Genomic DNA, 112,830 nt, shown 5'->3' with positions numbered 1-112,830 from the left:
GATCCGATTCTGCAGTGGGTGACCTTCCGCCTGGATAACGAGACCTACGGCATCAACGTGATGCAGGTGCAGGAAGTGCTGCGCTACACCGAGATCGCTCCGGTTCCAGGTGCCCCGACCTACGTACTGGGCATCATCAACCTGCGCGGCAACGTGGTCACCGTGATCGACACCCGCCAGCGCTTCGGCCTGTCGCCGGCGCCGGTCACCGACAACACCCGTATCGTCATCATCGAGGCGGACAAGCAGGTGGTCGGCATCCTGGTCGACAGCGTCGCCGAGGTCGTCTACCTGCGCCAATCGGAAGTCGAGACCGCGCCGAACGTGGGCAACGAGGAGTCGGCCAAGTTCATCCAGGGCGTGTGCAACAAGAACGGCGAGCTGCTCATCCTGGTCGAACTGGACAAGATGATGAGCGAGGAAGAGTGGTCCGAGCTGGAGAGCATCTGACCCATGCTGGAGATCGCGGTGGCCGTGCTCGGCGTGTTCAGCGTGCTGCTTGCCGTCTTCTGCTATCAGCTGTCGCTGAAGCTGCGCCAGCAGGCGGAGCTGCAGAAGGAGCGCGACGCTGTCCGCGATCAACGCGTGAAAGAACTGTCCCGCCGCCTGGATGCCTACCTCACCGGCAGCATCCGCATGGGCGAGGAGCTGCATGAGCTGCGCCGCGTGGTGGCGCCGCTGCCGGACAAGCTGAACCAGATGGAGCAACGCGATCCTTCCAGCCTGTCCTTCACCCAGGCCGCCCGCCTGGTGGGGATGGGCGCCAGCGTCGATGACCTGACCCATTCCTGCGGCCTGACCCAGGCCGAGGCCGAGCTGGTCAGTCGCTTGCACAAGGCGCCAAAGCAGCGTTCTTGAGCCTCTCCCTTACATCCTTCGGTTCTGACTTTCCCATCTCGCGGCGCTAACCGTTCCAAGCGCGCGACATCCCTCTGCCTAAGCTGAATACATGGAGCTGACTTCCCGAGGAGGCCGCCATGCGTTCTGCATTGTTGTTGCTGTTGTGCCTGGTCGTGCCGAGTGTGGGTGCCAGCGAGGCGCCGCTGGAGGTTCGCGGCGCCACCACGGTGAATGCCGTGCAGGCACGCCAGCTCTACGAGTTCGGCGTGCTGTTCATCGATGTGCGTCCGGCCCGCGAATGGGGCTGGGGGCATGTGCACGGGGCGCTGCATCTGCAGCTGGACCAGCGCTTCGCCGAGCTGTCCGGGCCGGACTGGCCGCGCAGCATGCCCATCGTCCTGTACTGCGACAGCGAGGTCTGCCCGGAGAGTGCCGAGGCCGCGCGCCTGGCCGTGGGCTGGGGCTTCCAGCAGGTCTATTACTTCCGTTCCGGCTACTTTGCCTGGCAGCTGCTGGATTTCCCCCAGGGCCGGGGGCAGGAGGGTGAGCTGTTCGCCTTTATCGCTGGGGAGCCGCCAACAGCGGCCGGTCAGACTGCGGAGTGACATCGCGCTCCGCCGGATCCTCGACGAAGCCGGCCGGACGCTTGCCCTTGAGGTACCAGGCGAAGGCGATGATCTCGGCGATGGTGCGGTACAGCGGCTCGGGAATCGCGTCGCCCAGCTCCAGGCGCGCCAGCAGGCGCACCAGTTCGGCATTCTCGTAGATCGGTACTTCGTACTCGCGGGCGATGGCCAGGATCGCCTCGGCCAGCTCGTCGTCGCCCTTGGCGGTGAGGCTGGGCGCGTTGCTGCCGTCGTAGGAGAGGGCGATGGCCTGGCGCGGGGCTTTATCCTGCTTCATGCGGTTTCATCCACCCAGCGCTGTTCCAGATTGGTCTTCGGGCCTTGTGGTGGCATGCCCTGGCGACAGCTCAGCTCGCCGACTTCCAGGCCGGCGCCGAGCAGGCGCTGGCGCAGATTGTCCAGCTCCTGATCGATCAGCTGGGCGGTATCCGCGCGCTCGGCCCACAGCTGGCTAGACAGGCTGCCGCGCAGCAGCTGCGCCTGCACCTGCAGCGGGCCCAACGGGTCGAGATCGAAGGCCAGGTCGATGCGCCACAGCGTTTCCTTCTGCTCCTTCTTGTTGCCGGTGTTGCCCGGCTCCTCGCGCTGCAGCTTGACCTGCAGCGGCACCACGTCGTGCTGGTTGCGCATTGGTAGCTCCAGCTGCCAGGTGGTCAGCAGGTTGCCTTCGGGCGTTACCTGGGACTGCGCCAGGCTCGACAGCTGGTGAGTCTGCAGGCGCGACACGGCGGCAGCGGCCAGCTTGAGCAGGGCCTCGAGATCGGCTTCCTCGTCCATCGACTGCAACAGGCGCGAGGGCAGGGGGAAGCTCATGGCCTGCTGGCGCAGGCCGACCTGGCCGAGCGCGCCGAGGGCGTTACGCACGAAGGCGGGCATGGCTTGAGCCATTGCACCGCCGGCGCTGGCGGCAGGCAGTGACGCGCCGCCCGGTAGCGTCGGCAGCAACTGGGCGACCAGGCGCAGCAGGCTGGCCTTGAGGTCCTGCGGCAGGTTCTGGGTCTGCCCGCTGAGCAACTTGGCCTCGAGAAACACGCCGCTCTGCTCCATGGCCTTAGCCAGGCCTTCGGCGCTGCCCAGCTGCTTGCCGTCCGGCAGCATGCCGAGCAGCTTGTCGATGCTGGTGCGCAGCTCGGTCGGCAGGCCGTCCTGCTGGGCCATGCCCTGCAGGCCCTTGAACAGGCCTTCGAGCGAACCCTGGCGGCTCTGCTGAGCGGCCAGTTGCTGGCCCAGCACCAACTGGTCCAGGCGCCCGCTCAGCGGCAGGAAGTTGAGCGCCTGGCTGCCCTGCACCTGGGCGGTGAGCAGGCTGCCGATGGGCAGCGGCAGTGGGGTTTCCACGCTCAGCTTGCTGCCGGACAGCGAGGTGTTGAGCAGATTGACCACCACCCGGTAGAGCGCCTGCTGGGTCTTGAGCTGGGCGATCTGCTCACGGGACTCGACCTTGCCCTGCAGCAAGGTGCCGACCGGCAACTGTTCCAGGTCCAGGCTGGTCAGCAGGCGCGTGTCGCCGCCCTGCAGGGCCACGGCCAGACGAGTCTCGGATAGCGCGGTGACGGCCAGCGTGGTGCCCTGGGCCAATGGACGTGGGCTGCTGGCCTCGAGCGTGGTCTGCTTGCCGCCGTTCAGGGTCAGCTTGAGCAGCAGCTGGAAGCTCTGCGCCACCTCTTTGGCTGCCAGCACCTCGGCCTTGGCGGTTTCGCCGGCGGCCAGCATACCTTCCAGGGGTTGCAACAGCTTCACCGCCAGATCGGCGGCGCTGGGCGTGGCGGGGCGGACGACCGGCGACGTCGCGGGAAGCGGGCGAGGACTGCTGATTTCTGCCATGGCCGGGTCACACCCTGTCAAAAAGCCGGCTTCGGAGGGTAAAGCCCGGCATGTATAATGCCGGCCGTTTCGGGCTGGCTGTACGGTCAACTTGCCACAGTATAGCGGCCAGCCCCCCTCTGACTTGAACCCCTCCGGGATGCCATGCAGTGATCAGTCCACGACTCCAAGCCGTTGCCCTCGCCTGCGAGCGGGACTGGCGTCTGCTGTTCGAGCACCTGGAGTTGGACCTCGCCGGCGGCACCTTGTTGCAGGTGTCTGGTCCCAACGGCAGTGGCAAGACCAGCCTGCTGCGCCTGCTGGCCGGGCTGATGCAGCCGATCTCCGGTGAAGTGCTGCTGAACGGCAAGCCGCTGGCCAGCCAGCATGGCGAACTGGGGCGCAGCCTGCTGTGGATCGGCCACGCGGCCGGCATCAAGGGCCTGCTCACCGCCGAAGAGAACCTCGCCTGGCTCTGCGCCTTGCACCAACCAGCTGCGCGCGATGCCATCTGGCAGGCGCTGGAAACGGTCGGTCTGCGCGGCTTCGAAGACGTTCCCTGCCACACCCTGTCCGCCGGCCAGCAGCGCCGCGTGGCCCTGGCCCGGTTGTACCTGGACGCGCCGCCGCTGTGGATTCTCGACGAGCCCTTCACCGCCCTGGATAAACAGGGCGTGGCGCAGCTAGAGGCGCACCTGGCCCGACACTGCGAGCAGGGCGGCCTGGTGGTGCTGACCACCCACCACAGCCTGAGCGAGAAGCCATCCGGCTATCGCGAACTGGATCTGGGGCGGCGCAGCGCATGAACAACGTCTTCTTCCTGCTGCTGTCGCGTGAAGCCCGCCTGCTGTTCCGCCGCCCGGCCGAGCTGGCCAACCCGCTGGTGTTCTTCGCCATCGTCATTGCCCTGTTCCCGCTGGCCGTGGGTCCCGAGACCAATCTGTTACAGACCTTGTCGCCCGGGCTGATCTGGGTAGCGGCGCTATTGGCCGTTCTGCTCTCGCTGGACGGGCTCTTCCGCAGTGATTTCGAGGACGGCTCGCTGGAGCAGTGGGTCCTTTCGTCGCACCCGCTGCCCCTTCTGGTCCTGGCCAAGGTGCTGGCACACTGGCTGTTCTCGGGGTTGGCCCTGGTGCTGCTGGCGCCGCTGCTGGCCCTGATGCTCGGTTTGCCCGGGCGCTGCCTGCCGGTGCTGCTGGCATCGCTGCTGCTCGGTACCCCGGTGCTGAGCCTGCTCGGCGCGGTGGGGGCGGCGCTGACCGTCGGCCTCAAGCGCGGCGGGCTGCTGCTGGCGCTGTTGATTCTGCCGCTGTACATCCCGGTGCTGATTCTCGGCACCGGGGCGCTGCAGGCGGCCCTGCAAGGATTGCCGGCGGCCGGCCACCTGTTGTGGCTGGCCAGCCTGACCGCCCTGGCGGTCACCCTGACACCCTTTGCAATCGGCGCCGGACTGCGAATCAGCGTCGGCGAATAACTAAAGAGTCACCGTGAAGATGAAGTGGACTTGGTTCCATCAATGGGGTTCGCCCAAGTGGTTCTATGAGCGCAGCGGCCGCTGGCTGCCGTGGCTGGCCGCGGCTGCCGTCGTGCTGCTGGCCGTCGGCATCGTCTGGGGCCTGGCCTTCGCGCCGCCGGAGAAGTACCAGGGTAACAGCTACCGGATCATCTACATCCACGTGCCGGCGGCGTTCCTCGCCCAGTCCTGCTACCTGATGATGGCGGTGGCCGGCCTGGTCGGCCTGGTGTGGAAGATGAAGCTGGCCGACGTGGCCCTGCAGCAGGCCGCGCCGATCGGCGCCTGGTTGTGCTTCGTCGCGCTGGTCACCGGCGCCATCTGGGGCAAGCCGACCTGGGGTACCTACTGGATCTGGGACGCGCGCCTGACTTCGATGCTGATCCTGCTGTTCCTCTACTTCGGCGTCATCGCCCTGGGCAACGCCATCTCCAACCGCGACAGCGCGGCCAAGGCCTGCGCGGTGCTGGCGCTGGTCGGCGCGGTGAACATCCCGATCATCCAGAAGTCCGTGGAGTGGTGGAACACCCTGCACCAGCCGGCCACCTTCAAGGTCACCGGCAAGGCCAGCATGAGCATGGAGATGTGGCTGCCGTTGCTGCTCTGCGTGCTCGGCTTCTACTGCTTCCTCGGCGCCGTGCTGCTCTATCGCATGCGCACCGAAGTGCTCAAGCGCGAGGCCCGCAGTAGCTGGGTGAAGGCCGAGATCGGCCGTCTGGTGGAGGGCAGGGCATGAGCTTCGCCTCCTTCAGCGAATTCCTTGCCATGGGCCACCATGGCGCCTACGTGTGGTCGGCCTACGGCATCAGCCTGGCGGTGCTGGCCCTCAACGTCGCGCTGCCGATCCTGGCCCGCCGGCGTTACCTGCAAGACGAGGCGCGCCGTTTGCGCCGGGAGAAACAACAGTGAACGCGGTCCGCAAGAAACGCCTGTACATCGTCCTGGCCATCCTCGTCGGCGTTTCCGCCGCGGTAGGCCTGGCCCTTAGCGCGCTGCAGGAGAACATCAACCTGTTCTACACCCCGACCCAGATCGCCAACGGCGAAGCGCCGCAGGACACCCGCATCCGCGCCGGTGGCATGGTCGCCAAGGGTTCGGTCAAGCGTTCCGCCGATTCGCTGGACGTCGAATTCGTGGTCACCGACTTCGCCAAGAGCGTGACCATCCGCTACCGCGGCATCCTGCCGGACTTGTTCCGCGAGGAGCAGGGCATAGTCGCCCTCGGTAAGCTGGGCGCCGACGGCGTGCTGGTGGCCGATGAGGTGCTGGCCAAGCACGACGAGAACTACATGCCGCCGGAAGTCACCAAGGCCCTGAAGGACAGCGGCAAGCTGCCGGCCGACGGCGAGGCCAAGCAATGAACGCCGCGCTGATGATTCCCGAGCTGGGCCATGTGGCCCTGATCCTCGCCCTGTGCCTGGCCCTGGTGCAGGCTATCCTGCCGCTGATCGGCGCCTGGCTCGGCGACCGCCAGTGGATGGGCCTGGCGCAGCCGGCGGCCTGGGGCCAGTTCACCATGCTGGCGTTCGCTTTCGCCTGCCTGACCTGGGCCTTCATGGCCGACGACTTCTCCGTGGCCTACGTGGCCAACAACTCCAACAGCGCCTTGCCCTGGTACTACAAGTTCAGCGCTGTGTGGGGCGCCCACGAGGGCTCGCTGCTGCTGTGGGCGCTGATCCTCGGCGGCTGGACCTTCGCCGTGGCGATCTTCTCGCGCCAGCTGCCGGACGTGATGCTGGCTCGCGTGCTGGCCGTGATGGGCATGATCAGCGTCGGTTTCCTGCTGTTCCTGATCATCACCTCCAACCCCTTCGAGCGCCTGCTGCCGGATGCGCCGCTCAACGGCCGCGACCTCAACCCGCTGCTGCAGGACTTCGGCCTGATCGTCCATCCGCCGATGCTGTACATGGGCTACGTCGGCTTCTCGGTGGCCTTCGCCTTCGCCATCGCCGCGCTGCTCGGCGGCAAGCTGGACGCCGCCTGGGCGCGCTGGTCGCGGCCCTGGACTATCGTTGCCTGGGCCTTCCTCGGCATCGGCATCGCCCTGGGCTCCTGGTGGGCCTACTACGAATTGGGTTGGGGCGGCTGGTGGTTCTGGGACCCGGTGGAGAACGCCTCGTTCATGCCCTGGCTGGTCGGCACCGCGCTGATCCACTCGCTGGCGGTGACCGAGAAGCGTGGCGTATTCAAGAGCTGGACCGTGCTGCTGGCCATCGCCGCCTTCTCCCTGAGCCTGCTCGGCACCTTCCTGGTCCGTTCCGGCGTGCTGACCTCGGTGCATGCCTTCGCCAACGACCCGGCGCGCGGTGTGTTCATCCTGATCTTCCTGCTGGTGGTGGTCGGCGGTTCGCTGGCGCTGTTCGCCGTGCGCGCGCCGGTGGTCAAGAGCCAGGTCGGCTTCGCCCTGTGGTCGCGCGAGACCCTGCTGCTGGCCAACAACCTGGTGCTGGTGGTGGCGGCCTCGATGATTCTGCTCGGCACCCTCTACCCGCTGGTGCTGGATGCGCTGTCCGGCGCCAAGCTGTCGGTCGGGCCGCCGTACTTCAACGCCCTGTTCGTGCCGCTGATGGCGCTGCTGATGCTGGTGATGGCCGTCGGCGTGCTGGTGCGCTGGAAGGACACCCCGGCGCAATGGCTGATCGGCATGCTCACCCCGGTACTGGTCGGCAGCGTGGTGCTCGGCTTCCTCGCCAGCTGGCTGTTCGGTGACTTCCACTGGAGCGTGCTGGCGGTATTCCTGCTGGCCTTCTGGGTGTTGCTGGCCGGTGTGCGCGACCTGCTCGACAAGTGCCGCCACAAGGGCCTGCTGAAGGGCATCCGTAGCCTCTCCAGCAGCTACTGGGGCATGCAGCTGGCACACCTGGGCATCGCCGTGTGCGCCATCGGCGTGGTGCTGGTCAGCCACGGCAGCGCCGAGCGTGACCTGCGCCTGGCGCCGGGCGAGTCCCTGGAGCTGGGTGGCTATGTGTTTGTATTCGAGGGTGCCAAGCACTTCGAGGGCCCCAACTTCACCTCGGACAAGGGCACCGTGCGCGTGCTGCAGGATGGCGAGGAAGTCGCCGTGCTGCATCCGGAGAAGCGCCTGTACACCGTGCAGCAGATGCCTATGACCGAGGCCGGCATCGACGCCGGGCTGACTCGCGACCTCTACGTCGCCCTCGGCGAGCCGCTGGAAAATGGCGCCTGGGCCGTGCGTGTGCACATCAAGCCCTACGTGCGCTGGATCTGGCTGGGCGGCCTAATGATGGGCCTCGGCGGCCTGCTGGCGGCCTTCGATCCGCGCTATCGGGTCAAGGTGCGGAGTCGCGTGCGCGATGTGCTGGGCATGCCGGAGGCGACTGCATGAAACGTCTGATCCTGCTGTTGCCGCTGGCGCTGTTCCTGGCCATGGCGGTGTTCCTCTACCGCGGCCTGTTCCTCAACCCGCAGGAACTGCCCTCGGCGCTGATCGACAAGCCGCTGCCGGCCTTCAGCCTGCCGGACCTGAAGAACGAGCAGCGCCTGATCACCGAGAAGGACCTCAAGGGTCCGGCGCTGGTCAACGTCTGGGCCACCTGGTGCCCGACCTGCAAGGCCGAGCACCAGATGCTCAATCGCCTTGCCGAGGCCGGCGTGGTGATCCACGGGGTCAACTACAAGGACGACAGCGCGGCCGCGCGCAAGTGGCTGAAGGACTACCTCGACCCGTACCAAGTCAATGTCGCCGACCCGCAGGGCTCGCTGGGCATCAACCTGGGCGTGTACGGCGCGCCGGAGACCTTCCTGATCGACGCCCAGGGTATCATCCGCCACAAGTACGTCGGCGCCATCGACGAGAACGTCTGGCGCAAGGAGCTGGCGCCGCGATACCAAGCCCTGCAGGAGGAAAAGCCGTGAAGCGCCTGCTGATCGCCTGCCTGCTGGGGCTGAGCCTGGTCGGCGCCGCCCGCGCCGCCATCGACACCTACCAGTTCAAGGACGAGGTCGAGCGCGAGCGCTTCCGCGGTCTCACCGAAGAGCTGCGGTGCCCGAAGTGCCAGAACCAGAACATCGCCGACTCCAATGCGCCGATCGCCACCGACCTGCGCCGCGAGATCTTCCGCATGCTGGAGGAGGGCAGGAGCGACAAGGAGATCGTCGATTTCCTGGTCATGCGCTATGGCGATTTCGTGATGTACAAGCCGCCGCTGGACAGCCGCACCTGGCTGCTCTGGTATGGCCCCTTCGGCCTGCTGGGCCTGGGCGCCATCGCGCTCTGCGTGCTGGTGTTGCGCCGCCGCAAGGTGAAGCAGGCGCCGGCACAGGTGGCCCTGAGCGCCGCCGAACGCGAGCGCCTGGACGCTCTGCTGAAAGAAACCCGGGATACCCAAGACTGATGATCGAATTCTGGCTCGCCGTCGGCCTGCTGCTGCTGGTCGGCACGGCTTTCCTGCTGATTCCCGTGCTGCGTGGCCGTCGCGCCCAGGCCGAGGAAGACCGCACCGCCCTCAACGTCGCCCTGTACCAGGAGCGCCTGGCCGAACTCACCGCTCAGCGCGAGGCCGGCACGCTGACGGTCGAGCAGTTCGACGCCGGCCAGGCCGAGGCCGCGCGTGAGCTGCTGGCCGACACCGAAGGCGCCGGCACTGGCCGCGGCCGTCTGCTGGGCAAGGCCCTGCCGCTGTTGATCGCCCTGGCACTGCCGGGCCTGACCTTCGCCCTGTACTGGCACTGGGGCGCCAGCCAGGATCTGGCCGCCATGCAGGATCGGCCGAGCATCGACCAGATGATCGCGCGCCTGGAACAGGCGGTCAAAGACAACCCGGATTCCGCCGAGGCCTGGTACTACCTGGGCCGCATCTACATGGGCAACGGCGACGCCGGCAAATCCGCCATGGCCTACGAGCACGCGGTGCGCGCCGCCGGCCGCGCGCCCGAGCTGCTCGGTCTGTGGGCCCAGGCCCTGTACTTCGCTGCGGACAAGCAGTGGAGCGCGCAGATGCAGGCCCTCACCGACGAGGCGCTCAAGGCCGACCCCAATGAGGCCACCAGCCTCGGCCTGCTGGGCATCGCCGCCTTCGAGGAAGAGCGCTTCGCCGAGGCCATCGACTACTGGCAGCGCCTGTCGGCGCAGATGCCGGCGGAAGACCCGGCCCGCGCCTCGATCCAGGTCGGCATCGAGCGTGCCCGCGAGCAGCTGCAGGCCGCCGGCCAGCCGGCGCCGGGCGAGGTGTTGAACAAATCCATGGCGCTGATCCGGGTCAGCGTCGATCTGGCTCCTACACTCAAGTCCAAGGTGCAGCCGGGCGATGCGGTGTTCGTCTTCGCCCGCGCCGCGTCTGGCCCGCCCATGCCGCTGGCGGTCAAGCGCCTGACCGTGGCCGACCTGCCGGCCAAGGTCGAACTGAGCGACAAGGATGCGATGATGGAGCAGCTCAAGCTTTCCAGTTTCCCGCAGATCCAGCTGGTGGCGCGCATCTCGCGCAGTGGCCTGGCGACCCAGGGTGAGTGGGTCGGCCGTGGTCAACCGATCGCCAGCAGCACCAGCGAGCCTCAGCAACTGCTGATCGACAGCCCGGAGCAAGCGCAATGAACAAGTCGCTGGTTTCCCTGAGCCTGCTGCTCGCCCTGAGCGGCTGCGCCCTGCAGCCTGGTGTCACGCCCAAAGGCGGCGAGCCCGCGCAGAAGCAGCAGAGCCACCCGCGCTACGCGCCGCCACCCGGTGGCAATGCCTACTGGGACCCGGCGCTGGGCGTGTACGTGATCCAGGGCAGCACCAAGCTGTACTACCGCGAGCGCGTCTACTACCGCTGGGATCGCGGCTGGAACTGGGCCAGCAGCCCGAACGGCCCCTGGCAGCCCACCGACAATAGCGGTGTGCCGGCCGGTCTGGGCCGCACCATCGCCGACTAACTCTCCAGCTTCGCCAGCGCAGCCTGCAGGTTGCGCCGGGCCGGCGCCTCCCACAGCGCCGCCAGCGGCGCGTGGTGATAGAGCGCAGGCATATCCAGCAACTGGCGCAATAGCCTGGCGCGGCCGGCGCGGAACAGCGGCTCCGGCACCCAGGCGTACTCGGCGCGCACGGCCGCCTCGTAGCCCGCATACACCGACGCATCGCTGGCCAGGATCGACAGGTCGATATCCACCACCAGCGCCGCATCGGCGTCGTCCGGCGCCTGCTGATGGCGGGTGGCGAGAATCATCTCGCGCAGCGCGTTGGCCTTTGCGCCCAGGCCCACTTCCTCCAGCCACTGGCAGGCACGCTCGGCGCTGACGGCCTCGTTGTCCTGGCGGCGGGTGTCGTAGATCAGGTCGTGGGTCCATAGCGCCAGCTCCACCAGTGCCGGATCCCTGGCCAGTTGCTGCCAGCGTTGCAGGTGAGCCAGGCAGGCCTGGATATGGCTGACGCCATGATAGTGGCGATCCGGCGCGGCATAGGCCGCCAAAAGCTCGGCGAAGCTGCCGGCTGGGGCCGAGCCGCCAAGTTCCTGCCAGAGCGCTTGCCAGCGTTTTTCCGAGAGCATCCTTCACCTCGCCATGATCGGGCCGCCAGCATAGCGCGGGCGCGGCTCTTGGCCGCGAAAAACCCTGTGATACACTCGCGCGACTTCCCGTTTCGCCCCTTATCACAAGGATTTCCATGCACTTCATGGCAGCGGACCGCCTCGTCCTGCGCATCTCCCGCCGTGTCCCCGCGGAGGCCCTGGCATGCGCCTGAAGTGCATCAAGCTGGCGGGCTTCAAGTCCTTCGTCGACCCCACCACGGTCAACTTCCCCAGCAACATGGCAGCGGTGGTCGGGCCCAACGGCTGCGGCAAGTCCAACATCATCGACGCCGTGCGCTGGGTGATGGGCGAGAGTTCGGCGAAGAACCTGCGCGGCGAGTCGATGACCGACGTCATCTTCAACGGCTCCAACACCCGCAAGCCGGTGACCCAGGCCTCCATCGAACTGATCTTCGACAACTCAGACGGCAGCCTGGTCGGCGAGTACGCGGCCTTCGCCGAGATTTCCATCCGTCGCCGGGTGACCCGCGACGCGCAGAACACCTATTTCCTCAACGGCACCAAGTGCCGCCGCCGCGACATCACCGACATCTTCCTCGGCACCGGCCTGGGCCCGCGCAGCTACTCGATCATCGAGCAGGGCATGATCTCCAAGCTGATCGAGGCGAAGCCCGAGGATCTGCGGAATTTCATCGAGGAAGCCGCCGGCATCTCCAAGTACAAAGAGCGTCGCCGCGAGACCGAGAGCCGCATCCGTCGCACCCAGGAAAACCTGGCGCGCCTGACCGACCTGCGCGAAGAGCTGGAGCGCCAGCTCGAACGCCTGCATCGCCAGGCCCAGGCCGCCGAGAAGTATCAGGAATACAAGGCCGAGGAGCGTCAGCTCAAGGCCCAGCTGTCGGCCCTGCGCTGGCAGGCGCTGAACCTGCAGGTGGGCAGCCGCGAGCAGGTGATCGGTGACCAGGAAGTGGCCTACGAGGCGCTGGTGGCCGAGCAGCGCAGCGCCGACGCCAGCATCGAGCGCCTGCGCGACGGCCACCACGAGCTGTCCGAACGCTTCAATCAGGTGCAGGCGCGCTTCTATTCGGTGGGCGGCGATATCGCCCGGGTCGAGCAGAGCATCCAGCACGGCCAGCAGCGCCTGCGCCAGCTGCAGGACGATCTCAACGAGGCGGAGCGCGCGCGCCTGGAAACCGAATCGCACCTGGGCCACGATCGCACCCTGCTGGCCACCCTGGGTGAAGAGCTGGCCATGCTCGAACCCGAGCAGGAGCTGACCAGCGCCGCCGCCGAGGAGTCCGCCGCCGCCCTGGAAGAAGCCGAAGGCGCCATGCACGGCTGGCAGGAGCAGTGGGAACACTTCAACCAGCGCAGCGCCGAGCCGCGCCGCCAGGCCGAAGTACAGCAATCGCGCATCGCCCAGCTAGAGCAGAGTCTGGAGCGTCTGGTGGAGCGTCAGCGCCGCCTGAGCGACGAACTGGCCCAGCTGGCCGCCGATCCCGAAGACGCCGCCATCCTCGAGCTGGCCGAGCAACTGGCCGTCAGCGACATGCACCTGGAAGAGCTGCACGCCGCCGAAGCAGGTCAGGCCGAGCACCTCGAACAGCTGCGCGGCGAACTGCAGCAGGCCAGCCAGGCCCAGCAACAGGCCCAGGGCGAACTGCAGCGGCTGAACGGCCGTCTCGCCTCCCTGGAGGCGTTGCAGCAGGCCGCGCTGAACCCAGGCAAAGGCGCCGCCGAGTGGCTGCGCGAGCAGCAGCTGAGCAATCGCCCGCGCCTGGCCGAAGGCCTGCGCGTAGAGAGCGGCTGGGAACTGGCGGTGGAGACGGTGCTGGGTGCCGATCTGCAGGCCGTGCTGCTGAATGATTTCGATGGCCTGAACCTGAACGACTTCGATCAGGGCGAGCTGCGCCTGATCAATCCGCAAGCCGGCGGCGCGCGCATGGCCGGCAGCCTACTGGACAAGGTCGAGGCGAATATCGACCTGGCGCCCTGGCTGGGCAAGGTGCGCCCGGTGGAGAGCCTGGACCAGGCCCTGGCCCAGCGCCTGCAGCTGGGCGATGGCGAGTCGCTGATCAGCCGAGATGGCTACTGGGTCGGCCGGCAGTTCCTGCGGGTGCGGCGCGCCAGCGAGGCGGAGAGCGGCGTGCTGGCGCGCGGCCAGGAGCTGGAGCGACTGCAGGCCGAGCGTGATGAACGCGAGGCGAACCTGGCCGATCTCGAGGAGAACCTGCAGCGCCTGCAGGCCGCACAGCGCCAGCAGGAAGAGGCGCGCGAACAGCAGCGTCGTCTGGTGCAGGACGAAGCACGGCGCCAGGGCGAGCTGAAGGCCAAACTCTCTGCCGGCCAGGCCAAGGTCGAGCAGCTGGCGCTGCGGCGGCGTCGCCTGGAGGAAGAGCAGGGCGAGGCCGCCGAGCAGCGCGAGCTGGAGCAGGAGCAGCTGGGCGAGTCACGCCTGGTGCTGCAGGACGCGCTGGACGCCATGGCCATCGACACCGAGCAGCGTGAGCAGCTGCTGGCCAGCCGCGACCAGCTGCGCGAGCGCCTCGACCGGGTGCGCCAGGAGGCGCGCCAGCACAAGGACCACGCCCATCAGCTGGCCGTGCGCCTGGGCAGCATCCGCGCGCAGCACGAGTCCACGCGCCAGGCCCTGGAGCGCCTGGAGCTGCAGTTCGAACGCGCCATCGAGCGTCGCGAGCAGCTCAACCTCAACCTGGAGGAGGGCGCCGCGCCGCTAGAAGAGCTGCGCATGAAGCTCGAGGAGCTGCTGGAGAGGCGCATGGGCGTGGAGGACGAGCTCAAGCTCGCCCGCCTGGCCCTGGAAGATGCCGACCGCGAGCTGCGCGACGCCGAAAAGCGCCGCAGCCAGGCCGAGCAGCAGGCGCAACTGCTGCGTGGCCAGCTGGAACAGCAGCGCATGGACTGGCAGGGCCTGAACATAAGGCGCAAGGCGCTGCAGGATCAGCTGCTGGAAGACGGCTACGACCTGCATGGAGTACTCGCCACGCTGCCTGCCGAGGCCAGCGAGGCGGCCTGGGACCAGCAGCTGGAGCAGCTGGCGGGGCGCATCGCCCGCCTGGGCGCGATCAACCTGGCGGCCATCGACGAGTACCAGCAGCAGTCCGAGCGCAAGCGCTACCTGGATGCGCAGAATGCCGACCTGGTGGAGGCGCTGGAGACCCTGGAAAACGTCATCCGCAAGATCGACAAGGAAACCCGCAACCGCTTCAAGGAGACCTTCGATCAGATCAACTCCGGGCTGCAGGCACTGTTCCCCAAGGTCTTCGGCGGCGGCCACGCCTACCTGGAGCTGACCGGCGAAGATTTGCTGGATACGGGCGTGGCGATCATGGCGAGGCCTCCGGGCAAGAAGAACAGCACCATCCACCTGCTCTCCGGTGGCGAGAAGGCGCTGACCGCCCTTGCGCTGGTGTTCGCCATCTTCAAGTTGAACCCGGCGCCGTTCTGCATGCTCGATGAAGTGGATGCACCGCTCGACGACGCCAACGTCGGCCGCTATGCGCGGCTGGTCAAGGAGATGTCGGAGACGGTGCAGTTCATCTACATCACCCACAACAAGATCGCCATGGAGATGGCCGATCAGCTGATGGGGGTGACCATGCACGAGCCGGGTTGCTCGCGCCTGGTGGCGGTGGATGTCGAGGAGGCGATGACCCTGGTAGAGGCCTGAGCAAGGCATTAAGCGCGGCAAAATGCCTTGCAACGGTGCACATTTACCGTTCGTCGTGCTAGCTTAGGACCCACTTTTGTTACGCGCGAAAAATACCTGTAGAAACATACAGTTGTTCGCGTTCCAAAGGGGCAGGAAGCCCTTATTTTCATTACATATTCATCTTTCAGGGGCTTGGGAGTTTCATGGAGCTGCGCTATTGGCTGATCGTCGTTGGTGTCATCGTCATCGTCGGCATTCTGTTTGATGGCTGGCGTCGCATGCGTGGCGGCAGTGGCAAGCTGAAGTTCAAGCTGGACCACAGTTTCAGCAACCTTCCCGACGACGATGCCGATCCCGACCTGCTTGGCCCCGCGCGCGTCATCGATCGCAAGCGCGAACCCGAATTCAACGAAGCGGACATGCCCACCGTCAGCGCCAGCGAGCTCAATCGCAAGCGCAACCTCGAACCCAAACAGGGCGATCTGGGACTGGACGCCGACGAGCCGGTGCCGACCCTGCTGATCCCGGTCGAGGACGACGAGGAGCTGCCCACCCAGGCCCGCGAGGCGCTGCCGGTGGAAGAAGTGCTGGTGATCAACGTGATCGCCCGCGATGCCGATGGCTTCAAGGGCCCGGCGCTGCTGCAGAACATCCTGGAGAGTGGCCTGCGCTTCGGCGAGATGGACATCTTCCACCGCCACGAGAGCATGGCCGGCAATGGCGAGGTGCTGTTCTCCATGGCCAATGGCGTCAAGCCGGGCACCTTCGATCTGGACGACTTCGAGCTGTTCTACACCCCGGCGGTGAGCTTCTTCCTCGGCCTGCCGGGCCCGCGCCATCCGAAGCAGGCGTTCGACGTGATGATCGCTGCCGCCCGCAAGCTGGCCCACGAGCTGAACGGCGAGCTGAAGGACGACCAGCGCAGCGTGATGACCGCGCAGACCATCGAACACTACCGTCAACGCATCGTCGAGTTCGAGCGCAAGAAGCAGCTCGCCGGCAAGCGCTGACCGCTTCAGCGCATTGCAATCCCAAGAGCAGCCTAGGCTGCTCTTGTCGTTTTCAAGGACACACGCACCATGACCGACGCCGCCCAACGCATTGCCGACCTCCGTGCCGAGCTGGATGAGCACAACTACCGCTACTACGTGCTGGACCAGCCGAGCGTACCGGACGCCGAGTACGACCGCCTGTTCCGCGAGCTGCAGGCCCTGGAGGCGGAGCATCCCGAGCTGGTGACGCCGGAATCGCCGACACAGCGTGTGGGTGGCGAGGCGCTGAGCGCCTTCGGCGAGGTACGTCACGAGGTGCCGATGCTCAGCCTGGGCAACGGTTTCGAGGAAGAAGACCTGCGCTCCTTCGACCGCAGCGTGCAGAGCGGCCTCGGCATTTCCGGTGGCGATCTGTTCGGCGGTGGCGCCGAGGTGGAGTACAGCTGCGAGCCCAAGCTCGATGGCCTGGCCGTCAGCCTGCTGTATCGCGATGGCCAACTGGTGCGTGGCGCCACCCGTGGCGACGGCAGCACGGGCGAAGACATCAGCGCCAACGTGCGTACCATCCGCAACGTACCGCTGAAGCTCAAGGGCGAGGGCTGGCCGGCGCTGTTGGAAGTGCGTGGCGAGGTGTACATGCCCAAGGCCGGCTTCGACGAGCTCAACGCGCGCCAGGCCGAGAGCGGCGGCAAGACCTTCGCCAACCCGCGCAACGCCGCCGCCGGCAGCCTGCGCCAACTCGACCCGCGCATCACCGCCAGCCGCCCGCTGGAGTTCTGCTGCTACGGCGTCGGCCAGGTCAGCGGCGAGCTGCCGGCCACCCAGGTCGGCATGCTGCAGCAGCTCAAGGCCTGGGGCGTGCCGATCAGCCGCGAGCTGAAACTGGCCAAGGGTGTGGAGGCCTGCCTGGACTACTACCGCGACATCGGCGAGCGGCGCATGGGCCTGGCCTATGACATCGACGGCGTGGTGTTCAAGGTCAACAACATCGAGGACCAGCAGCAGCTGGGCTTCCGCGCCCGCACCCCTCACTGGGCGCTGGCCCAGAAGTTCCCGGCTCAGGAGGAACTCACCGAGCTGCTCGATGTGGAGTTCCAGGTCGGCCGCACCGGCGCTGTCACCCCGGTGGCGCGGCTCAAACCGGTCAAGGTGGCCGGCGTCACCGTAGCCAACGCCACCCTGCACAACATGGACGAAGTGGCGCGCCTGGGCCTGATGATCGGCGATACAGTAATCATCCGCCGCGCCGGCGATGTAATCCCCCAGGTGATGCAGGTGGTGGCCGAGCGCCGTCCCGCCGATGCGCGGCCGGTACATGTGCCGGAGCAGTGCCCGGTGTGCGGCTCCGCGGTTGAGCGCACCCAGCTGGTCAAGCGCGCCAAGGGCAAGGAAACCACCAGCGAAGGCTCGGTCTATCGCTGCGTCGGCCGCCTGGCCTGCGGCGCCCAGCTGAAGCAGGCGATCATCCACTTCGCCTCGCGCCGTGCGCTGGATATCGAAGGTCTGGGCGACAAGATCGTCGAGCAGCTGGTCGACACCGGCCTCGTGGCTTCGCCGGCCGATCTTTTCACCCTGACCTACGAGCAGGTGGTGGCGCTGGACGGCTTTGCCGATCTGTCCACCCGCAACCTGCTGGCGGCGATCAAGGCCAGTGCCAAGCCGACCCTGGCGCGCTTCATCTATGCCCTGGGCATCCCGGACGTGGGCGAGGAAACCGCCAAGCTGCTGGCTCGCGCCCTCGGTTCGCTGGCGCGCATCCGCGTGGCCCTGCCGGAGGTGCTGACCTACCTGCCGGATGTCGGCCTGGAAGTCGCCTTCGAGATCCACAACTTCTTCGGCGACTCGCACAATCTCAAGGTCATCGACGACCTGCTGGCCCGTGGCGTCGAACTGCAGGAGGAGGGCGAGCTCAGCGCCGAGTTTGCCGCCTGCGCGACCCTACCGGGCTTTATCGACAAGCTCAACATCCCCTTCATCGCCGCTACCGGTGCCGAGAAACTGGCGGCCAAATTCGGCAGCCTGGAGGGTGTGATCAAGGCCGACTGGCTGGACCTGCGCCAGGTCGAGCGGCTCAACGAGAAGGCCGCCAAGTCCCTGCGCGACTTCTTCGATGTGCCGGCCAACGCCGAGCGCGCCGTGCGTATCGAGGCGCAGTTGCGTGACTTCGGCATGCACTGGACGAGCGAGAAGAAGGTGGTCGAGGGCTTGCCGCTGGCGGGGCAGACCTGGGTGCTGACGGGCACGCTGGAGACCATGAGCCGCGATGTCGGCAAGGACAAGCTGGAAGGCCTGGGCGCCAAGGTGGCGGGATCGGTATCGGCCAAGACCCACTGCGTGGTAGCTGGACCGGGCGCCGGCTCCAAGCTGGCGAAAGCCAGTGAGCTGGGCGTGAAGGTGATGGACGAGGCGGAGTTTCTGCAGCTGCTGGCCGGCTACGGACTCTGAGCTAAGAGGCCCCGGCGAGCGCCGGGGCCCTGACCATTACTGGCCGGTGACGTTGACGCAGGTCTTGCCGTAGAAGGGGTAGAAGCCCTTGGTGTGGTAGTCGGCGGTGGCAACGGTGGAGATGCTGCCGTTGGCCTTGGCGGCTTCGATGGAAGCGTCGCCCTTGTTGATCAGGCCGATGATGGTGGTGGCGCAGGAGGTGCCCTGCTTGCCGCCCTGGGCGGTGGTGGCGGTGATCGGGCCTTTGACGTCGGTGATCAGGCCTACACCTACCGGCGACAGACCGTTGGCGCAGCCGCTCAGCAGGGTGGCGAAGGCAGTGGCAGTCAGAATACGTTTGATCATGATGTAGCATCCTTGGCTTTTTAATACGACCCGGCCCAATACCGGGCTCGCGGCGACCTTAACCAAGGACGGGCTGCGGAGCAAACGCGCTTGCCCGCAGCGTTGACTGGTTCAAATTCTGCGCATCTGCTCAGGTATTTGCTAGCAATCCCAGGTTGCCTTCCTGCAGCGAGGTACCGACGAGTCCGGGCAGCGGTGGGCGGCTGGCGTCTCGGTATTCGCTGGGCGTGCAGCCCAGGCACTGCTTGAAGGCGCGGGCGAAGTAGGAGGGATCCTTGAAGCCGGCCTCGTAGCCGATGCTGGTGACCGGCATCTGGCTGTTGTTGAGCAACTCCTTGGCCAGGTCCATGCGCTTGCGCAGCACATATTCCATGAAGCCCAGGCCGTGTACCTCCTTGAACAGCCGCGAGAAGCGAAAGGGCGTCATGCCGCAGCGCTGGGCCAGATCCTTCTGATCGATGCCTTCGCGATAGTGCTGGTCAATGTAGGAGATGGCCTTCTGCAGGGCGTGGTGCTTCTGGTGTTCCTTGGTCAGGCGAATGCTGTCCGGCAGGTTGCCGCAGCGCTCGACCTGCGGCTTCTTGGCATGGATGTCTTCCTGCCAGCGCAACTGGCAGAGGTGCTGCAGCGATTGCAGGTAGCGGTTCTTCTCCTGGTTGCCCAGTGGCAGCACCAGATACTCCCAGACGCCGGAACGCATGGCCCAGACGGCCAGTTCCTCGGAATGCTGCACGGTGAACATGGTGATGGGGATGGAAGGTGCGGTGCGCTTGACCTCCAGAACCAGGTTCAACCCCAGGACATCGGGGCGATCGAAGTGCATGCAGATCATGTCCGGCTGCTGGCCGGCCTCGCGCGCCGGCAGTCCGGATTCCTTGGCCAGCCGACAATCGCAGGCCAGGCGGAACTGTTCCATGAGCTCCTCGGTGGAGCGGTCATGGGTCAGGTCCAGCCACAGCAGCACTGGCTTGCGCTGGTTGTTGTTGGTGGCCGAGTTAGACTTCATTCACTTAGCTCTGCACATTTTTCTGGCTCCCCAATGTGAGGAGTATTGTCAATGTGCCATCAGTACAAATACGTAATCGAAATATCGCCGATGCGCTTAGTTCTGTTGCGTTTTATGGAATATAAGCATATGATTTTTCAGCTTTTATCTTTTAAAAGCTGACCATTTCTCAGGGCGCTTCAGCGCTCCGCTTGTCGCCTGCGAATCGTTTACAGAACCGTCTAAGAGAGGTTCCGTTTATTCGCCTGAGTCGACTTTCCACAGAGCGTAGCCGGGATGCAAAAAAGTCCTAGCGATGCGCAAAAAACTCCTAACCGCAAAATTCCGCCTCCACTAGCGTGAACCTCAAGCCGACAAGTTGCTCGGCTGCCGGGTGATGTAACTATTGAGTGAGGTGGCCAAAATGAAACTGGAAAGCATCAAGTCAGCGATAGGCAAATTCCTGCAGGATGAAGAGGGCCTGACCATCGTCGAGTATGCGGTGGCCGGTGGTCTGGTGACCCTGGGCGTGGTCACCGTATTCATCGCCCTTGGCAACAATGTCTGCGGTGTCATTACCAGCCTGAAGGATGCAGTGCTTGGTACCAACACTCCTGTTGCCGCTTGCGCCTGATTTGCACGGGCGTTTGTTGCCATGGCCAGGGCGCAGGTCTTCACTGCGGCGTTGCTGCTAGGTCTGTTGGCGATTGCGGTGGTGAGCGATGTACGTCGCCACCGCATTCCCAACCAGCTGATCCTGGCTGGTCTGGCGGTGGCACTGACGCTGCAGCTGTATGCCGGGGGTATCGCCGGGCTCGGCAACCTGGTGCTTGGCATGCTGATCGGCTTCGGCCTGTTCATCCCGTTGTACGCACTGGGTGGCATGGCTGCCGGCGACGTGAAGCTGATGGCCATGGCCGGTGCCTTCATGACGCCCACCCATGCGGTGTGGATGGCCTTCTTCAGCTTGATCGCCGGCTCCCTGTGCGGTGTGCTGATCATTCTGGCACGCGGTCAGCTGACGCTGACCCTGTCACGCTACTGGCTGATTCTGTTGTCGCGCACTCCTGTGGCGCCTGCCGTCGATGAAGTCGCCGGCAAGCCTTTTCCCTACTCGGTCGCCATCTTCCTCGGCGTGCTGCTGGCTCTGGTCTGGCGGCCCTTCGACCCCTGGCTGATCCTGGGATACGCCTTTGGCTGAGGAGGGCACGTCATGTATGCGATCAGCGACAGCGGCTCCTACCCCAGCGAACGCGAGGCCGTGCAGCGTTTGGCGCCGCAGCCGAAGAGCATCGGCGAGACCGGACTCAACGAGAATTTTCTTGGCGACCTGCTGTGCAAGCATCTGCACGATGCCGGTGTGCTCGACTTGCCGCGCCTGGTCGGGCGCCTCGCCCTGACCGGGGCGGTGGTCGAAGAGATCTTGCAGTTCCTGCGCAAGCAGGGACGGGTCGAGGTGCTTGGCCAGACCGGTGGCCTGGCCCTGCGCTATGGCCTGACCGAGCGTGGCCGCGTGGCCGCCCGCGATGCCTTCGAGCGCAGCGGCTACCTGGGCGCCGCGCCGTTCCCGGTGAGCGCCTATCGCTCCCTGCTCAAGGTGCAGACTATCCACCACGGCCGCATCACCGCGCGCGACATGCGCAACGCCTTCAGCGGCGTGGTGCTCACCGAGGGCATGCTCGACCAGCTCGGCGTGGCCATGAATTCCGGCCGCGCCATCATGATCTACGGCCCGGCGGGCACCGGTAAGACCTATATCAGCACGCGCCTGATCCGCCTGTTTGCCGAGGCCATCTGGGTGCCCTATGCCATCGCCATCAACGAATCGGTGGTTGAGGTCTATGACCCCCAGGTGCACCAGAGCCTGGAGGAGACCCAGCAGAACCCGCTGATGCTCGACGAGGGCATCGATCGCCGCCTGCTGTGCTGCAAGCGGCCGATCGTGATCACCGGCGGCGAGCTGAGCATGGAGCAGCTGGATATCCGCTACGACCCCTACAGTCGCCAGTACCAGGCGCCGCTGCAGCTGAAGGCCAGCAACGGCCTGTTCATCATCGACGACATGGGTCGCCAGCGCATGGCCCCGGCCGAGCTGCTCAACCGCTGGATAGTGCCGATGGAGGAGAAGCGCGACTTCCTCAATCTCGGCGGCGGGCGCCACTGCGAGCTGCCGTTCGACCTGGTGCTGGTGTTCTCCACCAACCTCAATCCGCTGGAACTGGCCGACGAGGCCTTCCTGCGGCGGATTGGCTACAAGCTGCATTTCAACTACCTCAATCCCGAGGATTACGAGCGCATCTGGCACCAGGAGTGCGATCGCCTGGGCGTGGTGTTCGACCCCTTGCTGCTGCGTTACGTGCTGCAGGGGCTCTACGAGGCGGAGGGCATGCCGCTGGTGCCCTGCCATCCGCGCGACCTGCTGAGCATGGCGCTGGATCGCCAGCGTTACCTGGACGGCTCCGGCCCGCTGTCGCCGCGGGAGCTGGAATGGGCCTGGCACAACTATTTCGTGCAGCTGGATTTTCTCGGCTGAGGAGATGCAGAGATGAGTGCTCGTACTCTCACGCTAGTGGTCTTGTCCCTGGTCATGGGGCTGGGCGCCGCCTGGATGGCCAACAACTGGCTGAGCAACCGGCTCAGCGGTGGCCCCGATGACGACATGCAGAGCGTCATGGTGGCAGCCGTGGAGATTCCCTTCGGCACCATGCTCGAGGCCCAGCACGTGTCCCAGGTGCGCATGCCCAAGGGCACTGCTCCGGACGATTCCTTCGACAGCCCGGAGAAGGCCATCGGCAAGATCGCCACCTTCTCCATGCTGCGTGGCGACATCCTGCGCAGTGCACGCCTGGCCGAACACCTCGGCGGCAGCACCCTGGCCTCGCTGATCGAATCCGACAAGCGCGCGATCTCGGTGCGGGTGGACGATGTGGTCGGCGTGGCCGGCTTCCTCCTGCCAGGCAATCGGGTCGATGTGCTCGCCACCAAGAAGTCCAGCAACGCCAACGCCCAGTCCGAGACCATCCTCGAGGACCTGCGAGTGCTGGCCGTCGACCAGACCTCCAGCACCGACAAGACCCAGCCGGTAGTGGTGCGCGCGGTCACCCTGGAAATGACTCCCGAAGAGGCCGAGGTGCTGGTCAAGGCCATGGCCGAAGGGCGCCTGCAGCTGGCCCTGCGCAACCCGCTGGACAACCAGAAGCGGCCACCGGAGCCAGCGCCGGTGGCGGATAAGCCGGCACCGGCTCCCGCTCCGGCACCGGTCAAACCGGTGGTCAAGCGCAGCAGCGGCGGGGCCGGGGTGACCATCATCCGCGGCACGGCGGTGAACGTAGCAAAGGTGCACTAGCCCGGATTGCGGGCGACCTCTAGACAAGGAGAGGCACATGCAAAGCATTCGATTGATGAGTTCGCTGCTGATCTGCCTGGTGGCAGGCCTGCTGGCGCTGCCCGTAGCGGCCGCCGAGCCGCAGGCGGAGGTCAGCGTCATGCCGGCCGCCAACACCGGCAGTATTCAGGTGCCGATCTACAAGTCGCGGGTGCTGAGTACCCGGGCCGCGGTGAAGCGCATCTCCGTGGGCAATCCGGAGATCGCCGACATCCTCATCACCAGCCCGCGCCAGCTGTATCTGCTGGGCCGCTCGCTGGGCAGCACCAACGTGCTGTTATGGGACGGCAACAACAAGCTGATCGACAGCCTCGACCTGGACGTGGTGCATGACCTGGGCGGCCTCAAGAGCAAGCTGTACCAACTGCTGCCCAATGAGAACATCGAGGTATTCAGCGCCCAGGGCGCCCTGGTTCTGCGCGGCCAGGTGAGCAGCGCGGCGGCGATGGACTCGGCGATGAAGATCGCCAAGAGCTACGCCGCCCAGAGCACCAGCATCGCTCAGGGTGAAGGCGAGAAGGCCGAGGCCGGCCCCAGCGACTCGCTGGAAGTGGTCAACCTGATGACCGTCGGTGGCGGCCAGCAGGTGATGCTCGAGGTCAAGGTGGCCGAGATGCAGCGCAACCTGGTCAAGCGCCTGGGTGTGAACTTCCTGGCTCTCGGCTCGGCCGGCAACTGGGACCTCGGCTCCTTCAACGGCGGCTCTTCCATCGCCGACAACGGTCTGCTACGTGACAGCAAAGGATTCCTGGCGCAGTTCGCTTCCGGCAGCTTCCTCTTTGACGTGGTGCTCGAAGCGGCCAAGGACGACGGCTCGGCCAAGGTGCTGGCCGAACCCACCCTGGTAACCCTCACCGGGCAGCAGGCCGAGTTCATTTCCGGCGGCGAATTCCCGGTGCCGATCACCGAGGACGACGGCATCACCATCGAGTACAAGGAGTTCGGCGTCGGCGTGCGCTTCCTGCCGGTGGTGCTGGATGCCGGGCGCATCAACCTCAACCTCAACGTCGAGGTCAGCGAGATCTCCAACGCCAATGCCCTGGTGCTGGACACCGGCCTGGAGACCCCGCTGGGCGATGGCGTGGGCCAGGTCATCCCGTCGCTGACCAAGCGCAGCGCGCAGTCGACCGTAGAGCTGGGCGACGGCCAGACCATCGCCATCGCCGGCCTGATCAACGAGAGCACCCGCGACCTGGTCAGCCGCTTTCCCGGCCTGGGCGACATCGCGGTGATCGGTCACCTGTTCCGCAGCCAGGAGTTCATCAAGGGCGAGACCGAGCTGGTGATCCTGGTTACCCCGCACATCGCCAAACCGGTGGACGCCAAGCTGGTGCGCCTGCCCACCGAGCGCTTCGTCGAGCCGGGCGACATGGACTTCTACCTGCTGGGCAAGACCAAGGGCGACCAGCCCGGTCGCGCGGTGCCGGTCAGCCTGGGTGTGACCGGCAGCAGCTTCGGCCATGACCTCAAGTGATGGAGGCGAGACGATGAAGACGCTGATGATGCTGATACCGCTGGTGCTGCTGCCGGCTGGCTGCATGACCTATGACGAGGGTCGGGTCGGCGAGCTGGGGGACACGGTGTACGCCACCCACTACGAACAGATCGCCGACAAGCAGCGGGCCGCCAACCCCGGCACAGAGCCTGCCGCCGACGGTACCGACGGACCGCTGACCGAGAAGGTACTGGAGGGCTATCGCGGCAAGACCAGCGATGCCCGTCAGGTCGGTCAGCCGATCCAGATCAACATCGAGTAGAGGTGCCCGGTCATGATCCCCCGCACGCCGCGCCGCCATCACGGGTTGCCGCAACGCCAGCGGGGCGCGGTACTGGTACTGATCGTCATCGCCCTGGTGTCGATCCTGATGATGGCTGCCCTGGCCCTGGACGGCAGTCATATGCTGGTCAACAAGACTCGCCTGCAGAACGCCGTCGATGCGGCCGCGCTGAGCGGTGCGCGGACCCTCAGCGAAATGTCCGGTGGCAACATGAACGTGGCGGCCGATGCGGCGCGCACCGAGGCCCTGCGGGTGCTGGACCTGAATGCCGCGGCGCCGGGCAATGGCGAGCTGGCCGGCGTCAGCGGGCTGGCCCTGGTGCAGTTCGCCGACAGCGTCTACGGTCCTTTCGACTCGCTGGCCTCGGCCAATGCCCGCTACGTGCGGGTCACGGTGGCGGACATGCCGCTGGCAGGCTTCTTCTGGGGTGTGCTGCAGGCCTTCGGCAACGACATCGAGAAGGCCGTGGCGGCCATCGCCACCGCCGGCCCAAGCCCGACCAACCCGTGCGACCTGGCGCCAGTGATGGTCTGTGGCCAGTCGGTGCCTGGCACCTTCTTCGGCTTCACCTTCGGTCAGCTGCAGGTACTCAAATCAGCTTCCCACCAGAATGCCGACATCGGTCCGGGCAACTTCCAGCTGCTGGACTTCGGCTCCGGTGGCAAGACGGTGCGCGAGCTGATGGCCGGCGGCGGCGCCATCTGTCCGGAAGTGGGCGACAACGTGCAGACCAAGCCCGGCAGCACGGTCGGTCCGGCTTTGCAGGGGCTGGACATGCGTTTCGGCGAACAGTCCGGCGGCAACCTGGATGCCAGTCAGTATCCGCCGGACCTGGTGACGACCTACAGCCAGGTCTCCAACAAGGGCGCGCTCAGCCTCGACTCCGGCGGCGGCATTGTCTACGGCGCTACCGGCAGTGGTAGTGGTGGTGGCGGAAACGGCAATGGCGGCGGAGGCAAGGGCAATGGCAACGGTGGAGGAAGCACCGGCAGCGGCGGTGAGGCCGTGTCCGCCGACTCCGATGGCTACATCACCACAGCCAGCGGCATCGATGTATTCGATTACAACGACTGGCGGCAGGACACCGCCGATTGCCTGGCCGGCGGTGGCGGCTGCCAGAGCAACGGCGTTGCCGAGAGACGCGTCCTGCGGGTAGTGATCGGGCAGTGCTCGGGCACCGACAGTGGCACCAGCCAGATTCCGGTGTTGGGTTTTGGCTGCTACTTCGTGCTGCAGCCGACCGGCAACGGCAATAACGCCAACATCTTCGGCCAGTTCGTTCGCGAGTGCGCCAGCGACGGCGTACCCGGCCCGGACCCAGCCGGCTCATACGGCCCGCAGATCATCCAGCTGTACAAGACCTATCTCGACAGCGGCGATCCGAGTACCGATTCCTGAGGGGCATGGCCATGATCCAGGCGAGGGTAAACAGCGGCAGGCAGGGCGGGGTGGCGATGGTCGAGTTCGCCGTGACCCTGCCGTTGCTGCTTCTGCTGCTGCTCGGCATTGGTGAGTTCGGACGCATGCTGTTCCAATACAACAGCCTGCTGCAGGCCAGTCGCGACGCCGGCCGCTATGCCGCAAGCCAGGCCTGGGACGCCACCCTGGGCAAGGTGGAGCTGGGCAGCACGCTGCAGACCGAGATCAAGAACGTCGCCGTGTATGGCGTGCCTTCGTCCACGGCCGGCTTCGGCGTGCTGGTGCCGTGCCTCACGGTTGACGACGTGGCGGTCAGCGCGCCGGACAGCGAGCACGTGCAGGTCAGCATCAATTTCGCCTTCCGCTCGATCCTCGGCAATCTCGGGGGGGATGGCTGCACGGCCGCCGCGGCGAGCCTGCCGAACCTGTTCGGCGATCCGATTCCGCTGGCACTGACGTTGACCAGTTCCGTCGTGATGAGGGCCCTGTGATGAAGCGGCAGATGCACGGGGTCTACGTGGTCGAGTTCGCCATCATCGGCGTGCTGCTGTTCGTGATGCTGTTCGGTGTGCTGGAGATGGGGCGCCTGTATTTCACCGTCAACACCCTCAACGAGACGGTGCGCCGTGGCGCGCGGCTGGCCGCGGTGTGCGACCCGACCCAGCCCACCGAGGTGGAGAAGATCCTGCGTCGGGCGATTTTCAACGACATTACCGACAGCGGTGCCAGCAACCTGGTTGCGGGTCTGGAAACCGCCGACCTGACCCTGACCTATCTGGATGCCGATGGTGCGCAGGTGCTCACGCCCAGCGATACCACCGGCAGCGACGGTTTTCGCGCCATCCGCTATGTGCAGCTGCGGGTGGACAATTTTCCCTTCGACCTGTTGATCCCCGTGTTCGGCCAGTCGCTGACCCTGCCCAGCTTCCGCGCGATCCTGCCGCGCGAGAGCCTGGGTCGCCACGCCGAGGACGGGGTTTCGCCGGAGATCACGCCATGTTGAAGCACAGTGATAGCCGCGCTACGCCCGGCACCGGTCATGGTCCTCGGCTGCTGATCAGCAGTCGCGACCCCCGGGCGCTGGCCCGCATGCAGGAGATCAGCCAGCGCCTGCCTGGCTTGCAGGTGGTCACCCGGCTGGTCAGCAACGGCCATACCGACCCGCTCTACGGGCTGGAGGAGATGCCGGACTTCCTCCTGCTCTGGGTCAGCCACCTGTGGCGAGAGGAGCTGGACGCGCTGCTGCAGCGGCCGGTGCATGAGCGGCCGCCGCTGCTGATCTGCGGTGCGCTTGAGGAGCGCGAGGGCATGCGCATGGCGATGCAGGCCGGCGCGCGCGACTATCTGCCCGACGCGGTGGTCGAGGCCGAGCTGCTCGGCGCCCTGCAGCGCATGTTGCGCGAGAGCCATGTCAGCCCGGGGGGCGGTGGCAAGCTGGTGGCGGTGATGAATGCCAAGGGTGGTTCGGGCGCCACCATGCTGGCCTGCAATCTGGCTCATCAACTGAGCGCCAGTGGTGCCAGTACGCTGCTGCTCGATCTCGACCTGCAGTTCGGTAGCGTGGCGCACAGTCTGGATATCGCCCCGACCCACAGTCATGTGGAAGTGATGCAGCAGGTCGACGGCCTCGACAGCGTGGCCTTGCGCGGCTTCTGCAGCCACTTCAGCCCGACCCTGCACGTGCTTGGCGGGCGCTCCAGCGACCTGTGCCTGGCTCAGGACGTTCACCTGGAACACCTGGAGGCGCTGCTGCAGCTGGCGCGCAGCAGCTACGACTGGGTGGTGGTGGATCTGCCGCGGCAGATCGACCACCTCACCGGCGTCACCTTGGAGCAGGCCGACCACTGCTACATCCTGCTGCAGCAGAGCCTCAGTCATCTCAAGGATGCCAGCCGGCTGATGCAGATTCTGCGCAACGACTTGGGCGTGCAGGGCAACCGCCTGCACGTGGTGGTCAATCGCTACAGCAAGACCGCGCCCATCACCCTGCAGGACATCGGCGAAGCATTGCGCTGCCCGGACCTGCAGAAACTGCCGAACGACTTCGCCGCCGTCAGCGAGAGCCAGAACAGCGGCATCCCGCTCGAGCTGCATGCCCCGCGCGCGCCGATCACCCTGGCCCTGCGCAGCCTCAGGCAGGAGCTGGCGGGTAATGACGTCGACGAGGAGGGCCTGTTCAAACGCACCTTCAGCCGCCTGTTCCGGGGGTAGCCATGCTCAGCGAATTCCGCAATCGCCTGCGCCAGCAGGCCAAGCCCAAGGATGCCGGGAACGCGGAGGGCGAGGGCGCTCCGGTGGTCATGGGCTGGGAGGTGGCGGCGCCGGCCGAGCTGTACGAGACCCGCACCCAGCTCAACCCGGTGGAGACCGAGTGGCGCGAGAAGATCTACCAGCAGCTGCTCAAGGTCATGGACCTGTCGCTGCTCGACTCGCTGGAGCCGGCCGAGGCGGCCCGGCAGATCCGCGAGATCTGCCAGCGCCTGCTCGACGAGCACTCGGCGCCGGTCTCCACCACCAGCCGCCAGCTGATCATCAAGCAGATCGGCGACGAGGTCCTCGGCCTGGGGCCGCTGGAGCCGCTGCTGGCCGACCACAGCGTGTCGGACATCCTGGTCAACGGCCATGCCTCGGTCTACGTCGAGCGCTTCGGCAAGCTGCAGCGCACCGACGTGCGCTTTCGTGACGATCACCACCTGCTCAACATCATCGACCGCATCGTCTCCAGCCTGGGCCGGCGCATCGACGAGTCCTCGCCGCTGGTGGACGCACGTCTGAAGGACGGCTCGCGGGTCAACGCTATTATTCCGCCGCTGGCCATCGACGGCCCCAGCCTGTCGATCCGCCGCTTCGCCGTGGACTTGTTGAATGCCGAGAGCCTGGTGCAGATGGGCACCATCACTCCGGCCATCGCCCTGATGCTCAAGGCCATCGTCCGCGGCCGTCTGAACGTGCTGGTGTCCGGCGGTACCGGCACCGGCAAGACCACCATGCTCAACGTGCTGTCCAGCTTCATCCCGGACAACGAGCGCATCGTCACCATCGAGGACTCCGCCGAGCTGCAGCTGCAGCAACCACACGTGGTGCGCCTGGAGACCCGGCCGCCGAACATCGAGGGCCGCGGCGAGGTGAACCAGCGCGAGCTGGTGCGCAACAGCCTGCGCATGCGCCCGGACCGCATCGTCATCGGCGAGGTGCGCGGCGCCGAGGCGATGGACATGCTGACCGCGATGAACACCGGCCACGATGGCTCGCTGACCACCATCCACGCCAACACCCCGCGCGATGCCCTGGGGCGCATCGAGAACATGGTCTCCATGACCGGCGCGACCTTCCCGATGAAGGCGCTGCGCCAGCAGATCGCCTCGGCCATCGACGTGGTCGTGCAGCTGGAACGCCAGGAGGACGGCAAGCGCCGCCTGGTCAGCGTGCAGGAGATCAACGGCATGGAGGGCGAGGTGGTGACCATGACCGAGATCTTCTCCTTCGAGCGCCGCGGCATGGGCGAGCACGGCGAGGTGCTCGGCGAGTTCCGTCCCAGCGGCATGGTGCCGGCCTTCCGCGATGCGCTGGCCAAGCGCGGCATCGAGCTGCCGCTGGGCCTGTTCCGGCCCGACTGGATGGAGACGCTGCAGTCATGAACCAGATCCCCACCGAGTACGTCTTCGCCTTCCTCGGCATGGTGTTCACCGCCGCTTTCCTGCTCAGCCAGGGCGTGGTGGTGCCGGTGTTCGGCGAAGCCGGGCGCATGCGCAAACGCATCCGCTCGCGCCTGCACCTGCTGGAGAGTGCCAACCATCTGCCGAACATGCAGACCGTGCTGCGGCAGAAGTACCTCAAGCGCCTCTCGCCGCTCGAGGCCGGGCTGGAGCAGCTGCCCTGGTTCGAGAAACTGGCGCAGATGATCGAGCAGGCCGGGCATGACTACCGCGCCTACCGCGTCGTGCTGCTGGCACTGCTGCTCGGGCTGCTGGTCGCCGGCGGCACCTGGCTGGCGCTGAAGCTGTGGTGGGCCGCGCTGATCCTGGGTTGCATGGCCGCCTGCGTGCCGTTCCTGAAGATCGCCAGCGACCGCGCCCAGCGCTTCTCCGCCTTCGAGGAGGGCCTGCCGGATGCCCTGGACGCCATGTGCCGCGCGCTGCGCGCGGGCCATCCGTTCAACGAGACCCTGCGTCTGGTGGCCGAGGAGCACAAGGGGCCGGTGGCGCAGGAGTTCGGCCTGACCTTCGCCGACATCAACTACGGCAACGACGTACGCCGTGCCATGCTCGGCCTGCTCGAACGCATGCCGAGCATGACGGTGATGATGCTGGTCACCACCATCCTCATCCACCGCGAGAGCGGCGGCAATCTGACCGAGGTGCTGGAGCGCATCAGTGCGCTGATCCGCGGGCGCTTCCGCTTCCAGCGCAAGGTCAAGACCCTGTCGGCCGAGGGGCGCATGTCGGCCTGGGTGCTGGTGGCCATTCCCTTCGTGCTGGCCGGCGCCATTGCCGCCACCACGCCGCAGTACATGCCGCTGCTGGTCAAGGACGAGTTCGGCCAGAAACTGGTGATCGCGGCATTCATCGCCATGCTGCTGGGCGTCCTGTGGATTCGCAGGATCATCCGTATCGACGTGTAGGAGACCGCCATGGACTACCTGCTGGGGTTGCTCAATCAGCTGGTCGGTGACCAGGCCCTGGCCCGCCTGCTGTTCATCGGCGGCATCGGGCTCAGCGCGGTGCTGCTGGCGATCACCCTGGCGCTGCTACTGCTGGGTCTGCAGGACCCGGTGCAGCGGCGCCTCGGCATGATCAAGCGTGGCCATGGTGGGCGCACGGCCGAGATGGCCGCGCCGGGCAACCTGCAGCTGTTGCTGGAGAGCGTCGGCCAGCGCTTCGTGGCCGACGACCGCCACCGCGATTCGCCGACCCGCCAGCTGCTGACCCATGCCGGTTACCGCTCGAGTTCCGCCGTGCAGGTCTACTGGGCCATCCGCCTGCTGCTGCCGGCGATGATGCTGATCGCCGTGCTGCTGGCGTTGCCGATGCTCTCCAAGCTGTCGCTCAGCGTCGGCTTCATGCTCGCCGGCGGGGCCGTGGCCATCGGCTGGCTGGCGCCGGCCATCTATGTGGACAAGCGCAAGAACGGGCGCATGCATCGCCTGCGCGTGGCCTTTCCGGATGCCCTGGACCTGATGGTGGTGTGCGTGGAGTCGGGCTTGGCCTTGCCCCAGGCCATGGAGCGGGTGGCCGAGGAGATGCTGGTCAGCCAGCCGGAGCTGGCCGAGGAGCTGGCCCTGGTGAATGCGGAGATCCGCGCCGGCGTGCCCAACACCCAGGCGCTCAAGCACCTGGCCGAGCGCACCGGGCTGGAGGATGTACAGGGACTGGTCAGCCTGCTGGCACAGAGCATCCGCTTCGGCACCAGCGTGGCGGACACCCTGCGTGTCTATGCGGAGGAGTTCCGCGATCGCCGTACCCAGGCGGCGGAGGAGCAGGCGGCAAAGATCGGCACCAAGCTGGTCTTCCCGTTGATTCTCTGCCTCTGGCCGAGCTTTTTCCTGGTTGCAATAGGCCCCGTGATCATCGGGATTCTGAGAACGTTCGGGAAGCTATGAGATGAACAGGAACATTCTGCTGTTGGCCATCATGGCCGCGCTGACCGGTTGCCAGAGCACGGGGCCGATCCTGAGCAAGGACAACTCCATCTACAGCGGCCGCAACTCGGTGCTCTACCAAGTGCAGGAGCAGGCCAGCTCGCCGGAGCAGGCCATGCAGATGGGTGCCATGGCCTACCGCGCCGGCGCCTTCGACCAGGCGCTTTACCAGTACCTGCGCGCCATCGAGCTGGATCCGAACAGTTACGACGCGTTGGTCTGGGTCGGCCGCATCCACCGCGAGCGCGGCAACGAGCACCTGGCCGAGCTGGCCTTCTCCGATGTGCTGCGCAGTGATCCCGACAACGCCATGGCTCTGGCCGAGATGGGGCTGCTGCAGCTGGCCATGCGTCGCCCTGGTGATGCCCGCGAGATGCTCGGCAAGGCGCTGGCGGCCGATCAGAAGCGCCTGGGTGGCTCCGCTGCGCAGGCGCCGAACGGGCTCAAGGTAGACGCTTCGTCGCCGCTGCGGGTGTACAACGGCCTGGGTGTGTTGGCCGACCTGGACAACGACTTCGCCCGTGCGGCGCAGTACTACGGTCTGGCCCGGCAGATCGAACCGCGCTCGCCGCTGGTAGCCAATAGCCAGGCCTATTCCGCCTATCTCGCAGGGAACTGGGCCGAGGCGGAAACCTTGTATCGGCAGGGCATCAGTTTCGACGGACGCTACGAGCCGCTGTGGCGCAACTACGGCCTGCTGCTGGCGCGCATGGGTCGCTACGAGCAGGCGCTATCGACCTTCGAGCAGGTCGAGGGACGCGCCGAGGCGAGCAATGACGTGGGTTACATCTGCCTGATCGAAGGCAAGCTGGATGTCGCCGAGCAGTTCTTCCGTAGCGCCATCGACCAGTCGCCGGCGCACTTCGAGATGGCCTGGGAGAACCTGCGGCGCGTCGAGCAGATCCGCCGTCTGCGCCAGGACGGGGTAGGGCAGGAGGGTGCTGCGGTGGAGGCCTTCGCCGTGGTCCCTCGCGAGAAACTGCAGGCCACTCCATGAGTGGCCCGCGCTGGCCAGTCAGGCCTGATTGAGGGTGTCGGTCAGCGCCTTGGCCGGCACCAGCTTGATCGCTTTCTTCGCGGCGATCTGGATCGCCTTGCCGGTGGACGGGTTGCGGCCGGTGCGGGCCGGACGCTCATTGACCTTGAGCTTGCCGATGCCCGGCAGGCTGATCTCGCCATCGTTCTCCAGGGCATCCGCGACTATGTCGCTGAGCTGGGCGAGCAGGGCGCGCACGTCGCTCTTCTGCAGGTCGGTGGCTTCGGCGAGATCGGAAATCAGCTGGTCTTTGGTGATGGCCATGGGGCGCTCCGGTGGTGAGGTTTGGCCGGCAAGCTAGCACAAAGTGGCTTCGTCTTCTCGATCACTGCTCGCGCAACTGCGGGTCAGGTTTTTCCCCGAGGCAGGGCAGGCTAATCCATGGCCCGGGCGCGCTGGAATTCCCCTACGGCCAGTCGTGCGTCCAGTGTCTATGCTTGGTGGAATAACAATATTGCTGACGACCCCGCTGGAGCTTGCCATGTTGCGTCTATTTGCCGATCTCGGCTTCCGTTGGAAGATCGCCCTGCCCATTCTGCTGTTGGCCGTGTTGCTGGTGCTGATGGGTACGCTCGGCGTGTTGGGCATCGGCCAGGTGGCCGATTCCAGCACCCGTCTGACCAACCGCTACCTGCCCGCCATCAGCCTGCTGCTGAATGCCGATCGCGACCTTTACCAGGCCTTCGTCGCCGAGCGCAGTCTGCTCGACGAGGCGGCCAGCGAGCACGTCGATGCATTGAAGGCGGCCCATGCGGAAAACATCCAGCAGGCCTATGACCGGGTGCATAAGTTCGCCGACATGCAGCCGGGCGCCGAGGCGATGGCGCTGGTGAGCAAGTTCGACAGCGGCTTCGCCCAGTGGAAGGCGACCTCGGCCAAGGTCCTGGAGCTGGCCAGCAGCGATCCGGCTGCCGCCTCGCTGCTCAGCTATGGCGACAGCGAGGCGCAGTTCGAGGCCATGCGCGATGCCATCGACAAGCTCGGCGAGCTGGAGGATGGCGAGGCCAACAGCGAGGGTCTCAAGGCCATCGCCCTGGGTGAGGAGCGCAGCTGGCAGCAGGGCGGCATTACCGTGTTCGGTCTGCTGATCTGTGCCGTGCTGGTGCTGGGCTTCCCGGTGCTGGTGACCCGCCCGCTGCACAACCTGCTGCACCGCATCGAGCAGATCGCCGATGGTGACGGCGACCTGCGGGTGCGCCTGGATGTGCTGTCGCGCGACGAGCTGGGCAAGCTCAGCCATGCCTTCAACCGTTTCCTCGACAAGCTGCAGCCGCTGATCCGCGAGGTCGGCCGGGTCACTGGCGAGGTCGCCGACTCGGCGCAGACTCTGGCTGGGATGGCGGCGGCCAATGATCGCCTGATCAGCAGCGAGCACGCGGCGGTGGACCAGGTCAGCACCGCCGCCACCGAGATGAGCGCGGCAGTCCACGAAGTGGCGCGCAACGCGCAGAACGCCGCGGATGCTGCGCGTACTGCCGAGGTGCAGTCGCGCGAGGGCGCCGAGGTGGTCGGTGCGACCATCCATGCGATTCGCCAGTTGGCCCATGAGGTGGAGAGCGCCTCGGAAACCATCCAGACCCTGGAGCAGGAAACCGCCAACATCGGCGCCGTGCTGGCGGTGATCAAGGGCATTGCCGAACAGACCAATCTGCTGGCGCTGAATGCCGCCATCGAGGCGGCGCGGGCGGGCGAGCAGGGTCGCGGTTTCGCCGTGGTCGCCGACGAGGTGCGCGCCCTGGCTGCACGTACCCAGGACTCGACGAAGGATATCCAGCAGATGATCGAGCGCCTGCAGTCGGGCGTGCAGAACGCGGTCAAGGCCATGCATTCGGGTAGCGCCCAGGCCCGCGACAGCGTCGAGCGTGCCGCAGGGGTGGACGGCGCGTTGTCGGCCACCGGCGACTCGGTGGCGCGGATCAACGACATGGCCGCGCAGATCGCCAATGCCTGCGACGAGCAGAGCAGCGTGACCGAGGAGATCGCCCGCAATATCAGCGATATCCGCGACCTGTCCAACGAGGCGGCGCAGACGTCGGAGCAGAGCACCCAGGCCAGCGCCCGGCTGTCCGAGCTGTCGCACGGGCTGGCGCAGCTGGTCGGGCGGTTCCGTGTCTGAGCCGGTAGGGCGCGTCTAAGTGGTTGTAACTTCTCGGTTTGCCAGTACAATGGCGCGGCCCGTCGCCTGACGGGCTGCGTTATGGTGGTCCCATCGGTCCCCCCGCAACGATTACCCGTCAACCTGGTCAGGTCCGGAAGGAAGCAGCCACAGCGGGAACATCGTGTGCCGGGGTGTGGCTGGTGGGGCCGCCTCCATAATCCGCTTGGATTGTGTGCACTCTTCTTACTTCCCTTTTTTGCATCTGCGTTTGCCTGAATTGCGGCGATGACGCGCGCGTGGCCTACCCATTTGGCCGAGTAAGTCTAGAAATCGGATTATGTTGTTTTAATAACAAGATAAATCTGTTTTTACTGGCTTTGTCTTTGTTGTAGTCTGCTTCGGTTTGTATAAAAACAAGATATTCAGCCGGAGTCGATTCCATGCATCCGCGTGTTCTTGAAGTCACCGAGCGCCTGATCGAGCGCAGTCGCGCCACCCGCGCACGCTACCTGGCGATGATCCATGCGGCCGCCAGCGAAGGGCCCGTGCGCGGCAAGCTGCAGTGCGCCAACTTCGCCCACGGGGTTGCCGGTTGCGGCAGCGGCGACAAGCAGCGCCTGCGCCTGATGGACTCGGCCAACGTCGCCATCGTCACCGCCTACAACGACATGCTCTCGGCCCATCAGCCCTATGAGGTCTACCCCGAGCAGATCCGCCAGGCGCTGCGCGACATCGGCTCGGTCGGCCAGGTCGCCGGTGGCGTGCCGGCCATGTGCGATGGCGTGACCCAGGGCGAGCCGGGCATGGAGATCGGCATCGCCAGCCGCGAAGTGATCGCCATGTCCACCGCGGTGGCGCTGTCGCACAACATGTTCGATGCCGCCGTGTTTCTCGGCGTCTGCGACAAGATCGTCCCCGGTCTGCTGATGGGCGCGCTGCGTTTCGGCCACCTGCCGTCGCTGTTCATTCCTGCCGGGCCGATGCCTTCGGGGCTGTCGAACAAGGAAAAGGCCGATGTGCGCGAGCGCTATGCCGAGGGCAAGGCGACCCGCGATGAGCTGCTCGAGTCGGAGATGAAGGCTTATCACGCGCCGGGCACCTGCACCTTCTACGGCACCGCCAACACCAACCAGATGCTGATGGAAATGATGGGCCTGCACCTGCCGGGCTCGTCCTTTGTCAACCCGAACACAGCGCTGCGCGACGCCCTGACCGTTGAGGCGGCGCGCCAGGTCACCCGTCTGACCAGGCAGGGCGGCACCTTCCTGCCGCTGGGCGAGATCATCGACGAGCGCGTACTGGTCAACTCCATCGTTGCCCTGCACGCCACCGGCGGCTCGACCAACCATACCCTGCACATGCCGGCGATTGCCCAGGCGGCCGGTATCCAGCTGACCTGGCAGGACATGGCCGACCTGTCCGAGGTGGTGCCGACCCTGGCCCACGTCTATCCCAACGGTAAGGCCGACATCAATCATTTCCATGCCGCCGGCGGCGTGGCGTTCATGGTTCGCCAACTGCTGGATGCCGGGCTGCTGCACGAAGACGTCAACACCGTGATGGGCCGCGGCCTGCGCCGCTACACCCAGGAGCCGTTCCTCGAGGACGGCCAACTGGTGTGGCGGGAAGGGCGCAGCGAGAGTCTGGACGAGAGCATCCTGCGTCCGCTGGAGCGGCCGTTTTCCGCCGAGGGCGGCCTGCGCGTGATGGTCGGCAACCTCGGCCGCGGCGTGATGAAGGTCTCCGCCCTGGCGCGCGAGCACTGGGTGGTCGAGGCGCCGGCACGGGTGTTCCACGATCAGCAGGAACTGGCCGATGCCTTCAAGGCTGGCGAGCTCGAGCGCGATCTGGTGGCCGTCATGCGCTTCCAGGGCCCGCGCTTCAACGGCATGCCCGAGCTGCACAAGATGACGCCATTCCTGGCCGTGCTGCAGGATCGCGGCTTCAAGGTGGCGCTGGTCACCGACGGGCGCATGTCCGGTGCCTCGGGCAAGGTGCCGGCGGCGATCCATGTCTGCCCCGAGGCCTATGATGGTGGCCCGTTGGCGCGGGTGCGCGACGGTGACATGATTCGCGTCGATGGCGAGTCCGGCACCCTGCAGGTGCTGGTCGATCCCGCCGAGCTGGCCGCGCGCGAGCTGGCTACGCCGCCGGGTGGGCAGGGCGTGGGCTGCGGCCGCGAGCTGTTCGCCTTCATGCGCGCCTCGTTCAGTTCGGCCGAACAGGGCGCCAGTGCATTCACTTCGAATCTGGAGACGCTGCGTTGAAACTGGCCCTTGTAGGCGATATCGGCGGGACCAATGCGCGCTTCGCCCTGTGGCGCGACGAGCAGCTGGCGTCGGTGCGGGTGCTGGCGACTGCCGACTTCGCCACGCCGGAGCAGGCGATCGGCCGCTACCTCGATGACCTCGGCCTGGCGCCGGGCAGCATCGGCTCGGTGTGCCTGGCGGTGGCCGGGCCGGTGGGCGGCGAGCATTTCCGCTTTACCAACAACCACTGGCGACTGAGCCGTGGTGCCTTCTGCGAGGCGCTGCAGGTCGATGAACTGCTGCTGGTCAACGACTTCACCGCCATGGCCCTGGGCATGACCCGCGTGGCCGAGCACGAGCGGATACAGATCTGTCCCGGCGTGGCCGAGCCCGGTAGCCCGGCCGTGGTGATCGGCCCCGGCACCGGCCTGGGCGTCGGCACGCTACTGCCCCAGGGCGAAGGGCGCTGGCAGGCGCTGCCGGGCGAGGGCGGGCATGTCGACTTGCCCATCGGCAGCCCGCGCGAGGCGCAGCTGTGGCAGCAGCTGTTCAATCAGCTGGGTCATGTGCGCGCCGAGGATGTGCTCAGCGGCAACGGCCTGCTGCAGCTCTATCTGGCCATGTGCACGGTGGATGGCCATACGCCGCTGCTGAATTCCCCGGCGCAGATCACCGCCGCGGCGCTGGCGGGCGAGGCGCTGGCGGTGCAGGTGCTGGACCAGTTCTGTGCCTGGCTCGGCCGGGTAGCCGGCAACAACGTGCTGACCCTCGGCGCCCGTGGCGGCGTGTACATTGTCGGCGGTGTGGTGCCACGTTTCGCCGCGTTCTTCCAGGGCAGTGGCTTCCAGCGCGCCCTGTCCAGCAAGGGCTGCATGAGCGGATACTTCGAGGGTGTTCCGGTATGGCTGGTCACAGCCGAGTATCCTGGCCTGGAAGGTGCCGGCGTAGCGTTGCAGCAACACCGGTAAGATCGGCATTGCCTGGGTAACCCCAAAAGAACAAGGACGGCGGACGTGAGCCAAGCCGGAAAATCCATCCTCCTGGTCGATGACGACGAGGAAATCCGTGACCTGCTACAGGTCTATCTCAGTCGCGCCGGCTTCCAGGTGCGCGCCGTGGCCGATGGCGCGGCGTTCCGCCAGGCCCTGGGCGAAGCCATCACCGATCTGGTCATTCTCGACGTGATGCTGCCCGACGAGGACGGCTTCAGTCTGTGCCGCTGGATGCGTCAGCACCAGCGCTTCGCCCAGGTGCCGATCATCATGCTCACCGCCAGCTCCGACGAGGCCGACCGGGTCATCGGCCTGGAACTGGGCGCCGACGACTATCTGGGCAAGCCCTTCAGCCCGCGCGAGCTGCAGGCGCGGATCAAGGCGCTGCTGCGCCGTGCCGGTTTCGGTCAGGAGCGCGGTACGGCCGAGGTGCTGGCCTTCGACGAGTGGCGCCTGGACATGGTCAGCCACCGCCTGTTCCACCTCGATGGCGAGGAAGTGATTCTCTCCGGCGCCGACTTCGCTTTGCTCAAGCTGTTCCTCGATCACCCGCAGCAGATTCTCGACCGCGACACCATCGCCAACGCCACCCGTGGTCGCGAGGTGATGCCGCTGGAGCGCATCGTCGACATGGCGGTCAGCCGTCTGCGCCAGCGGTTGCGCGATACCGGCAAGGCGCCGCGGCTGATCCGCACCGTGCGCGGTTCCGGCTACCTGCTCGCGGCCAGCGTCACCGCGCATGCCGGCGCTGCGCTCTAGGTTGCGCCGGCTGCTGCCGGTACCGCGCTCGCTGCTCGGGCGCATGCTGCTGCTGACCCTGCTGGTGGTGCTGGTGGCGCAGGCGCTGTCGAGCCTGATCTGGGTCTCGCAACTGCGCGCCAGCCAGATGGACGGCCTGCTGACCAGCACGCGCAGCCTGGCTCATTCCATGTCTGCCAGCGTCAGCTACTTCCGCTCGTTGCCACTGGGCTTTCGGCCGATGGTGCTGGACCAGCTGCGCAGCATGGGCGGCACGCGCTTCTTCGTGTCGCTCAACGACAAGCCGCTGGACATGCAAGTGCTGCCTGAGACCCCGCGCAAGCGCGCGGTACTCGCCGAGGTCGACGCGGTGTTGCGGCAGAACCTGGGGCGCAACGTTGACCTGCTGGTGCAGTTCGTCAGCCCCGAGGACCTGCGCATCTTCAATGGCGAGCTGAAGCTCGACGAGGTGCCGCGCTCCTGGGCGCACTACGCGCTGAGCCTGGAACCGCTGAATCCGCCGGTATTGGTGACGCAGATCCGGATCGCGCCGAACGAATGGCTGTACCTGGCCTCGCTGATGCCGGCGCCTTACGTCAGCCTGGAGGATGAAGGCCTGCCGATGCAGCAGGTGTGGTTCATCTTCCTCACCAGCAGTTTCCTGCTGCTGTTCATCGGCATCCTCGTGCACTGGCAGAGCCGGCCGCTCAAGCGCCTGGCCTCGGCCGCGCGGGAGATGTCGCTGGGCGCCAGCGTCGAGCCGGTGGAGGAGGCGGGCGGCAGCGAGGTGGTGGAGGTCAGTCGGGCCTTCAACACCATGCGCGAGCGCATCAGCCGCTACCTGAGCGAGCGTAGCCAGCTGTTCAGCGCGATTTCCCATGACCTGCGCACGCCGATCACGCGCCTGCGCCTGCGCGTGGAGCTGCTCGAGGACGAGGCCCTGCAGGCCAAGTTCAGTCGTGACCTGGATGACCTGGAGCTGCTGGTCAAGGGCGCGCTGCAGTGCGTGAAGGACACCGATATCCACGAGAACATCGAGCAGGTCGATCTCAATCACCTGCTGCACGGCCTGATCGAGCCCTACCTGGGTAACGGCCAGGTCACCCTGCAAGGCGCGGCCCAAGACGGTTACCCGGGCAAACCGCTGGCCTTGCGGCGCTGCATCGGCAACCTGGTGGACAACGCGCTGAAGTACGGCCAGCGCGCGCATCTGCATATCGAGGACGACCGCACGGCCTTCGTCCTGCATGTGGATGACGAGGGGCCGGGCGTGCCCGAGCAGCGCCTGGAGCAGGTGTTCGAGCCGCATTTCCGCCTTGCCGGCCAGCAACAGGGCTACGGCCTGGGCCTGGGCATCGCGCGCAGCCTGGCGCACAGCCATGGCGGCGAGGTGACCCTGCAGAACCTGCGCGAGGGCGGCCTGCGGGTGACGCTGCGGCTGCCGCGCCTGGTGGCCTGATTTGCTTTGTTCTGGTCTGCGGCTGCGGCCGCCGGTTCTCTGTTCGATGCTGCCGCGCGGCCGCTACGCCGCCCGTTCTGTGCCGCGCATGGCCATATCATCTGCGCATGCCACCATCCGGATACAAATGCCGCGCTTATGTAACCGTTCGGTGACGTTCGCGCATCCCTTTGTTACCCGCCGCGAGAGGCGGCGTGGTTAGACTCCAATGCAAGCGCAAGCACCATGACTTGCACTGGCATAACAACAATAAAGGTACTTCCATGAACGCGATCTCCCGCCTGGCCGTTGTCGTTTCCCTCGCCTCGTTGTTCCCTCTTTCCGCCCTTGCCGGTGAAGTCGAAGTCCTGCACTGGTGGACCTCGGGTGGCGAAAAGCGCGCAGCCGATACGTTGCAGAAACTGGTCGAAGACAAGGGGCACACCTGGAAAGACTTCGCCGTTGCCGGTGGTGGTGGTGAAGCCGCCATGACCGTGCTGAAGACCCGCGCCGTGTCCGGCAACCCACCGTCCGCCGCGCAGATCAAGGGGCCGGATATCCAAGAGTGGGGCGAGCTGGGCCTGCTCACCGAGCTGGACGAGGTCGCCAGCGAAGGCAAGTGGGACAGCCTGCTGCCCAAGCAGGTCGCCAGCGTCATGAAGTACGACGATCACTACGTGGCCGTGCCGGTCAACGTGCACCGGGTCAACTGGCTGTGGATCAACCCCGAGGTGTTCAAGAAGGCCGGCGCCACGCCGCCGACCACCCTCGACGAATTCTTCGCCGCCGCCGACAAGCTCAAGGCCGCCGGTTTCATTCCGCTGGCCCACGGCGGCCAGCCCTGGCAGGACGGCACCGTGTTCGAGGACCTGGTGTTTGCCATCCTCGGTCCGCAGGGCTACCACAAGGCCTTCGTCGAGCAGGACAAGGCGACGCTGACCGGCGACAAGATGGTCGAAGTCTTCGCCACCCTGAAGAAGCTGCGCGGCTATATCGACGCCGATGCCGCCGGTCGCGACTGGAACACCGCCGCGGGCCTGGTGATCAACGGCAAGGCCGGCATGCAGATCATGGGCGACTGGGCCAAGAGCGAATGGACCGCCGCCGGCAAGGTCGCCGGTCAGGATTACCAGTGCCTGCCGTTCCCCGGCACCCAGGGCAGCTTCGCCTACAACATCGACTCCCTGGCGATGTTCAAGCTCAGCGACGAAGACAACCGCAAGGCGCAGAACGACCTGGCGCGCACCGTCATGTCGCCGGAGTTCCAGCAGTTCTTCAACCAGAACAAGGGCTCCATCCCGGTTCGCCTGGACCAGGACATGAGCAGCTTCGACAGCTGTGCCCAGCAGTCGATGAAGGACTTCAAGGAGGCCGCCGCCGGTGACGGCCTGCAGCCGAGCCTGGCCCACGGCATGGCCGCCTCCAGCTACGTGCAGGGTGCGGTGTTCGACGTGGTCACCAACTTCTTCAACGACCCGGCCGCCGACCCGAAGAAGGCCGCCCAGCAACTGGCTGCCGCCATCGAAGCGGTGCAGTAAGGCGCCTGCGGCCGTCACCTAGACGGCCGCTGTCGTAGGGCGGGCCCGGCCCGCCGTTTCCCTGGTTTTCGATTCCGGGTGCATGCCTCGCGGCATGCGCTGTGGGAACGGTCGCGCCGATTTTCTGCCGGCGCGCACCGGGTAGGGCGGGTGCAACCCGCGTTTTGAAATACCGATGGAGATGCGGGCTGCACCCGCCCTGCATCCGTGCCACGGAGTCACCCATGAGTTCTATCGCAGTTTTCGCCAAGGCATCGCCGTTCGATGCGCTGCAGCGCTGGCTACCCAAGCTGGTGCTGGCGCCGAGCGTGCTGATCGTACTGGTCGGCTTCTACGGCTACATCCTGTGGACCTTCCTGCTGTCCTTCACCAACTCGCGCTTCATGCCCAGCTACAAGTGGGTGGGCCTGCAGCAGTACGAGCGTCTGCTGGACAACGATCGCTGGTGGGTCGCCAGCCACAACCTGCTGGTGTTCGGCGGCCTGTTCATCGCCATCAGCCTGGTGCTCGGCGTGTTTCTCGCCGTGCTGCTGGACCAGCGCATCCGCCGCGAAGGCTTTATCCGCACCGTCTACCTGTACCCCATGGCGCTGTCGATGATCGTCACCGGCACGGCCTGGAAATGGCTGCTCAACCCTGGCCTGGGCCTGGACAAGCTGATGCGCGACTGGGGCTGGGAAGGCTTCCGCCTGGACTGGCTGGTGGACCCGGACCGGGTCGTCTACTGCCTGGTGATCGCCGCCGTGTGGCAGTCCTCGGGCTTCGTCATGGCGCTGTTCCTCGCCGGCCTGCGCGGTGTCGATCAGTCGATCATCCGCGCCGCCCAGGTCGATGGCGCCAGCCTGCCGACCATCTATCTGCGCATCGTTCTGCCGAGCCTGCGCCCGGTGTTCTTCAGCGCCCTGATGATCCTCGCCCACATCGCCATCAAGAGCTTCGACCTGGTGGCGGCGATGACGGCCGGCGGCCCCGGCTACTCCTCCGACCTGCCGGCGATGTTCATGTACGCCCACACCTTCACCCGCGGCCAGATGGGCCTCGGCGCGGCGAGCGCGATGCTGATGCTCGGTGCCGTGCTGGCGATCATCGTGCCGTACCTGTATTCCGAACTGAGGAACAAGCGCCATGACTAGCCTGGCCGGGAAACCTGCATTCAGCCTCAGCCGGGCAGCGGTCTACGCCACCCTGATCGTTGCCTGCGCGGTCTACCTGATCCCGCTGCTGGTGATGCTGCTGACCAGCTTCAAGACCCCCGACGACATCCGCACCGGCAACCTGCTGTCGCTGCCGGACGTGCTCACCCTGATCGGCTGGGTCAAGGCCTGGGACAGCGTCGGTGGCTACTTCTGGAACTCGGTGAAGATCGCCGTGCCGGCGGTACTGATCTCCACGCTGCTCGGCGCGCTCAACGGCTACGTGCTGTCGATGTGGCGCTTCAGGGGCTCGCAGCTGTTCTTCGGCCTGTTGCTGTTCGGCTGCTTCCTGCCGTTCCAGGTGGTGCTGCTGCCGGCGTCCTTTACCCTCGGCAAGTTCGGTCTGGCCAACACCACCGCCGGCCTGGTGCTGGTGCATGTGGTGTACGGCCTGGCCTTCACCACGCTGTTCTTCCGCAACTTCTACGTGAGCATCCCGGACGCCCTGGTGCGTGCGGCGCGCCTGGATGGCGCGGGGTTCTTCACCATCTTCGGGCGGATCCTGCTGCCCATGTCGGTGCCCACCATCATGGTCTGCCTGATCTGGCAGTTCACCCAGATCTGGAACGACTTCCTGTTCGGCGTGGTGTTCGCCAGCGGCGACAGCCAGCCCATCACCGTGGCCCTCAACAACCTAGTCAACACCAGCACCGGGGCCAAGGAATACAACGTCGACATGGCCGCCGCGATGATCGCCGGCCTGCCCACCCTGCTGGTCTACGTGCTGGCCGGCAAATATTTCCTGCGCGGGCTCACGGCCGGCGCCGTCAAAGGCTGAGGTAACAATCCATGGCAACCCTCGAACTGCGCAACGTCAACAAGTGCTATGGCAGCGGCCTGGCGGACACCCTCAAGGACATCGAACTGTCGATCGACTCGGGCGAGTTCCTGATCCTGGTCGGCCCGTCCGGCTGCGGCAAATCCACCCTGATGAACTGCATCGCCGGCCTGGAGGACATCAGCGGCGGTGCGATCCTGGTCGACGGCGCCGACATCAGCGGGCAGAGCCCCAAGGATCGCGACATCGCCATGGTGTTCCAGTCTTACGCGCTGTACCCGACCATGACCGTGCGCGACAACATCGCCTTCGGCCTGAAGATCCGCAAGATGGCGCCGGCCGACATCGAGGCCGAAGTGGCGCGGGTGGCCAAGCTGCTGCAGATCGAGCACCTGCTGATGCGCAAGCCCGGCCAGCTCTCCGGTGGCCAGCAGCAACGCGTGGCCATGGGCCGGGCGCTGGCGCGGCGGCCGAAGATCTATCTGTTCGACGAGCCGCTGTCGAACCTCGACGCCAAGCTGCGCGTGGAGATGCGCACCGAAATCAAGCTGATGCACCAGCGCCTGAAGACCACCACGGTCTACGTCACCCACGACCAGATCGAGGCCATGACCCTGGGCGACAAGGTGGCGGTGATGAAGGACGGGGTGATCCAGCAGTTCGGTACCCCGCAGCAGATCTACAACGACCCGGCCAACCTGTTCGTCGCCAGCTTCATCGGCTCGCCGCCGATGAACTTCATCCCGCTGCGCCTGCAGCGTCGCGACGGCCAGGTCTGGGGCCTACTCGACAGCGGCCAGGCCCGCTGCGAACTGCCGCTGGGCGCGCTGGAGGAGGGTATGGAGAGCCGCGAGGTGATCCTCGGCGTGCGCCCCGAGCAGATCCAGCTGGCCGGCGGCAGCGAGCTGCCCTCGATCCGCGCCGAGGTGGAAGTCACCGAGCCCACCGGGCCGGACACCCTGGTGTTCGTCAGCCTCAACCAGACCAAGGTCTGCTGCCGCCTGGCGCCCGATGCGGCGCCGCAGGTGGGCGACAGCCTGGTCCTGCAATTCGATCCCGACAAGACCCTGCTGTTCGACGCGCAAAGCGGCGAGCGGCTGGGCCTGCCGGGAAAGACCCGCGCCAGTGAACGCACGACTAACGTCGCGCGCTTCATCGGGCGCTAAAAACGCGGCCCGGGCGCGGGCTGCCGTCTCTCTGCGCGCCGGGTTGGCTATCCAGGCAATACAACAATAAAAACCTGTGGAGTGGATATGAACGCGATCAATAGAGGTTTGTGGCTGGTCCCCTGCGCGCTGCTGGCGCTGCCGGGAGCGTCCTGGGGCGTGGAGCTGGCGCCCGGCACGGAGTTCACCGGCTACGTGCGCAGCGGCGCCGGCGGCTCCGTGGAAGGTGGCTCGCAGGCCTGCTTCCAGCTGCCCGGAGCCCGCTCCAAGTACCGCCTCGGCAACGAGTGCGAGCAGTACGCCGAGCTGGATCTGCGCCAAGACTTGCTGACCCTGGACGACGGCTCGCAGATCAGTGTCGAGGGCATGGCCCAGCTGTACAACGAGTACGGCCACACGCCCAAGTTCACCGGTGACTACGGCTTCGCGCGGATGAACCAGATGTACGCCGAGTGGAGCAACATGTCGGCGCTCAATGGCGGCTCGCTGTGGGCCGGTCGCCGCTTCTACAAGCGTAACGACATCCACATCTCCGACTTCTACTACTGGAACCAGAGCGCCACCGGTTTCGGCCTGGACAGCGTGAAGATCGGCGACCTCAAGTACAGCTACGTGTTCTCGCGCAAGGACGACTACTTCCAGGAGCCCTACATCAATCGCCACGACTTCAACGTCGCCGGGTTCCAGACCAACCCCAATGGCGAGATGGAGGTCGGCGTCAGCTATATCGACAAGCCCGACAGCACCGACGCCCATAGCGGCTGGTCGATCACCGCGCAGCACAAGCAGAAGGAGTTCCTCGGCGGGGTCAACACCTTTGCCCTGCAGTACGGCGAGGGCCCGGGCACCGGCCTTGGCTATACCGGCGATCCGACCCTGGACAGCAGCGCCACCAGCTGGCGTGCGGTGGAGTTCTTCGACTTCCAGCTGACCCCGCGCCTGGGCGGCCAGGTCGAACTGGTGTACCAGAAGGACAAGCGCGATGACGGCGCCGACCAGAACTGGCTGTCCGTGGGCGGGCGCGCCAGCTATGCCATCACCGAGGAGTTCAAGCTGGTCGGCGAGATCGGTCGCGACCAGGTGGAGGCCCCCGGCGGTACCCGCAAGCTGACCAAGTTCACCGTCGCGCCGACCTGGGCGCCGGCCGGTCCGGGCTTCTGGACCCGCCCGGAAGTGCGCCTGTATTACACCTACGCCAACTGGAACGAGGCGGCGCAGCGCTCGGCGAGCATGCTCGCGGCGGGCTCGGCCCTGTCCGACAGCGGCGTGTTCGGCGACGACCTGCACGGCTCCAACTTCGGCGTGCAGGTGGAGTACTGGTGGAAATGACCGAGCGGGAGTGGCGTCGTCGTGGCCGTTGAGCCACACCACGCGCCTGTCGGGCGCAGCGCGCTGGCGGAACATCCGCTGGCGGCGCTGTTCCGTTTTCCGTCGCGCCAGGTGTTCCGCTGGGACAGGCATCAGGGGCGCGACATCCTGCTGATCGACCATCCGCTGTGCCAGGCGGTGTTCAGTCGGCAGGGCGGTCAGTTGCTGCACTTCCAGCCGCGCGGCCAGCGCCCGTGGCTGTGGTGTGCGGCGCACTGGCACAACCTCGGTGCCATTCGCGGCGGGGTTCCGGTGTGCTGGCCGTGGTTCGGTCGGCATCCCAGCGAGAGCGGCTGGCCGCACCACGGCTGGGCGCGGCTGAATGACTGGCGGCTGGTCGGCAACGAGGCCGACCGGGATGGCGTGCGCCTGTTGTGGCGCCTGGAACTGTGCGACTGGCGGGTAGAGCTGAAGGCCCATCTGGGCACGGAGCTGGACCTGCAGCTGGTGACCCGCCACGGCGACAGCGAGGCCTGCCAGCTCAGCCACGCCTTGCATGCCTATTGGGCGGTCAGCGATGTATCGCGGGTCAGCCTGAGTGGCCTGGAGGGCGCGCAAGGGCGCGATCTGCTGCTGCGCGAGCCGTGCCGGCAGGACGGCGAGCTGCGGGTAGGCGAGGCCTGTCATCGGGTGTTTCGCCAGGCTGGAGTCCTGCACCTGCAGGACCTGGCGTGGCAGCGACGCCTGCGCATCGATACCGGTGCGGGGCCCAATTGCGTGGTCTGGCACCCCGGTGGTCGACCGCTGGCCGAGGTGTCCTGGCGCGAGGCGCTGGGTTTTCTCAGCGTGCAGGTGGCCGGTTGTGGCGACGACAGCCTGACCCTGGAGCCCGGCGAGGAGGCGCTGCTCAGCCTGCGCGCCAGGCTGGAGCAGGGCTGAACCCCGGGCGCCCGGCGGCGGTCTCCTGACTATCGATCCTGCGCGGTCCGTCAGGCTGGGCAGAGGGTAGCTCAGTCGGCTTCGCCGTCGCTGGGGAAGCGGCTGGCGTTGAGGCTTTCCTTGATCTTGCGCAGGTGCGGATGGAAGTCCACGCCGCGGCGCAGGGTCATGCCGGTGGCCAATACGTCGAGCACGGTGAGCTGGATGATGCGCGAGGTCATCGGCATGTAGATGTCGGTGTCTTCGGGCAGCGGGATGTTCAGGCTCAGGGTGCTGGCCTTGGCCAGTGGCGAGTCGGCCGCGGTCAGGCCGAGCACCGAGGCGCCGTTCTGCCGCGCCAGGCGCGCCACCTCCACCAGCTCGCGGGTGCGGCCGGTGTAGGAAATGATCACGAACAGGTCGCCCGTGTGCGCCACCGACGCCAGCATGCGCTGCATCAGCACATCGGAATGGGCGGACACGGCGAGGTTGAAGCGGAAGAACTTGTGCTGGGCATCCAGGGCCACCGAGGCGGAGGCGCCGAGGCCGAAGAAGTGGATCTGCCGGGCCTGGATCAGCAAGTCCACGGCATGGCTGATCAGCTGTGGGTCGAGCTGTTTGCAGGCGCTGTCCAGGGAGGTGATGGCGCTGCCAAAGATCTTGCGGGTGTAGGCCTCCGGGCCGTCGTCGGCCTCGACCGCGCGGCTCACGTAGGCCGCGCCGCTGGCCAGGCTCTGCGCCAGCTGCATCTTCAGCTCGGGGTAGCCGCTGACGCCGAACGAGCGGCAGAAGCGGTTGACCGTCGGCTCGCTGACCTGGGCCTCCTGGGCCAGGGTGGCGATGCTGTAGCGCGTGGCTTGCTGCGGGGCGGCGAGGATCACTTCGGCGACCTTGCGCTCGGCCTTGTTGAGTTCGCCAAGGCGGTTCTGGATCTGCTCCAGCAGGTTGTTCACGCGGTCCATGTCGGTTCCTGGGAGGGGACTGCAATCGGACGCTTATCGTACTGAGCGTTCCGGTGTCCGGCCACCGGTATCTGGCTGGCAGTCAGGGATGAATGAGGGTTTTTTGGTAAATGTAGTTTTATTACTACATTTTGTCTTGATGAATCACTTTTGCAGGTGTATTCATATGCCAATGTTTGACGAAAGAATAAATAAAATGACCGTTGACGCGATTGAACCCTGCACCTTCGCCCTGTTCGGCGCCTATGGCGACCTGGCCCTGCGCAAGCTGTTTCCCGCCCTGTACCAGCTCGACCGCGCCGGCCTGCTGCATGCCGATACCCGTGTCCTGGCGCTCGGCCGGGAAGGCGGCGAGAGCTCGCAACAGCTGCTGGTGATCGAGGGGCACCTGCAGCGCTATGTGCCCGCGGAGGAGATCGACGAGGCGTCCCTGCAGCGCTTCCTCTCCCGTCTCGGCCACCTGACCATGGATTTCCTCAGTGCCGAGGCCTATCCGCTGCTGGTCGAACGGGTCGGCCAGGCGGAGCGGCTGATCGCCTATTTCGCCACGCCGGCCAAGGTCTACGGCGCGATCTGCGCCGGGCTGGCGGCGGTCGGCCTTGCCGAGCGCACCCGTGTGGTGCTGGAAAAACCCATCGGCCACGACCTGGAGTCGTCCCGCGCGGTGAACGAGGCGGTGGCCCTGCATTTCCCCGAGGGCCGCATCTATCGCATCGACCATTACCTGGGCAAGGAGACGGTGCAGAACCTGATCGCGCTGCGCTTCGCCAACAGCCTGTTCGAGACCCAGTGGAACCAGCACCACATCAGCCACGTGGAAATCACCGTGGCCGAGCAGGTGGGCATCGAGGGGCGCTGGGGCTATTTCGACCAGGCCGGGCAGCTGCGCGACATGATCCAGAACCACCTGCTGCAGCTGCTCTGCCTGATCGCCATGGACCCGCCCTCGGACCTCTCGGCCGACAGCATCCGCGACGAGAAGGTCAAGGTGCTCAAGGCGCTGGCGCCGATCACCAGCGAGCAGCTGGCGCACCAGGTGGTGCGCGGCCAGTACGTGGCAGGCAGCATCAAGGGCAAGGCGGTGCCGGGCTACCTGGAGGAAGAGAACTCCAACGCGCAGAGCGACACCGAGACCTTCGTCGCCCTGCGTGCCGAAGTGCGCAACTGGCGCTGGTCCGGCGTGCCGTTCTACCTGCGCACCGGCAAGCGCATGCCGCAGAAACTGTCGCAGATCGTCATCCACTTCAAGGAGCCGCCGCACTACATCTTTTCCCCCGAGCAGCGGCCGATGATCAGCAACCGCCTGATCATCCGCCTGCAGCCGGACGAGGGTATTTCCCTGCAGGTGATGACCAAGGAGCAGGGCCTGGACAAGGGCATGCAGCTGCGCAGCGGCCCTCTGCAGCTGAGCTTCTCCGACACCTACCGCAGTGCGCGCATCCCCGATGCCTACGAGCGTCTGCTGCTGGAAGTGATGAAGGGCAACCAGAACCTGTTCGTGCGCAAGGACGAAATCGAATACGCCTGGCAGTGGTGCGACCAGCTGATCGATGGCTGGCAGCGCCAGGGCAGCGCGCCCAAGCCCTATGCGGCAGGAACCTGGGGGCCGACGGCCTCCATTGCATTGATCACCCGTGACGGCAAGGACTGGTATGGCGATCTCTGATTTGCAACTGCCGGCGCAGGTGCTCGGCTTCGGCCTGGGCAACGCCGAGCAGCTGGCTGGCGAACTGGCCATGACCGTGGCCAATGCGTTGCGCCTGGCCATCGACACGCGCGGCGCCGCCAGCCTGGTGGTGTCGGGCGGGCGCAGCCCGATTGCCTTCTTCGAGCGCCTGGCACGCCAGGAACTGGACTGGTCGCGGGTGGCGGTGAGCCTGGCGGATGAGCGCTGGGTGCCGGTCGGCCACGCCGACAGCAATGAAGGCCTGGTGCGCCGCCACCTGCTGCAGGGCGCGGCAGCCAAGGCGCGCTTCATCGGCCTGTATCAGCCGGCCGCCACGCTGGAGGAGGCGGCCATGCTGGCGCACCAGGCGCTGGCCGAGTTGCCGCAGCCGATCAATGTGCTGGTGCTGGGCATGGGCGAGGACGGCCATACCGCGTCGCTGTTCCCCGCCAGCAGCAATCTTGACCTGGCCCTCAGCGCCGATTGCGCCCAGCGCTGCCTGCCGATGCACGCACCCAGCGTGCCGCGTCAGCGCCTGAGCATGCCGCTGGCGCTGCTGGCTGGCGCGCGCCTGACCCTGCTCGCCGTGCAGGGCCGCGGCAAGCTCGACACCCTGCGCCAGGCCCTGGCCGCCGAAGGCGATGCACAGATGCCGATCCGCGCCTTCCTGCGCCGACCTCTCGAAATCTACTGGTGCCCCTGAGCCCGAGGAGCCTGCCATGAGCAGCATTTCCCAACGCAGCGCAAGCCGGCGCGACGCCGTCCCCGACATGGCCGACAAGATCGAGCTGATCGACAACCTGTGCGCGCGGGCGCGCATCCTGCCGGTGATCACCATCGAGCGTGAGGAGGACGTGCTGCCGCTGGCCGATGCCCTGGCCGCCGGCGGGCTGGACACGCTGGAGATCACCCTGCGCTCCGAGCATGGCCTGGGCGCCATCCGCACCCTGCGCGAGCAGCGGCCCAACCTGTGCGTCGGCGCCGGCACGGTGCTCGACGAGCTGATGCTGGCCGAGGCCGAAGCGGCCGGGGCGCAGTTCATCGTCACCCCCGGCTGCACCGCCGAGCTGCTGCGTGCCGGCGTCTACAGCCCGCTGCCGCTGTTGCCGGGTATCAGCAGCGCCTCGGAAATCATGCTCGGCTATGCCCTCGGCTACCGCCGCTTCAAGCTGTTTCCGGCGGAGATCTCCGGCGGCGTGGCGGCGCTCAAGGCCCTCGGCGGGCCGTTCGGCAACGTGCGTTTCTGCCCCACCGGCGGCGTTACCCCGGACAACGTGCGCAACTACATGGCCCAGCCCAATGTGATGTGCGTGGGCGGCACCTGGATGATGGACCGTGACTGGATTCGCCAGGGCGACTGGGCGCGCATCCAGGCCGCCAGCGCCGAAGCCCTGCAGTTGCTGGCCTGAGGCCGGCATCGCATCTACCGCTAGGAACTTGAGGAGTTACCCCATGAGTGAGAGCAAGCGAGACGCCGCCCCACATGACCCGCAGGCCGAGCCGGACCTGCCTCGCGACTTCGATATCCGCGCCCGCTACGCCGAGCAGCAGGAGCTGCTCAACCCGCGCAGCGAGCCGCTGCAGGGCAATGCGCCCGCCAGCCGTTCCGCACACTGATCCCACTTCTTCTTCAGGCCCCCGTCATGACCACAGCCAGCCAGCTCGAGCACCTGTTTCCCACCCTCGCCGAGATTCCCGAGCGTTACCGCCCCGGTGCGCCCATCGAGCAGCGCGAGTACCTGGTCAATGGCGAGCTGCGCCGCTGGGATGGCCCGCTGGCAACCGTGCGCAGCCCGATCTTCCTGGCCGGCGAGCAGGGCGATCAGCAGGTGGTGCTGGGCAGCACGCCGCTGCTGGATGCCGACGCCGCGCTGATCGCCCTGGATGCCGCCGTGCAGGCCTACGACCATGGTCAGGGCCTGTGGCCGAACCTGCGCGTGGCCGAGCGCATCCAGCATGTCGAGGGCTTCCTGGCGCGCATGCGTGAACAGCGCGAGGCGGTGGTGCGCCTGCTGATGTGGGAGATCGGCAAGAACCTCAAGGATTCGGAGAAGGAGTTCGACCGCACCTGCGACTACATCGTCGACACCATCGAGTCGCTCAAGGAGCTGGATCGCCGCTCCAGCCGCTTCGAACTGGAGCAGGGCACCCTCGGCCAGATCCGCCGCGTGCCGCTGGGCGTGGCGCTGTGCATGGGGCCATACAACTACCCGCTGAACGAGACCTTCACCACGCTGATCCCGGCGCTGATCATGGGCAATACCGTGGTGTTCAAGCCGGCCAAGTTCGGTGTGCTGCTGATCCGTCCGCTGCTCGAGGCGTTCCGCGACAGCTTCCCGCCGGGGGTGATCAACGTCATCTACGGCCGTGGCCGCGACACGGTCAGCGCGCTGATGGCCAGCGGCAAGATCGACGTGTTCGCCTTCATTGGCACGCACAAGGGCGCCGCCGACCTGAAGAAGCTGCACCCGCGCCCGCACCGCCTGCGCGCCGCGCTGGGCCTGGATGCGAAGAACCCGGGCATCGTCCTGCCGCAGGTCGACCTGGACAACGCGGTGGACGAGGCGATCACCGGCGCGCTGTCGTTCAACGGCCAGCGCTGCACGGCGCTGAAGATCCTCTTCGTGCATGAGGATGTGCTCGACGCCTTCCTCGAGAAATTCACCGCCAGGCTCGCCGTGCTCAAGCCCGGCATGCCCTGGGAGGACGGCGTGGCGCTGACCCCGCTGCCCGAGCCGGGCAAGGTCGACTACCTCAATGGCCTGCTCGATGACGCTATCGCCAGGGGCGCGCGGGTGATCAACCCCGGCGGCGGTGCGCACCGGCAGAGCTTCTTCTACCCGGCGCTGCTCAGCCCGGTGACGCCGGACATGCGCCTGTACCAGGAGGAGCAGTTCGGCCCGCTGGTGCCGGTGGTGCCGTACCGTGAGGTGAAGGAGGTGATCGACTACGTCCTGCATTCCGACTACGGCCAGCAGCTGAGCATCTTCGGCAATGATTCGGCCGAGGTCGGGCGGCTGGTCGATGCCTTCGTCAACCAGGTCGGCCGCATCAACATCAACGCCCAGTGCCAGCGCGGCCCGGACAGCTTCCCGTTCAACGGCCGCAAGAACTCCGCCGAGGGCACCCTGTCGGTACAGGACGCCCTGCGCGTGTTCTCCATCCGCACCCTGGTGGCGACCCGTTTCAACCCGCAGAACAAGGCGCTGGTCAGCGAGATCATCCGCAACCGCGAGTCGGGCTTCATCACCACCGACTACATCTTCTGACTCGGTGTGCAGCCGCGGCTAGCGGAAGTCGCGGCTGCGCACGTCCAGGCCGTCGAGCAGTGGCGTGAGGTCGTGCAGGCGGCCGGCGATCACATGGCGCACGCCGCTGGCCTGTTCCAGATGACCGTCCACCTGCATCAGCCGCGAGCCCACCAGCACGCGGCGCTGGCGCTCGGCCAGTTCGAGGCGCACCACCACGTTGAGCATGCCGAACTCGTCTTCCAGGGTGACGAAGGTGATGCCACTGGCGGTCTGTGGCCGCTGCCGGCCAATGACCAGACCGGCGACCTTGACCAGGCGACCGTTGCTGAGTCCGTCCAGCTCCCGGGAACTGCGGCAGCGCCGCGCGCGCAGGTCGTCGCGCAGCAGGGTCAGTGGGTGCGGCCCCAGGGTGGTGCCGATGGTGGCGTAATCGGTCTGCACGTCCTCGCCCAGGCTCGGCTGCGGTAGCTCGACTATTACCTCGTCGGCGGCCGGCAGATCGGCGAACAGCGGCGCCTGGCGCTCCACGCCGGCGATCGCCCAGCGCGCCTGGTGGCGATGACCGACCAGGCCCTGCAGGGCGCCGGCATCGGCCAGCAGGGCGCGGCAGCGGTCGTCCAGGTCGACGCGCAGGCAGAGATCGGCGATATCGCTGAAGGGCTGCGTCTGGCGGACCCGCTCCAAACGCTGCACCTGCTCCACGCGCAGGCCGCGGATCAGGCGCAATCCCAGGCGCAGGGCGGGCTGCCCATCCGCACCGGGCTCCAGGCTGCAATCCCAGTTGCTGTGGCGCACGTCCAGCGGGCGGATCTCGACCTGGTGCCGGCGCGCGTCCTGCAGCAGCTGGTCCGGGCTGTAGAAACCCATCGGCCAGCTGTTGATCAGGGCGCAGACGAAGGCCGCCGGCTCGTGGCACTTGAGCCAGCTGCTGGCATAGGTGAGCAGGGCGAAGCTGGCCGAGTGGGACTCGGGGAATCCGTAGTTACCGAAGCCCTTGATCTGCTCGAAGATGCGTGCGGCGAACTCGGGGCTGTAGCCGCGCGCCAGCATGCCCTCGGTCAGGCGCTGCTGGTGCGGCTCCAGGCCGCCGCGGCGCTTCCAGGCGGCCATGCAGCGGCGCAGGTCGTCGGCCTCGCCGTGGGTATAGCCGGCGGCGACCACCGCCAGCTCCATCACCTGCTCCTGGAACAGCGGCACGCCCAGGGTGCGCTCGAAGACCTTCTTCAGCTCCTCGCTGGGGTAAGTCACTGCCTCCTCACCGTTACGGCGGCGCAGATAGGGATGGACCATGTCGCCCTGGATCGGCCCCGGGCGGACGATGGCTACTTCGATCACCAGGTCGTAGAACTCCTTGGGTTTCAGGCGCGGGAGCATGGCCATTTGCGCCCGCGACTCGATCTGGAACACGCCGATGGTGTCGGCGCGGCTGATCATCTCGTAGGTGGGCTTGTCGTCCGGCGGCAGCGTCGCCAGGGTCCAGCGCTGGCCGCGGTAGCGTTCGATCAGGTCGAAGCAGCGGCGCAGGGCGGTGAGCATGCCCAGGGCCAGCACGTCGACCTTGAGCAGGCCGACCTCGTCCAGATCGTCCTTGTCCCACTGGATCACCGTGCGCTCGGCCATGGTGGCGTTTTCCACCGGCACCAGTTCGCTCAGCGGCTGCTCGGAGATGACGAAGCCGCCGGGGTGTTGCGACAGGTGGCGGGGAAAGCCGATCAGCGCCTCGGTCAGCGCCAGCACCCGGCGCAGTGCGGGACTGTCCGGGTCGAAGCCGGCCTCGCGCAGGCGCTCGGGCGGCGGCAGGCGATCGGTCCAGCGGCCACAGCAGTCTGCCAGGGCGCCTTGCTGTTCCGCCGGCAGGCCGAGGGCCTTGGCCACGTCACGGATGGCGCCGGCGCCGTGGTAGGTATTGACCACGGCGGTGAGGGCGGCGCGGTCGCGGCCATAGCGGCGGAACACGTACTGGATGACTTCCTCGCGGCGCTCGTGCTCGAAGTCCACGTCGATGTCCGGCGGCTCGTTGCGCTCGCGCGACAGGAAGCGTTCGAACAGCAGGTTGGTGCGGCCCGGATCGAGTTCGGTGATGCCGAGGACGAAGCACACCGCCGAGTTGGCCGCCGAACCTCGGCCCTGGCAGAGGATGTGCTGGCTACGGGCGTAGGCGACGATGTCGTGCACGGTGAGGAAGTAGCTTTCGTAGCCCAGCTCGGCGATCAGCTGCAGCTCCTTCTCCAGCTGATCCCGCACCTTCTGTGTCGCACCATCTGGCCAGCGTTTGCGCATGCCTTGCTCGACCAGGTGGCGCAGCCAACTGGTCGGCGTCTCGCCCTTTGGCACCACCTCGTGCGGGTACTGGTAGCGCAGTTCGCTCAGGTCGAAATGGCAGCGCTCGGCGATGCGCAGGGTTTCCTCCAGCAGCTGCGGCGGGTACAGCGTGCACAGCTCCGCCGGCGTGCGCAGATGACGCTCGCCGTTGCTGAACAGATGCTGACCAGCCTCGGCCACGCACAGGTGATGGCGGATGGCGGTCATGCAGTCCTGCAGGGCGCGGCGGCCACGGGCGTGCATATGCACATCGCCGCAGGCCACGGCGGGGATGCCGGTTTGCTCGGACAGTGCCAGTAGCTCGGCCAGGCGCGAGGCATCGTCCGGGCCGCGGTGCAGCTCCACGCCCAGCCACAGGCGCTGGGGGAACAGCGTCTGCAGCCAGTGGCCGTCCTGCGCGTTGTCCCGGTCGGGCAGCCACAGCGCCAGCAGGCCCTCCAGCGGCGCCGACAGGTCCTCGCGCAGCAGGCGATAGCTGCCCTTGTCGGCGCGCCGGCGGGCGCGGGTGATCAGCTGGCACAGGCGCTGGTAACCGGCCAGGTTCTCCACCAGCAGGACCAGCTTGGGGCCGTTGTCGATGCGCAGCTCGCAGCCGACGATCAGGGGCACGCCGCTTTCCTTGGCCGCCTGCCAGGCGCGCACGATGCCGGCCAGGCTGCATTCGTCGGTGATCGCCAGGGCGCGGTAGCCCAGGCGCCGGGCGCGCTCGAACAGCTCCAGGGCGCTGGAGGCGCCGCGCTGGAAGCTGAAGTTGGACAGGCAGTGCAGCTCCGCATAAGCGCTCATGCGAACCACCCGTGCAGCTGGAACGGCTCGTCCGCGCCGACGCTGCGGAACACCCAGGCGCGCTGGCCGCTGCGGGTTTCCACCAGGTAGTAGTCGCGGCGCAGGTCGCCGCCGTCCCACCAGCCGGATTCGATGCGCTCCGGGCCGGCGAGGATGCGCGCCAGCGGTTCGCGCAGCGGCTGTGGCTCGTGCAGCAGCCAGCCCGGACGGGGCCGATCGGCGAGAGCCATGGCCTTTCCGGGGAAGGGGCGCCAGGCCTGTTCGGGGCGCGGGTCGGCGTGGGCGTTGAGGCCATGCAGGGCGTCATCGCCGAGACGGGCGCGCAGGCGTTCGCGCAGTTGCTCCCAGCTCTGCTTCTGCTGGGGGCGTGGATCGAACAGCTCGCGGCATTCGGGTACGAAGGCCGGCAGGTCGCGAGCCGTCAGCGCCAGGGCCAGCACCGGCGCGGGCAGTTGCAGCTGTTCCAGGCGCACGCGGGTCAGCTCGAAGAGCAGACCGGCGTCGCGTTCGGCGGCGAGCAGGCCGACCTTCAGCTCGGTGGCCACGCCGCTGCGGTGCTCCAGGGCCAGGCTGAAGCGCTGCACGCCACCGTCGCGGCTGGCCAGGTAGGCAGCCAGGTCACCCATGGCGCGGCGCAGCGGAAACAGCAGGGCCTGGTGCGAGGCAACCTCGAAGTTCAACTCGATGCGCGTGCTGAACTCGTCGGGCGGCAGGTAGAAGTCCAGCCCCAGCGGACGGTGGCCGAGCAACTGGTCCAGGTGCTCCAGCAGCTGGGATGGAAAGCGCCTGGCCAAGCCTTCGCGCGGCAACTCCAGGACCTGGCGCAGCTGGCGCAGGCCCATGCGTGCCAGGGCGCCGGCCATCTCGCCGGGCAGGCCGGCGCGGTTGACCGGCAGTTGGGCGATGGCCCGGGGCAGTTGCCGCTCGTTGACGGCCAGCTCGGCGTGGGCATTGGCCAGGGCGCGGGCGGCGGCCGGGTTGGGGGCGAGGACAATGCGATGGCGATAGCCCAGGGCGTCCAGCTCCGTGCGCAGCCGTTGCTCCAGGCGGGGCCAGGGGCCGAGCAGGGCCAGGCTGGAATGCACCTCCAGCAGCAGGGCGCGCGGGTAGTGCAGGCTGACCTGCGAGCTGAAACGGTAGGCCCAGGCGGCGAGGAACTGCTGGCAACGCTCCACGGCGGCCAGGTCGTAGTCGGCAGTGGCGAAGTCGCGACTGAGCAGCTGGGCGGCGTTCAGCGCCATGCCGGGACGCAGGCCGAGCTCGCGCGCCGCCGGGTTGAGCGCCTGCAGCACGCGGCGATTGGCCGGCCCGCTGAGCAGTGCCAGCGGCGCCTGCGGGTCGTCGCGCTGGCGTAGTGCGTGGTCCAGCGCCAGTTGCGGCAGGAGGATGCAGGCCCAGCGCATTCGAGCCTCAGAGCGCGATGGCGCGCGCCGGCGCCAGGCCGCCGCGGCACTTGAGCACGCGCACTTGCGCCGGCCCCTCCAGCAGCAGGCGCAGGGCGGCGGGCGAGGGGTTATGGGCGGCACTGGCCGGACGATAGGCGAAGCCCAGGGTCTGCCCGGTTTCGGCGGCTACCTGCAGGCGGCGCAGGGCGCGGTCGCTGGCCTGACTGGGCCAGCACAGCACCGCACCGCAACTGCCGGAGCGCAGGCATTGCTCGGCGGCCCACAGGGCGTCTTCCTCGTTGGTGCGCACGATCTCCAGGCAGTGCAGATCGATACCGGCCACCTGCCAGGCCGGCGCGTAGGGCAGGAAGGGTGGAGCGATCAGGACCAGGCGCTCGCCGGCCTGGCTCAGGCGCGCCAGGGTCGGCCACAGCAGGTGCAGCTCGCCCAGGCCCGGCCTGGGCAGGAGGATTTCGCTGAGCGCCGCCTCTGGCCAACCGCCGCTGGGCAGGGCGGCGTCCAGGCGGCTATGGCCACTGGGTTGCGGGCTGCTGGGTTGGCCTTGGGGTTGCCCCTTCCAGACGCGGCGCTCGTCGATCAGACGATCCAGGGCGATGACCGATGCATTCATGAGAAGCACCGGGAAGAAGGAGTGGGGAGGGTGGGCATGGCAGTGTCGCTAAAATACTGTATATAAAAACAGTATTTGATAAGGCGCACCTCTACAAGTCCGCTCCGATGAGGGGTGCTGTCCACGGCGGATGCAATTTACCCGGTGCTCCGCTAGGATTAGCCACTTCCGCTTTCCCAGCCGCGACGGTTTTTCATGAGTTATCAGGTTCTTGCACGTAAATGGCGCCCGCGCAGCTTCCGCGAGATGGTTGGCCAGACCCATGTGCTCAAGGCCCTGATCAACGCCCTGGACAGCCAGCGTCTGCACCACGCCTACCTGTTCACCGGTACCCGCGGCGTGGGCAAGACCACCATCGCGCGGATCATCGCCAAGTGCCTGAACTGCGAAACCGGCATCAGCTCCACGCCTTGTGGCACCTGCTCGGTCTGCCGCGAGATCGACGAAGGCCGCTTCGTCGACCTGATCGAAGTCGACGCCGCGAGCCGCACCAAGGTCGAGGACACCCGCGAGCTGCTGGAGAACGTGCAGTACGCACCGAGCCGCGGGCGCTACAAGGTCTACCTGATCGACGAAGTGCACATGCTCTCCACGCACTCGTTCAACGCGCTGCTCAAGACCCTCGAAGAGCCGCCACCCCACGTCAAGTTCCTGCTCGCCACCACCGATCCGCAGAAGCTGCCGGTCACCATCCTCTCGCGCTGCCTGCAGTTCTCCCTGAAGAACATGCCGCCGGAGCGGGTGGTCGAGCACCTGACCCATGTACTGACCGCCGAGAGCATCCCGTTCGAGGAAGATGCGCTGTGGCTGCTGGGCCGCGCCGCCGATGGATCGATGCGCGATGCCATGAGCCTCACCGACCAGGCCATCGCCTTCGGCGAAGGCAAGGTAGTGGCGAGCGATGTGCGCTCGATGCTCGGCACCCTCGATCACGGCCAGGTCTACGGCGTGCTGCATGCGCTGCTGGAAGGCGATGCCCGTGCGCTGCTCGAAGCGGTGCGCCACCTGGCCGAACAGGGCCCGGACTGGAACGGCGTGCTCTCGGAAATGCTCAACGTGCTGCACCGCGTGGCCATCGCCCAGGCGCTGCCGGAGGCGGTGGACAACGGTCAGGGCGACCGCGACAAGGTGCTCGCTTTGGCCCAGGCGTTGCCGGCCGAGGACGTGCAGTTCTACTACCAGATGGGCCTGATCGGCCGCCGCGACCTGCCGCTGGCGCCGGACCCGCGTGGTGGCTTCGAGATGGTGCTGCTGCGCATGCTGGCGTTCCGTCCGGCGGATGCCGATGGTGCGCCAAGGTCACCGCTAAAGAATCTGGGGATCAGCAAGGCCACAGCTGATTCCGACAAGACCCCGGTGGCCGGCGCAGCCCCCGTTGCCGCGCCGGCCGCTATCGTTGCTCCGGTTGTTGCGCAGCCTGCGCCCGTCGCCCAGCCTGCCGCGGCTCCGGCTCCGGCTCCGGCTCCGGCTCCGGCTCCGGCTCCGGTGGCTGCTGCCCCTGCGCCCGTACCTGCTCCTGCTCCCGTGATCGCAGCGCCGCCGGCCGAGTCGGCGGCAATGGTCGAGGCGCTTGCCGAGCCTGCCGTGGCCGTCGATGTGCCCTGGGAAACTGCCGTGCCAGCTCCGCTCGAGGAGAGCCAGCCGGTCGCTCCGGCGCAAGCTCCGACCGTGCCCCAGGCCGTTATCGTCGAAGCTCCTGCCGAGACGCCGGTGGCGCTGCCGCTGGGCGAGTCGGCGGCGCAGGTGGTCGATACGGCTGCCAGCGCGCCGGCCGCCAGCGTAGAGGCCGACGATGACGACGAGCCGCCACCCGGTGACTACGACTACTACGAGCCCGATGCGGACAGCCTCGACTACGATTTCGATGCGCCGGCCCAGCCGGAGGCTGCCGTGGCAGAGCCGCTGCCGGCCGCGCAACCGGCCACCGGCCTGGCCGCCGAGTGGCTCGACCTGTTCCCGCGCCTGGGGCTGTCCGGCATGACCGGCAGCATCGGCGCCAACTGCACCCTGATCGAAGCCAATGGCAACGACTGGCTGCTGCACCTGGACCCGGCGCACAGCGCGCTGTTCAATGCCACTCAGCAGCGCCGTCTGAACGACGCGATGAACCAGCATCTGGGGCGCACCCTGAACCTGCGTATCGAGCTGGTGCGTCCGGAGCAGGAAACCCCGGCCCAGGCCGCTTCGCGCAAGCGTGCCGAACGCCAGCGCCAGGCCGAGCAGTCGATCCACGACGACCCGCTGGTGCAGCAGATGATCCAACAGTTCGGCGCGTCGATCCGCGCCGACTCCATCGAACCCTTGAACACTTGAGGACAGCATCATGATGAAAGGCGGCATGGCAGGCCTGATGAAACAGGCGCAGCAGATGCAGGAAAAAATGCAGAAGATGCAGGAAGAGCTGGCCAACGCCGAAGTCACCGGCCAGTCCGGCGCCGGCCTGGTGAGCGTGGTGATGACCGGTCGTCACGACGTCAAGCGCATCACCCTGGATGACAGCCTGATGCAGGAAGACAAGGAAGTGCTGGAAGACCTGATCGCCGCCGCGGTGAACGATGCCGTGCGCAAGGTCGAGCAGAACAGCCAGGAGAAGATGTCCGGCATGACCGCAGGCATGCAGCTCCCCCCCGGCTTCAAAATGCCGTTCTGATAAAACGTACCGCCCAGCCACTACGCATAGCTGTGTTGCAAGCCGGCCCGGGCATCCTCATTTACGGCCAGTAAACTCCGGTGCCCGTGCCGTCTTGCGCCTTGCTCTGCACAGCGTCTGAACGGCACTTACACCGCAGTGGCTCCAGAAAAGCCAGCATCCGGTAGCCCCCATGAGCTTCAGCCCCCTGATCCGCCAACTGATCGACTCGCTGCGCCTTCTTCCCGGCGTGGGTCAGAAGACCGCGCAGCGCATGGCGCTGCAGTTGCTGGAGCGCGACCGTAGTGGCGGCATGCGCCTGTCGCAGGCGCTGGCGGCGGCGATGGAGGGAGTGGGGCACTGCAAGCGTTGCCGCACCCTGAGTGAGGACGAGCTGTGCCCGCAGTGCAGCGACCCGCGCCGCGACGATGCGCTGCTGTGCGTGGTCGAGGGGCCGCTGGACGTGTTCGCGGTGGAGCAGACCGGCTATCGCGGGCGCTACTTCGTGCTAAAGGGCCATCTCTCCCCGTTGGACGGCCTGGGCCCGGAGGCCATCGGCATTCCCGAGCTGCTGGCGCATATCGGCGCCAGCCAGTACGGCGAAGTGATCCTCGCCACCAACCCGACGGTGGAAGGCGAGGCCACCGCCCACTACATCGCGCAGATGTTGGGCAACAAGGGCATCGTCCTGTCGCGCATCGCCCACGGCGTGCCGCTGGGTGGCGAGCTGGAACTGGTGGATGGCGGTACCCTGGCCCATGCCCTGGCCGGACGCCGGCCGATCTCCGGCTGATTCAGCCGCGCACCAGCCTCTGCAGCGCGGTGTCATCCATCTCGTAGGCGATCCACTTCCGCACCGGGCGACCGCCCAGGCGCTGGTAGAAGCTTTCCGCACGAGCATTGCCAGCCAGCACGTCCCAGTGCAGGCGTCCGGCGCCTTGTCCGCGGGCCCAGTGCGCCAGCTCGACCAGCAACCGCCGGCCCAGGCCTGACGAGCGCCGGGCGGGGCGCACGTACAGCTCCTTGAGCCGGGCCGTGGGTCGCAGGTCGTAGGTGAACGGAATCAGCAGCGCCAGCGCATAACCGAGCAGCTCGCCCTCGGCCTCGGCGACGAACACCTGGCACTGTGCGCTGGGGCCGAAGGCGCGCTGGCGCAGCTCCTGTTCGTCCACGGCGAACTGCGCCAGGTAGTCCTCGAACGCCGCCAGTTCGCGCATCAGTTCCAGCAGCATGGGCACGTCCGCCAGGCAGGCGGCACGTACCCGCACCGGGCTCAGCATGCGCAGCTGACGCTCTGCGGCGCTGCGCTCGGCTGGGCATCGCCGCCGACCAGGCTCAGGCCCTCGTCGAGCCAGCCGGTGACGCCGCCGATCATCTCCTTCACCGCGTAGCCGAGGTTGGCCAGGCGCACGGCCGCACGGTGCACGCCGTTGCAGTGCGGGCCGGCGCAGTAGACGACGAAAAGGGTGTTGCGCGGGAACTCGGCCATGCGCTCGGCGCTGATCAGGCGGTGCGGCAGGTTGAGCGCGCCCGGTACGTGGCCGGCGGCGTAGGCCGCCTCGCCGCGCACGTCGAGCAGGACGAAGTCGACCTGGCCCTCCTGCTGGCTGTGGTGGACGTCCGAGCAATCGGTCTCGAAGCTCAGGCGCTGGCTGAAGTGCATCAGGGCGACGGCGGAAGAGGCGGCGGGGAACTGGCTGACCAGGCTCATGGTGGAACTCCTCGTGGTGGTGGATGGCGCCACTGTATGAGTCGCCGCGACTCGGCTACAGTGGCGGCTCGGACAGCTATCGGAAATTTTCCGCCAATGCGCAACGACCCCGGCCTGGTGGCCATCCTCGCCTACGACGGCCTGTGTACCTTCGAATTCGGCATCGCCGTGGAGATCTTCGGCCTGGCCCGGCCGGAGTTCGATTTCCCCTGGTATCGCCATCGCATCGTCGGTCTCGACGAGGGGGCGATGCGCGCCATGGGCGGCATCCGGGTGCTGGCCGATGCCGGCCTGGAAGACCTGGCCGAGGCCCGCACCATCATCATTCCCGGCTGGCGCGACCGTGCCGAGCTGCCGCCGCCGGCCTTGCTGGATGCCCTGCGCGAGGCCCACGGGCGCGGCGCACGGTTGCTGTCGATCTGCTCCGGGGTGTTCGTGCTGGCGGCCAGCGGCCTGCTCGACGGTCAGCGCGCCACCACCCACTGGCGCTACACGGATGAACTGGCGCAGCGCTACCCGGCCATCGAGGTGGACCCGCAGGTGCTGTATGTCGACGCCGGCCAGCTGGTCACCTCGGCCGGCAGCGCCGCCGGCATCGATGCCTGCCTGCACCTGGTGGCGCGCGACTTCGGCAACCAGGTGGCCAACCGCGTGGCCCAGCGCCTGGTGATGGCGCCGCAGCGGGCCGGCGGCCAGGCCCAGTTCATTCCCGCACCTGTGGCGCATTCGGCGCGGCATGACCTGTCCGGCCTGTTGGAGTGGGTGCGCCAGCGCCTCGATCAGCCGCTGGAGGTCAGCCAGTTGGCGGCGCGGGTGGCGATGAGCGAGCGCACCTTCCTGCGCCGCTTCGGCGCGGCCACCGGCATGACGCCCAAGGCCTGGCTGCAGCACGAGCGCCTGGCCCGTGCCCGCGAGCTGCTGGAGGGTGGCGCGCAAAGCGTCGAGCGGATCGCCGAGCAGTGTGGCTATCGCACCGTGGAGAGCTTCCGCATCGCCTTCCGCAATCACCTGGGGTTGCCGCCGAGCGCCTATCGCGAGCGTTTCGGCAAGCACGGCAAAAAAGCGCAGACGACGCTGGCGGAAAACACTTGAGAAGCATTACCATTCGCGACATCTCAACGCCCAGTAGCAGACGTTTTCCATGGCGCTCAGCGCGGCCTCTCAGCAGCAAGCCCTTCAACAGCTCTATGTCGACCATCACGGCTGGTTGCACGGCTGGCTGCGCCAACGCATGGGCTGCGCGCAGAACGCCGCGGACCTGGCCCAGGACACCTTCCTGCGCCTGCTGAGCAAGGAGCGCGACCTCACGCCGCTGCGCGATCCGCGCGCCTACCTGTCGACCATCGCCCACTCGCTGCTGGTCAACCACTGGCGACGCCTGGCCATCGAGCGCGCCTAACTGGAATCCCTGGCCCTGCAACCGGAGCAGTACGCGCCGTCGCCGGAGCAGCGCGAGCTGATCATGGCCACCCTGCTGCAGATCGACGCCATGCTGCGGCGCCTGCCGGGCAAGGTGCGCGATGCCTTCCTCATGGCCCAGCTGGATGGCCTGACCTACGCGCAGATTGCCGTGAAGCTCGGCGTCTCCGAGCGCATGGTGAAGAAGTACATGGCCCAGGCCATGCTGCACTGCCTGACCCTGGCGCAGGACTGAGCCATGGCCGGCGGCGCTTCCCCGATCGACTTCGTCGTGCTGCAGCAGGCCGCGGACTGGTTCGCCCTGCTGCGCGACGAGCGCGTCAGCGAGCTGGACCGCCAGGCCTGGCAACGCTGGCTGGATGCCCAGCCGCAACATCGCCAGGCCTGGCAGCGGGTGGAAAGCATCAGCGGCCAGTTCGAGCGTCTGCCGCAGCGCCAGGCGGCACGTTCTGCCCTGCAGGCTCGCGGCGTGGACCGGCGTCAGGCGCTCAAGGTGCTGTCGATCATCGGTGGCGGCGGCCTGCTGGCGCTGACCGGCCGCACGCTGCCCTGGCAGCAGTGGCAGGCCAACCAGCGCACGGCGGTGGGCGAGGTGCTCGGCAGCCAGCTGGCCGATGGCAGCCGTCTGTGGCTGAACACCTATAGCGCGCTAGACGTGGACTTCACCGCCAAACTGCGGCGCCTGGCGCTGTACCGCGGCGAGGTGCTGGTCGAGGCGGCCGACGATGCCCGCCCGCTGTGGCTGGAAACCGCCCATGGGCGCCTGCGTGTGCAGGGCGGGCGTTTCGCCGTGCGCCAGCAGGACGATGGCTTCCTGGTCTCGACCCAGGTCGGCGCGTTGGAGATTCTCGGCGCGCGCCGGCAGAGCCTGGTGGCGGGGCAACAGGCCTATTTCGATGCCCAGTGGGTGGATCGCCCGACGCCGCTGCGCCAGGGCCAGCAGGCCTGGACCCACGGCATTCTGCAGGCCGACGACATGCCGCTGGGCCAGTTCATCGCCGAGCTGTCGCGCTATCAGCACGGCCACCTGGGCTGTGATCCGCAGGTGGCCGATCTGCGGCTGGTCGGCGCCTTCTCCCTGGCCGAGCCGGAGCGCATCTATGCCGCCCTGGAAGCCAGCCTGCCGGTGCGCGTGGTGCGCCGGCTGCCTTGGTGGATCAGCATCGAGCCACGCAACGCCGTTGCGGTTTGAGTGCAGGCGAAAATATTTTTCATTTGCGGTTCCCCTTTTTTCATCTCGCCTGGCTCTAGGGGCAAAAGGGCGATCTCGCCCGGCCATTGTTTACGAGACCCAGGGGATTTCCATGCGTAGCACCATCAACCGTCCGGCTCCTCAGACCCTGCGCCGCGCCATTCGCGCCGCCGTGCTGGCCATGCCGCTGGCCGCCCTGCAGCCAGCCCTGATTGGCCAGGCGCATGCCGCCGAAGCCGAGCAGAGCCTGCGCAGCTACGCCATTGCGGCCGGTCCGCTGTCCAGCGCCCTGAGCCAGTTCGCCGGCGAGGCGGAGATTCTCCTGGCGGTCGATGGCCAGCTCACCGCCGGCAAGCAGAGCCAGGGCCTGCAAGGCCAGTATTCAGTGGACGAGGGCCTGGCCAAGCTGCTGCAAGGAAGCGGCCTGCAGGTGGTACGCGACGCCAGCGGCGGTTATTCGCTGAGCGCGGCGGGTGAGGGCGGTGCCAGCCTGTCGCTGGAAACCACCGAGGTTGAAGGCTTCGCCCTGGGCAACGCGCTGGGCAGCATGGACGGCTACAACGCCACCCACAGCAGCGTAGCGACCAAGACCAGCAAGGAGCTGGTGAAGACTTCGCAGAGCGTGTCCGTGGTGACTGCCGCGCAGATCGAGGAGCAGGGCTCGCGCACCGTCGCCGAGGCCACGCGCTACACCGCCGGTGTGCTCACCAACCCCTACGGCAACACCCACCGCTACGATTACCTGGCCATGCGCGGGATCAACGACGGTTCGGTGGACAACATCATCATCGACGGCCTGAAGTCCATGGGCGACCCGGGCTCGTTCACCAGCCTGCAGATCGACCCGTACTTCATCGAGCGCATCGACGTGCTCAAGGGCCCGTCCTCGGTGCTTTACGGGCGCAGCAACCCGGGCGGCCTGGCGGCGCTGACCACCAAGCGTCCGGAGTTCGAGCAGGCCGCGCGCATCGATGTGTCCTACGGCAGCCACGACTACAAGCAGACCGCCTTCGACGTCACCGGCCCCCTCAATGAAAACGTCGCCTACCGCCTGGTCGGCCTGGCCAAGGACGCCGACGTGCAGGTCGACCATGTCGAGGAAACCCGCTACGCGCTGATGCCCAGCCTGATGCTCAACCTGGGCGAAGACACGCTGCTCAACCTCTACGCCTACCTGCAGCACGACCCGAACGGCGGCTACCACGGCAGCGTCCCGGCCTCCGGCACCCTGCACAAGCGCAATGGCGAGCGCATCTCCGGCAGCTTCTTCGAGGGCGATCCGAGCGTCGAGGAGTTCACCCGAACCCAGCAGATGCTCGGCTACGAGCTGGAGCACCGCTTCAACGACACCTGGAGCGCGCGGCAGAACTTCCGCTACCTGGACGCCAGCAGCGACAACAGCCAGGTCTGGGGCAACGGCTACGTGAGCGCCACCAGCAACGAGCTGGCCCGCGGCTTCAGCGGCGGCGAGGAGAACCTGCACGCCTGGATCGTCGACAACATGCTGCAGGCCGAATTCGCCACCGGCGCGGCGCAGCACACGGTGGTCACCGGCCTGGACTACCAGTACTCGAAGAACAAGGTGCGCTACGACCGCGACTACACCAGCGTCGGCCCGATCGACGTGTTCGACCCGGTCTACGACAACAACGACCTGGCCGATCTGGCCACCGTCAGCGATGCCCTGCGCCGGCAGAAACAGGCCGGCCTCTACGTGCAGGACCTGATCGAACTGGGTGGCTGGAACTTCACTGCCGGCCTGCGCCAGGACTGGTACGACGTGTCCATCGACGACTACCAGCAGGGCACCAAGGACGCCAACACCGGCGACAAGCTCAGCGGCCACCTCGGCGTGCTCTACGCCTTCGAAAACGGCCTGTCGCCGTACCTGAGCTACTCCACCTCGTTCAACCCGACCTCCAACTACTCCGATGGCGCACAGATCCTCAAGCCGACCACCGGCGAGCAGTGGGAAGCCGGCCTGAAGTTCCAGCCGCCGGGCACCGACGACCTGTACACCATCTCCTTCTTCACCATCGAGATGGAGAACCTGTTCGCCAAGGAAAACAGCTTCACCGACAGCTACGAATACAAGGGCGTCGGCGGCATCGACTCGAAGGGCGTGGAGCTGGAGGCCCGCGTGCAGGTCACCGACAACCTGCAGCTGATGGGCAGCTACACCTACAACGACGTGGAATACAGAAAGTCCTACTTCATCTTCGCCGACTCCAGCTACACCACTGTGGTAGATGCCAAGGGCAACACGCCGTACCAGACACCCGAGCAGATGGCCAGCCTGTGGGCCGACTACGGCTTCAAGGACGGCCTGCTGGCCGGCCTGAGCATCGGCGCCGGCGCGCGCTACGTGGGCGAGAGCGAGGGCAGCGACCTCAACGACTTCCAGGTGCCGTCCTACACCCTGTTCGATGCGTCGGTCAGCTATGACCTGGCCAACCTCGGCCTGCAGGGCACCTCGGTGCGGGTCAATGCCAACAACCTCACCGATGAGTACTACGTGGCTTCCTGCTACTCGGCCACCGCCTGCTACCTGGGCGAGGAACGTACCGTGGTGGCCACCGTTACCCAGAAGTTCTGATGCGCTGAAACGGCCGCCGCCTTGTAAGAGACGGCGGCCTTCTGCTGTTTGCCAGACGGGAAAACCTCATGCGCAACATCCTGGTTCTGCTGCACCGCTACCTGGGCCTGGCCGCGATCTTCCTCGCCCTGGCCGGCCTCACCGGCAGCGTGCTGGCCTTCCACCACGAGCTGGACGAGTGGCTCAACCCGCAGTTCTATCAGACCGACCACGCCGCCACGGCGCGCATGGACGGCCCGAGCCTGATCGAGCGGCTGGAGGCCGAGCATCCGCAGCGCCTGGTCTGGTACATGGAGCAGCCGGACGAGCCCGGCCACTCGGCGCTGCTGGCCACCGTGCCGCGCACCGATCCGGCCAGCGGCCAGCCTTATCCGCTGGCGCCGCGGGTGTTCTACCTCGATCCGGCCAACGGACAGGTGCTGGGCGAGCGGGAATGGGGCGCCTGCTGCTTCTCCCGCGAGAACTTCGTGCCCTTTATCCTCGAGTTTCACTACAACCTCAGCCTGCCGGGCAACTGGGGCATCTGGCTGATGGGCATCATCGCCATCCTCTGGACTATCGATTGCCTGGTCTCGCTGTGGCTGACCCTGCCGCGCGGCCGGCCGTTCTGGCGCAAGTGGGGCAAGGCCTGGAAGATCAAACGCCAGCGCCTCAACCATGATGTGCACCGTGCCGGCGGCCTGTGGCTATGGCTGCTACTGACGCCGGTGGCGGTGAGCAGTGTGGCCATGAACCTGCCGGCCGAGGTGTTCAAGCCGGTGGTGTCGCTGTTCTCCGAGGTGCCGCTGAGCACCTACGAGGCGCGCGGGCGGCTGGCCAAGGAGGAACTCGGCGAGCTGAAGCTGGATTACCGCCAGGCCTATGCGCTGGCGCGGGAGGAGGGTGACCGCCTGGGGCTGCATGCGCCGATCACCGAGCTGTACCACAGCTTCGAGTACAACTTCTTCGGCGCCGGCTTCGGCGACCACGCCAGCGACGAGGGCAATGCCTGGGTCTTCGTGCATGGCGAGGATGGCAGCGTGATCGGTCGCGAGATTCCCGGCGTGGGCACGCTCGGCGAGCGCTTCTACCAGCTGCAGCTGCCGATCCACGGCGGGCGCATCCTCGGCTTCCCCGGGCGGGTGCTGATCGCCGTGCTGGGCCTGGCCATCGCCGTGCTCAGCATCACCGGCATCGTCATCTGGTGGCGCAAGCAGCGTGCGCGGCGCTCTGCCGGGCGCCGCGCCGAAGCTGCCTTGCTCACTTGAGGCCGGTAAAGGCCGGGGCGTGCTCGCGGTAGTAGTGCAGGGCGTCGATGAAGCGCTCGGCCTGCGGGCGGTCCGCGAGGTGGAACTCACGCAGGGTGTCGCCATTCGGGCCGTTCAACCGCACGCGATAGCCGAGCCCGCTGCGGCGCAGCTCGATGGTGTCGAGCGAGTTGAAATAGATGCGCTCGCGGATGTCCTGCGGCGTACCGGCGGCCGAGTCGTGCTCGCTGCGAAAGCCCAGGTAGCGGCTGTCCAGGTAGGCGGAGATGGAGTTCTGGGCGGCGGGCTGCTGCTCCGCCACCTCGGTGATCACCGCATAGGCCTCGCGTTCGGAAATGGCCTGCGGCTGGTAGTCCTGGCGGGTCACGCAGCCCGCCAGGAGGCAGACAAAGATGGCGATCCAGATGGCGCGCATTTTTCCTCTCCATGGCAGCGCTGGGGATTTTCCGGCGCCCAAGCCGGTCATAGCGTCGGCGGCCATCCGCTGCCAAGATGGCGGCCCACCGTTCCCCCCGAACTACTCCTGGTAAATCCGTGACTCCTGCGCTTCTACGATCCGCTGCGCTGCTCCTCGTCCTGGGAGCGCCGCTTGGCGCCTCTGCCGCCTGCCCCGTGGGGCAAATGGAAATCTGCTTCAACAGCTGCATCTGCGTGCCGGAGTTCGAGCAGGTCCGCAAGGAAGTGCTCGGTACCGCGGCGGTGACGCTGGAGCGCTGGATCCTGCAGTCCCGCGATACCGCGCTGACGTCCGGCACCCAGCCGATTCCGCCGGGCATCCGCGCTCAGCTGCTGCCCTATTACGACAACGTGCTGCTGGATACGGTTCGCTTTCGCGTCGGCGCGCTCGACGAGCTGGACGTGGCCAGCACCATGCTGCAGAACCCGGATATCCAGGCGGTGACCCTGGTCGACGTGGTGGTATTCCGCAACCAGGAGGATGCCGAGCTCGACGTCGCCCTCTGGGCCCACGAGCTGTGGCACGTGAAGCAGTACCGCGAGTGGGGCTCGACCGGTTTCGCCCAGCGCTACACCCACGACTTCAATGCCGTGGAGGCGCCGGCCTACGACATGCAGATCCAGGTGGCACGGGCGCTGCGGGTGCAATAATCCGCAGTCGCTTGATAACCAAGCAAGCGCTCGGTTAGGGTGGCGAAAACAACAATCGGGAGCCACCCACATGTCCGCCTTCCAGGAATACTTCGACCAATCCCATCAGCTGGTCCGCGATTCGGTGCGCCGCTTCATCGAGCGCGAAGTCCTGCCCCATGTGGCGGACTGGGAGGAGGCCGAGGAATTCCCCCGCGAGCTGTACCGCAAGGCCGGCGCCGCCGGCATCCTCGGTATCGGCTACCCGGAACAGTACGGCGGCAGCCATGAGGGTGACCTATTCGCCAAGGTCGCGGCCAGCGAAGAGCTGATGCGCTCCGGTTCCGGCGGCCTGGTGGCCGGCCTCGGTTCGCTGGATATCGGCCTGCCGCCGGTGGTCAAGTGGGCCAAGCCGGCGCTACGCGAGCGCGTGGTGCCCGAAGTGCTGACCGGCGAGAAGATCATGGCCCTGGCGGTGACCGAGCCCTCCGGCGGCTCCGACGTGGCCAACCTCAAGACCCGCGCCGTGCGCGATGGCGACTTCTATCGCGTCACCGGCAGCAAGACCTTCATCACCAGCGGCGTGCGCGCCGACTACTACACCGTGGCCGTGCGCACCGGCGGCGAAGGCTTCGGCGGCGTCAGCCTGCTGCTGATCGAGAAGGGCACGCCCGGCTTCACCGTCGGCCGCTCGCTGAAGAAGATGGGCTGGTGGGCCTCGGACACCGCCGAGCTGTTCTTCGACGACTGCAAGGTGCCGGTGGAGAACCTGATCGGTGCGGAGAACATGGGCTTCGCCTGCATCATGGCCAACTTCCAGAGCGAGCGCCTGAGCCTGGCGCTGATGGCCAACATGACCTCCCAGATGGCATTGGAGGAGGCCATGGCCTGGGCCCGCGAGCGCGAAGCCTTCGGCAAACCGATCGGCAAGTTCCAGGTGCTCAAGCACCGCCTGGCCGAGATGGCCACCCAGCTGGAAGTCTCCCGCGAGTTCACCTACCGCCAGGCCGCCAAGATGGCCGCCGGCAAGAGCGTGATCAAGGAAATCTCCATGGCCAAGAACTTCGCCACCGACGTGGCCGACCGCATTACCTACGATGCCGTGCAGATCCTCGGCGGCATGGGCTACATGCGCGAAAGCCTGGTGGAGCGCTTGTACCGCGACAACCGCATCCTCTCCATCGGCGGCGGCTCGCGCGAGGTGATGAACGAGATCATCAGCAAGCAGATGGGACTCTGAACGGCGCTTTCTGGACAGTGTGATGGCCAATCAGTAGCCTCGCCCGAAGCGCCTCGGTTGAGGCACAGGGCTTGCCGTAGCCATGTCGTGTTTGCTTTTTCCTTTCTGCCGCTTCTGCTTGGCATGACCTCAGGAAAAACATCGACTTGCGGAGCGACAAGGAATGTTATGCGACACAAGTGGCGGAAAAATTACGCCAGTTGTGTCGCCTACTTATAGTTATGTGAACTCACCTCATGACCCCAGATGAAATAAAATCACTAATTGCGGAGCAGGAAGAATACAACCTGCCTGAGACAATAATTAAAAGAGAGTTGATGCTGGCACTTGTTGAGTCCGGCGACCCAATGTTTCTTTTGAATGTTCCGGAGCCATTCCGCAGCAAAATCATTGACTTCGGACTAGCCGTAACCGACCAATGGTATGAAATTTCCAATAACGGTACGGTCGACTTTTCTGAGCATGTGGGGCAGCTAAAGAAGCTTGTCGAGGAATTCCTAGCAGAGGTGCCAGTTGGCAATCACATTAACTGGGGCTCTGCGAACACATAACAATGCGCTCAAAGCGCTCACTTCGTTCGCTGGGACCGGCGAAGCCGGCCCCTTAGCTTAAACGTTAGAGTCTTTGTATGACCAATGAGGAACTCCGCAAGTCTTGGGCGGTGACGCTACGACACCTTGCAGCTAGTCGTTTCTTCCTACTTGAGCACCTCCCCAGCCAAGAGGCTGAGGATTGCTGGGCTCAAGCGCAGAGCTTCCTTCATCATAACGAGTTGAGGCTTGGACTGGAGGAGCTACAGGAGCTTGGAGAGCTTTGCTCTGCACCAAAGGAGTTTTGGTTAGAACTTCTATTGGCAGCAGAGAATATGGGGTTGAAAGCTCATTCTGAGTCCCTGCGGCAAAGGCTCTAACAATGCGCTCAACTGTCGCTCACTCCGTTCGCTGGACGCCCAAAAGCTACGCTTTTGGCTGCCCGTTAGCTTAATCGTTAGGCCACATATGAACGATCGAGTTGCTCGTATGTTTCGTGAGGCGCAGGATCGATTACATGACGCAAACATTCTTGCGGGCTCGCTTGATAAGCGCTCCGACTCGCAGGCAATCATTCGTATTCTCGGATTTGAGACTCTGTTGAAATGTGCCCTTCTACTCTCAGGTCAGGAACCGAAGAATTCGCATAATTACAAGAATCTATGGCTTGGTCTGCCAGGATACGTGCAGAAGAAGGTATTGGAAGTAGCATCGGAAAGGATGCCTGGGCATGCTGATTTGACGAAGCTCGAAGAGAAGCTGGAGTGGTGGCGGTTCGTATTCGAGCGCGCCCGATACCACTATGAGTTATACGAGAACTACACGTTAAAAGAACAGACCGAACTTGGTGAGCTGTGGGTCGCTCTTGGTGCTCCCGATCATGAAGCTGTTGTACAGTACTTCCCCAATGAGCTTGAATGCCTGATAGCAGGGCTTACCGCCTATGTCGAAAATGCAGCCTAACTAGTGGTTCAAGTCGTTCGCTTCGCTCACTCTGGACGGCCGCAAGCGGCCGCCCCTTAACCAAACGTTAGGCTTAGGAATACCGCAGATGGATTGGCTAAAAACATTCTCGACTCATTACGCAAATGCGGTCACCGCTTTCGCAGCACTTGGCGCATTTATCCTTGCAGCCATTACCCTGTGGTATCTAAAGCGCGAATACTCATCAAAATATCGTCCATATGTATTTCCAATTGTTCATGCAGAGCCAATACCAGAAAGCCCCGGCTGCATTGTGAGCATAATCCCTCGAAATGTTGGCCCACACCCATGCAAGATTAAGCTCTCAAAAATTGAACTCCACATCGGCGATGAGAGCTTTCAAACACCTGATAATAAAGAGTGGATATTACTTGCCCCTCAGGGTGTTGGCATTCAGATGCCGGCAGGTCACATCAATGAGATCGGAGTAAAAAATATAAGAGAGGGGCGCTATCGCAAGAATCGTATAGAGGTAAATTTCGTAATGACATCTACATCTATCGAAAACAAATTTGAAGAAAGCAAATCTTTTTCGTATGAAATTAACGTGCAAGGTGAGACGCCTCAGGCGTTTTTCCGGCCGGAATGGAATGTACAGGTCTAATACCGTGCAGCCTAACAACTGGTTCAAGTCGCTCGCTTCGCTCACTCGGGACCTGCTAAAGCCGGCCCCTTAACCAAACGCTAGACAAGGAAAGTCTCAATGAGCAAATTTGAAAAACCTGACCCAGTAAGCGACGCCCAGCTTGTAGCAAAAGAAGTAAAAGAGTGGGAGCAACATCTGAACGAAATAACAGGCCTGATGGGCTTTACTTTTGGTCTTGCTGCGCTCGGCACCCCCGCACCTCAGTTCTGGGGATTAATTAGCTTAATTTTTGTATTCACATTTCACTTTACGTCATCTAGAAACAAGATGACGAAACTCCGCCAAATTGAGAAGAAAAAAGAAAAGACAGATTACGACATATGGGTTGCGCGTGAAATAAGGAAAACCATTAAGGCATCACGCACACCAGTCTTCCTTATTGGCTTTACGTGCCTTGTAATCATTGCTCTAGCGCCGGATTTATTCATGGAGAATGAGTGGATTCTTAATAAATTGTACGGCGACGCCCCATACAGTAGCGCGAGCTCTGCCTTGAAGGCTATCTTCAACTATCTCTTCACATGACAGAGCGTGCAATGTCTAACAAGTCGTTCGCTGCGCTCACTGCAGGATCGGCTAAAGCCGGCCCCTTAACCAAACGTTAGCTTTACAAAAGGAACCGAGCAGCCATGGAGAAATTAACAGAGCTTGCTGAGTACTTTAGGAAAATACCTGCAGCCTTTTTGGTCGCAATCCTATCGGTTTTAGGGCTTATCTTGTTCTTGCCAGAGGATTATGCAAAGACAGTTGCTGTCGATGGATTTCGCAATGAATTCCGAGTATATCTAGGCCCTGCATTCTTGTTAGTATTTTCATTTTGCGCAGCAAGAGTATTTACCTTCTTTCTGCGAGGGCACAACCAAAGAAAGGCAACCGTAGCACGCCAAGAAATGCTCCATGACTTAACGCCGGAGGAAAAAGGCTATCTAATTCCATACATCCAAGACCAACAAAACACCATACACGTTGGAATGGATGACGGAATTATGGCTGGCTTAAGGTCAAAAAATATTACATACCTCGCTGCAAATGTAGGAGATATCTTAAATGGCTTTGCCTTTAATTTGCAGCCATGGGCTCGTCGGTACCTAGAGGCAAACCCACATCTATTAGATGGATATGTGGGGCAACCACGAACACCCAGGGAAAAAAGAGGTTTGATGTGGTAAAGCTAACAATGAGTTCACCTACCACTCACTTCGTTGGCTGGACAGCCAAAAGCTGCGCTTTTGTCTACCTGTTAGCTTAATCTTTGGGTGCACCAAATGATCATGTTCGATTCAGAGTCAGAACTACTACAAAAAATCGCTGAGCATGACGATTTAGTACGGCTATGTGCCCAGGGAAAAATTTCATTCTCCGAGTTCCGTTTACAATATAAAAATTTCTACTCCAACTATGCGCTTGACGGACACGAATCCGATGAAGAAGAAAAGGCTCTTTTCAGAAAGCATAAAGAGCGAATTGATCCCCACCTTGTGATTGAGTACGAGATATTAGGCAAAATTTGTTCGGACTCAGATGCAGGGCTTGAAGTTTACAAAAATGCCGGCCGCATTGGCTCCGCCGAAGCAGTCGAAAGACTCAAAGAGATTCAGTTAAGCGCCTAATCATGCAGCTCAACTATCGCTCACTTCATTCACGGGCCTAAGAGCTATGCTTTTAGATGCCCAGCTAATCTTAGGTCTACATCATCATGTCTAAAAAACTCGAATCTAAAAGTAAATTTTTAAGCCTTGTTTTGCGCCATAAACCAGAAGAAATTGGACTTAAGCTTGATGCAGAAGGGTGGGCGGATATTGAAGAACTTATCCATCTTTCTGTCGCTAAAGGCATTGCCCTGACTAGTGAGCTTATTCAAGAGATCGTCGCCACCAGTGAGAAGAAGCGATTTTCAATTGATCCATCGGGGAGGAAAATCCGTGCCAATCAAGGGCACTCTATTGCCGTGGATCTAAAACTCATACCGCTTGCCCCACCAGCCACACTGTTCCATGGCACAGCCACGAGATTTATCCCTTCAATTCACGCCGATGGGCTTATATCTGGTTCTAGGCAGCATGTGCACTTATCTTCCGCAGAGACTACAGCAATTGAGGTAGGCGCCCGCCACGGAAAGCCAACCGTTTTGAAGGTTCGGGCTGCTGATATGCATTTGGATGGTCACGAGTTTTATCAGTCTGAGAATGGCGTCTGGCTTACAAAAGCTGTTCCACCCCATTATCTTGAGTTTCCCAATGAGGGCTAACAACTGGTTGAAGCCGTTCGCTTCGCTCAAACGGAGCCTTCAAAAACCGGCCCCTTAACCAACCCTTACGGCTCTATAGGCCGATTTCTCCAAGGATGGGTGGCAACAATGCATCCGATTCAATGCAGGTGTGGCGCGGTTAAAGGTCAGCTCGAAAGCAATAACACTCACAACCGCCTTATCTGCCATTGCACTGATTGCCGTGCCTTTGCGCGTTTTCTTGGCAATCCCTCTGCTGTGTTGGATAAGCAGGGCGGAACCGAGATAGTTCAGATAGCGCAACGACACTTGCGCTTCTCCCAGGGTGAAGAGCTTTTGTTGGCAGTGCGGCTCAGCGATAAGGGCATGCTTCGCTGGTACACGTCGTGCTGTTCGACGCCTATCGGCAACACCATGGCCGATGCCAAGGTGTCCTTTATCGGCCTGGTTCATGCCTGTCTGGATCGGGAGCGTATGGACAGGGATTTTGGTGCCGAGATTGCGGTGCTGAATACGGACACTGCGCTGGGCGATCCACAGCCCAAGCAGCGTGGGCTCTTCGGTGTGATCGCTCGATTTATCTGGATCGTGGTCACAAACCGTATCGGCGGGGGTTACCGGAAGTCGCCCTTGTTCGATGCTTCGGGCCTGCCGCGGGCCGTTCCCCGAGTCTTGAAGCCTGAAGAGCTGGCCAGCTTGAAAGTCGGTGCCTGAGCCTGGTTCCGACCTGGTCAACGGATAGCTGGAGATGTGCCTTCCCACTCGGCCAGCCCAGCGCCAAACCCGCCCAAACGCATTCGCGATGAGGTCAGATTGAGATGACAGGCAAGCGTCCAACCACTATTGCCGAATATATCGAGGCGGCGCCTGCTGAGAGTCGGCCGCATCTGCGCACCCTCTACGGGATTCTCAAGAGCGTCGCTCCGGAGGCGCAGGAGGCGATCAAGTGGGGCGCTCCCTTCTTCGTGGAGCCGCGTTTTCTGTTCTCTTTCTCCGCGCACAAGGCACATTGCAACTTCGCGCCCACCCAGGCGGCGCTGGAGGCGTTTCAGCAGGAGCTGCAGGGGCACAGGACCACCAAGAACTACCTGCAGATTCCCTACTGCGAGCCCGTACCGGAGGCGTTGGTGCGCCAGCTGGCCGAGTACTGTTTGCGTGCTGTTCGAGCGCGCGAGGATGACGCCTTTTGGTAGCTTGAGCTCCGGCCAGCGCGGGCTGCCTGTTTGCACATGGAGTGCAAGCTGCGGCTCACGCGCATCCCTCGCATATGTTCGAGCCCTTGCTGCCATGTGCAGTGCGAGGGCGGGAAGGGCAGGTACGACGCGGTCGCTGGCACCTAATCATTCAAGGTTCGCTTCATGTATCGATTTCCTCCCAAACAGAAATCGCTCGGCGCTGAAAGCATCGAGTACGTGCTGGCCGGCAGCGGGCCGGCGACGGTGGTGCTGGTCAATGGCTCCGGCGGGCCGATCGAGGGCTGGCACAAGGTGTTCGAGCGGCTCTCGGCCGTGGCCAGGGTGTTTGCCTACAACCGCCCCGGCATCGGCGGCAGCGCCAAGCCGCAGGTGGCCCAGTCGGCCGCGCAGATGGTCGATTCGCTGCGGCAGACCCTACAGACGGCCGGGCTGCCACCGCCCTATGTGCTGGTGGGGCATTCCCTCGGCGGGCTGATCGTCAACCTGTTCGCCCGGCTGTACTCGCAGGAGACGGCCGGGGTGGTGCTCATCGAGGCATCGACGCCGGACGACGTGCTTCTGCTGCACCAGCACGACACCCGGTTGCAACGCTTGCTGGCGGCGCTGCTCGCCAAGCTGTCACCGCCCAATCCACTGGCGGAAACCCAGCAGCTGGAGCGCTCCGTGGCCGAGCTACAGGCGGCGCCGGATTTTCCGTCGGTGCCGCTGACCGTTATCAGCGGCGGCAAGCCGGCGATGGCCTGGGCTACCGCCGAACAAGCCCTGGCGTTGCGAGCGGAGCATCAGAAGGCGCTGGCCAATCTCTCGCCGCTGGGCCGGCAGGTGATGGCGCTGCGCAGCGGCCACTTTCCCCAGTTCAGCGAGCCGGAGCTGGTGGTGGCGACCATTGTCGAGATGCTGAATAGCCTCCAGCAGCGGGGCGACTGATCACGCGATGCCGCCGTGCAGCCAGGTCGCTGAGTGCTGGGGTGCAGGCCGCAAACACGGTCGCGAAAACGCCGCGCTCAGTCGCGCAGGAGTCGATTTTCGCTCCAGGCGAGCAGGGCCGTTCCGGGGACGGCGAGGCCTGCATGGCAAATGGCTTACAGCCTGCATCGTTCGCGGCGCACGCTTTGGTCAGCGCAGATTCTGACTGTCCGATCAGGCGGCGGCCAAGCGCAGCGTCATCTGTCTGGAGGGCATCTTCAGGCTCAGTAAAGTGGGTTGTGAGCGAACGCCGCCAATGGCCCGATGCCACTTTTATCCGCTCGTCTTGCGACCCGCTCCGGCAGATGGGCGGCACTGTGCGTTCGGAATAACAGTTCCATAATCCCTGCGTCGTGCGCTGCGCTGTGCGCACGAGTCAACCCCACATGGATCTCTCCAAGGGTGACGTGCCATACCAGTGCAGTAGCTCGCGCAGTGATTCAGGTTGTTCTACGGGCAGGGTGCGCCCCTTGTTGAATAGGAGTGTTCAGCAATGTCCCGCCTGCCTGAAAATTCGCAATTCCCGCCTCTGCCAGATCTGCTGCCGCCCGGCCAGGAAGATGCCCCGGTCGCTGCCAGTGCCGCCACCCTCAGCAATGTCGCCATCAACCCCAATATCGCCGCGCTGCCCGGGCCGGGCGGAATCATCATTCCGCAGTTCCGCAGCGTGCGTGCCGGTTGTTGGCTGCTCAACTACAAGCCCAGCGGCGCCTCGCTGGTGTCGTACGACGGGACTCTGCGGGTCGAGTCGCACAGCGATGGCCGTACGGCCAGCGGCGATCTCTATCAGCGCCCGGTGATCTTCCTGCCGGTCCCCATCCCCGTGCCGTTCCCCACCCTGCAGACCAAGACGGCGGCGACCAACCTGTCGCTCAAGCCGATCCTGCTAGCCGGGCCCAATCCGGCCTCGGGCATCCCGATCCTGGCGCGCAACAACTACCGCTACTACGTGCGCGTAACCTCGCTGCCGGAGTACTTCTACCTGGGCAACAGCTTCAGCCTGGGCTTCCAGCTGTACCGCTTCACCGCGCCGAATACCTGGGCGCTGGAGAGTACGCTGACCGCGCAGATGGTGCGGATCACCGCGCCGGCCGGCTATCCGTCGCCGTCCGACTACGCCGAAGGCGATGTGAAGAACGCCGCCGGGGCGGTGGTCGGGCGCCTGACCATGGGCTGGCTGTCCACCTACTTCCGCCGCTGCACCATCGAGATCGACACGGTCAACGGCTCGGAACGGCCGACCGACAGTGGCCTCGGCCACACCTGGGCGACGGTGATGGACGCGGTGGGCTTCCAGACCAGCGTGAGCCTCAGCGACACCAATGTGCTGGAGCCCAGCGGCAACTCCTGGTCCAACGGCGAGATGCACGCGGCCATGCTGGCGCGGCGCTCGGTGGTGAACCTGGACACCGAGTGGCGTTATCACATCCTGGCGGTGAAGAACATCGACTCTACGCCGCGCGGGATCATGTACGACAACGGCGGCACCGACTCCAACAACGTGCCGCGCGAAGGCGTCGGCATCTCCTCGCACTGGATCATCGATCCCGGCTGGGGCACGGTCAGCGGCCAGCGTTTCGGCACCGCCGCGGCGCCGTATTTCCGCACCGCGGTGCATGAGCTGGGGCACGCCCTGGGCCTGTACCACAACTCGGCGGACTTCGGCTTCATGTGCACCAGTGATGTGATCGCCGCCGGCGCCACGCCGGGCAATCCGTTCCCGGGCAACATCCAGTGGTCGTTCCATCCGGACAACCTCAAGCAGCTGCGCCACTACCCGGACCCGTTCATCCGCCCCGGCTCGGTGGCCTTCGGCAGTGCCTCCACGGCGACCCCGCCGATCACCCCGACCGACCTGGAAGCGGAAGTGCTGGGCCTGCAGGTGGAAGTCAACGCGCTGCTCGGCGAAGTGCCCCTGGGCGCGCCGGTGCGCGTCGGCGTGGCACTGGTCAACCGCGGCGAGCAGCCGATCCAGGTGCCGGCCGACCTGAGCCTGAAGAGCGAGCACGTCAGCGGCAGCGTGACCGATCCGTCCGGCAACCAGCGTACCTTCCGCACCATCATCCACTGCATCGAGGACTCGCCGTTCCGCGTGCTGCAGCCGGGTGAGCGCATCGAGCAATCGATGACCCTGATGCGCGGCGCCGAGGGCGCGCTGTTCGGCGTGTCGGGCATCCACGAGGTGCAGGTGGACGTGCACTGGGATATCGACGGCATGGTCGCGCATGCCTCCGGCCGCGCCACGGTGATGGTCACCGCCGCGGTGGACGAGCGCCACGCCCAGGCCGCGCACAAAGTGCTGGCCACGCCGGATGCGCACCTGGTACTGGTGTTCGGTGGCGATCACCTGAGCGACGGCATCGAGGCCATCCAGGCCGCGCTGGCTTCGCCGGTGCTCAAGCCGCACTTCGCGGCGATCGAGACCAAGCGCCTGGCCAGCCGCTTCATGAAGCGCAAACCGGACGTCAAGGCGGCCACCGCGCTGCTGGACGACAGCACGGTGATGAGCAACGCCGAGCAGAACAAGCTCGACCGCCTGCTCACCGACGCCGGTGGTAGCCTGCCGAAAGTCAGCCGGGCCAAGCCCAAGCCTGCCCGCCTGGCCACTGCCAAGTAGGGCGTAACGGATGCGGGGCCTCGGCCCCGCATCTCGCACAAGGAGAGTCTGATGGCAGAGCTCGATCCCAGATTGCCGGGCACCTGGCGCATGTCTGAACAGGCGCCCTGTGCCGCCGGCTATGCCGCGCACCTGCGCTTCGAGGACGGCGGCCTGTACTTCGGCAGCACCGAACCGGCCGGCGGCTTCACCTGGTGGGACCAAGGTCGCTGGCGGGTAGCGGCGCCGGGGCAGGTGGCCTTGTCCACCGCCAACGACGAAGTGGTGACCTACGCCTACAGCCTCATCGACGGCACACTGACTTTCACGGACCCGTCGGGCTGTAGCTTCAGCTACAGGCGCAGCAGTTAGCGCGAGACGCCCGACCTCCGTCAGGAGGACGAACATGTCCGGCGTCTGTCCCGCCACGGTCTTCTTCGACCTGGGCGACACCCTGACCTACACCGGCCCGGGCGGCGTGCGCCTGCGCTACGCCGATACCCTGGACTGCCTGCAGATACTGAAGAACCGCGGCTACCGCCTTGGCCTGCTGTCCAACCAGGCCGCCGGGACCACGCTGGCCACGGTGCAGGCGATTCTCGATGGCCTGCATCTGTCGCGTTACATCGAGGCGGCGCTGGTGACCATTTCCAGCGAGGTGCCGGGCAATGTCGGCAAGCCCAACCAGCCGATCTTCGACCTGGCCCTGGGCAAGGCCGGGCACGCTGCGGCCAGCGCGCGGGCGATCTTCGTCAGCGAGGAGCTGGCCCATGTGCAGGCGGCGCGCGGTTATGGCTGGCGCAGCATTCTCAAGCGCAATGGCGGCGCCTGCGTGGGCGCGGACGGCGAGTGTGCGGTGGGCCTGAGTGGCCTGCTGACGCAGCTGCCGGCCCTGGCCGATCTGGCCGGCACCACGCTGGACCTGGCACCGCCGCCCAAGCTGGTCGACGGCCTGTGGGCGGTGCCCGTCGACATCCGCAGCATCGACGCCAGCCTGCTGTTCGACGCTGCCAGCCAGCAGGTCAGCGGCGACGCGACCCTGGTATTCCGCCTCGGCCGCCATGCCGGCTGCCCGATCTTCGATCTGCGTCAGAGCGTCACCGGCGTGTGGCTGGATGGCGCCGTGGTGCCGCCGGCCGACGTGGCGCACCACGACTTCGGCGGTGGCAGCCACGCCAACCTGCGGGTGCTGGCGCGCAGCCTGGAAGCAGGCAGCGAGCATAGCCTGCGCCTGACCTATTCGGTGGGCATTCCGCAGGCCTCGACGGCCGGCTCCTACCAGCCGCAGATCGTGTGGAGCGCGGGGCCGCGGCTGGCCTTCAACTTCGGCTTCACCGACCTGGGCCCCGGTCGTTACCTGGAGGCCTTCGTGCCGGCCAACCTGGTCTTCGACCAGTTTGAGCTGAGCCTGCAGCTGCGCCTGACCGGCACGGCCGTGGCGCATACGCCGATCAGCAATGGCAGCGTCAGCGTGCTGGGTAGCAACCACTGGCGCCTCGACTTCCCGGCGCGCTTCACCGCGCTGTCGCCGCTGCTGGAGCTGCGCGCCGCCGACAGCCTGCAGAGCAGCACGCTGAACACCGTGCTACCGGTGTCGGGCAGCAACGTGGCGATCACCGCCTGGAAGCTGACCAGCAACCCCGCCAACCTGGCGACTCAGGCCAGCGCCATCGCCGGCTTTCTCGCCGACAACGAGAACAGCTCGGGGCGCTATATCCACGGCAGCCGTTTCACCGCCTTCATCCACCAGGGCGGCATGGAGTACGAGGGCGGCACCACCACCGGCACCGGAGCGCTGCGTCACGAGACCTTCCACAGCTGGTGGGCACGCGGATTGAAACCGGCCAGCCAGCCCGATGCCTGGTTCGACGAGGCCTGGACCACCTACCACGACAACGGCGCGGCGGGCTCGCTGCCGTTCAACTTCGCCGATGCGCCGCTGGCCCTGTGCTCGCGCAACCCCTGGGTGCGCGTCACCCATGGTTCGTCCTACGGCTCCGGCGAGCGTTTCTGGAAGGGCATGGCCGCGCTGCTCGGGGTGGCGCCGCTGAACGCGCTGATGAAGGACTTCTATCTGGCGCGCTACCCGCGCCCGGTGAAGACCGAGGAGCTGGAGTGCTTCCTCCTGGCCCGTGGTGGCAATCCGAGTTGTGTGGATGCCTTCCAGCGCTTCGTCTATGGCCTGGGCGATCCGTCTCCGCAGCCCGATCTGTGGCTGCGCGACGACACTGGCGATCCCGGTGCGGACGACTGGGCCGGGCGCTTCTGGGATTCACCGGACCTGTGGGTGCGCAACCGCGACGACGACGGCCTGCAGCACCAGAACCTGGAATACGGCCAGGACAACTGGATCCACGCGCGAGTGCGTAACCGCAGTAGCACGGCCACGGCGCGGCACTTCCTGCTCAGCTTCAACATCAAGCAGTACGCCGGCAGCCAGTTCGTCTACCCGGCGGATTTCCTGCCGGCCGTCACGGCGGCGGCGGATTTCGAGCTGGGACCGGGCGAGTCGCGCATCCTCAAGGCGCGCCTGCCGCGCAGCGCGGTACCGGCGCCGGGCAGCCATCCGTGCCTGCTGGCGGCGCTGTTCACCCGCTTCGATCATCCCCAGGCCGGCCGCCACGTGTGGCAGCAGAACAACCTGGCGCAGAAGAACCTCAGCGTGGTCGACCTCAAGCCCAACGCCTGGATAGTGCTGCCGGTGCTGGCGGTGAGCCTGCGCCCGCGCCTGGCACGCACCGTGGAGTTCGAGCTGCGGCGGCCCAAGGGGTTGGATGATCTGCAGGCCAGTCTGCTGCTGGATAAAGGCAGCGTACCGCCCAAGTTGCGCGCCGGCGCTCTGGTGCTGCCCTCGGCGCAACCGCTGGCGCTGGACAAGAGCGCGCATCTGGACTGCGCCGCCTGCCAGCCGCTGGCCAGTGCCGACCGCCTGGAGCTATTGACCAGTGCACAGCCGGCGCGGCTGGCGGAGAGTTTTTCCGCGGCACTGGAATTGCCCTTCGCTCAGGGCACGACGGCGCGCCTGCCGGTGCGCCTGGAGCCGCTGCAGGCGCAGCAGATCGGCCTGCGCGTGACGGTGCCGGCGCAGGCCAAGCGTGGCAGCAGCTTTATCGTCGATCTGCTGCAGCGCGAGAATGGCAAGGTGGTGGGCGGGGTGGCGCTGCGCATCAATGTGCACTGATGTGCCATATACGCGGGTTTCACCCGCCCTACGCAGCCCATCCTCAGCGTAGGGCGGGTGAACCCGCGCGCTCTGGGCTCAGCGCTCGCCGAGCTCGAAGGCGGTCAGGGTGAAGGTGGGGATGCCGATGTCCTGCAGCTTGCGCGAGCCACCCAGCTCCGGCAGGTCGATGATCGCCGCGGCCTCGTGCACCTGGGCGCCGAGGCGTTTGACCAGGCGCGCGGCGGCTAGCAGGGTGCCACCGGTGGCGATCAGGTCATCGAAGATCAGCACCCGGTCGCCTTCGCACAGACTGTCGGCGTGTACTTCCAGCAGAGCCTCGCCGTATTCGGTCTGGTAGCTCTCGGCGAGCACCTCGGCCGGCAGCTTGCCCTGCTTGCGGAACAGGATCAGCGGCTTGTTCAGCTCGTAGGCCATGATCGAGCCGAACAGGAAGCCGCGCGCGTCCATCGCCGCGATATGGCTGAACTCGGTCTCGACGTAGCGCTGGATGAAACTGTCCACCACCATGCGCAGGGCGCGTGGCGACTGGAACAGCGGGGTGATGTCGCGGAACACCACGCCGGGCTTGGGGAAGTCCGGCACCGGGCGGATCAGCGATTTGATGGCGAATTCGTCGAAGATCATTTCGCGCTCCTGAAGAATCTGTTCAAAGCCTCGCGAGCTAGAGCCATGCAAGGCAAAAGCAGGCGAGGAAGCGGAGTTTACGAGTTGTAAATGAGCATTCCGAGCCTGCTTTTAACGCGGCAGGGCCGACGCGCAGCAGGCTTTGAGCAGGTTCTCAGTCAGGCATATTGCCGCCGGCCAAGGCGCACAGCTCGATGGGGTCGAGGATCTGTACTTCCTTGCCTTCGGCGTTGATCAGGCCGTTCTGCTGGAAGCGGGTGAACACCCGCGACACGGTTTCCACGGCCAGGCCCAGGTAGTTGCCCACTTCGTTGCGCGACATGGCCAGGCGGAACTGGTTGGCCGAGAAGCCGCGGGCGCGGAAGCGGGCGGAGAGGTTGACCAGGAAGGTGGCGATGCGTTCGTCGGCGGTCTTCTTGGAGAGCAGCAGCATCATCTGCTGGTCGTCGCGGATCTCGCGGCTCATCACCCGCATCAACTGGCGGCGCAGCTGCGGCAGTTGCACGGACAGCTCGTCCAGGCGCTCGAAGGGAATCTCGCACACCGAGGTGGTTTCCAGGGCCTGGGCCGACACCGGGTAGACCTCGGTATCCACGCCGGACAGGCCGACCAGCTCGCTGGGCAGGTGGAAGCCGGTGATCTGCTCCTCGCCCGAGTCGCTCAGGGTGAAGGTCTTCAGGGCGCCTGCGCGTACGGCGAACACCGAATCGAAGGTATCGCCCTGGCGGAACAGGAACTCACCCTTCTTCAGCGGCCGCCCGCGTTTGACGATGCGGTCCAGGGAGTCCATGTCCTCCAGGTTCAGCGACAGCGGCAGGCACAGCGCGGCCAGACTGCAGTCCTTGCAGTGGGCCTGGTGGGGGCTGTGTACCTTGATGGTTTCTGACATCGGAGTTCCCTGACTGGAGATCACACACAAAGACAAAGGTTAACCCATGGGGCCACGCACGGGCCAGGCCGACCAAGGTCGGTGGGGGAATAGGTACGATGGTGAAACATGGCTGACCGCTTGCTCAAGTTTTTTCGTCGCCTCCCGATAGCCCGGTGAAAGAGTGCGTCGAGGGGAACTCCATGCTCAGGGTAGACATGAATGGCCTGGTCGAGCGCCTGTCGCTCGGCGTGCAGCGCCAGGCGGCGCGGGCCGACGGCGAGGTGGCCAGCGAGGAGGCTAGCGAGGAAGAAATGCGTGACGGCCTGCGGGTAACCCTGTCCGAACTGGGCAAGGTGCGCGCCGCCGCGGCGAAGAGCAACGATATCGACGAGGCCGACCTGCCGGACAACATCAAGGAAATCCTCAAGATGATCCGCGAGCTGCGCCAGCAGATCGCCGAAAAGCAGGCCGAGTTGCAGGCGCTGATGGCCGATTCAGAGATGGACCCGGAAGCCAAGCAGATGCGCCTGGACATGTTGCGTGGCGAACTGGCCTCGCTGCAGGGCGCCCTCAGCACCGCCCAGGCCAGCCTGGTGGACGCGCTCAAGGACAAGCGCCTGAGCGACGACCAGCGGATGCAGGCGGCCAGCCTGGCGATGGCCTGACTGCCCGCGAACATGTAGTCCGGCCGCTCTGGTAAGGCCGCACGGAGGGCGCAGACAGTCCGCCGCGTGGCGCTGGATTGGATTTCAAATCACCCGCGAGAAGCGTTGCTGGTTCTGCTGCTCCAGGTAGTGGTCGAACAGCATGCACAGCGAACGTACCAGCAGGCGGCCGGCCGGGCGCACGTCGATGCCGTGCTCGCTCAACTCGATCAGGCCGTCGCGGGCCAGCTGCTGCAGCTGCGGCCAGATGGCCGAGAAATAGCTGCGAAAATCGATGGCGAAGCGCTCCTCGATATCACGGAAATTCAGCTGGAACTGACAGATCAGCGCCTGGATCACGGCGCGGCGGATGCGATCGTCGTCGTTGCAGTGCAGGCCGCGCTGGGTGGCCAGCTGGCTATTGCCCAGACTCTGCTGGTAGTTGGCCAGGTCGCTGCTGTTCTGGCTGTACAGGTCGCCGACCTGGCTGATGGCGGATACGCCCAGGCCGATCAGGTCGCAGTGACCGTGGGTGGTGTAGCCCTGGAAGTTGCGCTGCAGGGTGCCGTCCTCCTGGGCCATGGCCAGCTCGTCGTCGGGCAGGGCGAAGTGGTCCATGCCGATATAGCGGTAGCCGGCGGCGGTGAGCTGCTCGATGCTGCGCTGCAGCATCTCCAGTTTCTGCGTGGGGCTGGGCAGCTCATCTTCCTGGATTCGCCTTTGCGGCATAAAGCGCTCCGGCAGGTGCGCGTAGTTGAATACCGAAAGCCGGTCCGGCTGCAGGGCGATCACCTCGGCTACCGTGCGGGCAAAGCTCTCCGGAGTCTGCCGCGGCAGGCCGTAGATCAGGTCGATGTTCACCGAGCGAAATTGCAGGGCGTGCGCCGCATCGACGATGGCGCGGGTCTGTTCCAGGGTCTGCAGGCGGTTGATGGCGCGCTGCACGTCCGGGTCGAGGTCCTGCACGCCGAGGCTGACGCGGTTGAAGCCCAGTTCGCGGAGCAGGCCCATGGTCGACCAGTCCGCCTCGCGCGGGTCGATCTCGATGCCGTAGTCGCCGCTGTCGTCGTCCAGCAGGGTGAAGTGCTTGCGGATGTGCTCCATCAGCCGGCGCAGCTCGTCATGGCTGAGGAAGGTCGGGGTGCCGCCGCCGAAGTGCAGCTGCTCGACCACCTGGCGCTGGTCCAGATGCCGCGAGATCAGTTCGATCTCCTGCTCCAGGCGCTCCAGGTATGGCAGGGCGCGGCCGCGATCCTTGGTGATCACCTTGTTGCAGGCGCAGTAGTAGCAGATGTTGGCGCAGAACGGCACGTGCACGTAGAGCGACAGCGGCCGCCGCGCCTTGCGGCTGTCGCGCAGGGCGTGCAGCAGGTCGAAGGAGCCGACCTCGCCGTGGAACTGCACGGCGGTGGGGTAGGAGGTGTAGCGCGGGCCTGGCCGGTCGTGGCGGCGGATCAGGTCGGCGTCCCAGCGGATGGCGTCGAGCATGGAGATATCCCTGGATTGGCGATGGGGCCAGTCTAGGGATTGCGTGGGGGCGCTTCTTGACCTGGGTCAGGCTGCCGCATGTTAGCGCAGCGCTTGCTCAGTGCCCCATCAGCCAGTGCTGGTGCGGGCCCGGCAGGGTCCACAGGCCGAACAGGATCACCAGCAGGCCGCCGGCCATGCGCACGCCACGCCGGCGCAGCAGGGCGGTCAGGCGCTCGGCGGCCATCCCGGTGGCCAGCAGCACCGGCATGGTGCCCAGGCCGAAGGCCAGCATCAGCAGCGCGCTGTCCGTCGGTGAGCCCTGGCTGGAGGCCCACAGCAGCGTGCTGTAGACCAGGCCGCAGGGCAGCCAGCCCCACACGGCGCCGAGCAGCAGGGCACGAGGCAGGCTGCTGACCGGCATCAGGCGGCTGGCGATGGGCTGCAGGTGGCGCCAGAGGTGACGGCCGACGGCCTCGATGCGGGTGAGGCCGCTCCACCAGCCGGCCAGGTACAGGCCCATGGCGATCAGCAGCAGGCCGGCGATCACCCGCAGCACCATGGCCGCCGGGCTGCTGGCCACGGCCCAGCCGGCCAGGCCGATCAGCAGGCCGGCGGTGGCGTAGCTGAGGATGCGGCCGAGGTTGTAGGCCAGCAGCAGATGGAAGCGGCGGGCGCGTTGTTCCGGCGGGATGGCCAGGGTCAGCGCGCCCATCAGGCCGCCGCACATGCCCAGGCAATGGCCGCCGCCGAGCAGGCCGAGGATCAGCGCGGAAACCAGCAGCGGCGCCAGCTCAGGCACGTGGCTCGTCCTTGTCTTCGGCCTTGTCGGCCTCAGCGATGGCGGCCTTGTGCTGCGGGTCTTCGTCGTCGAACAGGATGCTGTGGGCGGGGCTGTCCAGGTCGTCGTACTGGCCGTTGTCCACCGCCCAGACGAACAGCCAGATGGCGAAGCCGACCAGGACCACGGCAATCGGAATCAGGATGTAGATGGCGGACATGGGAGCTCCGGGTTCACGGGCGAGGCGCAGGTCGCGGCGGCCGATATCAGGGTTTCACGCGAGCCAGGCGCAGGGCGTTCAACACCACCAGCAAGGAGCTCGCCGACATACCGAGCGCGGCCCACAGCGGAGTGACCCAGCCGAGGGCGGCAAACGGCAGCACCAGGCCATTGTACAGAGTCGCCCAGGCCAGGTTCTCGATGATGATGCGCCGCGTGCGGCGGGCCAGGGCGAAGGCCTGCACCAGGCTGCCGAGGCGGTTGGACAGCAGCACGGCGTCGGCGCTGGTCTTGGCCAGGTCGGTGGCGCTGCCCATGGCCACGCTGATGTCGGCCCCGGCCAGCACCGGCACGTCGTTGACCCCGTCGCCCAGCATCAGCACGCGGCGGCCCTGGGCGTGCAGCTCTTCGAGTACCGCCAGCTTGGCATCCGGGGTGAGACCGCCACGGGCGTCTTCGATGCCCAGCTGGCGCGCCACTTCGCCGACCATCGGCGAGCTGTCGCCGGACAGCAGGATGATCCGCCAGCCCTGGGCGCTGCAGGCGGCGAGCAGCTCGGGCGCGTCCTCGCGCAGGCGATCGCCGAGGACGAACCAGGCCAGCGGGCCGCGCTCGTCGCCGAGCAGCAGCCACTGGCCGTGTTCGCCGGGAATTGCCGGTGCCGCGCGGCCGGCCAGTGCCGCCACATAGGCCGGCTGGCCGATACGCAGACGGCGGCCGTCGACCACGCCCTGCAGGCCCTGACCGGGTTCGCTGGCCAGTTGCTCGGCGCCGTGGTTGCTATGACCGAAGGCGCGGGCGATGGGGTGTTCGGAGCCGTGTTCGAGGGCGGCGGCCAGGGCCAGGCAGGCGTCGGCGTCCAGCTCGCGCAGGGTCTCGATGCGTTCCAGGGTCAGGCGGCCCTCGCTGAGGGTGCCGGTCTTGTCGAAGATCACCGTGTCGATCTGCTTCAGGCCTTCCAGCACATGGCCGCGTGTCAGCAGCAGGCCGAGCTTGTGCAGGCTGCCGGTGGCGGTGGTCAGGGCGGTGGGGGTGGCCAGCGACAGGGCGCAGGGGCAGGTGGCGACCAGCAGCGACAGCACGATCCAGAAGGCGCGTTCGCTGTCGATCTGCCACCAGATCAGGCCGACCACGGCGGCCAGGCCGAGCACGATGAGCAGGAACCACTGGGCCACGCGGTCGGCCATCTCGGCCATCGGTGGCTTGTCGGCCTGGGCGCGCTCTAGCAGGCGGACGATGGCGGACAGGCGGGTGTCGCTGCCCAGGGCCTCGACCTGCACGGTCAGCGGGCCTTCGACGTTCAGCGTGCCGGCGGTGACGGCATCGCCCTCGCCACGAGCCAGCGGCAGGTATTCGCCGGTAAGCAGGGACTCGTCGACGCTGGACTGGCCGCTGACGATGCGTCCGTCCGCCGGCAGCTGGGCGCCGGGCGGCACCAGTACGCGGTCGCCGATGGCCAGTTCGCGCAACAGGATGCGCTGGCTCTGGCCGCTGTCGTCCAGGCGCAGGCAGGACGGCGGCAGCAGGCTGACCAACTGCGCGGTGGCCGCCGCTGTGCGTTCGCGGGCGCGCCGTTCCAGGTAACGGCCGGCGAGGAGGAACAGGGCGAACATGCCCACTGCGTCGAAATACAGCTCGCCGACACCGGTGACGGTGGACCAGATACCGGCCACGTACGCGCCGCCGATGGCCAGCGACACCGACACGTCCATGGTCAGGTGGCGGGTGCGCAGGTCGCGCAGGGCGCCGCGGAAGAACTGGCCGCAGCAGTAGAAGACGATGGGGGTGGTGAGGAACAGGCTGGTCCAGCGCAGAATCTTGTCCAGCTCCGGCGAGAGGTCGACGTTGAACTCCGGCCAGGTGGCCATGGCCGCCATCATCACCTGCATCCACAGTAGGCCGGCGATGCCGATCTGGCGCATGGCCTTGCGGTTCTCCGCGGCCAGACGCTCGCTGGCCTCGTCCGCCTGCCAGGGGTGGCCGGCGTAGCCGATACGGCGCAGCTCGGCGAGCAACTGGCTGAGCGGCACCTGACTGTCGGCCCAGCGCACCTGCAGGCGCTGGTTGGACAGGTTGAGGTTGGCCTCGGCAACGCCAGGAAGGCCGCGCAGGTGCTTCTCGATCAGCCAGCCGCAAGCGGCGCAGCTGATGCCTTCGATCAGCAGGCTGGTCTCGCTGAGTTCGCCCTGGTGCTGGACGAAGCCTTGCTGCACCTCGTCGCGGTCGTACAGCGCCAGCTCGTCCGGCAGGGCCTTGGGCAGGCTCTGCGGGTTGACCGCGCTGTCGCTGCGGTGGCGATAGTAGTTGTCCAGCCCGCCGGCGACGATGGCCTCGGCCACGGCCTGGCAGCCCGGGCAGCAGAAGGCCCGCGGCTGATCCAGGACGCGGGCCTCGAAGCGGCTGCAAGGGGGAACCGGCAGGCCGCAGTGGTAGCAGGGAAGGGGGCTGCTCATGCGGGCTGGGGCATCACTCGCCGAGCTGGAAGCGCTGGCCGCTGACCAGCTTCTCTTCCTCGAACAGGCGCCAGTCCTTGCCGCCTTCCTGGCCGATCAGCTCGATGAAGCGGCGGCCCTCGACGGCGTCCAGCAGGTTGCCGGCATAGCTGCCGTCGGGCTGGGCCTGCAGCACCACGCGGCGGTCGCGCTCCGGCTGGGTCGGCGAGATCAGGTTGAGCACCAGCTGCGGCGGGTTGCTGTAACCCTCCAGCTGCAGGCTGACGCTGCCGCGCTCGTTGTCCAGGGTGAGGGTGGCCTTGAGCTTCAGGCGCTGGGCCAGCTCCTCGCGCTCCAGCGAGGTGTTGATGCCTTTGCCGACGTCGTAGTAGTTGTCCGACAGCAGGCCCGGCGGGTTCTTGGTGGCGATCACCAGCATGCTGGTGCCCAGCACCACGGCCATGCCGAGGATGCCGAGGATGAACCAGACCCAGGGCTCTTTGTACCAGGGGTTGACCGGAGTTTGTGGCGACGACATGGAATGACCTGTGTTCAGCGCACGCTGGGGCCGATGAATCGGCTGTCGGCGTCGCTCTCGATGGTTGGATCTTCCAAGGCCTGAACCTTGAACAGAATTTCATTGGCGCTGGAAGGCAGCTTCTCCGGCTCGATGGACAGTTCCACCGGAATCGACAGCACCTCGCCGGCGGCGGCCTTGATCTCGCTGCGGCCTTCGTACGTGAGGCCGTCGATGCCTTCGACGGAGATCAGGTAGGTCAGGTCGCGCTGGGCCTTGTTCATCAGCTTCACGGTGTAGACGTTCTCGATGTGGCCCTGTTCGTTCTCGCGGAACAGCACGCGGTCCTTGAGCACGTCCACCTCCACCAGCGAGCGGCTGGCGATGGCCCAGGCGAACAGGCTCATCATGGCCAGCAGCACGACGGCGTAGCCTATCAGGCGCGGGCGCAGCAGTTGGGTCTTCTGCCCGGATAGATTGTGTTCGGTTGTGTAGCTGATCAGGCCCTTGGGGTAGCCCATCTTGTCCATGATGCTGTCGCAGGCGTCGATGCACGCGGCGCAGCCGATGCATTCGACCTGCAGGCCGTCACGGATGTCGATGCCGGTCGGGCAGACCTGGACGCACATGGTGCAGTCGATGCAGTCGCCCAGGCCCTCGGCCTTGTAGTCGGCGTTCTTCTTGCGCGGGCCACGGTGTTCGCCGCGGCGCGGGTCGTAGGAGACGATCAGGGTGTCCTGGTCGAACATCACGCTCTGGAAGCGCGCATAGGGGCACATATAGATGCACACCTGCTCGCGCAGCCAGCCGGCGTTGCCGTAGGTGGCCAGGGTGAAGAAGCCGACCCAGAAGTAGGCCCAGCCATCGGCGGCGCCAGTGAGCAGGTTGGGGATCAGCTCGCGGATCGGCGAGAAGTAGCCTACGAAGGTCAGACCGGTGACCAGGCCGATGAGGATCCACAGGCTGTGCTTGGCCGCCTTGCGCGCGAATTTCTCGGTGCTCATCGGCTGCTTGTCCAGCTTCATGCGCTGGTTACGGTCGCCTTCGGTGATCTTCTCGCACCACATGAAGATCCAGGTCCACACGCTCTGCGGGCAGGTGTAGCCACACCAGACGCGGCCGGCGAACACGGTGATGAAGAACAGACCGAAGGCGGCGATGATCAGCAGCGCCGACAGCAGGATGAAGTCCTGGGGCCAGAAGGTGGCGCCGAAGATGAAGAATTTGCGCTCCGGCAGGTTCCACCAGACGGCCTGACGGTCGTTCCAGTTCAGCCAGACGGTGCCGAAGTAGAGCAGGAAGAGGAAGGCTCCGCCGCTCAGACGCAGGTTGCGGAACAGGCCGGTGAAGGCGCGGGTATAGATCTTTTCGCGGCTGGCGTAGAGGTCGACGGTTTCGCCGCCCTTGGCCGGGGGAGGGGTGATGTTTCGGACGGGAATCTGTTCGCTCATCAGTTGCGTACCACGGCTTGGGTGAGTGCTCCGCCGATACTTGCCGAAGGAGTCAGGATTTCACGGCACTATGGTACGCCTGATCGAGCGATGCCCGGGTGCGACCGGCGGTCGCGTCCCGGGCGGGTGACGCTTACTTCTCGACTGCTACGTCGGCCTTGCCGTGCGACAGGCTGTACACGTAGGCGGCCAGCAGGTGCACCTTGTCTTCGCTACCCACGTACGGCAGCTGCGCAGGCATGTTGCCGCTGCGGCCGTAACGGATGGTCTGCTGCAGCTGGGCGTAGCTGCTGCCGTAGATGAAGGCGCTCGGGTTGGTCAGGTTCGGGGCGCCCATGCTCGGGGTACCGGTGCCTTCCTTGGTGTGGCAGGCGAAGCAGACGCTCTCGAACACCTGCTTGCCGGCGGCGACGTCGGCGGTAACACCTTCCGGCAGCTTGCGTCCGCCAAGTTCGGTCAGCACATAGGCGGCGACGTTACGCACGCCTTCCTCGCCGATGGTCGGCGCCTGGGCCGGCATCTGGCCGTGGCGGCCACCGATGATGGTCTGCTTGATGTCTTCCGGCTTGCCGCCCCAGCGCCACTCGTTGTCGGTCAGGTTGGGGAAGCCGTAGGCGCCCTTGGCATCGGAGCCGTGGCACACGGAGCAGTTGGAGGCGAACAGACGGCCACCCATTTTCAGGGCTTGTTCGTCCTTGGCCACTTCCTCAATCGGCAGGCTGGCGAACTTGGCGTAGATCGGCGCGTACTCCTTGTCGGCGCGGACCATTTCCTTTTCCCACTGGTGCACGCCGGTCCAGCCGGATTCGCCGTTGGCGAAGGGCTTGCCGTCGCCGGCTTCGTTGTAGCCCGGCAGCACGCCTTTCCAGTTGCCCAGGCCCGGGTACAGGACCAGGTAGCCGAGGGCGAAGATGATGGTGCCGATGAACAGCATGAACCACCACTTCGGCAGCGGGTTATCGAATTCCTCGATACCGTCGAAGGCATGGCCGACGGTGTCTTCGGTGGTCTCGGGGCGTTGGCCCTTGCGAATACCGAAGATCAGCGCAGTTAGAGCCACGATGGTGCCGAGGCTCAGTACGCTGACGTAAATACTCCAGAACAAAGTCATTCTTTATTGCTCCCAGAATCTTGCTCGTCACGCTTTTTGGCCGGGACGTCGTCGGCGAACGGCAGGTTGGCCGCCTCGTCGAAGCTGCTCTTGCGTCTGCTGCTGTAGGCCCAGAGCACCACGCCGATGAAGGCGATGAACACCACTGCTGTGCCGATGCCGCGAATCATCCCGATATCCATCACGCGTTACCGTTTGTTCTTGATAGAGGTGCCCAGGCCTTGCAGGAAGGCCACGATGGCGTCCATCTCGGTCTTGCCTTTGACGGCTTCACGAGCACCGGCGATGTCTTCGTCGGTGTAAGGCACGCCGAGGGAGCGCAGGGCTTCCATCTTGGCGCCGGTGTCCTTGCCGTCGAGCTTGTTCTCGACCAGCCACGGATAGGCCGGCATCTTCGATTCCGGTACCACGTTGCGCGGGTTGTACAGGTGCGCACGGTGCCAGTCATCGGAGTAGCGGCCGCCGACGCGGGCCAGGTCCGGACCGGTACGCTTGGAGCCCCACAGGAACGGGTGGTCCCAGACGCTTTCGCCGGCCACGGAGTAGTGGCCGTAGCGCTCGGTCTCGGCGCGGAACGGACGGATCATCTGCGAGTGGCAGCCGACGCAGCCTTCGCGAATATAGATGTCACGACCTTCCAGCTCCAGGGCGGTGCGCGGCTTCATGCCTTCCACCGGGGTGTTGGTGACGTCCTGGAAGAACAGCGGAACGATCTGGGTCAGACCACCGATGCTCACGGCCAGGACCATGCCGATGGCCAGCAGGCCGATGTTCTTCTCGAATATCTCGTGTTTGCTACCGGCCATCAGTGCGCAACCTCAGCAGGAATCAGGGCGGCTTCGTCGTACTTGCTCTTGTCAGCGGCACGCACGGTACGCCAGGTGTTGTAGGCCATCAGCAGCATGCCGGTAACGAAGAAGGCACCGCCGAGAGCGCGAACCATGAAGCCTTCGTGGCTGGCTTCCAGGGCTTCGACGAAGGAGTACATCAGCGTGCCGTCTTCGTGGACAGCGCGCCACATCAGGCCCTGGGTGATGCCGTTGACCCACATGGAGGCGATGTACAGCACGGTACCGATGGTGGCCAGCCAGAAGTGCGCGTTGATCAGGGCGATGCTGTGCATCTGCTCACGACCGAACACTTTTGGGATCAGGTGGTACAGCGAGCCGATGGAGATCATCGCTACCCAGCCGAGGGCGCCGGCGTGTACGTGGCCGATGGTCCAGTCGGTGTAGTGGGACAAGGCGTTGACGGTCTTGATGGCCATCATCGGGCCTTCGAAGGTCGACATGCCGTAGAACGCCAGGGAGACCACCAGGAAGCGCAGGATGGGGTCGCTGCGCAGCTTATGCCAGGCGCCGGACAGGCTCATCATGCCGTTGATCATGCCGCCCCAGCTCGGAGCCAGGAGGATGACGGACATGGCCATGCCGAGGGACTGGGCCCAATCCGGCAGGGCGGTGTAGTGCAGGTGGTGCGGACCGGCCCAGATGTACAGGGTGATCAGCGCCCAGAAGTGCACGATGGACAGGCGATAGGAGTAGATCGGACGCTCGGCCTGCTTGGGCACGAAGTAGTACATCATCCCCAGGAAGCCGGTGGTCAGGAAGAAGCCCACGGCGTTGTGGCCGTACCACCACTGGACCATCGCGTCGGTGGCGCCTGCGTAGACCGAGTAGGACTTGAACAGGGTGACCGGCATTTCCATGCTGTTGACGATGTGCAGCATGGCGGTGACCAGGATGAAGGCACCGAAGAACCAGTTGCCTACATAGATGTGCTTGGTCTTGCGCTTGATGATGGTGCCGAAGAACACCGCGCAGTAGGTGATCCAGACCACACCCAGGAGGATGTCGATCGGCCACTCCAGCTCGGCGTACTCCTTGGAGGAGGTGTAGCCCAGCGGCAGGGTGATCACGGCCAGCACGATCACGGCTTGCCAACCCCAGAAGGTGAAGGCGGCCAGACTGTCGGAGATCAGGCGGGCCTGGCAGGTGCGCTGAACCACGTAGTAGGACGTGGCGAACAGGGCGCAACCGCCAAACGCGAAGATCACCGCGTTGGTGTGCAGCGGGCGCAGACGGCCGAAGCTGGTCCACGGCAGGTTCAGGTTGAGTTCCGGCCACACGAGCTGTGCGGCGATGAACACTCCGAGACCCATCCCGATGACCCCCCAGATTACCGTCATAACGGCGAACTGGCGGACCACCTTGTAGTTATAAGCAGTCTGACTTGTTGCTGTGCTCATGCTAGGGGTACCACGGTTAATGGAGTTTCTTAGGGGTAAAAAATCGGCGGCAAGTATGGAGAAATGAGGTACCCATTGCAACGCCGCACCCCATTGAAATCGGGCTGCCGCTGGGTTTTCGAGGCTGTCGCGAGGGCTTTGTTGAGACTCATTTTCGACGTCCGCGATGTATCGAGCTGGATGCGACGAAAGCAACAAGAGGCGGAAAGTGTCGCCGAATGCGACTGTGGGCAGCTTAGCCCAGCTCAGGCGAAGCGGCAGGTCAGCGGTCGGCCGGGTGCGACATCGGGTCGCATTAGCAGAAGGTCGCGGGCGCCGAGCGGCGCCCGTGGAGGGAGGATCATTCGTTGGCGAGGGTCGCTTCCACCGCTGCCGGCTTCTGCGACAGGCTGTAGACGTAGGCGGCCAGCAGGTGGACCTTGTCTTCGCTGCCCACATACGACAGCTGCGCCGGCATGTGGCCGCTGCGGCCGTAGCGGATGGTCTGCTGCAGCTGGGCGAAGCTGCTGCCATAGATGAAGGCGCTGGGGTTGGTCAGATTCGGTGCACCCATGCTCGGCGTACCCTTGCCGTCCGCGCCGTGGCATGCGAAGCAGGTGCCGGCGAAGATCTTCTGGCCAGCGCCGATGTCCGCAGTCTCGCCTTCCGGCAGCTTGCGTCCGGCCAGCTCGGTGAGCACGTAGGCGGCGACGTTGCGTACGCCGTCCTCGCCGATCATCGCGGCTTGCGCAGGCATCATGCCGCTGCGGCCGCCGGCGATGGTCTGTTTGATCGCCTGCGCGTCGCCGCCCCAGCGCCATTCCTTGTCGGTCAGGTTGGGGAAGCCATAGGCGCCCTTGGCATCGGAGCCGTGGCACACTGAGCAGTTGGAGGCGAACAGGCGGCCGCCCATCTTCAGTGCGCGCTCGTCCCGGGCCACCGCTTCTACCGGCAGCTTGGCGTAGCTGGCGTAGATCGGGCCGTATTCCTTGTCGGCCTTGTCCATCTCGCGCTGCCACTGCTTGACCTGGGTCCAGCCGCCTTCGTAACCCGGCAGCTTGCCGGCGAAGTTGCCCAGACCCGGGTAGAGCAGCAGGTAGGCGCCGGCGAAGATCAGCGTGCCGAGGAACAGCATGAACCACCACTTGGGCAGCGGGTTGTCATATTCCTCGATGCCGTCGAAGGCGTGGCCGAGGGTCTCTTCGGTGGTGCCGGGGCGCTGGCCCTTGCGGGTGGCGAACAGCAGCCACAGCAGGGCGATCAGGCTGCCCAGGGTGAGCAGGGTGATGTACCAGCTCCAGAAAGTGGTCATGTCCGATTACCTCTTGTTCTTCAGGCTGGTGCCGAGCACCTGCAGGTAGGCGACCAGCGCTTCCATCTCGCTCTTGTCCTTCACCGCCGCCTGGGCGCCGGCGATGTCTGCGTCGCTGTAGGGCACGCCGAGGGTACGCAGGGCCTGCATCTTGGCGCCGCTGTCCTTGCCGTCGAGCTTGTTCTCGACCAGCCACGGATAGGCCGGCATCTTCGATTCCGGTACCACGTTGCGCGGGTTGTACAGGTGCGCACGGTGCCAATCGTCCGAGTAGCGGCCGCCGACGCGGGCCAGGTCCGGCCCCGTACGCTTGGAGCCCCATAGGAACGGGTGGTCCCAGACGCTCTCGCCTGCCACGGAATAGTGGCCGTAGCGCTCGGTCTCGGCGCGGAACGGGCGGATCATCTGCGAGTGGCAGCCGACGCAGCCCTCGCGGATATAGATGTCGCGACCTTCGAGTTGCAGTGCGGTATAGGGCTGCATGCCCTTGACCGGCTGGTTGACCACGTCCTGGAAGAACAGCGGGACGATCTGGGTCAGGCCGCCGATGCTTACCGCCAGGACCATGAATAGCGCCAGCAGGCCGACGTTCTTCTCGAGTATTTCGTGCTTGCTGCTCATCAGTGGGCGACCTCCACGGGGATCAGGGCTTCGGCGTCGTATTCGGCCGGCTTGGCGGCGCGCACGGTCAGCCAGGTGTTCCAGGCCATCAGCAGCATGCCGAGCAGGAAGATGGCGCCACCGGCGACACGGATCACGAAGCCCGGGTGGCTGGCCTCGAGCGCCTCGACGAAGGAGTAGGTGAGGGTGCCGTCGTCGTTCACCGCGCGCCACATCAGGCCCTGGGTAATGCCGTTGACCCACATGGAGGCGATGTACAGCACGGTACCGATGGTGGCGAGCCAGAAGTGCGAGTTGATCAGCGGCAGGCTGTGCATCTGTTCGCGACCGAACACTTTCGGGATCAGGTGGTACAGCGAGCCGATGGAGATCATCGCCACCCAGCCCAGGGCCCCGGCGTGTACGTGGCCGATGGTCCAGTCGGTGTAGTGGGACAGGGCGTTGACGGTCTTGATCGCCATCATCGGGCCTTCGAAGGTCGACATGCCGTAGAAGGCCAGGGACACCACCAGGAAGCGCAGGATCGGGTCGGTGCGCAACTTATGCCAGGCGCCCGAGAGGGTCATCATGCCGTTGATCATGCCGCCCCAGGACGGAGCCAGGAGGACTAGGGACATGACCATGCCGAGCGATTGAGCCCAGTCCGGCAGCGCGGTGTAGTGCAGGTGGTGCGGACCGGCCCAGATGTACAGGGTGATCAGCGCCCAGAAGTGCACGATGGACAGGCGATAGGAGTACACCGGGCGCTCGGCCTGCTTGGGCACGAAGTAATACATCATCCCCAGGAAGCCGGCGGTGAGGAAGAAGCCCACGGCGTTGTGGCCGTACCACCACTGGACCATTGCGTCGGTGGCGCCGGCATACAGCGAGTACGACTTGGTCAGGCTGACCGGCAGCTCCAGGTTGTTGACGATGTGCAGGATCGCCACGGTGAGGATGAAGCCGCCGAAGAACCAGTTGCCCACATAGATGTGCTTGGTCCGGCGCTTGAGCAGAGTGCCGAAGAACACCAGGGCGTAGGCGACCCAGACGATGGTGATCAGGATGTCGATCGGCCATTCCAGCTCGGCGTATTCCTTGGAGCTGGTCCAGCCCAGCGGCAGGCTGGTCGCGGCCAGGACGATCACCAGCTGCCAGCCCCAGAAGGTGAAGGCGGCGAGCGTGTCGGAGATCAGGCGGGTCTGGCAGGTGCGCTGTAGCGAGTAGTAGCTGGTGGCGAACAGGGCGCAGCCACCGAAGGCGAAGATCACCGCATTGGTGTGCAGAGGGCGCAGCCGGCCGAAGCTGGTCCACGGCAGGTTGAAGTTCAGTTCGGGCCAGGCCAGCTGGGCGGCGATGAACACGCCGAGCCCCATCCCGACTATGCCCCAAACCACCGTCATAATGGCGAACTGGCGGACCACCTTATAGTTGTAGGCGGTGCTGCTGGTTGTGTTCATGTGTTGGGCTTCCATCCACGGTTAGGAAAAGCAGGGCAAGCATGGGTAATGGCAAGTTGACGGTTATTGACGAGGATCAATGCCGAGCGCGGGGATGGCTTTGGAACGGGGCGGACGGAATGTCGCAGGCCACCCTGATCCTTGCTCACGGCGCCGGTGCGCCGATGGACAGCGACTTCATGCAGCGCATGGCCGAGCTGCTGGCCGCGCGCGGGGTGAGCGTGCTGCGCTTCGAGTTTCCCTTTATGGCCGAGCGGCGTTCGGGCGGTGGCAAGCGCCCGCCCAATCGGCAGGCGCAGCTGCTGGAGTGCTGGCGCCAGGTGTATGCCGAGGTGTGTGCACAGGTGAGCGGGCCGCTGGCCATCGGTGGCAAGTCCATGGGCGGACGCATGGCCAGCCTGCTGGCGGACGAGCTGGGTGCCGACGCGCTGGTCTGCCTGGGCTATCCCTTCTATGCGGCGGGCAAGCCGGAGAAGCCCCGGGTGGTGCATCTGGCTGAGCTGCGAACGCGCGCGCTGGTGGTCCAGGGCGAGCGCGACGCGCTGGGCAATCGCGAGACGGTGAGCGGCTACCGGCTTGCGCCGACCTTGCATGTCGAGTGGCTGGCAGCCGCGGACCACGACCTCAAGCCGCTGAAGGCATCAGGCTTCAGCCATGAGCAGCATTTGCAGAGTGCGGCAGACAGGGTGGCGGCGTTTCTGCGTGGCTGATGAGCGCGCACAAAAAAAGGGCCGGCGATTGCCGGCCTTTTTCATGGGGTAGCGGTCAGCGGTTGAAGCGCTCCACCAGCGAGTACTGGTCCTTGGCGGTGGAGGTCAGCTCCTCGCTGAGCTGCGCTGTGCTGTGCGCCTCGCTGGAGGTCTGGTCGGCCAGCTGGGCGATGGTGGTGATGTTCTGGTTGATCTCGTCGGCCACCGCGCTCTGCTCCTCGGCAGCGGCGGCGATCTGATTGGCCATGTCGGTGATGTTGGCCACCGCGTCGCTGATGCCCTGCAGCGCCTGGTCGGCCTGCTGTACGCGCTCCACACCCTCGTCGGCCTGCTTGCGACCGATCTCCATGGTCATCACCGCTTCTTCCGCGGTGCGCTGCAGCTTGGCGATCAGCGCGTGGATCTGCCCGGTGGACTCGGCCGTGCGCTGGGCCAGCGAGCGCACCTCGTCGGCCACCACGGCGAAGCCACGACCCATCTCGCCGGCGCGCGCCGCCTCGATGGCCGCGTTGAGCGCGAGCAGGTTGGTCTGGTCGGCGATGCCTTTGATGACGTCGACCACGCCGCCGATTTCGTTGCTGTCCTGGGCCAAGCGCGACACGGTCTCACCGGTCTCGCCGACGGAGGTCGACAGGCGCTGGATGGCGTCGCGCGTTTCCGCGGCGACGTTGCGCCCCTCGCCGGTGAGGCGGTTGGCCTCCTGGGTGGCGATGGCGGCGCGGGCCACGTTGCTGGCCACTTCCAGGGTGGTGGCGGCCATCTCGTTGATGGCGGTGGCCACCTGCTCGGTTTCCACGCGCTGGCGTTCCAGCCCGGCGGAGCTGTTGTGCGCCAGCTGGTCGGCCTGCTGGGCCTGGCTGGTGAGGCGCTCGGCGGTGTCCTGCAGGCGGGTCAGGCAGGTGCGCAGACGCGCTTCCTGGCTGAGCATGGCCATTTCCAGGCGGGCCTCGGCGCCGCGGCTGTCGGTATACATCTGCGCGATCAGCGGGTCCGAGGTGGTCTGCTCGGCCAGGCGCAGCAAGCGCTTGACCCCGCGGGTCTGCCAGCTGATGCCGGCCAGGCCCAGTGGCACCGAGAGCAGGGCAGCCAGCAGGAAGCCCCAGGTCGAGCCCATCCAGTGGCCGATGAGGAAGCCGATCTGGCTGATCAGAATGAATGGCAGCCAGGCCTGCAGCACCGGCAGCCAACGATCGGTGGCGGGGATGGCCGGCTTGCCGGCGTTGATCCGTGCGTACAGCGCCTCGGCGCGGCGGATCTGTTCGGCGCTGGGCTTGACCCGTACCGACTCATAACCCACCACCTGACCCTTCTCCAGAATCGGTGTGACATAGGCGTTGACCCAATAGTGGTCGCCGTTCTTGCTGCGATTCTTCACCACGCCCATCCATGGGCGGCCCTTCTTCAGGGTCTGCCACATATGTTCGAACACGGCGGGCGGCACATCCGGGTGGCGCACCAGATTGTGCGGCGCACGCAGCAGCTCTTCCCGTTCGAAGCCGCTTATTTCTATGAAGGCCTGATTGCAGTAGGTGATCTGCCCCTTGAGGTCGGTGGTCGAGATCAGGCGCTGCTGGGCGGGGAAGGTGCGTTCGCGCTGAGTAACGGGCTGGTTGTTTCGCATGCGTAATCGCTTCTTGAACGGAGGGCTGTCTTCGGCACATCGGCCGCGCTGCGGGAAAGTTTAGCGGCGGCAGGCGGGTGAGGGGGAGCTTAATCTGTCCGCATGGATAGGATTGTTATATGCGAAGTAACTTCCAGAATAAGTAATGGTCCGGAAAAATATATGAAACTTCTTTGAGACAGTTCTGTCGCGCAGAACTTTCTTTGCCGTCTCGTTGATGGCTAATTGATGTCGCTTATTGCTGGATAATTGGCGCCCTTATAGTGGCTTGCCCATGCGCGGGTGACTACTTAATTGGCGTCAAAAAAACGACTTTAGATTCATTGGGAATAATATTCTTCTATTTTTACTTCGTGAAGTAACGCAAAAAACTAGGTGTTACTTTCTAATTTTTCCCTTGTATGCTGCGCCCTAGAGCCACATCCTTGGGTGTGTGCCAAAAAAACGACGCGCGCAAAGCGCTCGATCGGTTACCTCTGGTAACTAGGTCACTGTTTTCAAAGAAATAACTTTAAAACCTGCCGTTGCGGAACTTTGTTGTTTCGCAAGGCATCTGTTTTGCTCGGGGCTATTTCAATTTCTGTATCAATTTAGTTGGAACGGAAAATGGCCCCAGTGGTAACAGAGACCCGAGGAAGTTGTAGTCCTGTAGTCCGGTCTCGCGAGGTAGGCGACAGCCATGGGGCTGTCGTGTCGATCAACGCAAGGAGGAGATCGTCCAATGCGAATTAGCATCTTTGGGCTGGGCTATGTAGGGGCTGTGTGTGCTGGTTGCCTGTCGGCCAGGGGGCACCAGATCATTGGGGTAGACATTTCTCCGCTGAAGATCGAGCTGATCAACAGCGGCAAGTCGCCGATTGTAGAGCCTGGGCTGGAAGACCTGCTGCAGAAGGGCGTGAGCAGCGGCAAGCTGCGCGGCACACTGGACGTGCGCGAGGCGATTCTGGAAACCGATATCTCCTTCCTGGCGCCACCGACGCCGAGCAAACGCAACGGCGACCTGGACGTGTCCTACATCGAGGAAGTCTGCCAGCAGATCGCCAAGGTCCTCCCCGAGAAGACCACCCGCCACACCGTGGTGGTCCGCAGCACCGTGCTGCCGGGTACTCTGCGCAACGTGGTGATTCCGACCCTGGAGAAATACTCCGGGCTCAAGGCCGGCAAGGATTTCGGCGTGGCAGTGAACCCCGAGTTCCTGCGCGAGAGCACCGCGATCAAGGATTACGATTTCCCCGCCATGACCGTGATCGGCGAGCTGGATCAGACCTCCGGTGACCTGCTCACCGAGATCTACAGCGAGCTGGACGCTCCGATCATCCGCAAGACCGTCGAGGTCGCCGAGATGATCAAGTACACCTGCAACGTCTGGCACGCGACCAAGATCACCTTCGCCAACGAGATCGGCAACATCGCCAAGGCGGTGGGGGTCGACGGCCGTGAGGTGATGGATGTGATCTGCCAGGATCACAAGCTCAACCTGTCCAAGTACTACATGAAGCCCGGCTTCGCCTTCGGCGGCTCCTGCCTGCCCAAGGACGTGCGTGCCCTGAACTACCGCGCCACCCAGCTCGACGTCGAGTCGCCGCTGATCAGCGCGCTGATGCCGAGCAACGAGGCTCAGGTCCGCAATGCCTACAACCTCATTGCCAGCCAGGACAAGCGCAAGGTCGCGCTGCTCGGTCTGAGCTTCAAGGCGGGTACCGATGACCTGCGCGAGAGCCCGCTGGTGGAGCTGGCCGAGATGCTGATCGGCAAGGGCTTCGACCTGAAGATCTTCGATCGCAACGTCGAATACGCCCGTGTGCATGGCGCCAACCGCGACTACATCGAATCGAAGATCCCCCACGTCTCTTCTCTGCTGCGCTCCGACCTCAATCAGGTGGTAGCGGATGCCGACGTGATCGTCCTCGGCAACGGCGACGAGTTGTTTGAAACCGTGGTCCAGCAACTGCCGCCCGGCAAGAAACTGATCGACCTGGTCGGTTTCATGCGCCAGTGCAGCGACGAGGTCAAAGAGGGCCTCTGCTGGTAGCAACTGCTGTAGGTCAATGTGCACAGGGCGTTACAACAACAACAACGACGCCCCCGTTGCAGAGCAGTAAACCAAACGGGATTGGCAACCATGGAAAGTCTTCAAGGACGCCTGCGCAACGGCGCGGGCTGGCTGTTCTATTTGTCGATGTTGGGTGGCATGGCCTTGCTGCTGCCACGCAGCATCTTCGATCCGGAGTCGACGGACTTCCTGCTGATACTTGGCGCAGTAGGTATCTGGCGTTACTCGATGGGCGCGATCCATTACGTTCGCGGGCTCATCTTTCTCTACATCGTCTACCCGCACTATCGGCGCAAGGCGCGCCGGCTGGGCGAGGCGGCCGATCCTTCGCACGTCTACCTGCTGGTGACCAGCTTTCGTATCGACGCCTTGACCACCGCCGCGGTGTACCGCTCGGTGATCCAGGAAGCGATCGATTGCGGCTACCCCAGCACCGTGGTGTGCTCAATCGTCGAGCTGTCGGACGAGCTGCTGATCAAGAACCTGTGGAACCGCCTGGAACCACCGGCTCGCGTGCGTCTGGACATAGTGCGGATTCCCGGTACCGGCAAGCGTGACGGCCTGGCCCAGGGCTTCCGCGCCATTTCCCGGCACCAACCGGACAGCCGTGCGGTAGTGGCGGTGGTGGACGGTGACACCGTGCTCTCCGCCGGCGTGGTGCGTCAGACGGCGCCGTTCTTCACCCTGTTCGACAACCTTGGCGGGCTCACCACCAACGAGTTCTGCGAGGTGCGCGGCGGCTACGTCATGCAGGAGTGGCACAAGCTGCGTTTCGCCCAGCGCCACATCAACATGTGCTCGATGGCTCTGTCCAAGCGCGTGCTGACCCTGACCGGGCGCATGTCGGTGTTCCGCGCCGAGGTGGTGACCGATCCGGGCTTCATCGCCGACGTCGAGAACGACCATCTCGAGCACTGGCGTCTGGGTCGCTTCAAGTTCCTCACCGGCGACGACAAGTCCAGCTGGTACAGCCTGATGCGCCTGGGCTACGACACCTTCTACGTGCCGGATGCCTCCATCCACACCGTGGAACACCCGCCGGAGAAGAGCTTCATCAAGGCCAGCCGCAAGCTGATGTTCCGCTGGTACGGCAACAACCTGCGGCAGAACTCGCGGGCGCTCGGCCTGGGCATTCGACGTCTGGGGGTGTTCACCAGCGTGGTGATGCTCGACCAGCGAGTGTCCATGTGGACCAGCCTGCTCGGGCCCTCGGTGGCGATCATCGCCAGCGTCAAATACGGCTTTGCCTACCTGCTGATTTACCTGCTGTGGATTGGCCTTACCCGGCTGGTGCTGACCCTGCTGCTGCTGGCCTCTGGCCACAGGATCGGTCCGGCTTATCCGTTGATCCTCTATTACAACCAGATCGTCGGCGCACTGGTGAAGGTGTACGTGTTCTTCCGCCTGGACCAGCAGTCCTGGACGCGCCAGAAGACCAAGCTCAACCGCGATCTCGCCAGCTTCCAGCGCTGGTTCAACACCTGGTCGTCCCGAACCATGACCTTCTCCGCAGGCAGCGTCTTCGTCGCTGCCCTGATGTGGGTGGTCTGAAGCTCGTGACCCATCAAAGACTCTTGATTGCATAAAGGAACGAATATGAGCGCAGTGATCAGCCCCAGCATCAACAGCAACGTGGTTCATGAAGCCGAAGCCCAGCGCCAGTACGCGCGCCTCAAGCTGCCGGCGAAGATCCGTTACTTCACCCAGCAGGGCCAGGAACTGGAGGCACAGCTGCTCGACCTGTCGGTCGGCGGCTTCTCCTTCCATCCGGGTAACAACCTGCTCACCGAAGGGCAGTACTGCCGCGGCAAACTGATGTTCGAGGTCGAAGGCATCGGCTTCAACATGGACGTCGAATTCCAGGTGCGTTCGCTCGGTGGCAAACGCGCCGGCTGCGAGTTCCATCACCTGCGTCCGCGCGAGATCGCCACGCTGCGCTACCTGATCAGCTCCTTCCTCAGCGGCGAGCTCATCAACGCCGGTGATCTGATCAGCACCCTGCAGCGGGAGAACTTCACCAAGCCGCGCAAAGGCGTCGACGGTGCACCGACCGGCCTGTTCGGGCGTCTGCGCGCAGTGAGCCTGAGCATGGGCATCTTCCTGGTTGGCGTCGCGGCGTGCACCTACATCCTGTACCAGCTGTACGACATCTACTTCATCACCCATGCCGACTCTGCGCAGGTGGTAGTGCCTGGCCAGGAAGTGGCGATGCCGCGCGAGGGCTCCGTGCAGAGCCTGGTGAAGATCGGTGACGTGGTGAAGAAGGGTGCTCCGGTCGCGACCTATTCGGCCACCATGCTCGATGCGCTGAAGAACATCCTGCCGGAATCGGAAATGACCCCGGAGAACCTGGAGCGTCTGTTCAGCAAGAACATCCAGGGGACCCTGACCAGCCCTTGCGATTGCCGCGTCGTGGCGCAACTGGTGGGTGACGGTCAGGTAGCCGCCAAAGGGACCGCGGTATTCAACCTTGCGCCACTGGATAGCGTGGCCAGTGTAGAGGCACGCTTCCCTTACCGTGCCTTTGCCGATCTGCAGCCGGGCACCGCGGTGGACTTCCTGGTCGGCGGCGAAAAGACTCCGCGCGCGGGCACCATCACCAGCATGGCGCTGCAGGACGGCGGTCTGGCCTCCGACATCCGCGTCATGATCACGCCCCATGACCCGCTAGATAACGTGCTGGTCAAGCGTCCGGTTGATGTTCGCATTCAGCCGTTCGATGGGCTGTGGACTCGCACCACCGTGGCGGCCGGCAAATGAATAGGGTCATGCTGCTAGGTTGCAGTCTGTTGGTGGGATGTTCGACACCGGATCTGCAGCTGGCCAAGGATGCGAAGTTCCGCGGGGATACGGAAACGGCTGAGGCCAATTTCCTTCCCCTGGCGGAGCTCGGCTATGTCGATGCGCAGGTAGGGCTCGCTGATCTGCTGATCAAGAGCCCTTCCAAGGAAAAGCAGGCCAGGGGCGAGCAGATGTACCGCGATGCCATGGAGAAGTCCCCCTTGGCTCCCACGCGCCTCGGCAAATGGCTGGCCAGCAAGCCGGACAGCTCTGTACAAGAGCGCAACGAGGCGGATCAGCTGCTGCGTCGCGGGCTGCAGTTGGGAGACACAAGCACTGTGCTTCCCTGGGTTCGCGTCAAGCTGAATGGTCCCCTGGGCGCACAGGATCCAGAGATCGAGCGTCAGCTCGATCTCTGGCAGGGGCAGGGGATCGCCGAGGCTCAGCTCGGCAAGATCCTGCTGTACCGCGCCCGTGGGGACTATCAGCAGCACGTCGCCGAGATCGAGCAGACGTGCCAGCGCTGGCTCGCCCAGGTGGCCGAGTGTTATGCCGAGCTGGCGGTGATCTATCGCAGCCAGGGGCGTGGCGACGAGCAGGCGGCCCTGCTGGAGCGCATGCAGTCGGAGTTCCAATCCGGCCGCCTGCCTCCAGAGACCATGCGTGACGTGGCCAAGGCCCTGGTCGGCAGCGATGCCGGGCAGCCCGACCCGGAGGCGGCCAAGGGTCTCTATGTGGCGATCACCCCGACCTTCCCCGATGCCTGGTGCGACCTGGCGGAGCTGTCCATCCGCTATCCCCAGCTCGTCGAGAACTCGGAAGAAATCCAGGCCTATCTGCAGAAAGGCCTGGATGCTGGGATCAATCGAGCGGCCTACATGTTGGGGCGGCTTTACCTGCGCGGGAAGGTCATCCCGGCCGATCCGGTTGCAGCGGAAAAATACCTGCTGATGTCGGCCCCCCTGGAGCCCAAGGCCCATTACTTCCTGGGCAAGCTTTATGCGGGCGGGCAGCTGGGTCAGATCCAGCCGGAGAAGGCGCTCGAGCACTATCTGATCGCGGCGCGCGCGGGTGATGTCCAGTCCGACATTGACCTGGCCAGGCTCTTCAGCGACGGGCAGGGGGTGAAGATCAACAAGGTCTACGCCTACTCGTTTGCCAATCTGGCCAAGCAGGCCGGCCTGCCTTACGGCCAAGTGCTGATTGACCGCCTTGCGCCCAGCATGAACTCGGCAGAAATCGCCAAGGCTCTGGAGCTATCCCAGGGCGAAATGCGTGCGCGTGGTGACGAGCAGGTCAGCGCCACCCTCAAGACAAACAGTACGCAGGGAATGCTATGACAGTATCCAATCGTTCAATTGCTCTGCTTATTCTGGCTTCCGGATGTTCCGTTGCCTCGCTACAGGCGGCCGAGCTGCCATCGGGCCTGTCCTATGGAGCCAACGTAAAGATCACCGGGCAAAGTATCGACGATCAGGACCTGGGCACACGTGATGGCGGAGACTTCAACGGGGCTGGTATCAGCCTGCGCCCCTGGGTCTTCCAGCGCTCGGGTGACTGGAGCGGTTACGTTCTCGGCGAGGCCTTCGCGGCAACTGACGTCATCGAATCCGACACCAGCGAGTCGGACACCTTCGATCCGGACGACGCTCGCGAGCGGGACGACAAGTTTCTCGCTCTGCACGAGTTCTGGGTCGACTACTCCGGCTTGACGGCCTATCCCGGTGAATCGCTGCGCTTGGGCCGGCAGAAAATCAGAAGCGCCGATGGCCTGTGGTGGGACAGCAATATCGAGGCCCTGCGCTGGACCTTCGACACCACCCTGCTGAGCGCCCATGTGGGGGTTGCGGAGCGCTTCAGCGATTACCGCACCGACCTCGATGAACTGGCTCCGCAGGATGAGGACCGTGTCCATTTCATGGCCGACATCGCCAGGCAATGGCGCCCTGGTCACTGGGCTGGAATCAAGTTCCACCACAGCGATGACAGCGGCAACCTGAACCAGACCGGCGAAGAGCTTGGCGTTCTGGACAAGAACTACAACGGTGAAGCCACCTGGCTGGGCTTGGAGCTTAACGGCGACTTCTACAACCACCGCAGCACCAATCCGCTGAGCTATTTGGCGAGCGTTACCTGGATGAACGCCGATCTGGACTATCTGACCAGCTCGACGGTAGGCGGCACACGCCGAGTCACCGGGCAGCGCAGCGAGGATGTCGATGCATGGGCACTCGACCTGGGGCTGCGCTGGAACATCGACGACGCCTGGCGGGTGGGCACGACCTATACCCGGGCATCGGGAGGCGAGGAAGAGCAGTTCCTGCAAACGGACCTGCAGAGCAACCGCTCCAACTTCACGGGAACCAAGTCCTCGATAAACCGTTTCGGTGAGGCCTATCGCGGTGAAATGACCAACTTGCAGGCGGCCAGCCTGTTCGCCGGTTGGAACATCAATAACGAGTACGACGCCAGTCTCATCTATCACCGCTTCTGGCGGGTCGACGATGACTTCGATAGCAAAAGTGGCCTGCAGTCGAACATGGTTCCCGGCGAGAAGGACATCGGCCAGGAGGTCGATCTGGTGCTGACTCGCTACTTCGATGAGGGGCGTATTCCGCCTTCCCTCGGCTGGCTGGGGGCCAAGTCCGCTCTGGTCCGTTTCCGTGGCGGCCTGTTCTTTGCCGGAGATGCTTTTGCCGATGACACCGATTCGAAAATGCATCGGGCATTTCTCGATGTGGTTTGGCGCTACTAGACAGGAGGTTTGCAATGAACGCGCGTCGATCAATAGTTGCAATCATCTTGCTGTTTGGAGCTGTACTCAGCTCCATCGCCAGAGCGGATGGCGCTCCTATAAAAGGACTGGTATTCGATCCGGAGAAAGTGCAGGAGGACTATCAGGTATCCGGCACGCCGGCAGAGTCGCTGGAAATCACTCCACCTAAATTTCCGGACCTGACTCCTTATACCGCCGAGGCAGTGCAGGCAAAGATTGTCCGCAAGCCTGCCGGCACAATCGCTGTGCGCCGCATGCTGGAGCAGAACACCCTGGTGGAATTCACCGGCGGTGACGAGCGTATCCGGGAGTGGCTGAAACGTCAGGGTGAAATGCCGCAAGTCATCTTCATCGACGGCGGCTATGTCACCCCCAAGGATCTGGCCAAGGCACTCCCTGCCAAGTACTTCGAGGAAACCGAGCCGGGCATTTATATCGCCCGTCGGCCGATCGTGGTGAATCAGGGCGCGACATTCCATATCGACAAGAGCACCAAGGATTTCAGGCTGTCGAGTGATCATGGCGCCTTCCTCATTAACGACAGCAAGCTGTTCATTACCGACAGCCGCCTGACCGCCTGGCGCGAAAAGGACAACAGCCAGGATTGGTTCGCCAAGAAGGGACGCTTCCGGCCGTTCCTCAACTCTTGGGGCGGAACTGAAACCTATATCGTCAACAGTGTTGTTTCGAGCCTGGGGTACACGGCTAGTAAGTCTTACGGCGTCTCGATTTCCCAGTACAGCCCGGCGATGCATCCGATCATGCAGCGCGGCCATCCTACCGGTTGGCTGATCAACTCCATGTTCGACGATATGTGGTACGGCTTCTATTGCTACGAGGCCTTCGATGTCGTGCTGCTCAACAATACCTATCGGAACAACCTGGTCTACGGCATCGACCCGCATGACCGTTCACGCCGATTGATCATTGCTGGCAACACGGCATATGGCACGGTGCAGAAGCACGGAATCATCATTTCCCGCGAGGTGAACGACAGCTGGATCATCAACAACCGCTCTTATGAAAACCACCTGTCCGGCATCGTGATCGACCGGATCAGTGTGAATAACGTGGTGGCCAATAACGAGGTTTATCGGAACGGCTCGGACGGCATCACCATCTATGAGAGCGGCAACAATCTGCTGATGCGCAACAAGTCCTTCAACAACGGACGGCATGGCATTCGCGTGCGCAACAGTTACGACGTGACGCTGTATGAAAACATCGCGATGGCCAATGGCTTGTTGGGCGTCTACGGGCATGTGAAGGACCTCACCCACACGCCACGCGATCTTCAACTCGACCCGTTCGATATGAACCTGTCATTGAACGTAATAGGTGATCGGCTGATCGGTAATCAGTCCGGCGCTATTTCTGTTGTGGCCCCCCGCAGCGTGAAGCTTTCTCGCGTGGAAATGCTGATGCCCGCTAAAGATTCGGGCGTGGGGATGTTCGGTGCGCTGGCTCAGGGTAAGAGCGAGATTCTCGACCTGATGATTAGGCAGAAGAAAGCCGTGCACGTCTTGCCGTTGCAGAAACTGGCTCAACGCCAATAGGCGAGGTGATCAAATGAATCGTAAGTTTTTTATTAGTCAGACAGCTATTGGTGCCGCACTCGGAATGTTGGCGATTCAATCTGCCTTTGCCGAACAGACAGCACCGCAATATGCCATCGAGAAGTGCTGCGAAATCTGCCCGCAGGCCCTCGACGATGCCACCTACACCGGCGACATGAGCGATTTCAGCAAGTTGGTGCAAGGTAAGGATGACTGGCTGTTCCGTACCAAGACCGACCTGATGACCCAGATGGGCACCACGCCCGAAGGCTATGCGCACCTGCAGCAGTTGAGCGACCGGCTCAAGGCCATGGGCACCCAGTTGATGATTGTCTATATCCCGACCCGGGGCATGGCCAACGCCGACAAGCTGAGCCCCGAGACGCGCCAGATGTTCGAGTTCGATCTGGCCGAGAACAACTATCACAAGGTTGTCGAAAAAATGCGTTCGCTGGGCATTCTGGTCCCGGACCTGACGCCCATGCTGGAAGAACATGGCGAAGCGGACAAACCCTTCTTCTACAAGCGCGACCACCACTGGACGCCATACGGTGCCGAGTTCGCAGCCAAGCTGGTCGCCGAAGAACTTCGCCGTTCGGAGATATTCAAGAGCGTTCCGCGCAAGGAGTTCGTCAGTCGCCCGGATGGCCTGGGCTACAAGATCGGTTCACTCAACCAGGCGTTTCATAAGGTCTGTGGCTACAGCTATGAAAACCAGTACGTGACCCGCTTCATCACCGAGCCCAAGGACGAGGCGAGCGACCTGTTCGGTGACGAAGAGCTGCCGCAAGTGATTCTGGCCGGCACCAGCTTCAGTACACCGCAGTACAACTTCTCCGGCTTCCTCAAGGAACAGGCGGCCGTCGATATCGACAACCGCTCGGTGAGCGGCGGCGGCTTCCACAGCGCCATGCTGCAGTATCTGGGCAGTCAGGACTTCCAGGAGCGACCACCGAAGATCCTGATCTGGGAAATCACCAGCTATTACGACATCTCCATGCCGATCTTCTACCGGCAGATCATGCCGATGCTGGCTGACGGCTGTCGGGACAAGTCAACCACGCTGAGCAAGAAGGTGACGCTGCAACCGGGACGCAATGAAATCCTGGTGAATGCCGGCGTGCTGCCCATTCGCAGCGAGCGCTATCTGGCAGACGTCCAGTTCAACCAGCAAGGCGTCAAGTTGCTCAAAGGTACCGTCTGGTACATGAGCGGCTCGAAGGAGCAGCTGAAGATCGAGCGCACTCGCGAAGTAGAGGGCGACGGGCGCTTCGTTTTCAACCTGCGGGACGATGCGGAAGGAGCAGGGCAGACGCTGCTGTCATTCGACTTGGACATGCCTGCGGATATGCCCAAAGGGCTCCAGGCAGAAGTGAATGTCTGTCCGCGCCAACCCGGCCAGATGCAGGCTCAGGCCGATTGAGCTATAGGCCTGCGCCGCTGGCGCAGGTCACAAGGAGGATAAAATGGTCTTTTCGTCCAACGTGTTCCTGTTCCTGTTCTTGCCGATCTTCCTCGGCCTGTACTACCTGAGCGGGAATCGCTATCGCAATCTGCTGTTGCTGATTGCCAGCTACATCTTCTACGCCTGGTGGCGCATCGACTTCCTCGCGCTGTTCGCTGCCGTCACCGTGTTCAACTACTGGATCGGCCTGCGCATCGGCGCGGCCGGAGTGCGCACCAAGACGGCACAGAAATGGCTGATCCTCGGCGTGGTGGTCGACCTGTGCGTGCTCGGCTACTTCAAGTACGCCAACTTCGGGGTCGAGAGCTTCAACATGGTGGTCAGCTCGTTCGGCATGGACCC

Annotated in this window: 107 protein-coding genes, 1 other RNA gene and 2 pseudogenes (2 of these 110 only partly in view); 81 read left to right on the top strand and 29 right to left on the bottom strand. The window is 65.1% G+C overall.

Annotated features, from left to right (window positions below):
* From OH686_RS02630 to OH686_RS02620, 3 genes are all read left to right on the top strand, one after another.
* Window positions 1-450, top strand: partial view of a chemotaxis protein CheW gene (locus OH686_RS02630; RefSeq protein ID WP_137972867.1) — the 3' portion only. It extends 30 nt beyond the left edge of the window; only the last 450 of its 480 coding nucleotides appear in the window; the start codon falls outside the window, past its left edge; its stop codon occupies window positions 448-450.
* A gap of 3 nt (window positions 451-453) precedes the next feature.
* Entirely contained in the window at window positions 454-858 is a 405-nt protein-coding gene (locus OH686_RS02625; RefSeq protein ID WP_289536046.1) for a DUF2802 domain-containing protein, read from the top strand.
* A 119-nt stretch (window positions 859-977) separates the two neighbouring features.
* Window positions 978-1,445, top strand: a complete 468-nt coding sequence (locus OH686_RS02620) for a rhodanese-like domain-containing protein (protein WP_289536045.1) — start codon at window positions 978-980, stop codon at window positions 1,443-1,445.
* On the opposite strand, the gene OH686_RS02615 is transcribed toward OH686_RS02620, so the two are convergent.
* Together OH686_RS02615 and fliK are read right to left on the bottom strand one after the other, a co-directional pair.
* Complete coding sequence (locus tag OH686_RS02615) at window positions 1,399-1,743, bottom strand: EscU/YscU/HrcU family type III secretion system export apparatus switch protein (RefSeq protein ID WP_289536044.1); 345 nt, start codon at window positions 1,741-1,743, stop codon at window positions 1,399-1,401. The two genes, OH686_RS02620 and OH686_RS02615, sit on opposite strands and share 47 nt — an antisense overlap.
* Complete coding sequence (gene fliK / locus OH686_RS02610; protein WP_289536043.1) at window positions 1,740-3,290, bottom strand: flagellar hook-length control protein FliK; 1,551 nt, start codon at window positions 3,288-3,290, stop codon at window positions 1,740-1,742. Before fliK ends, OH686_RS02615 begins: the two co-directional genes overlap by 4 nt.
* A gap of 149 nt (window positions 3,291-3,439) precedes the next feature.
* On the opposite strand from fliK, the gene ccmA reads away from it, so the two are divergent.
* The 10 genes from ccmA to OH686_RS02560 are packed head-to-tail and all read left to right on the top strand — an operon-like array spanning window position 3,440 to window position 10,653.
* Window positions 3,440-4,075, top strand: a complete 636-nt coding sequence (gene ccmA, locus OH686_RS02605) for a cytochrome c biogenesis heme-transporting ATPase CcmA (protein ID WP_289536042.1) — start codon at window positions 3,440-3,442, stop codon at window positions 4,073-4,075.
* The gene (gene ccmB, locus OH686_RS02600; protein WP_289536041.1) at window positions 4,072-4,743 is read left to right on the top strand and encodes a heme exporter protein CcmB; all 672 of its coding nucleotides are present in this window, start codon (window positions 4,072-4,074) and stop codon (window positions 4,741-4,743) included. The genes ccmA and ccmB overlap by 4 nt, the downstream gene beginning before the upstream one ends.
* Window positions 4,744-4,762: 19 nt before the next feature.
* A complete protein-coding gene (locus OH686_RS02595; RefSeq protein ID WP_289538789.1) occupies window positions 4,763-5,518 on the top strand; it encodes a heme ABC transporter permease in 756 nt (251 codons plus the stop codon).
* Complete coding sequence (gene ccmD, locus OH686_RS02590) at window positions 5,515-5,691, top strand: heme exporter protein CcmD (protein WP_289536040.1); 177 nt, start codon at window positions 5,515-5,517, stop codon at window positions 5,689-5,691. Before OH686_RS02595 ends, ccmD begins: the two co-directional genes overlap by 4 nt.
* Window positions 5,688-6,143 (top strand): cytochrome c maturation protein CcmE, encoded by a 456-nt coding sequence (gene ccmE / locus OH686_RS02585; RefSeq protein WP_289536039.1) that lies wholly within the window; start codon window positions 5,688-5,690, stop codon window positions 6,141-6,143. Before ccmD ends, ccmE begins: the two co-directional genes overlap by 4 nt.
* 11 nt (window positions 6,144-6,154) lie before the next feature.
* Window positions 6,155-8,128, top strand: a complete 1,974-nt coding sequence (locus OH686_RS02580) for a heme lyase CcmF/NrfE family subunit (RefSeq protein WP_289538786.1) — start codon at window positions 6,155-6,157, stop codon at window positions 8,126-8,128.
* Entirely contained in the window at window positions 8,125-8,658 is a 534-nt protein-coding gene (locus OH686_RS02575; RefSeq protein WP_289536038.1) for a DsbE family thiol:disulfide interchange protein, read from the top strand. Before OH686_RS02580 ends, OH686_RS02575 begins: the two co-directional genes overlap by 4 nt.
* Complete coding sequence (locus OH686_RS02570) at window positions 8,655-9,137, top strand: cytochrome c-type biogenesis protein (protein WP_289536037.1); 483 nt, start codon at window positions 8,655-8,657, stop codon at window positions 9,135-9,137. Before OH686_RS02575 ends, OH686_RS02570 begins: the two co-directional genes overlap by 4 nt.
* The gene (gene ccmI / locus OH686_RS02565) at window positions 9,137-10,333 is read left to right on the top strand and encodes a c-type cytochrome biogenesis protein CcmI (protein WP_289536036.1); all 1,197 of its coding nucleotides are present in this window, start codon (window positions 9,137-9,139) and stop codon (window positions 10,331-10,333) included. Before OH686_RS02570 ends, ccmI begins: the two co-directional genes overlap by 1 nt.
* On the top strand, window positions 10,330-10,653 hold the full coding sequence (locus tag OH686_RS02560) for a hypothetical protein (protein ID WP_137972880.1): 324 nt from the start codon (window positions 10,330-10,332) through the stop codon (window positions 10,651-10,653). The genes ccmI and OH686_RS02560 overlap by 4 nt, the downstream gene beginning before the upstream one ends.
* Here the strand turns inward: OH686_RS02560 and OH686_RS02555 are convergent.
* Window positions 10,650-11,264: an HD domain-containing protein gene (locus tag OH686_RS02555; RefSeq protein WP_289536035.1), complete on the bottom strand. Its 615-nt coding sequence runs from the start codon at window positions 11,262-11,264 to the stop codon at window positions 10,650-10,652. The two genes, OH686_RS02560 and OH686_RS02555, sit on opposite strands and share 4 nt — an antisense overlap.
* A 184-nt stretch (window positions 11,265-11,448) precedes the next feature.
* Between OH686_RS02555 and smc the strand changes: the two genes are divergently transcribed.
* The 3 genes from smc to ligA all read left to right on the top strand — a co-directional run bounded on the left by smc (window position 11,449) and on the right by ligA (window position 18,356).
* A complete protein-coding gene (gene smc / locus OH686_RS02550; RefSeq protein ID WP_289536034.1) occupies window positions 11,449-14,937 on the top strand; it encodes a chromosome segregation protein SMC in 3,489 nt (1,162 codons plus the stop codon).
* A 185-nt stretch (window positions 14,938-15,122) separates the two neighbouring features.
* Complete coding sequence (gene zipA / locus OH686_RS02545; protein WP_289536033.1) at window positions 15,123-15,929, top strand: cell division protein ZipA; 807 nt, start codon at window positions 15,123-15,125, stop codon at window positions 15,927-15,929.
* A gap of 69 nt (window positions 15,930-15,998) precedes the next feature.
* A complete protein-coding gene (gene ligA, locus OH686_RS02540) occupies window positions 15,999-18,356 on the top strand; it encodes an NAD-dependent DNA ligase LigA (RefSeq protein WP_289536032.1) in 2,358 nt (785 codons plus the stop codon).
* Window positions 18,357-18,392: 36 nt separating this feature from the next.
* Here ligA and OH686_RS02535 read toward each other — a convergent pair whose 3' ends face one another.
* Window positions 18,393-18,701 carry a TRL-like family protein gene (locus OH686_RS02535; RefSeq protein ID WP_137972885.1) on the bottom strand — a complete coding sequence of 103 codons (309 nt, stop codon included), beginning with the start codon at window positions 18,699-18,701 and terminating at the stop codon, window positions 18,393-18,395.
* A 130-nt stretch (window positions 18,702-18,831) separates the two neighbouring features.
* A complete protein-coding gene (locus tag OH686_RS02530) occupies window positions 18,832-19,707 on the bottom strand; it encodes a response regulator transcription factor (RefSeq protein ID WP_289536031.1) in 876 nt (291 codons plus the stop codon).
* A gap of 403 nt (window positions 19,708-20,110) precedes the next feature.
* On the opposite strand from OH686_RS02530, the gene OH686_RS02525 reads away from it, so the two are divergent.
* Genes OH686_RS02525 through OH686_RS02460 form a run of 14 tightly spaced genes read left to right on the top strand, consistent with a single transcriptional unit; the run spans window position 20,111 to window position 32,903 of the window.
* Window positions 20,111-20,320, top strand: coding sequence for a Flp family type IVb pilin (locus OH686_RS02525; protein ID WP_289536030.1), 210 nt, complete (start codon window positions 20,111-20,113; stop codon window positions 20,318-20,320).
* 21 nt (window positions 20,321-20,341) lie between these two features.
* On the top strand, window positions 20,342-20,887 hold the full coding sequence (locus OH686_RS02520) for an A24 family peptidase (RefSeq protein WP_289536029.1): 546 nt from the start codon (window positions 20,342-20,344) through the stop codon (window positions 20,885-20,887).
* Between the two features lie 12 nt (window positions 20,888-20,899).
* Window positions 20,900-22,219: a DUF8689 domain-containing protein gene (locus tag OH686_RS02515; protein WP_289536028.1), complete on the top strand. Its 1,320-nt coding sequence runs from the start codon at window positions 20,900-20,902 to the stop codon at window positions 22,217-22,219.
* 12 nt (window positions 22,220-22,231) lie between these two features.
* Complete coding sequence (cpaB, locus tag OH686_RS02510) at window positions 22,232-23,032, top strand: Flp pilus assembly protein CpaB (RefSeq protein WP_289536027.1); 801 nt, start codon at window positions 22,232-22,234, stop codon at window positions 23,030-23,032.
* 37 nt (window positions 23,033-23,069) lie between these two features.
* Window positions 23,070-24,545, top strand: coding sequence for a type II and III secretion system protein family protein (locus OH686_RS02505; RefSeq protein WP_289536026.1), 1,476 nt, complete (start codon window positions 23,070-23,072; stop codon window positions 24,543-24,545).
* A gap of 13 nt (window positions 24,546-24,558) precedes the next feature.
* Window positions 24,559-24,828 carry a hypothetical protein gene (locus OH686_RS02500; RefSeq protein WP_137972892.1) on the top strand — a complete coding sequence of 90 codons (270 nt, stop codon included), beginning with the start codon at window positions 24,559-24,561 and terminating at the stop codon, window positions 24,826-24,828.
* 12 nt (window positions 24,829-24,840) lie between these two features.
* A complete protein-coding gene (locus OH686_RS02495) occupies window positions 24,841-26,247 on the top strand; it encodes a TadE/TadG family type IV pilus assembly protein (protein ID WP_289536025.1) in 1,407 nt (468 codons plus the stop codon).
* An 11-nt stretch (window positions 26,248-26,258) separates the two neighbouring features.
* Window positions 26,259-26,759: a TadE/TadG family type IV pilus assembly protein gene (locus OH686_RS02490; RefSeq protein WP_289538783.1), complete on the top strand. Its 501-nt coding sequence runs from the start codon at window positions 26,259-26,261 to the stop codon at window positions 26,757-26,759.
* A complete protein-coding gene (locus OH686_RS02485; protein WP_137972894.1) occupies window positions 26,756-27,271 on the top strand; it encodes a TadE/TadG family type IV pilus assembly protein in 516 nt (171 codons plus the stop codon). The genes OH686_RS02490 and OH686_RS02485 overlap by 4 nt, the downstream gene beginning before the upstream one ends.
* The gene (locus OH686_RS02480; protein ID WP_289536024.1) at window positions 27,265-28,479 is read left to right on the top strand and encodes an AAA family ATPase; all 1,215 of its coding nucleotides are present in this window, start codon (window positions 27,265-27,267) and stop codon (window positions 28,477-28,479) included. Before OH686_RS02485 ends, OH686_RS02480 begins: the two co-directional genes overlap by 7 nt.
* Window positions 28,480-28,481: 2 nt before the next feature.
* Window positions 28,482-29,906, top strand: a complete 1,425-nt coding sequence (locus OH686_RS02475; RefSeq protein WP_137972896.1) for a TadA family conjugal transfer-associated ATPase — start codon at window positions 28,482-28,484, stop codon at window positions 29,904-29,906.
* Complete coding sequence (locus OH686_RS02470) at window positions 29,903-30,889, top strand: type II secretion system F family protein (protein ID WP_289536023.1); 987 nt, start codon at window positions 29,903-29,905, stop codon at window positions 30,887-30,889. The genes OH686_RS02475 and OH686_RS02470 overlap by 4 nt, the downstream gene beginning before the upstream one ends.
* Before the next feature lie 9 nt (window positions 30,890-30,898).
* Window positions 30,899-31,867 carry a type II secretion system F family protein gene (locus tag OH686_RS02465; protein ID WP_289536022.1) on the top strand — a complete coding sequence of 323 codons (969 nt, stop codon included), beginning with the start codon at window positions 30,899-30,901 and terminating at the stop codon, window positions 31,865-31,867.
* Window position 31,868: 1 nt separating this feature from the next.
* Complete coding sequence (locus OH686_RS02460; protein WP_289536021.1) at window positions 31,869-32,903, top strand: tetratricopeptide repeat protein; 1,035 nt, start codon at window positions 31,869-31,871, stop codon at window positions 32,901-32,903.
* An 18-nt stretch (window positions 32,904-32,921) separates the two neighbouring features.
* Here the strand turns inward: OH686_RS02460 and OH686_RS02455 are convergent, their stop codons facing one another.
* Window positions 32,922-33,206, bottom strand: a complete 285-nt coding sequence (locus OH686_RS02455; RefSeq protein ID WP_289536020.1) for an HU family DNA-binding protein — start codon at window positions 33,204-33,206, stop codon at window positions 32,922-32,924.
* 169 nt (window positions 33,207-33,375) lie between these two features.
* On the opposite strand from OH686_RS02455, the pseudogene OH686_RS23305 reads away from it, so the two are divergent.
* From OH686_RS23305 to OH686_RS02395, 13 genes and pseudogenes are all read left to right on the top strand, one after another.
* Window positions 33,376-34,200, top strand: a pseudogene (locus OH686_RS23305) (MCP four helix bundle domain-containing protein); the annotation flags it as partial.
* Window positions 34,201-34,278: 78 nt separating this feature from the next.
* The gene (locus OH686_RS23300) at window positions 34,279-35,058 is read left to right on the top strand and encodes a methyl-accepting chemotaxis protein (RefSeq protein ID WP_371920126.1); all 780 of its coding nucleotides are present in this window, start codon (window positions 34,279-34,281) and stop codon (window positions 35,056-35,058) included.
* A gap of 91 nt (window positions 35,059-35,149) precedes the next feature.
* Window positions 35,150-35,246: signal recognition particle sRNA small type (gene ffs, locus OH686_RS02445), an RNA gene on the top strand.
* Window positions 35,247-35,480: 234 nt separating this feature from the next.
* Window positions 35,481-37,307, top strand: coding sequence for a phosphogluconate dehydratase (gene edd / locus OH686_RS02440; protein WP_289536018.1), 1,827 nt, complete (start codon window positions 35,481-35,483; stop codon window positions 37,305-37,307).
* Window positions 37,304-38,257, top strand: coding sequence for a glucokinase (locus OH686_RS02435; protein ID WP_289536017.1), 954 nt, complete (start codon window positions 37,304-37,306; stop codon window positions 38,255-38,257). Before edd ends, OH686_RS02435 begins: the two co-directional genes overlap by 4 nt.
* Window positions 38,258-38,302: 45 nt before the next feature.
* A complete protein-coding gene (locus tag OH686_RS02430; protein WP_289536016.1) occupies window positions 38,303-39,040 on the top strand; it encodes a response regulator in 738 nt (245 codons plus the stop codon).
* Window positions 39,021-40,478, top strand: coding sequence for an ATP-binding protein (locus OH686_RS02425; protein ID WP_289536015.1), 1,458 nt, complete (start codon window positions 39,021-39,023; stop codon window positions 40,476-40,478). Before OH686_RS02430 ends, OH686_RS02425 begins: the two co-directional genes overlap by 20 nt.
* Window positions 40,479-40,741: 263 nt before the next feature.
* Window positions 40,742-41,995, top strand: coding sequence for an ABC transporter substrate-binding protein (locus OH686_RS02420; protein ID WP_137972906.1), 1,254 nt, complete (start codon window positions 40,742-40,744; stop codon window positions 41,993-41,995).
* 224 nt (window positions 41,996-42,219) lie between these two features.
* A complete protein-coding gene (locus OH686_RS02415; protein ID WP_137972907.1) occupies window positions 42,220-43,128 on the top strand; it encodes a carbohydrate ABC transporter permease in 909 nt (302 codons plus the stop codon).
* On the top strand, window positions 43,121-43,966 hold the full coding sequence (locus tag OH686_RS02410) for a carbohydrate ABC transporter permease (RefSeq protein ID WP_289536014.1): 846 nt from the start codon (window positions 43,121-43,123) through the stop codon (window positions 43,964-43,966). The genes OH686_RS02415 and OH686_RS02410 overlap by 8 nt, the downstream gene beginning before the upstream one ends.
* A gap of 11 nt (window positions 43,967-43,977) precedes the next feature.
* Entirely contained in the window at window positions 43,978-45,132 is a 1,155-nt protein-coding gene (locus OH686_RS02405) for an ABC transporter ATP-binding protein (protein WP_289536013.1), read from the top strand.
* An 87-nt stretch (window positions 45,133-45,219) separates the two neighbouring features.
* On the top strand, window positions 45,220-46,461 hold the full coding sequence (locus tag OH686_RS02400; RefSeq protein ID WP_289536012.1) for a maltoporin: 1,242 nt from the start codon (window positions 45,220-45,222) through the stop codon (window positions 46,459-46,461).
* 63 nt (window positions 46,462-46,524) lie between these two features.
* On the top strand, window positions 46,525-47,379 hold the full coding sequence (locus tag OH686_RS02395) for an aldose epimerase family protein (protein WP_289538780.1): 855 nt from the start codon (window positions 46,525-46,527) through the stop codon (window positions 47,377-47,379).
* Window positions 47,380-47,450: 71 nt separating this feature from the next.
* Here the strand turns inward: OH686_RS02395 and OH686_RS02390 are convergent, their stop codons facing one another.
* Window positions 47,451-48,311, bottom strand: a complete 861-nt coding sequence (locus OH686_RS02390) for a MurR/RpiR family transcriptional regulator (protein ID WP_171016340.1) — start codon at window positions 48,309-48,311, stop codon at window positions 47,451-47,453.
* A gap of 205 nt (window positions 48,312-48,516) precedes the next feature.
* On the opposite strand from OH686_RS02390, the gene zwf reads away from it, so the two are divergent.
* The 5 genes from zwf to OH686_RS02365 all read left to right on the top strand — a co-directional run bounded on the left by zwf (window position 48,517) and on the right by OH686_RS02365 (window position 53,255).
* Window positions 48,517-49,986 (top strand): glucose-6-phosphate dehydrogenase, encoded by a 1,470-nt coding sequence (gene zwf / locus OH686_RS02385; protein ID WP_289536011.1) that lies wholly within the window; start codon window positions 48,517-48,519, stop codon window positions 49,984-49,986.
* On the top strand, window positions 49,973-50,689 hold the full coding sequence (gene pgl, locus OH686_RS02380) for a 6-phosphogluconolactonase (protein WP_289536010.1): 717 nt from the start codon (window positions 49,973-49,975) through the stop codon (window positions 50,687-50,689). The genes zwf and pgl overlap by 14 nt, the downstream gene beginning before the upstream one ends.
* Before the next feature lie 67 nt (window positions 50,690-50,756).
* Window positions 50,757-51,395 (top strand): bifunctional 4-hydroxy-2-oxoglutarate aldolase/2-dehydro-3-deoxy-phosphogluconate aldolase, encoded by a 639-nt coding sequence (locus OH686_RS02375; protein ID WP_443218192.1) that lies wholly within the window; start codon window positions 50,757-50,759, stop codon window positions 51,393-51,395.
* 43 nt (window positions 51,396-51,438) lie between these two features.
* Window positions 51,439-51,603: a hypothetical protein gene (locus OH686_RS02370; RefSeq protein ID WP_289536009.1), complete on the top strand. Its 165-nt coding sequence runs from the start codon at window positions 51,439-51,441 to the stop codon at window positions 51,601-51,603.
* 26 nt (window positions 51,604-51,629) lie between these two features.
* Window positions 51,630-53,255: an NADP-dependent glyceraldehyde-3-phosphate dehydrogenase gene (locus tag OH686_RS02365; protein ID WP_289536008.1), complete on the top strand. Its 1,626-nt coding sequence runs from the start codon at window positions 51,630-51,632 to the stop codon at window positions 53,253-53,255.
* An 18-nt stretch (window positions 53,256-53,273) separates the two neighbouring features.
* On the opposite strand, the gene OH686_RS02360 is transcribed toward OH686_RS02365, so the two are convergent.
* The 3 genes from OH686_RS02360 to imuA are packed head-to-tail and all read right to left on the bottom strand — an operon-like array spanning window position 53,274 to window position 58,361.
* Entirely contained in the window at window positions 53,274-56,345 is a 3,072-nt protein-coding gene (locus OH686_RS02360) for an error-prone DNA polymerase (protein ID WP_289536007.1), read from the bottom strand.
* Complete coding sequence (locus OH686_RS02355; protein ID WP_289536006.1) at window positions 56,342-57,748, bottom strand: Y-family DNA polymerase; 1,407 nt, start codon at window positions 57,746-57,748, stop codon at window positions 56,342-56,344. The genes OH686_RS02360 and OH686_RS02355 overlap by 4 nt, the downstream gene beginning before the upstream one ends.
* Before the next feature lie 7 nt (window positions 57,749-57,755).
* Window positions 57,756-58,361: a translesion DNA synthesis-associated protein ImuA gene (imuA, locus tag OH686_RS02350; RefSeq protein WP_289536005.1), complete on the bottom strand. Its 606-nt coding sequence runs from the start codon at window positions 58,359-58,361 to the stop codon at window positions 57,756-57,758.
* Between the two features lie 195 nt (window positions 58,362-58,556).
* Between imuA and dnaX the strand changes: the two genes are divergently transcribed.
* The 3 genes from dnaX (at window position 58,557) to recR (ending at window position 61,783) form a co-directional block, all read left to right on the top strand.
* Window positions 58,557-60,674 carry a DNA polymerase III subunit gamma/tau gene (gene dnaX / locus OH686_RS02345; RefSeq protein WP_289536004.1) on the top strand — a complete coding sequence of 706 codons (2,118 nt, stop codon included), beginning with the start codon at window positions 58,557-58,559 and terminating at the stop codon, window positions 60,672-60,674.
* Between the two features lie 10 nt (window positions 60,675-60,684).
* Entirely contained in the window at window positions 60,685-61,011 is a 327-nt protein-coding gene (locus OH686_RS02340; protein WP_003460931.1) for a YbaB/EbfC family nucleoid-associated protein, read from the top strand.
* Between the two features lie 172 nt (window positions 61,012-61,183).
* Window positions 61,184-61,783 (top strand): recombination mediator RecR, encoded by a 600-nt coding sequence (gene recR / locus OH686_RS02335; RefSeq protein ID WP_289536003.1) that lies wholly within the window; start codon window positions 61,184-61,186, stop codon window positions 61,781-61,783.
* A 1-nt stretch (window position 61,784) separates the two neighbouring features.
* Here the strand turns inward: recR and OH686_RS02330 are convergent, their stop codons facing one another.
* Together OH686_RS02330 and OH686_RS02325 are read right to left on the bottom strand one after the other, a co-directional pair.
* The gene (locus OH686_RS02330) at window positions 61,785-62,270 is read right to left on the bottom strand and encodes a GNAT family N-acetyltransferase (RefSeq protein WP_289536002.1); all 486 of its coding nucleotides are present in this window, start codon (window positions 62,268-62,270) and stop codon (window positions 61,785-61,787) included.
* On the bottom strand, window positions 62,264-62,701 hold the full coding sequence (locus OH686_RS02325) for a rhodanese-like domain-containing protein (RefSeq protein WP_289536001.1): 438 nt from the start codon (window positions 62,699-62,701) through the stop codon (window positions 62,264-62,266). Before OH686_RS02325 ends, OH686_RS02330 begins: the two co-directional genes overlap by 7 nt.
* A gap of 96 nt (window positions 62,702-62,797) precedes the next feature.
* On the opposite strand from OH686_RS02325, the gene ftrA reads away from it, so the two are divergent.
* The 5 genes and pseudogenes from ftrA to OH686_RS02300 all read left to right on the top strand — a co-directional run bounded on the left by ftrA (window position 62,798) and on the right by OH686_RS02300 (window position 69,155).
* Window positions 62,798-63,793, top strand: coding sequence for a transcriptional regulator FtrA (ftrA, locus tag OH686_RS02320; RefSeq protein WP_289536000.1), 996 nt, complete (start codon window positions 62,798-62,800; stop codon window positions 63,791-63,793).
* A 49-nt stretch (window positions 63,794-63,842) separates the two neighbouring features.
* Window positions 63,843-64,355 (top strand): annotated as a pseudogene (locus tag OH686_RS02315) (sigma-70 family RNA polymerase sigma factor).
* Between the two features lie 3 nt (window positions 64,356-64,358).
* The gene (locus OH686_RS02310) at window positions 64,359-65,312 is read left to right on the top strand and encodes a DUF4880 domain-containing protein (protein WP_289535999.1); all 954 of its coding nucleotides are present in this window, start codon (window positions 64,359-64,361) and stop codon (window positions 65,310-65,312) included.
* Window positions 65,313-65,424: 112 nt separating this feature from the next.
* Window positions 65,425-67,908 carry a TonB-dependent siderophore receptor gene (locus tag OH686_RS02305; RefSeq protein ID WP_289535998.1) on the top strand — a complete coding sequence of 828 codons (2,484 nt, stop codon included), beginning with the start codon at window positions 65,425-65,427 and terminating at the stop codon, window positions 67,906-67,908.
* A 68-nt stretch (window positions 67,909-67,976) separates the two neighbouring features.
* On the top strand, window positions 67,977-69,155 hold the full coding sequence (locus OH686_RS02300; RefSeq protein ID WP_289535997.1) for a PepSY-associated TM helix domain-containing protein: 1,179 nt from the start codon (window positions 67,977-67,979) through the stop codon (window positions 69,153-69,155).
* Here the strand turns inward: OH686_RS02300 and OH686_RS02295 are convergent.
* The gene (locus OH686_RS02295; protein ID WP_289535996.1) at window positions 69,148-69,570 is read right to left on the bottom strand and encodes a hypothetical protein; all 423 of its coding nucleotides are present in this window, start codon (window positions 69,568-69,570) and stop codon (window positions 69,148-69,150) included. The two genes, OH686_RS02300 and OH686_RS02295, sit on opposite strands and share 8 nt — an antisense overlap.
* A 119-nt stretch (window positions 69,571-69,689) precedes the next feature.
* On the opposite strand from OH686_RS02295, the gene OH686_RS02290 reads away from it, so the two are divergent.
* From OH686_RS02290 to OH686_RS02220, 15 genes are all read left to right on the top strand, one after another.
* A complete protein-coding gene (locus tag OH686_RS02290) occupies window positions 69,690-70,262 on the top strand; it encodes an eCIS core domain-containing protein (RefSeq protein ID WP_502942766.1) in 573 nt (190 codons plus the stop codon).
* Between the two features lie 70 nt (window positions 70,263-70,332).
* Window positions 70,333-71,481, top strand: coding sequence for an acyl-CoA dehydrogenase family protein (locus OH686_RS02285; RefSeq protein ID WP_289535994.1), 1,149 nt, complete (start codon window positions 70,333-70,335; stop codon window positions 71,479-71,481).
* Window positions 71,482-71,717: 236 nt separating this feature from the next.
* A complete protein-coding gene (locus OH686_RS02280; protein ID WP_289535993.1) occupies window positions 71,718-72,032 on the top strand; it encodes a hypothetical protein in 315 nt (104 codons plus the stop codon).
* Between the two features lie 468 nt (window positions 72,033-72,500).
* The gene (locus OH686_RS02275; RefSeq protein ID WP_289535992.1) at window positions 72,501-72,974 is read left to right on the top strand and encodes a hypothetical protein; all 474 of its coding nucleotides are present in this window, start codon (window positions 72,501-72,503) and stop codon (window positions 72,972-72,974) included.
* 88 nt (window positions 72,975-73,062) lie between these two features.
* A complete protein-coding gene (locus tag OH686_RS02270; RefSeq protein ID WP_289535991.1) occupies window positions 73,063-73,599 on the top strand; it encodes a hypothetical protein in 537 nt (178 codons plus the stop codon).
* A gap of 99 nt (window positions 73,600-73,698) precedes the next feature.
* Window positions 73,699-74,166 (top strand): hypothetical protein, encoded by a 468-nt coding sequence (locus tag OH686_RS02265; protein ID WP_289535990.1) that lies wholly within the window; start codon window positions 73,699-73,701, stop codon window positions 74,164-74,166.
* Between the two features lie 104 nt (window positions 74,167-74,270).
* Window positions 74,271-74,810: a super-infection exclusion protein B gene (locus OH686_RS02260; protein ID WP_289535989.1), complete on the top strand. Its 540-nt coding sequence runs from the start codon at window positions 74,271-74,273 to the stop codon at window positions 74,808-74,810.
* Window positions 74,811-74,906: 96 nt separating this feature from the next.
* Window positions 74,907-75,251, top strand: coding sequence for a hypothetical protein (locus tag OH686_RS02255; RefSeq protein ID WP_289535988.1), 345 nt, complete (start codon window positions 74,907-74,909; stop codon window positions 75,249-75,251).
* Window positions 75,252-75,337: 86 nt separating this feature from the next.
* The gene (locus OH686_RS02250; protein ID WP_502942765.1) at window positions 75,338-75,889 is read left to right on the top strand and encodes an RNA 2'-phosphotransferase; all 552 of its coding nucleotides are present in this window, start codon (window positions 75,338-75,340) and stop codon (window positions 75,887-75,889) included.
* 108 nt (window positions 75,890-75,997) lie between these two features.
* The gene (locus OH686_RS02245) at window positions 75,998-76,582 is read left to right on the top strand and encodes a DUF6151 family protein (RefSeq protein WP_289535987.1); all 585 of its coding nucleotides are present in this window, start codon (window positions 75,998-76,000) and stop codon (window positions 76,580-76,582) included.
* A 104-nt stretch (window positions 76,583-76,686) separates the two neighbouring features.
* A complete protein-coding gene (locus OH686_RS02240) occupies window positions 76,687-77,061 on the top strand; it encodes an iron chaperone (RefSeq protein ID WP_289535986.1) in 375 nt (124 codons plus the stop codon).
* Window positions 77,062-77,226: 165 nt separating this feature from the next.
* Complete coding sequence (locus OH686_RS02235; protein WP_289535985.1) at window positions 77,227-77,991, top strand: alpha/beta fold hydrolase; 765 nt, start codon at window positions 77,227-77,229, stop codon at window positions 77,989-77,991.
* Window positions 77,992-78,523: 532 nt separating this feature from the next.
* On the top strand, window positions 78,524-80,647 hold the full coding sequence (locus OH686_RS02230; RefSeq protein WP_289535984.1) for a zinc metalloprotease: 2,124 nt from the start codon (window positions 78,524-78,526) through the stop codon (window positions 80,645-80,647).
* Window positions 80,648-80,698: 51 nt separating this feature from the next.
* Complete coding sequence (locus OH686_RS02225; RefSeq protein ID WP_289535983.1) at window positions 80,699-80,998, top strand: hypothetical protein; 300 nt, start codon at window positions 80,699-80,701, stop codon at window positions 80,996-80,998.
* Between the two features lie 34 nt (window positions 80,999-81,032).
* On the top strand, window positions 81,033-83,807 hold the full coding sequence (locus tag OH686_RS02220; protein WP_289535982.1) for an HAD family hydrolase: 2,775 nt from the start codon (window positions 81,033-81,035) through the stop codon (window positions 83,805-83,807).
* Between the two features lie 78 nt (window positions 83,808-83,885).
* On the opposite strand, the gene OH686_RS02215 is transcribed toward OH686_RS02220, so the two are convergent.
* A complete protein-coding gene (locus OH686_RS02215) occupies window positions 83,886-84,434 on the bottom strand; it encodes an adenine phosphoribosyltransferase (RefSeq protein WP_192398385.1) in 549 nt (182 codons plus the stop codon).
* Between the two features lie 154 nt (window positions 84,435-84,588).
* The gene (gene fnr, locus OH686_RS02210; RefSeq protein ID WP_137972940.1) at window positions 84,589-85,323 is read right to left on the bottom strand and encodes a fumarate/nitrate reduction transcriptional regulator Fnr; all 735 of its coding nucleotides are present in this window, start codon (window positions 85,321-85,323) and stop codon (window positions 84,589-84,591) included.
* Window positions 85,324-85,505: 182 nt separating this feature from the next.
* On the opposite strand from fnr, the gene OH686_RS02205 reads away from it, so the two are divergent.
* A complete protein-coding gene (locus OH686_RS02205) occupies window positions 85,506-85,970 on the top strand; it encodes a hypothetical protein (protein WP_289535981.1) in 465 nt (154 codons plus the stop codon).
* Between the two features lie 84 nt (window positions 85,971-86,054).
* On the opposite strand, the gene hemN is transcribed toward OH686_RS02205, so the two are convergent.
* The 13 genes from hemN to ccoN (OH686_RS02140) form a co-directional block, all read right to left on the bottom strand.
* A complete protein-coding gene (gene hemN, locus OH686_RS02200) occupies window positions 86,055-87,437 on the bottom strand; it encodes an oxygen-independent coproporphyrinogen III oxidase (RefSeq protein WP_289535980.1) in 1,383 nt (460 codons plus the stop codon).
* 97 nt (window positions 87,438-87,534) lie between these two features.
* Window positions 87,535-88,218 carry a sulfite exporter TauE/SafE family protein gene (locus OH686_RS02195; protein ID WP_289535979.1) on the bottom strand — a complete coding sequence of 228 codons (684 nt, stop codon included), beginning with the start codon at window positions 88,216-88,218 and terminating at the stop codon, window positions 87,535-87,537.
* Entirely contained in the window at window positions 88,211-88,417 is a 207-nt protein-coding gene (ccoS, locus tag OH686_RS02190) for a cbb3-type cytochrome oxidase assembly protein CcoS (RefSeq protein WP_279866503.1), read from the bottom strand. The genes OH686_RS02195 and ccoS overlap by 8 nt, the downstream gene beginning before the upstream one ends.
* Before the next feature lie 46 nt (window positions 88,418-88,463).
* Window positions 88,464-90,869 carry a heavy metal translocating P-type ATPase gene (locus OH686_RS02185; RefSeq protein ID WP_289535978.1) on the bottom strand — a complete coding sequence of 802 codons (2,406 nt, stop codon included), beginning with the start codon at window positions 90,867-90,869 and terminating at the stop codon, window positions 88,464-88,466.
* Between the two features lie 13 nt (window positions 90,870-90,882).
* Window positions 90,883-91,386, bottom strand: a complete 504-nt coding sequence (locus OH686_RS02180) for a FixH family protein (RefSeq protein ID WP_289535977.1) — start codon at window positions 91,384-91,386, stop codon at window positions 90,883-90,885.
* 14 nt (window positions 91,387-91,400) lie between these two features.
* Entirely contained in the window at window positions 91,401-92,816 is a 1,416-nt protein-coding gene (gene ccoG / locus OH686_RS02175) for a cytochrome c oxidase accessory protein CcoG (RefSeq protein WP_289535976.1), read from the bottom strand.
* Window positions 92,817-92,949: 133 nt separating this feature from the next.
* Window positions 92,950-93,927 (bottom strand): cytochrome-c oxidase, cbb3-type subunit III, encoded by a 978-nt coding sequence (gene ccoP / locus OH686_RS02170; RefSeq protein WP_289535975.1) that lies wholly within the window; start codon window positions 93,925-93,927, stop codon window positions 92,950-92,952.
* Window positions 93,924-94,109 (bottom strand): cbb3-type cytochrome oxidase subunit 3, encoded by a 186-nt coding sequence (locus OH686_RS02165; RefSeq protein WP_137972948.1) that lies wholly within the window; start codon window positions 94,107-94,109, stop codon window positions 93,924-93,926. The genes ccoP (OH686_RS02170) and OH686_RS02165 overlap by 4 nt, the downstream gene beginning before the upstream one ends.
* Before the next feature lie 6 nt (window positions 94,110-94,115).
* Window positions 94,116-94,733 (bottom strand): cytochrome-c oxidase, cbb3-type subunit II, encoded by a 618-nt coding sequence (ccoO, locus tag OH686_RS02160; protein ID WP_289535974.1) that lies wholly within the window; start codon window positions 94,731-94,733, stop codon window positions 94,116-94,118.
* On the bottom strand, window positions 94,733-96,175 hold the full coding sequence (gene ccoN, locus OH686_RS02155; protein ID WP_289535973.1) for a cytochrome-c oxidase, cbb3-type subunit I: 1,443 nt from the start codon (window positions 96,173-96,175) through the stop codon (window positions 94,733-94,735). Before ccoN (OH686_RS02155) ends, ccoO (OH686_RS02160) begins: the two co-directional genes overlap by 1 nt.
* A gap of 340 nt (window positions 96,176-96,515) precedes the next feature.
* Complete coding sequence (ccoP, locus tag OH686_RS02150) at window positions 96,516-97,466, bottom strand: cytochrome-c oxidase, cbb3-type subunit III (protein ID WP_289535972.1); 951 nt, start codon at window positions 97,464-97,466, stop codon at window positions 96,516-96,518.
* Between the two features lie 6 nt (window positions 97,467-97,472).
* On the bottom strand, window positions 97,473-98,087 hold the full coding sequence (gene ccoO, locus OH686_RS02145; RefSeq protein ID WP_289535971.1) for a cytochrome-c oxidase, cbb3-type subunit II: 615 nt from the start codon (window positions 98,085-98,087) through the stop codon (window positions 97,473-97,475).
* On the bottom strand, window positions 98,087-99,526 hold the full coding sequence (gene ccoN, locus OH686_RS02140; RefSeq protein WP_289535970.1) for a cytochrome-c oxidase, cbb3-type subunit I: 1,440 nt from the start codon (window positions 99,524-99,526) through the stop codon (window positions 98,087-98,089). The genes ccoO (OH686_RS02145) and ccoN (OH686_RS02140) overlap by 1 nt, the downstream gene beginning before the upstream one ends.
* Before the next feature lie 41 nt (window positions 99,527-99,567).
* Here ccoN (OH686_RS02140) and OH686_RS02135 point away from each other — a divergent pair, with 41 nt between their 5' ends.
* Window positions 99,568-100,236, top strand: coding sequence for an alpha/beta family hydrolase (locus tag OH686_RS02135; protein ID WP_354005279.1), 669 nt, complete (start codon window positions 99,568-99,570; stop codon window positions 100,234-100,236).
* A 55-nt stretch (window positions 100,237-100,291) separates the two neighbouring features.
* On the opposite strand, the gene OH686_RS02130 is transcribed toward OH686_RS02135, so the two are convergent.
* Entirely contained in the window at window positions 100,292-101,857 is a 1,566-nt protein-coding gene (locus tag OH686_RS02130; protein ID WP_289535968.1) for a methyl-accepting chemotaxis protein, read from the bottom strand.
* Window positions 101,858-102,578: 721 nt separating this feature from the next.
* Here OH686_RS02130 and OH686_RS02125 point away from each other — a divergent pair.
* The 8 genes from OH686_RS02125 to OH686_RS02090 all read left to right on the top strand — a co-directional run.
* On the top strand, window positions 102,579-103,889 hold the full coding sequence (locus tag OH686_RS02125) for a nucleotide sugar dehydrogenase (RefSeq protein WP_137972956.1): 1,311 nt from the start codon (window positions 102,579-102,581) through the stop codon (window positions 103,887-103,889).
* A 90-nt stretch (window positions 103,890-103,979) separates the two neighbouring features.
* The gene (locus OH686_RS02120) at window positions 103,980-105,461 is read left to right on the top strand and encodes a glycosyltransferase family 2 protein (protein ID WP_289535967.1); all 1,482 of its coding nucleotides are present in this window, start codon (window positions 103,980-103,982) and stop codon (window positions 105,459-105,461) included.
* Between the two features lie 45 nt (window positions 105,462-105,506).
* Complete coding sequence (locus OH686_RS02115) at window positions 105,507-106,670, top strand: PilZ domain-containing protein (protein WP_289535966.1); 1,164 nt, start codon at window positions 105,507-105,509, stop codon at window positions 106,668-106,670.
* A gap of 8 nt (window positions 106,671-106,678) precedes the next feature.
* Window positions 106,679-108,031, top strand: coding sequence for a tetratricopeptide repeat protein (locus OH686_RS02110; protein WP_289535965.1), 1,353 nt, complete (start codon window positions 106,679-106,681; stop codon window positions 108,029-108,031).
* The gene (locus tag OH686_RS02105; protein WP_289535964.1) at window positions 108,028-109,446 is read left to right on the top strand and encodes an alginate export family protein; all 1,419 of its coding nucleotides are present in this window, start codon (window positions 108,028-108,030) and stop codon (window positions 109,444-109,446) included. Before OH686_RS02110 ends, OH686_RS02105 begins: the two co-directional genes overlap by 4 nt.
* Window positions 109,447-109,460: 14 nt before the next feature.
* Complete coding sequence (gene algG / locus OH686_RS02100; RefSeq protein WP_289535963.1) at window positions 109,461-111,023, top strand: mannuronan 5-epimerase AlgG; 1,563 nt, start codon at window positions 109,461-109,463, stop codon at window positions 111,021-111,023.
* A gap of 64 nt (window positions 111,024-111,087) precedes the next feature.
* Entirely contained in the window at window positions 111,088-112,446 is a 1,359-nt protein-coding gene (locus OH686_RS02095) for an alginate O-acetyltransferase AlgX-related protein (RefSeq protein WP_289535962.1), read from the top strand.
* Between the two features lie 43 nt (window positions 112,447-112,489).
* Window positions 112,490-112,830 carry the beginning of an MBOAT family O-acyltransferase gene (locus tag OH686_RS02090; protein ID WP_289535961.1) on the top strand. It continues 1,156 nt past the right edge of the window, so only the first 341 of its 1,497 coding nucleotides appear in the window; the start codon lies at window positions 112,490-112,492; the stop codon falls past the right edge of the window.

Source organism: Pseudomonas sp. SO81 (assembly GCF_030374125.1).
Lineage (GTDB): Bacteria > Pseudomonadota > Gammaproteobacteria > Pseudomonadales > Pseudomonadaceae > Aquipseudomonas.
The sequence above is the reverse complement of the archived record's forward strand: the minus strand, read 5'-3'. Positions and strand labels throughout refer to the sequence as shown.

Excerpts from the sequence above, each read along its gene's own strand:
- OH686_RS02625 (WP_289536046.1), top strand. The coding sequence starts at position 454 with ATGCTGGAGATCGCGGTGGCCGTGCTCGGCGTGTTCAGCGTGCTGCTT.
- OH686_RS02620 (WP_289536045.1), top strand. The coding sequence starts at position 978 with ATGCGTTCTGCATTGTTGTTGCTGTTGTGCCTGGTCGTGCCGAGTGTG.
- OH686_RS02615 (WP_289536044.1), bottom strand. The coding sequence starts at position 1,743 with ATGAAGCAGGATAAAGCCCCGCGCCAGGCCATCGCCCTCTCCTACGAC.
- fliK (WP_289536043.1), bottom strand. The coding sequence starts at position 3,290 with ATGGCAGAAATCAGCAGTCCTCGCCCGCTTCCCGCGACGTCGCCGGTC.
- ccmB (WP_289536041.1), top strand. The coding sequence starts at position 4,072 with ATGAACAACGTCTTCTTCCTGCTGCTGTCGCGTGAAGCCCGCCTGCTG.
- OH686_RS02595 (WP_289538789.1), top strand. The coding sequence starts at position 4,763 with ATGAAGTGGACTTGGTTCCATCAATGGGGTTCGCCCAAGTGGTTCTAT.
- ccmD (WP_289536040.1), top strand. The coding sequence starts at position 5,515 with ATGAGCTTCGCCTCCTTCAGCGAATTCCTTGCCATGGGCCACCATGGC.
- OH686_RS02580 (WP_289538786.1), top strand. The coding sequence starts at position 6,155 with ATGATTCCCGAGCTGGGCCATGTGGCCCTGATCCTCGCCCTGTGCCTG.
- OH686_RS02575 (WP_289536038.1), top strand. The coding sequence starts at position 8,125 with ATGAAACGTCTGATCCTGCTGTTGCCGCTGGCGCTGTTCCTGGCCATG.
- ccmI (WP_289536036.1), top strand. The coding sequence starts at position 9,137 with ATGATCGAATTCTGGCTCGCCGTCGGCCTGCTGCTGCTGGTCGGCACG.
- OH686_RS02560 (WP_137972880.1), top strand. The coding sequence starts at position 10,330 with ATGAACAAGTCGCTGGTTTCCCTGAGCCTGCTGCTCGCCCTGAGCGGC.
- OH686_RS02555 (WP_289536035.1), bottom strand. The coding sequence starts at position 11,264 with ATGCTCTCGGAAAAACGCTGGCAAGCGCTCTGGCAGGAACTTGGCGGC.
- smc (WP_289536034.1), top strand. The coding sequence starts at position 11,449 with ATGCGCCTGAAGTGCATCAAGCTGGCGGGCTTCAAGTCCTTCGTCGAC.
- zipA (WP_289536033.1), top strand. The coding sequence starts at position 15,123 with ATGGAGCTGCGCTATTGGCTGATCGTCGTTGGTGTCATCGTCATCGTC.
- ligA (WP_289536032.1), top strand. The coding sequence starts at position 15,999 with ATGACCGACGCCGCCCAACGCATTGCCGACCTCCGTGCCGAGCTGGAT.
- OH686_RS02535 (WP_137972885.1), bottom strand. The coding sequence starts at position 18,701 with ATGATCAAACGTATTCTGACTGCCACTGCCTTCGCCACCCTGCTGAGC.
- OH686_RS02530 (WP_289536031.1), bottom strand. The coding sequence starts at position 19,707 with ATGAAGTCTAACTCGGCCACCAACAACAACCAGCGCAAGCCAGTGCTG.
- OH686_RS02525 (WP_289536030.1), top strand. The coding sequence starts at position 20,111 with ATGAAACTGGAAAGCATCAAGTCAGCGATAGGCAAATTCCTGCAGGAT.
- OH686_RS02520 (WP_289536029.1), top strand. The coding sequence starts at position 20,342 with ATGGCCAGGGCGCAGGTCTTCACTGCGGCGTTGCTGCTAGGTCTGTTG.
- OH686_RS02515 (WP_289536028.1), top strand. The coding sequence starts at position 20,900 with ATGTATGCGATCAGCGACAGCGGCTCCTACCCCAGCGAACGCGAGGCC.
- cpaB (WP_289536027.1), top strand. The coding sequence starts at position 22,232 with ATGAGTGCTCGTACTCTCACGCTAGTGGTCTTGTCCCTGGTCATGGGG.
- OH686_RS02505 (WP_289536026.1), top strand. The coding sequence starts at position 23,070 with ATGCAAAGCATTCGATTGATGAGTTCGCTGCTGATCTGCCTGGTGGCA.
- OH686_RS02500 (WP_137972892.1), top strand. The coding sequence starts at position 24,559 with ATGAAGACGCTGATGATGCTGATACCGCTGGTGCTGCTGCCGGCTGGC.
- OH686_RS02495 (WP_289536025.1), top strand. The coding sequence starts at position 24,841 with ATGATCCCCCGCACGCCGCGCCGCCATCACGGGTTGCCGCAACGCCAG.
- OH686_RS02490 (WP_289538783.1), top strand. The coding sequence starts at position 26,259 with ATGATCCAGGCGAGGGTAAACAGCGGCAGGCAGGGCGGGGTGGCGATG.
- OH686_RS02480 (WP_289536024.1), top strand. The coding sequence starts at position 27,265 with ATGTTGAAGCACAGTGATAGCCGCGCTACGCCCGGCACCGGTCATGGT.
- OH686_RS02475 (WP_137972896.1), top strand. The coding sequence starts at position 28,482 with ATGCTCAGCGAATTCCGCAATCGCCTGCGCCAGCAGGCCAAGCCCAAG.
- OH686_RS02470 (WP_289536023.1), top strand. The coding sequence starts at position 29,903 with ATGAACCAGATCCCCACCGAGTACGTCTTCGCCTTCCTCGGCATGGTG.
- OH686_RS02465 (WP_289536022.1), top strand. The coding sequence starts at position 30,899 with ATGGACTACCTGCTGGGGTTGCTCAATCAGCTGGTCGGTGACCAGGCC.
- OH686_RS02460 (WP_289536021.1), top strand. The coding sequence starts at position 31,869 with ATGAACAGGAACATTCTGCTGTTGGCCATCATGGCCGCGCTGACCGGT.
- OH686_RS02455 (WP_289536020.1), bottom strand. The coding sequence starts at position 33,206 with ATGGCCATCACCAAAGACCAGCTGATTTCCGATCTCGCCGAAGCCACC.
- OH686_RS23300 (WP_371920126.1), top strand. The coding sequence starts at position 34,279 with ATGGCGGCGGCCAATGATCGCCTGATCAGCAGCGAGCACGCGGCGGTG.
- edd (WP_289536018.1), top strand. The coding sequence starts at position 35,481 with ATGCATCCGCGTGTTCTTGAAGTCACCGAGCGCCTGATCGAGCGCAGT.
- OH686_RS02425 (WP_289536015.1), top strand. The coding sequence starts at position 39,021 with ATGCCGGCGCTGCGCTCTAGGTTGCGCCGGCTGCTGCCGGTACCGCGC.
- OH686_RS02420 (WP_137972906.1), top strand. The coding sequence starts at position 40,742 with ATGAACGCGATCTCCCGCCTGGCCGTTGTCGTTTCCCTCGCCTCGTTG.
- OH686_RS02415 (WP_137972907.1), top strand. The coding sequence starts at position 42,220 with ATGAGTTCTATCGCAGTTTTCGCCAAGGCATCGCCGTTCGATGCGCTG.
- OH686_RS02410 (WP_289536014.1), top strand. The coding sequence starts at position 43,121 with ATGACTAGCCTGGCCGGGAAACCTGCATTCAGCCTCAGCCGGGCAGCG.
- OH686_RS02405 (WP_289536013.1), top strand. The coding sequence starts at position 43,978 with ATGGCAACCCTCGAACTGCGCAACGTCAACAAGTGCTATGGCAGCGGC.
- OH686_RS02400 (WP_289536012.1), top strand. The coding sequence starts at position 45,220 with ATGAACGCGATCAATAGAGGTTTGTGGCTGGTCCCCTGCGCGCTGCTG.
- zwf (WP_289536011.1), top strand. The coding sequence starts at position 48,517 with ATGACCGTTGACGCGATTGAACCCTGCACCTTCGCCCTGTTCGGCGCC.
- pgl (WP_289536010.1), top strand. The coding sequence starts at position 49,973 with ATGGCGATCTCTGATTTGCAACTGCCGGCGCAGGTGCTCGGCTTCGGC.
- OH686_RS02375 (WP_443218192.1), top strand. The coding sequence starts at position 50,757 with ATGGCCGACAAGATCGAGCTGATCGACAACCTGTGCGCGCGGGCGCGC.
- OH686_RS02370 (WP_289536009.1), top strand. The coding sequence starts at position 51,439 with ATGAGTGAGAGCAAGCGAGACGCCGCCCCACATGACCCGCAGGCCGAG.
- OH686_RS02365 (WP_289536008.1), top strand. The coding sequence starts at position 51,630 with ATGACCACAGCCAGCCAGCTCGAGCACCTGTTTCCCACCCTCGCCGAG.
- OH686_RS02360 (WP_289536007.1), bottom strand. The coding sequence starts at position 56,345 with ATGAGCGCTTATGCGGAGCTGCACTGCCTGTCCAACTTCAGCTTCCAG.
- OH686_RS02355 (WP_289536006.1), bottom strand. The coding sequence starts at position 57,748 with ATGCGCTGGGCCTGCATCCTCCTGCCGCAACTGGCGCTGGACCACGCA.
- imuA (WP_289536005.1), bottom strand. The coding sequence starts at position 58,361 with ATGAATGCATCGGTCATCGCCCTGGATCGTCTGATCGACGAGCGCCGC.
- dnaX (WP_289536004.1), top strand. The coding sequence starts at position 58,557 with ATGAGTTATCAGGTTCTTGCACGTAAATGGCGCCCGCGCAGCTTCCGC.
- OH686_RS02340 (WP_003460931.1), top strand. The coding sequence starts at position 60,685 with ATGATGAAAGGCGGCATGGCAGGCCTGATGAAACAGGCGCAGCAGATG.
- recR (WP_289536003.1), top strand. The coding sequence starts at position 61,184 with ATGAGCTTCAGCCCCCTGATCCGCCAACTGATCGACTCGCTGCGCCTT.
- OH686_RS02330 (WP_289536002.1), bottom strand. The coding sequence starts at position 62,270 with ATGCTGAGCCCGGTGCGGGTACGTGCCGCCTGCCTGGCGGACGTGCCC.
- OH686_RS02325 (WP_289536001.1), bottom strand. The coding sequence starts at position 62,701 with ATGAGCCTGGTCAGCCAGTTCCCCGCCGCCTCTTCCGCCGTCGCCCTG.
- ftrA (WP_289536000.1), top strand. The coding sequence starts at position 62,798 with ATGCGCAACGACCCCGGCCTGGTGGCCATCCTCGCCTACGACGGCCTG.
- OH686_RS02310 (WP_289535999.1), top strand. The coding sequence starts at position 64,359 with ATGGCCGGCGGCGCTTCCCCGATCGACTTCGTCGTGCTGCAGCAGGCC.
- OH686_RS02305 (WP_289535998.1), top strand. The coding sequence starts at position 65,425 with ATGCGTAGCACCATCAACCGTCCGGCTCCTCAGACCCTGCGCCGCGCC.
- OH686_RS02300 (WP_289535997.1), top strand. The coding sequence starts at position 67,977 with ATGCGCAACATCCTGGTTCTGCTGCACCGCTACCTGGGCCTGGCCGCG.
- OH686_RS02295 (WP_289535996.1), bottom strand. The coding sequence starts at position 69,570 with ATGCGCGCCATCTGGATCGCCATCTTTGTCTGCCTCCTGGCGGGCTGC.
- OH686_RS02285 (WP_289535994.1), top strand. The coding sequence starts at position 70,333 with ATGTCCGCCTTCCAGGAATACTTCGACCAATCCCATCAGCTGGTCCGC.
- OH686_RS02280 (WP_289535993.1), top strand. The coding sequence starts at position 71,718 with ATGACCCCAGATGAAATAAAATCACTAATTGCGGAGCAGGAAGAATAC.
- OH686_RS02275 (WP_289535992.1), top strand. The coding sequence starts at position 72,501 with ATGTTTCGTGAGGCGCAGGATCGATTACATGACGCAAACATTCTTGCG.
- OH686_RS02270 (WP_289535991.1), top strand. The coding sequence starts at position 73,063 with ATGGATTGGCTAAAAACATTCTCGACTCATTACGCAAATGCGGTCACC.
- OH686_RS02265 (WP_289535990.1), top strand. The coding sequence starts at position 73,699 with ATGAGCAAATTTGAAAAACCTGACCCAGTAAGCGACGCCCAGCTTGTA.
- OH686_RS02260 (WP_289535989.1), top strand. The coding sequence starts at position 74,271 with ATGGAGAAATTAACAGAGCTTGCTGAGTACTTTAGGAAAATACCTGCA.
- OH686_RS02255 (WP_289535988.1), top strand. The coding sequence starts at position 74,907 with ATGATCATGTTCGATTCAGAGTCAGAACTACTACAAAAAATCGCTGAG.
- OH686_RS02250 (WP_502942765.1), top strand. The coding sequence starts at position 75,338 with ATGTCTAAAAAACTCGAATCTAAAAGTAAATTTTTAAGCCTTGTTTTG.
- OH686_RS02245 (WP_289535987.1), top strand. The coding sequence starts at position 75,998 with ATGCATCCGATTCAATGCAGGTGTGGCGCGGTTAAAGGTCAGCTCGAA.
- OH686_RS02240 (WP_289535986.1), top strand. The coding sequence starts at position 76,687 with ATGACAGGCAAGCGTCCAACCACTATTGCCGAATATATCGAGGCGGCG.
- OH686_RS02235 (WP_289535985.1), top strand. The coding sequence starts at position 77,227 with ATGTATCGATTTCCTCCCAAACAGAAATCGCTCGGCGCTGAAAGCATC.
- OH686_RS02230 (WP_289535984.1), top strand. The coding sequence starts at position 78,524 with ATGTCCCGCCTGCCTGAAAATTCGCAATTCCCGCCTCTGCCAGATCTG.
- OH686_RS02225 (WP_289535983.1), top strand. The coding sequence starts at position 80,699 with ATGGCAGAGCTCGATCCCAGATTGCCGGGCACCTGGCGCATGTCTGAA.
- OH686_RS02220 (WP_289535982.1), top strand. The coding sequence starts at position 81,033 with ATGTCCGGCGTCTGTCCCGCCACGGTCTTCTTCGACCTGGGCGACACC.
- OH686_RS02215 (WP_192398385.1), bottom strand. The coding sequence starts at position 84,434 with ATGATCTTCGACGAATTCGCCATCAAATCGCTGATCCGCCCGGTGCCG.
- fnr (WP_137972940.1), bottom strand. The coding sequence starts at position 85,323 with ATGTCAGAAACCATCAAGGTACACAGCCCCCACCAGGCCCACTGCAAG.
- OH686_RS02205 (WP_289535981.1), top strand. The coding sequence starts at position 85,506 with ATGCTCAGGGTAGACATGAATGGCCTGGTCGAGCGCCTGTCGCTCGGC.
- hemN (WP_289535980.1), bottom strand. The coding sequence starts at position 87,437 with ATGCTCGACGCCATCCGCTGGGACGCCGACCTGATCCGCCGCCACGAC.
- ccoS (WP_279866503.1), bottom strand. The coding sequence starts at position 88,417 with ATGTCCGCCATCTACATCCTGATTCCGATTGCCGTGGTCCTGGTCGGC.
- OH686_RS02185 (WP_289535978.1), bottom strand. The coding sequence starts at position 90,869 with ATGAGCAGCCCCCTTCCCTGCTACCACTGCGGCCTGCCGGTTCCCCCT.
- OH686_RS02180 (WP_289535977.1), bottom strand. The coding sequence starts at position 91,386 with ATGTCGTCGCCACAAACTCCGGTCAACCCCTGGTACAAAGAGCCCTGG.
- ccoG (WP_289535976.1), bottom strand. The coding sequence starts at position 92,816 with ATGAGCGAACAGATTCCCGTCCGAAACATCACCCCTCCCCCGGCCAAG.
- ccoP (WP_289535975.1), bottom strand. The coding sequence starts at position 93,927 with ATGACTTTGTTCTGGAGTATTTACGTCAGCGTACTGAGCCTCGGCACC.
- OH686_RS02165 (WP_137972948.1), bottom strand. The coding sequence starts at position 94,109 with ATGGATATCGGGATGATTCGCGGCATCGGCACAGCAGTGGTGTTCATC.
- ccoO (WP_289535974.1), bottom strand. The coding sequence starts at position 94,733 with ATGGCCGGTAGCAAACACGAGATATTCGAGAAGAACATCGGCCTGCTG.
- ccoN (WP_289535973.1), bottom strand. The coding sequence starts at position 96,175 with ATGAGCACAGCAACAAGTCAGACTGCTTATAACTACAAGGTGGTCCGC.
- ccoP (WP_289535972.1), bottom strand. The coding sequence starts at position 97,466 with ATGACCACTTTCTGGAGCTGGTACATCACCCTGCTCACCCTGGGCAGC.
- ccoO (WP_289535971.1), bottom strand. The coding sequence starts at position 98,087 with ATGAGCAGCAAGCACGAAATACTCGAGAAGAACGTCGGCCTGCTGGCG.
- ccoN (WP_289535970.1), bottom strand. The coding sequence starts at position 99,526 with ATGAACACAACCAGCAGCACCGCCTACAACTATAAGGTGGTCCGCCAG.
- OH686_RS02135 (WP_354005279.1), top strand. The coding sequence starts at position 99,568 with ATGGGTAATGGCAAGTTGACGGTTATTGACGAGGATCAATGCCGAGCG.
- OH686_RS02130 (WP_289535968.1), bottom strand. The coding sequence starts at position 101,857 with ATGCGAAACAACCAGCCCGTTACTCAGCGCGAACGCACCTTCCCCGCC.
- OH686_RS02125 (WP_137972956.1), top strand. The coding sequence starts at position 102,579 with ATGCGAATTAGCATCTTTGGGCTGGGCTATGTAGGGGCTGTGTGTGCT.
- OH686_RS02120 (WP_289535967.1), top strand. The coding sequence starts at position 103,980 with ATGGAAAGTCTTCAAGGACGCCTGCGCAACGGCGCGGGCTGGCTGTTC.
- OH686_RS02115 (WP_289535966.1), top strand. The coding sequence starts at position 105,507 with ATGAGCGCAGTGATCAGCCCCAGCATCAACAGCAACGTGGTTCATGAA.
- OH686_RS02110 (WP_289535965.1), top strand. The coding sequence starts at position 106,679 with ATGCTGCTAGGTTGCAGTCTGTTGGTGGGATGTTCGACACCGGATCTG.
- OH686_RS02105 (WP_289535964.1), top strand. The coding sequence starts at position 108,028 with ATGACAGTATCCAATCGTTCAATTGCTCTGCTTATTCTGGCTTCCGGA.
- algG (WP_289535963.1), top strand. The coding sequence starts at position 109,461 with ATGAACGCGCGTCGATCAATAGTTGCAATCATCTTGCTGTTTGGAGCT.
- OH686_RS02095 (WP_289535962.1), top strand. The coding sequence starts at position 111,088 with ATGTTGGCGATTCAATCTGCCTTTGCCGAACAGACAGCACCGCAATAT.